The 114,798-nt window shown below is 71.0% G+C and carries 98 protein-coding genes (2 of these 98 cut by a window edge); 64 read left to right on the forward strand and 34 right to left on the reverse strand.

Going from position 1 to position 114,798, the window contains the following annotated elements:
- Positions 1-1,071, reverse strand: partial view of a DUF2252 domain-containing protein gene (locus tag FHS44_RS25860; RefSeq protein ID WP_184719096.1) — the 5' portion only. Its footprint begins 243 nt before the window's first position; 1,071 of the gene's 1,314 nt are visible here — the first part of the coding sequence; its start codon is at positions 1,069-1,071; its stop codon lies beyond the left edge, outside the window.
- Positions 1,072-1,394: 323 nt separating this feature from the next.
- Here FHS44_RS25860 and FHS44_RS25865 point away from each other — a divergent pair, with 323 nt between their 5' ends.
- From FHS44_RS25865 to FHS44_RS25915, 11 genes are all read left to right on the forward strand, one after another.
- Complete coding sequence (locus tag FHS44_RS25865) at positions 1,395-2,510, forward strand: ABC transporter substrate-binding protein (RefSeq protein WP_184719098.1); 1,116 nt, start codon at positions 1,395-1,397, stop codon at positions 2,508-2,510.
- On the forward strand, positions 2,507-3,262 hold the full coding sequence (locus FHS44_RS25870) for an ABC transporter permease (RefSeq protein WP_184719100.1): 756 nt from the start codon (positions 2,507-2,509) through the stop codon (positions 3,260-3,262). The genes FHS44_RS25865 and FHS44_RS25870 overlap by 4 nt, the downstream gene beginning before the upstream one ends.
- The gene (locus tag FHS44_RS25875) at positions 3,259-4,005 is read left to right on the forward strand and encodes an ABC transporter permease (protein ID WP_184719102.1); all 747 of its coding nucleotides are present in this window, start codon (positions 3,259-3,261) and stop codon (positions 4,003-4,005) included. Before FHS44_RS25870 ends, FHS44_RS25875 begins: the two co-directional genes overlap by 4 nt.
- Entirely contained in the window at positions 4,002-4,781 is a 780-nt protein-coding gene (locus FHS44_RS25880) for an ABC transporter ATP-binding protein (RefSeq protein WP_184719103.1), read from the forward strand. The genes FHS44_RS25875 and FHS44_RS25880 overlap by 4 nt, the downstream gene beginning before the upstream one ends.
- Positions 4,765-6,162 (forward strand): amidohydrolase family protein, encoded by a 1,398-nt coding sequence (locus FHS44_RS25885; protein WP_184719112.1) that lies wholly within the window; start codon positions 4,765-4,767, stop codon positions 6,160-6,162. The genes FHS44_RS25880 and FHS44_RS25885 overlap by 17 nt, the downstream gene beginning before the upstream one ends.
- A complete protein-coding gene (locus tag FHS44_RS25890; RefSeq protein WP_184719114.1) occupies positions 6,159-6,959 on the forward strand; it encodes an MBL fold metallo-hydrolase in 801 nt (266 codons plus the stop codon). Before FHS44_RS25885 ends, FHS44_RS25890 begins: the two co-directional genes overlap by 4 nt.
- Positions 6,944-7,795 carry a sulfurtransferase gene (locus FHS44_RS25895; RefSeq protein WP_184719116.1) on the forward strand — a complete coding sequence of 284 codons (852 nt, stop codon included), beginning with the start codon at positions 6,944-6,946 and terminating at the stop codon, positions 7,793-7,795. The genes FHS44_RS25890 and FHS44_RS25895 overlap by 16 nt, the downstream gene beginning before the upstream one ends.
- A complete protein-coding gene (locus tag FHS44_RS25900) occupies positions 7,792-8,352 on the forward strand; it encodes a YceI family protein (protein ID WP_184719118.1) in 561 nt (186 codons plus the stop codon). The genes FHS44_RS25895 and FHS44_RS25900 overlap by 4 nt, the downstream gene beginning before the upstream one ends.
- A 63-nt stretch (positions 8,353-8,415) precedes the next feature.
- Positions 8,416-9,111, forward strand: coding sequence for a GntR family transcriptional regulator (locus FHS44_RS25905; RefSeq protein WP_184719120.1), 696 nt, complete (start codon positions 8,416-8,418; stop codon positions 9,109-9,111).
- Positions 9,112-9,150: 39 nt separating this feature from the next.
- Positions 9,151-10,593: an MFS transporter gene (locus FHS44_RS25910; protein ID WP_221461325.1), complete on the forward strand. Its 1,443-nt coding sequence runs from the start codon at positions 9,151-9,153 to the stop codon at positions 10,591-10,593.
- Positions 10,594-10,776: 183 nt separating this feature from the next.
- Positions 10,777-13,344 carry a glycosyl hydrolase family 18 protein gene (locus FHS44_RS25915; protein WP_184719122.1) on the forward strand — a complete coding sequence of 856 codons (2,568 nt, stop codon included), beginning with the start codon at positions 10,777-10,779 and terminating at the stop codon, positions 13,342-13,344.
- A 51-nt stretch (positions 13,345-13,395) separates the two neighbouring features.
- Here the strand turns inward: FHS44_RS25915 and FHS44_RS25920 are convergent, their stop codons facing one another.
- The 4 genes from FHS44_RS25920 to FHS44_RS25935 all read right to left on the reverse strand — a co-directional run bounded on the left by FHS44_RS25920 (position 13,396) and on the right by FHS44_RS25935 (position 16,909).
- Positions 13,396-14,142 carry an ABC transporter permease gene (locus FHS44_RS25920; protein ID WP_184719124.1) on the reverse strand — a complete coding sequence of 249 codons (747 nt, stop codon included), beginning with the start codon at positions 14,140-14,142 and terminating at the stop codon, positions 13,396-13,398.
- The gene (locus FHS44_RS25925; RefSeq protein WP_184719132.1) at positions 14,139-15,029 is read right to left on the reverse strand and encodes an ATP-binding cassette domain-containing protein; all 891 of its coding nucleotides are present in this window, start codon (positions 15,027-15,029) and stop codon (positions 14,139-14,141) included. Before FHS44_RS25925 ends, FHS44_RS25920 begins: the two co-directional genes overlap by 4 nt.
- An 81-nt stretch (positions 15,030-15,110) precedes the next feature.
- Positions 15,111-15,764, reverse strand: a complete 654-nt coding sequence (locus tag FHS44_RS25930; protein WP_184719134.1) for a response regulator transcription factor — start codon at positions 15,762-15,764, stop codon at positions 15,111-15,113.
- Positions 15,761-16,909 (reverse strand): sensor histidine kinase, encoded by a 1,149-nt coding sequence (locus FHS44_RS25935; protein WP_184719136.1) that lies wholly within the window; start codon positions 16,907-16,909, stop codon positions 15,761-15,763. The genes FHS44_RS25930 and FHS44_RS25935 overlap by 4 nt, the downstream gene beginning before the upstream one ends.
- A gap of 597 nt (positions 16,910-17,506) precedes the next feature.
- Between FHS44_RS25935 and FHS44_RS25940 the strand changes: the two genes are divergently transcribed.
- The 3 genes from FHS44_RS25940 (at position 17,507) to FHS44_RS25950 (ending at position 19,837) form a co-directional block, all read left to right on the forward strand.
- A complete protein-coding gene (locus tag FHS44_RS25940; protein ID WP_184719138.1) occupies positions 17,507-18,253 on the forward strand; it encodes a GntR family transcriptional regulator in 747 nt (248 codons plus the stop codon).
- Positions 18,254-18,465: 212 nt separating this feature from the next.
- Positions 18,466-19,119 (forward strand): GNAT family N-acetyltransferase, encoded by a 654-nt coding sequence (locus FHS44_RS25945; protein ID WP_246436064.1) that lies wholly within the window; start codon positions 18,466-18,468, stop codon positions 19,117-19,119.
- 43 nt (positions 19,120-19,162) lie between these two features.
- Positions 19,163-19,837: a copper homeostasis protein CutC gene (locus FHS44_RS25950; protein WP_184719140.1), complete on the forward strand. Its 675-nt coding sequence runs from the start codon at positions 19,163-19,165 to the stop codon at positions 19,835-19,837.
- Positions 19,838-19,853: 16 nt separating this feature from the next.
- Here FHS44_RS25950 and FHS44_RS25955 read toward each other — a convergent pair whose 3' ends face one another.
- On the reverse strand, positions 19,854-21,167 hold the full coding sequence (locus FHS44_RS25955) for an FAD-dependent oxidoreductase (RefSeq protein ID WP_184719143.1): 1,314 nt from the start codon (positions 21,165-21,167) through the stop codon (positions 19,854-19,856).
- A gap of 189 nt (positions 21,168-21,356) precedes the next feature.
- Here FHS44_RS25955 and FHS44_RS25960 point away from each other — a divergent pair, with 189 nt between their 5' ends.
- Positions 21,357-22,022, forward strand: a complete 666-nt coding sequence (locus tag FHS44_RS25960; RefSeq protein WP_184719145.1) for a hypothetical protein — start codon at positions 21,357-21,359, stop codon at positions 22,020-22,022.
- 285 nt (positions 22,023-22,307) lie between these two features.
- Positions 22,308-24,050: a proline--tRNA ligase gene (locus FHS44_RS25965; RefSeq protein WP_184719148.1), complete on the forward strand. Its 1,743-nt coding sequence runs from the start codon at positions 22,308-22,310 to the stop codon at positions 24,048-24,050.
- A 115-nt stretch (positions 24,051-24,165) separates the two neighbouring features.
- On the opposite strand, the gene FHS44_RS25970 is transcribed toward FHS44_RS25965, so the two are convergent.
- From FHS44_RS25970 to FHS44_RS25980, 3 genes are all read right to left on the reverse strand, one after another.
- A complete protein-coding gene (locus FHS44_RS25970) occupies positions 24,166-24,357 on the reverse strand; it encodes a DUF4236 domain-containing protein (protein ID WP_184719150.1) in 192 nt (63 codons plus the stop codon).
- A 66-nt stretch (positions 24,358-24,423) separates the two neighbouring features.
- A complete protein-coding gene (locus tag FHS44_RS25975; RefSeq protein ID WP_184719152.1) occupies positions 24,424-24,912 on the reverse strand; it encodes a ferritin-like domain-containing protein in 489 nt (162 codons plus the stop codon).
- A complete protein-coding gene (locus FHS44_RS25980) occupies positions 24,909-25,403 on the reverse strand; it encodes a hypothetical protein (RefSeq protein ID WP_184719155.1) in 495 nt (164 codons plus the stop codon). Before FHS44_RS25980 ends, FHS44_RS25975 begins: the two co-directional genes overlap by 4 nt.
- A gap of 190 nt (positions 25,404-25,593) precedes the next feature.
- Here FHS44_RS25980 and rimP point away from each other — a divergent pair, with 190 nt between their 5' ends.
- The 18 genes from rimP (at position 25,594) to FHS44_RS26070 (ending at position 45,671) form a co-directional block, all read left to right on the forward strand.
- A complete protein-coding gene (gene rimP / locus FHS44_RS25985; protein WP_184719157.1) occupies positions 25,594-26,094 on the forward strand; it encodes a ribosome maturation factor RimP in 501 nt (166 codons plus the stop codon).
- Between the two features lie 11 nt (positions 26,095-26,105).
- Positions 26,106-27,113, forward strand: coding sequence for a transcription termination factor NusA (gene nusA / locus FHS44_RS25990; protein WP_184719159.1), 1,008 nt, complete (start codon positions 26,106-26,108; stop codon positions 27,111-27,113).
- Entirely contained in the window at positions 27,097-27,399 is a 303-nt protein-coding gene (locus FHS44_RS25995; protein ID WP_184719161.1) for a YlxR family protein, read from the forward strand. The genes nusA and FHS44_RS25995 overlap by 17 nt, the downstream gene beginning before the upstream one ends.
- Before the next feature lie 142 nt (positions 27,400-27,541).
- Positions 27,542-30,661, forward strand: a complete 3,120-nt coding sequence (infB, locus tag FHS44_RS26000) for a translation initiation factor IF-2 (RefSeq protein WP_184719163.1) — start codon at positions 27,542-27,544, stop codon at positions 30,659-30,661.
- A gap of 122 nt (positions 30,662-30,783) precedes the next feature.
- On the forward strand, positions 30,784-31,083 hold the full coding sequence (locus FHS44_RS26005; protein ID WP_184719165.1) for a DUF503 domain-containing protein: 300 nt from the start codon (positions 30,784-30,786) through the stop codon (positions 31,081-31,083).
- Positions 31,084-31,147: 64 nt separating this feature from the next.
- Entirely contained in the window at positions 31,148-31,639 is a 492-nt protein-coding gene (gene rbfA, locus FHS44_RS26010; protein ID WP_184719167.1) for a 30S ribosome-binding factor RbfA, read from the forward strand.
- Complete coding sequence (locus tag FHS44_RS26015; RefSeq protein ID WP_184719169.1) at positions 31,636-32,634, forward strand: DHH family phosphoesterase; 999 nt, start codon at positions 31,636-31,638, stop codon at positions 32,632-32,634. Before rbfA ends, FHS44_RS26015 begins: the two co-directional genes overlap by 4 nt.
- A 61-nt stretch (positions 32,635-32,695) precedes the next feature.
- Positions 32,696-33,595, forward strand: a complete 900-nt coding sequence (truB, locus tag FHS44_RS26020) for a tRNA pseudouridine(55) synthase TruB (RefSeq protein WP_184719171.1) — start codon at positions 32,696-32,698, stop codon at positions 33,593-33,595.
- A gap of 39 nt (positions 33,596-33,634) precedes the next feature.
- Entirely contained in the window at positions 33,635-35,068 is a 1,434-nt protein-coding gene (locus FHS44_RS26025; RefSeq protein ID WP_184719173.1) for a leucyl aminopeptidase, read from the forward strand.
- Positions 35,069-35,202: 134 nt separating this feature from the next.
- Positions 35,203-36,165 (forward strand): bifunctional riboflavin kinase/FAD synthetase, encoded by a 963-nt coding sequence (locus FHS44_RS26030; RefSeq protein ID WP_184719175.1) that lies wholly within the window; start codon positions 35,203-35,205, stop codon positions 36,163-36,165.
- Between the two features lie 172 nt (positions 36,166-36,337).
- On the forward strand, positions 36,338-36,607 hold the full coding sequence (rpsO, locus tag FHS44_RS26035) for a 30S ribosomal protein S15 (RefSeq protein ID WP_184719184.1): 270 nt from the start codon (positions 36,338-36,340) through the stop codon (positions 36,605-36,607).
- A gap of 319 nt (positions 36,608-36,926) precedes the next feature.
- A complete protein-coding gene (locus tag FHS44_RS26040) occupies positions 36,927-39,245 on the forward strand; it encodes a polyribonucleotide nucleotidyltransferase (protein ID WP_184719186.1) in 2,319 nt (772 codons plus the stop codon).
- Positions 39,242-40,552 carry a M16 family metallopeptidase gene (locus FHS44_RS26045; protein WP_184719188.1) on the forward strand — a complete coding sequence of 437 codons (1,311 nt, stop codon included), beginning with the start codon at positions 39,242-39,244 and terminating at the stop codon, positions 40,550-40,552. The genes FHS44_RS26040 and FHS44_RS26045 overlap by 4 nt, the downstream gene beginning before the upstream one ends.
- A gap of 67 nt (positions 40,553-40,619) precedes the next feature.
- Positions 40,620-41,357 carry a 4-hydroxy-tetrahydrodipicolinate reductase gene (gene dapB, locus FHS44_RS26050; RefSeq protein WP_184719189.1) on the forward strand — a complete coding sequence of 246 codons (738 nt, stop codon included), beginning with the start codon at positions 40,620-40,622 and terminating at the stop codon, positions 41,355-41,357.
- Positions 41,358-41,361: 4 nt separating this feature from the next.
- Positions 41,362-41,847 (forward strand): GNAT family N-acetyltransferase, encoded by a 486-nt coding sequence (locus tag FHS44_RS26055; RefSeq protein WP_184719192.1) that lies wholly within the window; start codon positions 41,362-41,364, stop codon positions 41,845-41,847.
- Positions 41,844-42,509: a thiaminase II gene (gene tenA / locus FHS44_RS26060; RefSeq protein WP_184719194.1), complete on the forward strand. Its 666-nt coding sequence runs from the start codon at positions 41,844-41,846 to the stop codon at positions 42,507-42,509. Before FHS44_RS26055 ends, tenA begins: the two co-directional genes overlap by 4 nt.
- A gap of 21 nt (positions 42,510-42,530) precedes the next feature.
- The gene (locus FHS44_RS26065) at positions 42,531-44,075 is read left to right on the forward strand and encodes a PucR family transcriptional regulator (RefSeq protein ID WP_184719196.1); all 1,545 of its coding nucleotides are present in this window, start codon (positions 42,531-42,533) and stop codon (positions 44,073-44,075) included.
- A 75-nt stretch (positions 44,076-44,150) separates the two neighbouring features.
- The gene (locus FHS44_RS26070; protein WP_184719198.1) at positions 44,151-45,671 is read left to right on the forward strand and encodes a malectin domain-containing carbohydrate-binding protein; all 1,521 of its coding nucleotides are present in this window, start codon (positions 44,151-44,153) and stop codon (positions 45,669-45,671) included.
- A gap of 46 nt (positions 45,672-45,717) precedes the next feature.
- Here the strand turns inward: FHS44_RS26070 and FHS44_RS26075 are convergent, their stop codons facing one another.
- The 7 genes from FHS44_RS26075 to FHS44_RS26105 form a co-directional block, all read right to left on the reverse strand.
- Positions 45,718-46,719 (reverse strand): adenosine deaminase, encoded by a 1,002-nt coding sequence (locus FHS44_RS26075; protein WP_184719200.1) that lies wholly within the window; start codon positions 46,717-46,719, stop codon positions 45,718-45,720.
- Positions 46,720-46,723: 4 nt separating this feature from the next.
- Complete coding sequence (locus FHS44_RS26080; protein WP_184719202.1) at positions 46,724-48,472, reverse strand: adenine deaminase C-terminal domain-containing protein; 1,749 nt, start codon at positions 48,470-48,472, stop codon at positions 46,724-46,726.
- Between the two features lie 22 nt (positions 48,473-48,494).
- On the reverse strand, positions 48,495-49,859 hold the full coding sequence (locus tag FHS44_RS26085) for a purine-cytosine permease family protein (RefSeq protein ID WP_184719204.1): 1,365 nt from the start codon (positions 49,857-49,859) through the stop codon (positions 48,495-48,497).
- A 120-nt stretch (positions 49,860-49,979) separates the two neighbouring features.
- A complete protein-coding gene (locus FHS44_RS26090; protein WP_184719206.1) occupies positions 49,980-50,858 on the reverse strand; it encodes a 1,4-dihydroxy-2-naphthoate polyprenyltransferase in 879 nt (292 codons plus the stop codon).
- A 25-nt stretch (positions 50,859-50,883) separates the two neighbouring features.
- Positions 50,884-51,495, reverse strand: a complete 612-nt coding sequence (locus tag FHS44_RS26095) for a GNAT family N-acetyltransferase (protein WP_184719208.1) — start codon at positions 51,493-51,495, stop codon at positions 50,884-50,886.
- 122 nt (positions 51,496-51,617) lie between these two features.
- Positions 51,618-52,154, reverse strand: coding sequence for a CGNR zinc finger domain-containing protein (locus FHS44_RS26100; RefSeq protein WP_184719210.1), 537 nt, complete (start codon positions 52,152-52,154; stop codon positions 51,618-51,620).
- 169 nt (positions 52,155-52,323) lie between these two features.
- Positions 52,324-53,721 carry an aminotransferase-like domain-containing protein gene (locus FHS44_RS26105; protein ID WP_184719213.1) on the reverse strand — a complete coding sequence of 466 codons (1,398 nt, stop codon included), beginning with the start codon at positions 53,719-53,721 and terminating at the stop codon, positions 52,324-52,326.
- On the opposite strand from FHS44_RS26105, the gene FHS44_RS26110 reads away from it, so the two are divergent.
- The 3 genes from FHS44_RS26110 (at position 53,720) to FHS44_RS26120 (ending at position 55,825) form a co-directional block, all read left to right on the forward strand.
- Positions 53,720-54,646, forward strand: a complete 927-nt coding sequence (locus FHS44_RS26110) for a DMT family transporter (protein ID WP_184719215.1) — start codon at positions 53,720-53,722, stop codon at positions 54,644-54,646. The two genes, FHS44_RS26105 and FHS44_RS26110, sit on opposite strands and share 2 nt — an antisense overlap.
- 294 nt (positions 54,647-54,940) lie before the next feature.
- On the forward strand, positions 54,941-55,420 hold the full coding sequence (locus FHS44_RS26115; protein ID WP_184719217.1) for a peroxiredoxin: 480 nt from the start codon (positions 54,941-54,943) through the stop codon (positions 55,418-55,420).
- Positions 55,421-55,519: 99 nt separating this feature from the next.
- Positions 55,520-55,825: a putative quinol monooxygenase gene (locus tag FHS44_RS26120; RefSeq protein WP_184719219.1), complete on the forward strand. Its 306-nt coding sequence runs from the start codon at positions 55,520-55,522 to the stop codon at positions 55,823-55,825.
- Positions 55,826-55,836: 11 nt separating this feature from the next.
- Here FHS44_RS26120 and FHS44_RS26125 read toward each other — a convergent pair whose 3' ends face one another.
- A complete protein-coding gene (locus tag FHS44_RS26125) occupies positions 55,837-56,154 on the reverse strand; it encodes a hypothetical protein (protein WP_184719222.1) in 318 nt (105 codons plus the stop codon).
- 362 nt (positions 56,155-56,516) lie between these two features.
- Here FHS44_RS26125 and relB point away from each other — a divergent pair, with 362 nt between their 5' ends.
- Positions 56,517-56,843, forward strand: a complete 327-nt coding sequence (gene relB / locus FHS44_RS26130; RefSeq protein ID WP_221461327.1) for a type II toxin-antitoxin system RelB family anti-toxin — start codon at positions 56,517-56,519, stop codon at positions 56,841-56,843.
- On the opposite strand, the gene FHS44_RS26135 is transcribed toward relB, so the two are convergent.
- Positions 56,780-57,478, reverse strand: a complete 699-nt coding sequence (locus FHS44_RS26135; protein ID WP_184719224.1) for a TetR/AcrR family transcriptional regulator — start codon at positions 57,476-57,478, stop codon at positions 56,780-56,782. The two genes, relB and FHS44_RS26135, sit on opposite strands and share 64 nt — an antisense overlap.
- Positions 57,479-57,554: 76 nt before the next feature.
- Here FHS44_RS26135 and FHS44_RS26140 point away from each other — a divergent pair, with 76 nt between their 5' ends.
- A complete protein-coding gene (locus FHS44_RS26140; RefSeq protein ID WP_184719226.1) occupies positions 57,555-59,090 on the forward strand; it encodes an FAD-dependent monooxygenase in 1,536 nt (511 codons plus the stop codon).
- An 11-nt stretch (positions 59,091-59,101) separates the two neighbouring features.
- Here FHS44_RS26140 and FHS44_RS26145 read toward each other — a convergent pair whose 3' ends face one another.
- Entirely contained in the window at positions 59,102-59,821 is a 720-nt protein-coding gene (locus FHS44_RS26145; protein ID WP_184719228.1) for a GntR family transcriptional regulator, read from the reverse strand.
- 575 nt (positions 59,822-60,396) lie between these two features.
- Here FHS44_RS26145 and dapA point away from each other — a divergent pair.
- The 8 genes from dapA (at position 60,397) to FHS44_RS26185 (ending at position 69,855) form a co-directional block, all read left to right on the forward strand.
- Entirely contained in the window at positions 60,397-61,323 is a 927-nt protein-coding gene (gene dapA / locus FHS44_RS26150; protein ID WP_184719230.1) for a 4-hydroxy-tetrahydrodipicolinate synthase, read from the forward strand.
- 155 nt (positions 61,324-61,478) lie between these two features.
- Positions 61,479-63,164, forward strand: coding sequence for a ribonuclease J (locus FHS44_RS26155; RefSeq protein ID WP_184719232.1), 1,686 nt, complete (start codon positions 61,479-61,481; stop codon positions 63,162-63,164).
- A 144-nt stretch (positions 63,165-63,308) separates the two neighbouring features.
- Positions 63,309-65,834, forward strand: a complete 2,526-nt coding sequence (locus tag FHS44_RS26160; RefSeq protein WP_184719234.1) for a DNA translocase FtsK — start codon at positions 63,309-63,311, stop codon at positions 65,832-65,834.
- 83 nt (positions 65,835-65,917) lie between these two features.
- On the forward strand, positions 65,918-66,676 hold the full coding sequence (locus tag FHS44_RS26165; protein WP_184719236.1) for a helix-turn-helix domain-containing protein: 759 nt from the start codon (positions 65,918-65,920) through the stop codon (positions 66,674-66,676).
- Between the two features lie 68 nt (positions 66,677-66,744).
- A complete protein-coding gene (gene rimO, locus FHS44_RS26170; protein WP_184719238.1) occupies positions 66,745-68,154 on the forward strand; it encodes a 30S ribosomal protein S12 methylthiotransferase RimO in 1,410 nt (469 codons plus the stop codon).
- Positions 68,155-68,179: 25 nt separating this feature from the next.
- The gene (gene pgsA / locus FHS44_RS26175; RefSeq protein ID WP_184719240.1) at positions 68,180-68,785 is read left to right on the forward strand and encodes a CDP-diacylglycerol--glycerol-3-phosphate 3-phosphatidyltransferase; all 606 of its coding nucleotides are present in this window, start codon (positions 68,180-68,182) and stop codon (positions 68,783-68,785) included.
- A complete protein-coding gene (locus FHS44_RS26180) occupies positions 68,782-69,285 on the forward strand; it encodes a CinA family protein (RefSeq protein WP_184719247.1) in 504 nt (167 codons plus the stop codon). The genes pgsA and FHS44_RS26180 overlap by 4 nt, the downstream gene beginning before the upstream one ends.
- Before the next feature lie 207 nt (positions 69,286-69,492).
- Positions 69,493-69,855 (forward strand): helix-turn-helix domain-containing protein, encoded by a 363-nt coding sequence (locus FHS44_RS26185; RefSeq protein ID WP_184719250.1) that lies wholly within the window; start codon positions 69,493-69,495, stop codon positions 69,853-69,855.
- On the opposite strand, the gene FHS44_RS26190 is transcribed toward FHS44_RS26185, so the two are convergent.
- The 3 genes from FHS44_RS26190 to FHS44_RS26200 are packed head-to-tail and all read right to left on the reverse strand — an operon-like array spanning position 69,852 to position 72,811.
- Complete coding sequence (locus tag FHS44_RS26190; RefSeq protein ID WP_184719252.1) at positions 69,852-70,643, reverse strand: DNA-formamidopyrimidine glycosylase family protein; 792 nt, start codon at positions 70,641-70,643, stop codon at positions 69,852-69,854. The genes FHS44_RS26185 and FHS44_RS26190 overlap by 4 nt on opposite strands.
- A 21-nt stretch (positions 70,644-70,664) precedes the next feature.
- Positions 70,665-71,114, reverse strand: a complete 450-nt coding sequence (locus tag FHS44_RS26195) for an RrF2 family transcriptional regulator (protein ID WP_184719254.1) — start codon at positions 71,112-71,114, stop codon at positions 70,665-70,667.
- A 20-nt stretch (positions 71,115-71,134) separates the two neighbouring features.
- Positions 71,135-72,811 (reverse strand): condensation domain-containing protein, encoded by a 1,677-nt coding sequence (locus FHS44_RS26200; RefSeq protein ID WP_184719256.1) that lies wholly within the window; start codon positions 72,809-72,811, stop codon positions 71,135-71,137.
- 327 nt (positions 72,812-73,138) lie between these two features.
- Here FHS44_RS26200 and FHS44_RS26205 point away from each other — a divergent pair, with 327 nt between their 5' ends.
- The 3 genes from FHS44_RS26205 (at position 73,139) to FHS44_RS26215 (ending at position 76,372) form a co-directional block, all read left to right on the forward strand.
- A complete protein-coding gene (locus tag FHS44_RS26205) occupies positions 73,139-74,317 on the forward strand; it encodes an ROK family transcriptional regulator (RefSeq protein WP_184719258.1) in 1,179 nt (392 codons plus the stop codon).
- 190 nt (positions 74,318-74,507) lie between these two features.
- A complete protein-coding gene (locus FHS44_RS26210) occupies positions 74,508-75,647 on the forward strand; it encodes a hypothetical protein (protein ID WP_184719260.1) in 1,140 nt (379 codons plus the stop codon).
- Entirely contained in the window at positions 75,647-76,372 is a 726-nt protein-coding gene (locus FHS44_RS26215; protein ID WP_184719262.1) for a PIG-L deacetylase family protein, read from the forward strand. Before FHS44_RS26210 ends, FHS44_RS26215 begins: the two co-directional genes overlap by 1 nt.
- A 4-nt stretch (positions 76,373-76,376) precedes the next feature.
- Here the strand turns inward: FHS44_RS26215 and FHS44_RS26220 are convergent, their stop codons facing one another.
- Complete coding sequence (locus tag FHS44_RS26220; RefSeq protein ID WP_184719264.1) at positions 76,377-77,891, reverse strand: glycoside hydrolase family 3 protein; 1,515 nt, start codon at positions 77,889-77,891, stop codon at positions 76,377-76,379.
- A gap of 301 nt (positions 77,892-78,192) precedes the next feature.
- Between FHS44_RS26220 and FHS44_RS26225 the strand changes: the two genes are divergently transcribed.
- From FHS44_RS26225 to FHS44_RS26250, 6 genes are all read left to right on the forward strand, one after another.
- The gene (locus tag FHS44_RS26225) at positions 78,193-78,477 is read left to right on the forward strand and encodes a phosphopantetheine-binding protein (RefSeq protein ID WP_184719266.1); all 285 of its coding nucleotides are present in this window, start codon (positions 78,193-78,195) and stop codon (positions 78,475-78,477) included.
- A complete protein-coding gene (locus FHS44_RS26230) occupies positions 78,474-82,745 on the forward strand; it encodes a non-ribosomal peptide synthetase (RefSeq protein ID WP_184719268.1) in 4,272 nt (1,423 codons plus the stop codon). The genes FHS44_RS26225 and FHS44_RS26230 overlap by 4 nt, the downstream gene beginning before the upstream one ends.
- Entirely contained in the window at positions 82,738-84,063 is a 1,326-nt protein-coding gene (locus tag FHS44_RS26235; protein ID WP_184719270.1) for an MFS transporter, read from the forward strand. The genes FHS44_RS26230 and FHS44_RS26235 overlap by 8 nt, the downstream gene beginning before the upstream one ends.
- Before the next feature lie 98 nt (positions 84,064-84,161).
- Positions 84,162-85,199, forward strand: coding sequence for a class I SAM-dependent methyltransferase (locus FHS44_RS26240; protein WP_184719273.1), 1,038 nt, complete (start codon positions 84,162-84,164; stop codon positions 85,197-85,199).
- Positions 85,196-86,521: an FAD-dependent oxidoreductase gene (locus FHS44_RS26245; RefSeq protein WP_184719275.1), complete on the forward strand. Its 1,326-nt coding sequence runs from the start codon at positions 85,196-85,198 to the stop codon at positions 86,519-86,521. The genes FHS44_RS26240 and FHS44_RS26245 overlap by 4 nt, the downstream gene beginning before the upstream one ends.
- Positions 86,515-87,234 (forward strand): DUF6875 domain-containing protein, encoded by a 720-nt coding sequence (locus FHS44_RS26250; protein WP_184719278.1) that lies wholly within the window; start codon positions 86,515-86,517, stop codon positions 87,232-87,234. The genes FHS44_RS26245 and FHS44_RS26250 overlap by 7 nt, the downstream gene beginning before the upstream one ends.
- 252 nt (positions 87,235-87,486) lie before the next feature.
- Here FHS44_RS26250 and FHS44_RS26255 read toward each other — a convergent pair whose 3' ends face one another.
- From FHS44_RS26255 to FHS44_RS26280, 6 genes are all read right to left on the reverse strand, one after another.
- Complete coding sequence (locus tag FHS44_RS26255; RefSeq protein ID WP_184719280.1) at positions 87,487-87,954, reverse strand: NUDIX hydrolase; 468 nt, start codon at positions 87,952-87,954, stop codon at positions 87,487-87,489.
- Positions 87,955-87,969: 15 nt separating this feature from the next.
- Positions 87,970-89,589: a carbamoyltransferase family protein gene (locus FHS44_RS26260; RefSeq protein ID WP_184719281.1), complete on the reverse strand. Its 1,620-nt coding sequence runs from the start codon at positions 89,587-89,589 to the stop codon at positions 87,970-87,972.
- Between the two features lie 455 nt (positions 89,590-90,044).
- The gene (locus tag FHS44_RS26265) at positions 90,045-91,499 is read right to left on the reverse strand and encodes a glycoside hydrolase family 3 protein (RefSeq protein ID WP_184719283.1); all 1,455 of its coding nucleotides are present in this window, start codon (positions 91,497-91,499) and stop codon (positions 90,045-90,047) included.
- A gap of 101 nt (positions 91,500-91,600) precedes the next feature.
- On the reverse strand, positions 91,601-92,452 hold the full coding sequence (locus tag FHS44_RS26270) for a carbohydrate ABC transporter permease (RefSeq protein WP_184719285.1): 852 nt from the start codon (positions 92,450-92,452) through the stop codon (positions 91,601-91,603).
- Entirely contained in the window at positions 92,452-93,462 is a 1,011-nt protein-coding gene (locus FHS44_RS26275) for a carbohydrate ABC transporter permease (RefSeq protein ID WP_184719287.1), read from the reverse strand. The genes FHS44_RS26270 and FHS44_RS26275 overlap by 1 nt, the downstream gene beginning before the upstream one ends.
- Positions 93,463-93,464: 2 nt before the next feature.
- Entirely contained in the window at positions 93,465-94,802 is a 1,338-nt protein-coding gene (locus FHS44_RS26280; protein WP_184719289.1) for a sugar ABC transporter substrate-binding protein, read from the reverse strand.
- A 212-nt stretch (positions 94,803-95,014) separates the two neighbouring features.
- Between FHS44_RS26280 and FHS44_RS26285 the strand changes: the two genes are divergently transcribed.
- From FHS44_RS26285 to FHS44_RS26300, 4 genes are read left to right on the forward strand one after another with little or no spacing between them, the layout of a single operon-like run.
- Positions 95,015-96,175: an ROK family transcriptional regulator gene (locus FHS44_RS26285; RefSeq protein WP_184719291.1), complete on the forward strand. Its 1,161-nt coding sequence runs from the start codon at positions 95,015-95,017 to the stop codon at positions 96,173-96,175.
- An 11-nt stretch (positions 96,176-96,186) separates the two neighbouring features.
- Entirely contained in the window at positions 96,187-96,831 is a 645-nt protein-coding gene (locus FHS44_RS26290; protein ID WP_184719292.1) for a M15 family metallopeptidase, read from the forward strand.
- Positions 96,832-96,851: 20 nt separating this feature from the next.
- A complete protein-coding gene (locus FHS44_RS26295) occupies positions 96,852-99,974 on the forward strand; it encodes an AfsR/SARP family transcriptional regulator (protein ID WP_184719294.1) in 3,123 nt (1,040 codons plus the stop codon).
- Between the two features lie 52 nt (positions 99,975-100,026).
- On the forward strand, positions 100,027-101,181 hold the full coding sequence (locus FHS44_RS26300; protein WP_184719296.1) for an FAD-dependent monooxygenase: 1,155 nt from the start codon (positions 100,027-100,029) through the stop codon (positions 101,179-101,181).
- A 37-nt stretch (positions 101,182-101,218) separates the two neighbouring features.
- On the opposite strand, the gene FHS44_RS26305 is transcribed toward FHS44_RS26300, so the two are convergent.
- The 5 genes from FHS44_RS26305 to FHS44_RS26325 all read right to left on the reverse strand — a co-directional run bounded on the left by FHS44_RS26305 (position 101,219) and on the right by FHS44_RS26325 (position 111,083).
- Positions 101,219-103,054 carry a N,N-dimethylformamidase beta subunit family domain-containing protein gene (locus tag FHS44_RS26305; protein WP_184719298.1) on the reverse strand — a complete coding sequence of 612 codons (1,836 nt, stop codon included), beginning with the start codon at positions 103,052-103,054 and terminating at the stop codon, positions 101,219-101,221.
- Positions 103,051-104,415, reverse strand: a complete 1,365-nt coding sequence (locus FHS44_RS26310) for a condensation domain-containing protein (protein ID WP_184719300.1) — start codon at positions 104,413-104,415, stop codon at positions 103,051-103,053. Before FHS44_RS26310 ends, FHS44_RS26305 begins: the two co-directional genes overlap by 4 nt.
- A 52-nt stretch (positions 104,416-104,467) precedes the next feature.
- Positions 104,468-104,719, reverse strand: coding sequence for an acyl carrier protein (locus FHS44_RS26315; protein WP_184719302.1), 252 nt, complete (start codon positions 104,717-104,719; stop codon positions 104,468-104,470).
- Positions 104,720-104,787: 68 nt separating this feature from the next.
- On the reverse strand, positions 104,788-104,961 hold the full coding sequence (locus tag FHS44_RS26320) for an MbtH family protein (protein WP_184719310.1): 174 nt from the start codon (positions 104,959-104,961) through the stop codon (positions 104,788-104,790).
- Positions 104,958-111,083 (reverse strand): non-ribosomal peptide synthetase, encoded by a 6,126-nt coding sequence (locus FHS44_RS26325; protein WP_312863818.1) that lies wholly within the window; start codon positions 111,081-111,083, stop codon positions 104,958-104,960. Before FHS44_RS26325 ends, FHS44_RS26320 begins: the two co-directional genes overlap by 4 nt.
- A gap of 330 nt (positions 111,084-111,413) precedes the next feature.
- Here FHS44_RS26325 and FHS44_RS26330 point away from each other — a divergent pair, with 330 nt between their 5' ends.
- The 4 genes in view from FHS44_RS26330 to FHS44_RS26345 are tightly spaced (each overlapping or abutting the next) and all read left to right on the forward strand, a layout consistent with a single transcriptional unit that may run on beyond the window.
- Positions 111,414-112,862 carry a class I adenylate-forming enzyme family protein gene (locus FHS44_RS26330; RefSeq protein WP_312863819.1) on the forward strand — a complete coding sequence of 483 codons (1,449 nt, stop codon included), beginning with the start codon at positions 111,414-111,416 and terminating at the stop codon, positions 112,860-112,862.
- Positions 112,859-114,100 carry a condensation domain-containing protein gene (locus FHS44_RS26335; protein ID WP_184719316.1) on the forward strand — a complete coding sequence of 414 codons (1,242 nt, stop codon included), beginning with the start codon at positions 112,859-112,861 and terminating at the stop codon, positions 114,098-114,100. The genes FHS44_RS26330 and FHS44_RS26335 overlap by 4 nt, the downstream gene beginning before the upstream one ends.
- Complete coding sequence (locus tag FHS44_RS26340) at positions 114,079-114,309, forward strand: phosphopantetheine-binding protein (RefSeq protein WP_184719318.1); 231 nt, start codon at positions 114,079-114,081, stop codon at positions 114,307-114,309. Before FHS44_RS26335 ends, FHS44_RS26340 begins: the two co-directional genes overlap by 22 nt.
- Positions 114,302-114,798, forward strand: the 5' portion of a protein-coding gene (locus FHS44_RS26345; protein WP_184719320.1) for a thiamine pyrophosphate-dependent dehydrogenase E1 component subunit alpha. 439 nt of this gene lie beyond the right edge of the window; only the first 497 of its 936 coding nucleotides appear in the window; the start codon lies at positions 114,302-114,304; its stop codon lies off the right edge, out of view. Before FHS44_RS26340 ends, FHS44_RS26345 begins: the two co-directional genes overlap by 8 nt.

The following is a 114,798-nucleotide window of genomic DNA, read 5'->3' on the forward strand; positions in this document are numbered from 1 at the left end:
CAGCTCCTCGGGCTCGTTGACGTCACCCCAGTCGAGGTCGGCCGAGTAGGGGGAGACCTCGGCGACGAGCTGGCCGACGCCGTTCAGCGTCGTGTAGCCGAGCCAGGGGTCGGCGTAGGCCTGCAGGGCCCGCTGCGACTCCGCCGTCCGGTGCCCCTGGTGCCTGAAGTAGCCGCGCACCTTCTCGTCGGTGATGTATCTCGCGACGGCCGGGACCTGGGCCTGCTTCATGTAGAGGATGACGTCGTTCTCCAGGGCCTGGGTGTGGCCCTCAAGGAGCATGTTGTAGGACGGCAGGCCCGCCGAGCCGATGCCGACCCCGAAGCGCAGCGCGAAGTCCTTGATCCTGTGCTCGACCACGGACCCCGAGGCGGAGGCCGAGGGCGGGAGCGTGGTGAGGTAGTCCTCGAAGGCCGCCTCGACGGCGTGCCTGGTCTCCTCGTCGATCGGGTGACGGCCGTCCATGACGGCGAACCTGCGCTCGAAGTTGTCGATCGTGGTCTCGGCGTCGAGCAGCGCGACCCGGGTGTTCAGCCGGGCGACCTGGAGCACCCGGTGCAGCACGCCGGTGGTGGTGTCCAGGGTCAGTGAGCCGATCGCGTCGTCACCGCCCTCGGAGATGCCGGTCAGCTCGGTGAGGTAGGCGCCGGTGAACCCCGAGACCAGGTCGGTGATCACCTCGTCCGACAGCGCCTTGGCGTAGCCGATGAGCGCGACGCTGGCCACGAACCGCTTGAGGTCCCACACGTAGGGGCCGACGTAGGCCTCGTCGAAGTCGTTGACGTTGAAGACCAGGACGCCGGAGGCGTTCATGTAGGTGCCGAAGTTCTCCGCGTGCAGGTCGCCGTGGATCCACACCCGGCTCGTCTGGCCGTCGAGGAAGGCCGTGTCGGCGTAGGAACCGGCCATGTCCGCGTAGAACAGGCAGGCGCTGCCCCGGTAGAAGGCGAACGGGGAGGCGGCCATCTTCCTGAACTTGCGCCGGAAGGCCGGGGGGTCGCGCCTGATCGAATCACCGAACTCGGTGATCAGGACATCGAGAATGTGCGCCGAGCGCCCATCGGTGGTCATGGTGCGCACGTTAGGGCCACCGGTCCCGCCTCCGCCAGACGCGGATGCCGCAATGCTGCCACGAGGCGGTGCCGTACGGCATCGCGCGAGGGCGTGGGAGGGGATCGGATCCAATCTGGACGCCCCCCTTTCGGGTTGCACGGCCCGGCCCGCACGCCGGTTTTAACACTATTTATCCGGTTTTTTGGTCCTATTTGCGATCATCAAGAGATGTGTGGCATCGTAATCGTACTTTCCCTACTGGTTTAGTGGGTAAGTGCGGCGAGCCAGTGTCGGCGTCGTCGTATCCAATCACGGAAGACCTCGAACCCCCGGAGGTACCGATGCGGCGCAGAGCCCATCGCCCGACGCGCGGCGCCGTACTGGCCCTGACCGCCCTGCTGCTCGCGGGCTGCGCGGACAACGCGGGCGCCGGGCCCGCGTCCCCCGCCTCGGAAGGGACCGCGAGCGCGGCCCAGAAGGCACAGCAGGACCCGGTCAAGCCGCCCGCCTCCATCGAGGAGCTGCGGGCCAAGGTGCAGGGCAAGCGGATCTCCATCGCCAGCGCCGCCTTCCCCAACCCCACTCTCACCGGCCTGTACAAGGTCCTCGAACTGCTGGAGAGCGACTTCGGCGTCACGGCCGACTTCCGGCTGATGGACTCGACCCCGCTCAACGCCGCCCTGATCGGCGGACAGGTGCAGATCGGCCACGTCTCCCTCGGCGGCCTGGCCGCGGCCAAGGAGGCGGGCGCCGACCTGGTGGCGATCGCGGGCAACGACCAGAAGAACGCCTTCCTCGTCGCGGGCCGCAGCCCCGCCGCCAGCCTCGCCGACCTCAAGGGCAAGCCCTTCGCGGTCTCCCAGAACCTCACCTCGATCGTGGGACAGACCGCCTCGAAGTGCTTCGACAAGGCGGGCCTGGACGTCACCAAGGACGTCCAGCTTCTGCACCTGTCCAACATCGGGCAGATCGTCGAGTCGCTGGAGGCGGGCAAGATCGAGGGTGGCATGTCGGCGACCTTCAGGCAGGCCGACCTCGACCTGGCCAAGCCCGGCGCCTACACCGTGCTCTGCAAGGGCTGGGAGGCCAACCCGCAGCTCAACGACGTGTGGGCCGTCAGCCGCTCCTGGCTCGACGCCAACCCGGACCTCGCGCTCGCCCTGGCCGTCGCCGAGATCAAGGCCGACCGGTGGACCCACGACGACAGGGCGGGCTGGCTCGCGCTGGCCCAGTCCAAGATCGACGGGCTCTCCGCCGAGGCCGCGGAGAACAACTACCGCACCCTGGTCACCGAACTCGACGACTGGCCCGTCAACGGCAGCCTCGACCAGCAGATGTGCGACTACACCCTGGCCACCTCCAAGGAGTTCGGCGTCGTCAAGAACGCCTACACCTGCGCCGACCTGGTCACCTTCGACTACCAGAAGGCCGCGGTCGCCTTCCTCGGCGCCAGGTGACGGCCCCGGCCCGCGACTGGGCGGTCAGGATCGCCGCCCTCGCCCTCCTGCTGCTGGTCTGGCAGCAGGTCGCGCAGCGGCTGCCCGCGGCGATCCTGCCCACCCCGGTCCGGGTCGGCGCCGCCGCGCGGGACCTGCTCACCGGCGGGGAACTCGCCCTGGCCTGGGGACAGACCGTGACCCAGGTGGCCGTGGCCATGGCGCTCGCCTCGGTCGCGGGCGTCGGGCTCGGACTGCTCCTGGGCTGGTACCGCCCGCTCGACCAACTGCTCTCCCCGCTGCTCGGCGCCCTCTTCCTCACCCCGAGGATCGCGCTGGTGCCGCTCATCGCCCTGTGGTTCGGCCTGCAGGACCTCGCGAAGATCGTGCTGATCCTGGCGTTCGGCTTCTTCGAGGTCTTCTTCACCGTCCGCGACGGCGTGCGCGGCATGGAGCGCTCCTATCTGGAGCTGGCCCGCGCCTACGGCGTGCCCACCTGGCGGACGCTGCGGACCGTGGTCCTGCCCGCCGCCAGGCCGTACGTGCTGACCGGGTTGCGGCTCGGACTGCTGCACGCGCTGGTCGGGGTGGTGCTCGCCGGGTTCTTCCTGGAGACCAGCGGCATCGGCGGGCTGATCTACAACCTCGGCGCGGCCCTGCGCACCGCGGAGCTCGTCGCCGCCCTGCTGTCCGTCATGGTCGTCGGCCTGGCCGTCAACGTCGGGCTGCGGCGCCTCGAAGCCCGGCTCACCCCCTGGCAGGTGACACGATGACCCCCTCCCCGCGATCCCTGGCCGGGGTCGCGCTCGCGCTGGCCGGATGGCAGCTCGCGGGCACCTTCCGGCCCGACTTCACCTCCTCGCCGACCCTGGTCGCCACCGAGCTGGTACGGCTCGCCCGCGAGGGGGACCTGCTTCCCCTGGTCGCCGGGACCGTGGCCACGCTGCTCGCGGGCTGGACGGTGGCCGTGACGCTCGGGACGCTGACCGGGTTCCTGATCGGCCGCTACCGGCTGCTCGCGGTGGCCTTCGAGCCCTACCTCGTGGCCCTGTACTCCGTGCCGCTGATCGCCATGGTGCCGTTGATGGTCATCTGGTTCGGCATCGGCGAGGGGTTCCTGCTGGCGACCGTCGTGCTGGCCACCGCGATCACGATGGTCTTCCCCGCCGCGACCGGCACCAGGGAGAGCATGCGGGCCTACGGCGAGCTGGCCCGTGCCTACCAGGTCTCCGGGCACCGCCTCCTGCTGCGGGTCGTGCTGCCCGGCGCCCTGCCGTACGTCGTGGCGGGGCTGCGCATCAGCGTGCAGCGCGCGCTGATGGCGGTCGTCGTCGGGCAGTTCCTCGTGGGCCATCCCGGTCTCGGGACCCTGATCGGCGACGCCCGCGCCCGTCTCGACGCCGACGAGGTGTTCGCCGTCGCGCTCGTCGCGCTGGCCGTCGGCGCCCTGCTCACCACCCTGGTCGGCTGGGCCGGCCGCAGACTGTCCGCCTGGCGCCCGGAGGTGTCCACGTGACCGCGATCGAGGTCGACGACGTCGGCAAGTCCTACACCGGCAAGGGAGGCAAACGCACAGACGCCCTGTCCGGGATACGGCTCAGCGTCCCCTCCGGGGGATTCGTCAGCCTGCTCGGGCCGAGCGGATGCGGCAAGACGACACTGCTCAAGTGCCTCGACGGGCTGATCCCCGTCACCGAGGGAGAGATCAGGGTCGGCGGCGTCCCGATCACCGGCCCGGGACGGGACAGGGCCTTCGTCTTCCAGGACTTCCGGCTGCTGCCGTGGCGGACCGTGCTCGGCAACGTCGTCTTCCCCCTCGAAGGCGTCGTCTCCTCCAGGGCCGAACGGGAGGCGACCGCCAGGAGATACATCGAGATGGTCGGCCTGTCCGACTTCGAACGCCACCACCCGCACGAGCTGTCCGGCGGCATGCAGCAGCGGGTCGGCATCGCCAGGGCACTGGCCGTGGACCCCGACATCCTGCTGATGGACGAGCCCTTCGGCGCGCTGGACGCCCAGACCCGCGAGCTGATGCAGATCGAGCTGCTGCGCATCTGGGAGCTGACCGGCAAGACCGTCGTCTTCGTCACCCACAGCGTGGACGAGGCGCTGTTCCTGTCCCAGCGGGTCGCGGTCCTGTCCGCCAGGCCCGGCCGGATCGCCGCCGAGTTCGAGGTGCCCTTCGCCCACCCGCGCCAGGAGCACACCGTGCGCGGAGACTCCCGTTTCACCGACCTGCGCCACGACATCTGGCGCCTGCTCAAGGGGGACACCCATGCCTTCTCCGAGTGACCACCTGATCGTCAGGGGGGTGAGCGCGCTCACCGCCGACGACCAGCTCGGCGACCTGGACAACACCGACATCGAGGTACGCGACGGGCAGATCGTCGCCATCGGCCCCGGCCTGGACGCGCCGGGCGCACGCGTGCTCGACGCCACCGGCATGATCGCCATCCCCGGGTTCGTGGACCCCCACTGGCACCTGTGGGGGACCCTGCTGCGCGGGGTGGTCGGCGACGGCCCCAGGAACGGCTGGTTCGCCCGCAAGGGCAGGCTCGCGCCGTACTTCACCCCCCAGGACACCCATCTCGGGGTACGACTCGCGGCGGCGGAGGGCATCGCGGCGGGCGTCACGACCGTCCACGACTGGGCGCACAACGTGCTCGGCCCCGAGCACGCCGACGCCGACCTGCGCGCGCTGCGCGAACTCGGCCTGCGCGCCCACTACTCCTACGGCGCCCCCTCCGCGCACCCCTCGATGTCGGCAGAGGAGATGCGGCGCCTGATGGGCGACCGGGGCAAGGGCTTCGACGAGGCCATGGACTTCGCCGACGTCAGACGGCTGCGCGACGAGTACGCCGCCGACCCGCTGATCTCCGTCGGGGTGAACGTGCGCGGCCCGGCCCGCTCGGCAAGGGAGGTCTACCTCGCCGAGTTCCGCCAGGCCCGTGACCTCGGGCTGCCGCTGGCCATGCACTGCGCGGGCACCAGGGCCGAGGTCGAGCGCATCCACCAGGTCGCGCTGCTCGACGCCGACGGGCTGCTCGGCTCCGACCTGCTGCTCGCCCACTGCCTGCACCTGCCGGAGGCGGACCTGGCCAGGGTCGCCGAGCACGGCATTCCCGTCACCGTCAGCCCGCTGTCGGAACTGCGCCTCGCCATGGGCCTGCCCCCGCTGGTCCGCCTGCGCGAGGCCGGGGTCGGGGTCAGCCTCTCCCTGGACACCACCGCCATCGCGGCCGCCGCCGACCCGTTCCAGGCGATGCGGGTCGCCCTCGGCCTGGCCAACGTCGAGGCGGGCGACGCCGAGGCGGTCACCCCGCGCGACATCCTGCGCGCCGCGACGATCGAGGGGGCACGCGCCCTGGGACTCGCCGGGACCACCGGCTCCCTCACACCCGGCAAACGCGCCGACCTCGTGCTGATCCGCACCGACCGCCTGAACCTGGCGCCGGTCGCCGACCCCGCGGTCGCCGTCGTGCACTCGGCGCAGCCCGCGGACGTGGACACGGTCCTCGTCGACGGGCGCGTCCTCAAGAGCGGCGGACGGCTGACCGGGGTGGACGAGGCAGCTCTGGTGGCCGAGGCGGACCTGGCGCTGCGGGAGCTGTGCGCGCGGGCGGGCTTCGCGTGGCCGGGGCCGTACCGGAAGAGCGAGGGGGGAGCGGCATGACCGTCAGGGTGAAGGCGGGCGCGGTGGAGATCGTCGCGCTGCGGGACGGGGAGCACCCGCTGAACCGGGAGTGGCACTTCCCCGACGTGCCCGCCGAGGCGTGGGAGGGACAGGACGAGCGGCCGCTCGGCTTCGGCGGCTATCTGGTGCTGGCCGACTCCAAGGTCGTCCTCGTGGACACCGGCTGGGGACCCTACCTCGGGCCGCCCGGCGGGCTGAACGCGCCGCCCGCCCTGCTGACCGAGCTGGCCGAGGCGGGCGTCACCCCCGACGACGTCGATCTGGTGGTCTTCACCCACCTGCACCCCGACCACGTCGGCTGGAACCTCATCCTGGAGGAGCCGGTGCGCCCCCGCTTCGGCAACGCCAGATACCTGGTGCCGCGCGCCGACTGGGAGCACTACCGCGCCCTGGAGCAGAAGCACCCCAACATCGTCCAGCAGGCAATGCCCCTCGACGACCTGGGCGTGCTCGAACTCATCGACGACGGGCACCGGGTCACCCCCTCGCTGCGGGCCGTCGCGCTGCCCGGCCACACGCCGGGACACACCGGCTACGTGGTCGGCGACCGTGACGCGTTCCTGCTCGGCGACCTCGCCCACCACCCCGTCGTGCTCGACGAGACCGGCTGGGTCCAGCGCTTCGACCTCGATCCCGAGCTCGCCGTGGCCACCCGGGAGAAAACCCTCGCCAGGGTCGAGGAGGACCGGACCCTCGTCGGGCTCGGCCACTTCCCCCACCCGGGCCTCGGATACGTGACCAGGAAGGAGGGGCGGCGCGCATGGCTGCCCTTGTAGATCCCCGATGGCTCGCCGACCGCCTCGACGACCCGAAGACCGTGGTCGTCGAGGTGCAGTACGAGCCCGACATCGACGAGTACTCCGCCGGGCACATTCCCGGCGCCAGGCACGTCTTCTGGAAGGACCTGTACTGGGACCGGGACGAGCGCGAGTTCGTCACCCCGGCCCAGGCGGCGGAGATCCTCGGCGGCCTCGGCGTCGGCCCGGACACCACGCTCGTGCTCTACAGCGGGCGCGGCCAGTTCGCCGTCTACGGCTACTGGGTCTTCAGGACGCTCAACGGCCACGCCGACGTGCGGGTGCTCAACGGGGGCAGGGGCGCCTGGACCCGCGCCGGTTACGAGCTGAGCGTCGAGGTGCCCGAGGTGACGGCGGTGCCGTACGAGCCGGTGCGTGAGAGCCGGGACGACGCCAGCAGGATCGGCCGTGACGAGCTGCTCGGGCTGGTCGGCTCGCCGGACACCCTGCTGCTCGACGGCCGCTACCCCGAGGAGTATCGCGGGGAACGGGTCAAGCCGGGCGCGGGCTTCGACCACGGCGCCGAACGGCACGGCCGCATCCCCGGCGCCGTCAACCTTTTCTTCAGGGACCTGCTCGACGAGCGGTTCGTCATCAGGCCGCCCGAGGAGCTTGAGCGCGTCTTCCGCGCCGCGGGGGCCGCGCCGGACCAGGTCCGGCAGGTCGTCGCCTACTGCAGGCTCGGCCACCGGGCCAGCCTGCTCTGGTTCACCATGCACGAGCTGCTCGGCTGGGACCACGTCCGCGTCTACGACGGCTCGTGGACCGAGTGGGGCAGCATCGTCGGATCACCGATCGAGAGGGAGTCACGATGACCACGGCCACACCCCCCGTGGGGGTCTGGGAGATCGACCCCAGGCACACCAGCCTGGAGTTCACCGTCCAGCATCTCGTCGTCGCCAGGGTGCGGGGCCGCTTCGACGGGGTCACCGGCACCTTCGAGGTGGCCGACCCGCCGCGGGAGTCGCGGCTCTCGGTCAGCGTCGCCTCGGCCAACGTCAGCAGCGGTGTCGCCCGCCGTGACGACCACCTGCGCTCGCCCGACTTCCTCGACGCGGAGAACTTCCCCACGATCACCTACACCTCCCGTGCGGTACGGCCCGGCGAGGACGGCGCCTTCGTCATCGAGGGGGAGCTGACCGTGCGCGGGGTCACCCGTCCGGTCGAGCTCGACGCGCGCTACCTCGGCACGCACGCCGACGGCGGGGTCCCGCTGGTGGCCTTCAGCGCCACCGGCTCGCTCGACAGGGAGGACTTCGGCGTCACCTTCAACCGGGTGCTCGAAGCCGGGGGACTGGCCATCGGCAGCAGGATCGACATCGAGATCCTCGTCGAGGCGCTTCCCGAGGGAACCGCGAGGCACGTCCTGTGAGGCGGGGTTCGTCCGCATCTGATAGGGAAAGAGGATCACGGCCGTCGGGAAGGGGAGGTGCCGGTGGGGCCTGAGCCCGACGGGTCCGATGGCAGGACCTCCCTCGCCGACATCGTCGGCAGGGTCGCGGCCGGGACCCGTACCGCGGGTGAGCTGTCCTACGCGGTGATCCGCGAGGGCATCATCACCGGGCTGCTCGCCCCCGGCGAGCACCTGCGGCAGGAGGACCTCGCCGAGCGCATCGGGGTCTCGCGCATCCCGGTGCGCACGGCCCTGATGCAGTTGGAGTCCGAGGGACTGGTCTCCTTCCACCCGCACCGGGGCGCGGTGGTGCGCACGCTCACCGTCGAGCAGGTCAGGGAGATCTACCAGCTTCGGGAGCTGGTCGAGGTGCACGCGCTGCGGGCCTCCATCGCGCGGATGACCTCAGCCAGGGCGGCCCGCCTGCGGGAGCTGGGCGAGCTGCTCGACGGTCCCCACGAGAGGGGCACGCTGCACGAGCAGCGGACCGCCTTCTACCGGGAGCTCTACGACGCCGAGGACAACCCGTTCGCGATCGGGATCATCGAGGACCTGCGCAACGTCGTCAACCGCTACCTGGTCGGCAGGCACGTGGCCCACGGGCTGCGCTACCACCGCGAGCTGGCCAGGCTCGCGGCGCGGGGCGACGCGGACGGCGCGGAGCGGACGCTGCGCGGCTACCTGGACGAGTACCGCCGCAGGGTCATCGAGGCCCTGGCCGACGGGGACGGCACATGACACCACGGCGAAGGGCGGCGACGCGACGGTGACACCACAGTGACACGACGGGGACCGGTGGTGGCCGGGCTCATGCTCAGCACGGCTCTGGCCGCGATGGACGCCACGATCGTGGCCACCGCGGTCCCGGCGATCGTGCACGACCTGGGGGCCTTCTCCCTCTTCCCCTGGGTGATCGCGGTCTACATGCTGGCCCAGGCGGTGTGCACCCCGATCTACGGCGGGCTCGCCGACGTCTACGGGCGCAAGCCCATGCTGCTCGTGGGCGCGGCGACCTTCCTGGCCGGGTCGCTGCTGGCGGGCCTGGCGCCGAGCATGCACGTCCTCATCGCGGCGCGGGCGCTGCAGGGGGTCGGGGCGGGCGCGATCCTGCCGATCACCCAGACGATCGCGGGCGACCTGTACCCGCTGGCCCAGCGGGGACGCATCTCGGCGCTGATGTCCACGGTGTGGGGAGGCTCGGCGCTGCTCGGTCCGGCCCTCGGCGGCCTGCTGTCGGAGTTCGGGCTGTGGCGCTGGGTCTTCCTGCTGAACCTCCCGGTCGGGGTGGCCGCGCTGGCGATGGTCACGGTGTTCCTGCGCGAGTCGGTCGAGCGCCGTCCGCACCGCCTCGACCTGGTCGGCACCGCCCTGCTGTCGGCGGGTGTCGTCACCGTGATGATCGGGCTCCAGGAGATGCTCTGGTGGCTGGTCGTGCCCGGTCTGGCGCTGCTTGTCGCCTTCCTGCGCTGGGAGCGGCACGCGGCCGAGCCGATCGTGCCGCCGTGGGTCTGGCGTGACCGGATGCTCCTCGGCTCCTTCCTCGGCAGCGCGGTCGTCGGCGTGGTGCTGATCGCCCCCTCCCTCTACCTGCCCACCTACGCCCAGGGGGTGCTCGGGGTCGGCGCGGTCGCCGCGGGGTTCGCGCTGGCCACCCAGTCCATCGGCTGGCCGCTGGCCGCCGCCTCTGCCGACCGCCTCTACCTGAGGTACGGCTTCCGCGCCACGGCCCTGGCGGGGCTGACGCTCATCGTCGTCTCGGCGGTGATGTTCGCGCTGCTGAGCCCGGCCTCGCCGGTCGTCTACGCGGGCCTGTGCGCGTTCGTCAACGGCTCCGGCCTCGGCCTCGTCTCGGTCTCCTGCCTGGTCGGCGCCCAGTCCGTGGTCGGCTGGGAGCGGCGCGGCGTCGTCACGGGCGGGGTGGTGTTCTTCCGCAGCGCGGGCAGCGCGATCGGCACCGCGGTCTTCGCGGCGGTCGCGAACCTCTCGCTGCTGTCGTCGGGCGCGGTGGGCACGGTCGACGACGTCGCCGCCGCGCTCGACGGCCACCGGCAGGCGCAGGGGGCCAGGGCCGCGCTGGCCTTCGCCGTACACAACGTCTTCCTGGCGATGACTGTCGTCGCGGTGCTCGGCGTGCTGGCCGTACTCGTGATGCCGCGCGGAAAACAGCCACTGCGGGAAAGCGCCACGGAAAGCGTCGAGGGGAGCGGGCAGAACCGCTGAGCCGTACGGGAGCGTTCCACTCCGCGGGGCGGCTCCCGTGAGCAGGGACAAGACAGGAGGCGGCTCCGTTAAGGGGTCGCCTCCCGTCGTTTTTACAAGCGTTTTGGGTCTTGTAGACCCCGGGGGTCAGGGTTACGATCCGCATAATTATTAGGAAACTTTCCTAAAGGAAAGAGCATCCACATGCGCCGATTAGCTTCTGTGCTGGTGGTGTTCGCCATGGCGGCCGCGATGGCCGCGTTGTCGATCCCCGCCCATGCAGCCGCCCGCCTGACAGCCGCCTTCACCCTCACCGGCAACCAGGGCAAGTTCGTGGTGAGCAACCCCAACAGCACCGCTGTGACCGGTTGGTCGATCGCCTTCGAGCTTCCCTCGGGGGTGACCGCGAGCAACGCCCAGAACGCGACGATCTCGCAGACCGGCACCAAGGTGAAGCTGACTCCCGCCTTCTACATCAACACCGTGAAGGCGAATGGCAACACCGAGCCCTACAGCCCGACCTTCACCCTCAGCTCGGCGGTCCAGCCGACCAAGTGCACCATCAACAACGCCAACTGTGACGGCAGCGGCGACCCGCCCCCGCCGGACGCGCCCGTCACCGCGACCTACTCGGCCAGCGGGACGCGTGGCAAGTTCGTGGTCAACAACAACACCGACGCCGCCCTCAACGGCTGGACGATCACCTTCGACCTGCCCGCCGGTGTCACCGCCAGCTCCGCCGACAACGGCTCGATCAGCCAGAGTGGCCGGTCGGTCACGCTGAGCCCGGCCCACTACAACACCAACGTCGCGGCCCACGGCTCGACCGAGCCCTACAGCCCGACCTTCACGCTCAGCAGCGCCTCCGCCGAGCCGGACAACTGCCGCATCAACGACGTCAGGTGTGACGGCGCCGCCGACACCCCGCCCGCCGCCCCCGGCAACCTGCGCTCGCCGGTCAAGACCACCAAGACCGTCTCCCTCGCCTGGGACGCCGCCACCCCGGGCAGCCTGCCCATCGTCGGCTACCAGGTCTACAAGGGCAGCGACCTGGCCACCACGGTCACCGGCACCACCGCGACCGTCTCGGGCCTGACCCCGAACACCGAGTACACCTTCACCGTCAAGACCAAGGACAGGAAGGGCACTCTCTCCCCGGCCAGCACCGCGCTGAAGGTCACCACCAACAACTCCGGTGACGACACCCAGCCCCCCACCGCGCCCACCAACCTGCGCAGCACGGCCAAGTCCTCCTCGACCGTGACCCTCACCTGGGGCGCCTCGACGGACAACAAGGAAGTCGCGAACTACGAGATCTACAGCGGCTCGACCCTGCTGACCACCTCGACCACGACCACGGCCACGGTGAGCGGCCTGTCGCCGTCCACCGAGTACACCTTCACGGTCAAGGCCCGCGACACCTACGACAACGTCTCCGAGGCCAGCAACGCGGTCAAGGTCACCACCGACGACATCATCGGCAGTGGCTACGCCCGGGTCGGCTACTTCGTGCAGTGGGGCATCTACGGCCGTCAGTACTTCGTCCGCAACCTCGACACCACCGGTGTCGCGGCGAAGCTGACCCACCTCAACTACGCCTTCGGCAACATCGACCCGGTCAACCTGACCTGTCTGCAGGGCGTGACCAAGGGCACCACGGGCAACCCGCAGGACCCGAGCCAGGGTGACGGCTCCGGTGACGCCGACGCCGACTACGGCAGGCCGATGAGCGCCGGCCAGTCGGTCGACGGCGTGGCCGACACCGGCTGGGAGAAGCTGCGCGGCAACTTCAACCAGCTCAAGAAGCTCAAGGCGAAGTACCCCAACCTCAAGATCCTGATCTCCCTCGGCGGTTGGACCTACTCCAAGTACTTCTCCGACGTGGCCGCCACCGACGCCGCCAGGAAGAAGTTCGTCGCCTCCTGCATCGACACCTACATCAAGGGCAACCTGCCCACCTACAACGCCGCCGGCGGCCCGGGCAGCGCTGCCGGGATCTTCGACGGCATCGACCTCGACTGGGAGTGGCCGGGCTCCGAGGGCCACGCGGGCAACCACATCGGCGCCAACGACAAGCAGAACAACACCCTGCTGATCGCCGAGTTCCGCAAGCAGCTCGACGCCCTGACCACCGAGACGGGCAAGCGCTACCAGCTCACCGCCTTCACCCCCGCCGACCCCGCCAAGATCGAGGCCGGCTGGGACCTGCCGGAGGTCGCCAAGTCGCTGGACATCTTCAACGTCCAGGGCTACGACTTCCACGGCTCGGGCAGTGACAACTCGTGGGAGCCGAACAGGGCGGGCCACCAGGCCAACCTGTACGCCGACAACGACGACCCGTACAACTTCCACTTCAGCGTGGAGAACGCCGTCAACGCCTACCTGCAGGCGGGTGTGAACCCCCGCAAGATCGCCATCGGTCTCGCCTACTACGGGCGTGGCTGGCAGGGGGTCGCCGACGGCGGCAAGTCCGGTGAGTGGCAGTCGGCGACCGGCGCCGCCCCCGGACAGTTCCAGGACGAGGCCGGTACCCGCGGGTACAGCAACCTGCTGGCCAGCGTTCCCGGCTGCACCATCAAGCACGACGAGCAGTCGGTCGCGACCTACTGCTACACGGGCAACGGAGGCCAGTGGTGGACCTTCGACGACACGTGGACGATCGCGAAGAAGACAGCATGGCTCCGCAGCAAGAACCTGCTCGGCGTGATGATCTGGGAGATGTCCGGTGACCCCGGCACCCTGACCAACGCCGTGGACGCGGGACTGAGGTAACCCAAGAACGGGCTGTCCCCGCGACCTGCGACGCCGCGAGGACAGCCCGTTTCACGCGTCACGGCGCCCGAGCAGTACGGCACCGGCGGCCAGCGGGAGCGCGACCCAGGCCAGATAGACGGCGAAGCCGGTCCAGGGCCCCATGCCGGTCGGGTGGACCACGGCGACCTGGCTGCCCGCGTTGGACGCGGTGAACTCCAGCAGCCGCCTTCCCAGCTCGCCCGGCACCAGCGCGACCAGCGTCGGCAGCACCATGAGCAGCGCGCAGACCGTCACGATCGCCCCCGGGGTGTGCCTGACGAGCACGCCGAGCGCCAGCCCGAACAGTCCGCTCGCGGCGAGGTAGAGCCCGGCGCCGAAGACGGCCCGCGACACGCCGGGATCGGCCAGGGAGACCTCGCCCGCCCGCCCGGCGAACGCGATCCGCCCGGCGAGGAAGGCCGCGAAGGCGGACGCCACGCCCACGACGAGCGTGACAGCGGTGAGCACCACGGCCTTGGCGGCCAGGAACCTCAGCCTGCCGGGCACCGCGACCAGGGAGGTGCGGATCGCGCCCGTGCGGTACTCGCCGCTGATGGCGATCACCCCCAGCGTCGCCGTCACCAGCGACGCCAGCACGATGCCCCGCAGACTGGTCGAGACCGGGTCCGCCAGGCGCCCCGCGTCCCCCGCCCCGACCGTCGCCAGCGCCCCGACCACGGCGAGCGCGACCATCAGCACCGGCACGGAGCCGAGGGTCCACACCGTCGAGCGCACCGAGCGCATCTTGGTCCACTCGGACCGCATCACGTCGATCATGAGGAGTACTCCAGACTGTCCCTGGTCAGTTCCATGTAGGCGGCCTCCAGGGTCGGCCTGACGAGGCTCAGCTCCTCGACCGCCAGCCCCCGCGCGGCGACGAGGGTCCCGACCTCAAGCGGCGTGCGTCCCGTGACGCGCAGGTGGTCCTCATGGACCTCCGCCCCGGGCAGCACCTCGGCCACCTCCGCCAGGTACGGCGAGCGCACCCGGACATATCCCTGCGAACTACGCCCGATGAACTCCTCGACCCCGGTGTCGGCGATCAGCTCCCCCCTTCCGACGACGATGAGATGGTCGGCCGTCTGGGCCATCTCGCTCATGAGGTGGCTGGAGACGAAGACGGTGCGCCCCTCGGCGGCCAGGCCGCGCATCAGCGTGCGGATCCACAGGATCCCGTCGGGGTCGAGCCCGTTGACCGGCTCGTCGAACAGCAGGATCTCCGGATCCCCGAGCAGCGCGGCGGCGATCCCGAGCCGCTGCGACATGCCCAGCGAGAACCTCCCGATCCGCCGCCCGGCCACCGCGCCGAGCCCGACGGTCTCCAGCACCTCCTCGACGCGGGAGGCGGGGATCGCGTTGCTCTGGGCGATGGTCAGCAGGTGGTTCCTGGCACTGCGCCCGCCGTGCACGGCCTTGGCGTCCAGCAGCGCGCCGACCCTGCGCAGCGGATGCCTGAGTTCGGCGTACGGCACGCCGCCCACGGTCACGGTCCCCGAGGTCGGCCGGTCGAGGCCGAGGACCATCCGCATCGTGGTTGATTTTCCCGCCCCGTTGGGCCCCAGGAACCCGGTCACCAGACCGGGTCTGACGTCGAAGGACAGTCCCGAGACGGCCGTGGCGGCGCCGTACTCCTTGGTGAGGCCGATGGCCCGTATCGCTGTCATGTCTTCAAGGCTCCCGGGCGGGGGAGGCCGTCACCTCCTGCCGGGGAACCGTTCGCGGCGGCCCGGGATGGGAGCCGGGTCCTACTCTCCCGGTCGGACCAGGCCCCGCTCGTAGGCGACGATCACGGCCTGCGCCCGGTCCCGCACGTCGATCTTGGCGAACAGCGCCGTGACGTGGTTCTTCACGGTGCTCGGCGAGATCGCGAGCGCCTCGGCGATCTCGGCGTTCGAGCGGCCCCTGCCGATGAGCACCAGCACCTCCGTCTCCCTGGCGGTGAGCCCGTCGAGCGGGGCCCGGGCGTGCCGGGCGAGGTCGCCCCTGACGTGGGTGCGGATGAGGCCGAGGAGCAGGCGCGGCGCGACGGCCGCCGTGCCCTCGTGCACGGTCCTGACCGCCTCGACCAGCTCCTCCGGGGAGACGTCCTTGGGCAGGAAGCCGTTGGCCCCGGCCCTGAGCGCGGCCACCACGTTCTCGTCGAGGTCGAAGGTGCTCAGCACGAGCACCCTGGTCTCCGGCAGCTCCGCGGTGACGCGTTCGGTCGCGGCGATCCCGTCCAGCCTGGGCATGTGCAGGTCCATGATCACGATGTCGGGCCGCAGCTCGTGGCAGCGGGCCACGGCCTCAAGGCCGTCGGCGGCCTCGCCGACCACGGTGACGCCGGGCTGGGCGTTCAGCATGAGGCGGTATCCGGTCCTGACCAGGGCGTGGTCGTCGGCCAGCAGCACGGTGATCACAGCGGCAGCCTCGCGTGGACCCGGAAGCCGCCGCCGGGACCCGGCCCCGTGTCCAGGCTTCCCCCGCACAGCGCGACCCGCTCGGCCATCCCCACCAGGCCGAAGCCACCGGGGGAGGCCGGGACGGCCACGGCCCCCACGGCCCCGTCGTCCAGCACCTCGACCTCGACCTCCTGGCTTCCGTAGCTGATCCGCACGCTGGAACGCGACCCGGGGGCGTGCTTGCGCGTGTTGGTGAGGGCCTCCTGCACGATGCGGTACACCGCCCTGTCGACCGCGGCGGGCAGGGGCACCGGCTCGCCCTCGACCACCAGCTCGGCGGGCGGCCCGGCCGCGCCCGCCTGCTCGACCAGGGCGGGAAGCTCGACCGTGCCCACGCCCGTGGCCTCCCCGCCCCCGCTTTCTGTGCCGTCGGCCCGCAGCACCCTCAGCAGGTGCCGCATCTCGGTGAGGGCCTGCCTGGCGCTGCGCTCGGCGGCCAGCAGCGCCTCCGCGGCCTCAGAACCGGCCCCAGAACCGGCCTCAGAACCGGCCGCGGACGTCCCCGCGGGCAGGCTCACCCTCGCCCCGCCGACCAGCGCGCTGACCACGGTGATGTGGTGGGCCACGACGTCGTGCAGTTCGCGGGCGATGCGGCGGCGTTCCGCCTGGACCGCCTCCTCGGTGCGCATGTCCTGCCTGAGGTCGCGCGCCTCCGCCCTCGACCGCATCAGCAGCCCGGCGCCGGTGACGACCGGGGGGAAGAGGGCACCGAGGAGGGACATGCCCGTCGCGACCGACACGGCGGCGTAGGCGAGTGTCATCGGGCCGAGCGTGGCGAGCAGCGCCCTCCTGGTCGCGGCGTGGCGGCCGAGGCCGTACAGGGCGATCGTCGCGATGAGCGAGACGGAGGTGGTGACCGTCAGGCGCCCGAGGATGTCGATCGCGGCGGCCGCGACGGCGACCGGGACCGGGTGGCGGCGCCGGGCCAGCAGGGGCGGGACGGCGAGCAGGAAGAGGCCCGCTCCCGCTGCCGTGCGCGCGTCGCCGTACCCCAGCGTGAGGGGCAGGGCGATCAGCGAGGGCAGGCAGAGGAGCACGACCAGCGTCACGTCGAGGACCCGGGGACGACTCAGGAGCAGTCCGATCTTCTGCCCCGACCGCATGAGGCGATCCTAAACGCCCGATCCACCGGGTGGGCGGGGGAGTGGAGACGCGTCCTGGCGGGCGTGGGGGACCCGCCAGGACGCGCTCCTGCCCGGCGCGGCGGTGCGAGGACCCCGGCGAGGGTTGGGGTCCTCGAACCGGTTACCCGCGCCGGGGGCCGGTGACAGGGGAGACACGGACCTGAGGGACCCGCGCCTCCCCGGAGGGGATGTCGCCGAAGAACGGACCCCGGTGGCACCGAAGGAGAGGGCGGGGACCGCCATTCTCATTTCGGACAAAAACCATGTTTATCCACCAAAGGGTCAGATCTGTCGGTACCGAAAGCACTCGCGTGCCGTTCCCGTCGCTCTGGTAGGTGTGGGGGAATCCGTGGCGGGGCGACGCGTAGCGCAGTGAACGCGTTGACCCACCGAGGTCGCGCCGGGACGGGCGTGGCGCGCCCACGCGGACCGATGACACCGGCGTTCACCCCCCTTGCCGACCTTTCGATGGATTTGTACCAACGATTGGATGATGCGGGTAACGAGAGGTTGGGTCAAGAGGCTGTTCCCCGGTAAAACCAAATCGTCTAGTTTTGTTGGCACAAAGGGGACTTAATGCCGCGGTCAACGCTGTATCAGCTGGTGGCCTCCGAACTCCGGAGGGCCATCTACTCCGGTGCGCTCCGACCGGGTGATCAGCTGCCGACCGAGGTCGAACTCATGAACATCCACCAGGTGAGCCGCAACACCGTCCGGCTCGCCCTTGGTGAGCTGGTCAACGAGGGTCTGATCACCCGCACTCCCCGCCGGGGGACCGTGGTCAGGGAGCGCAGGCCGCTGCTCATCCACCCCCAGCGCGAGCTCCAGCCGCAGCCCGAGGAGACCAGGGAGGCCTTCGCCTGGGCGGTCTCCCAGGAGGGCCGCGTGCCGAGCCAGCACATCGAGGTCGCGATCGTGCATCCCGCCGAGGAGATCGCCAGCAGGCTGGAGCTGGCCGACGACGAGTTCGCCGTGGTCCGTCGCAGGCTGCGCTTCGTGGACGGCCAGCCGTACAACACCAACGACTCCTACTTTCCGCTCTCCCTGGTCGCCGACTCCGAGATCGCCCGTCCCGGCGACATCACGCGCGGCGCCAACAGGGTGCTCGCCGAGCTCGGCCACCCTCAGGTGCGCATGGTCGACGACATCTGGGCCAGGATGCCCAACACCTCGGAGACCCACCGTCTGCAGCTCCAGTCGGGCACGCCCGTCGTCGTCTACATCAGGGTCGGCTACGACGAGAACGACACGCCCGTCCGTGTCGCCGTCTCCGTGCTTCCCGCGGACAAGCACCTGATCAGGTACGAGCTGGAAAGCCGCTGACATCCTTGTGACCGCCCGGCCGGGCCGGCTCGCCGCACGCCCGCGCCGCGGGCGCCTGCCGGGCCGCCCGCCCAAGGCGGCAGGGCGTGGGCCCCAGTCCCCGCCATCCCTGGACCCCTAGGCATTCGCCTGGGCGGACACGGGCACCGTGCGTCATCGCATGGTTACTCTCCGTGTCTTTTCACGCACCCTGCGCAACGAAGGGATCAACCATGCACTCCAACACCGTCAGTACCGTCACCGCGCGTCCGCTCGCGCTGCGCGCCGCGACCGCCGCCGACCTCGCCGACGTCCTCGCCCTCCTGGCGGAGACCGCCGACTGGCTGAACGGCAGAGGCGTACGGCAGTGGCCCGCGGGTGGCTTCCCCGCCGAGCGCATAGCCCCGCTGATCGAGACGGGCGACATGTACCTGGTGGAGGGCGAGCGGGGCGTGGTGGCCACCATCGCCCTCGACGGCAACGCCGACCCCGATTTCTGGCGGCCGGGCGACCTGCCCGGCGCCGCGCTCTACGTCCACAAGCTGTCGGTCGCCCGCTCCTGCTCGGGTCTCGGCCTGGGACAGGCGCTGCTCGACTGGGCGGGACTGCGGGTGGTCGCCACCGGCAGGCGCTGGCTCAGGCTCGACTGCTCCAAGGACAACCTGAGGCTCCAGGGCTACTACCGGGGCCAGCGCTTCACCCACCTGCGCACCGTCGACCTCCCGCACCGCGCCTCGGGCGCGCTGTTCCAGCGTGCGGGCGGCATGCGAGGCGGTCTCGGTACGGCGCTGCCGTTCACCGACCGGCGCGGTTTCGGCACGGGCAGGGCCGGGCGTCAGGCGGCCCCGCTGAGCAGCCACGGGACCCCCGTCGCCGAACATGTCTGAACCACGGCGATCCCAGGACAAAGTCATCCGATAGCCTCACCCCATGACCGGTTCCTTGCTTGAGGTGATCGCGCTCGACGTCCGCGACGCCGTCGCGGCCGAGGAGGGCGGCGCCGACCGTATCGAGGTCGTCGCCGACATCGCCTCCGACGGGCTCACCCCGGCTGTGGAGACGGTCGCGGCCATCTCCAAGGAGTGCGCGCTGCCGCAGATGGTGATGCTGCGCGGCGAGGCCTCGTTCCTGGCCGGGCCCGAGTCTCTGGAGAGCCTGCGGCGTGACGCCAAGGCCCTCGCCGAGGCGGGCGCGGCCGGGTTCGTCTTCGGCTTCCTCGACCAGGCGGGGGTGGTGGACCTCGCCGCGACCGAGGCGCTCATCCACGCCGTCGCCCCGCTGCCCTGGACCTTCCACCGGGCCGTCGACCACGCGGCCGACGTCCAGGCGGGGTGGCGGGCCGTACGGCTGCTGCCCAACCTCGCGACCGTGCTCACCTCGGGCTCGCCCAACGGCGTCGGGGACGGCCTGCGGGTGCTCAGGACCCGCTGCGAGGCGGGCGACGGGCCGCTGATCATGGCCGGTGGCGGCCTCAAGCCCGTGCACGTCCCGCCGCTGCTGGAGTACGGCGTGCGCGCCTTCCACGTCGGCGGCGCCGTACGGGCCTCGTGGGACCACCCGGTCGAGGCCCGCAGGGTCCGCGAGTGGCGCGCCCTGATCGACTGACTGCTGTTTATCCGCTTTATCCGCGGTAGGCGTCGAGCATGGCGGGCAGGCCGAGGAGCTTGACGCGCTCGCCACGGCCCAGGCTCCTGGCCAGGTCGGCTTCGGCGGCCTCGATGGCCAGCCAGTGCTCGTAGGTGACGGGCGAGACGCCCCGCGAGGCGAGCAGGGCGTCCAGGTCGCCGCGCGGCACGGGCGTACGGCCCGCGAGGTCGGCCAGGAGCGTGCGGACCGTCTCCGCGGCGTCGGACTTGTTGGTGCCGATCACCCCGGTCGGGCCGCGCTTGAGCCAGCCCGCGACGTACTCGCGGTCACGGATCCTGCCCGCCTCGTTCGGCACGGTCGCGGTCCGCTCGGAGAAGGGCACGTCGGGCAGCGGGAGGCTGCGGTAGCCGACAGAGCGCAGGACCATCCCGACGGGAAGGGTCTCGAACTCGCCCGTCCCGACGACCCCCTCCTCGGTCTGGCGGGTCCGTTCGAGCCTGAGCCCCTCGACCCGGTCGCGGCCGACGATCTCCACGGGCCGCATCCAGAACCGGACCTCAAGGCGCCGCGGACGGCCCAGGGGGACGCGGGTGGCCCAGTCGCGCAGCACCTCGACGTTCCCCCTGACCTGGCGTGAGGCCTGGGACAGGTCGGCGGCCGACTCCTCTGGCCGAACGTGCACGTCCACGTTCGCCAGCTCGCCCAGCTCCCGAAGCTCCTTCAGGGTGAACTTGGCGTGCTCGGGCCCCCTGCGGCCGATCATGTGGATGACCCGCACCCGGCTGGCCGCCAGGCGGGCGAGCACCTCCTCGGGCACGTCCGTCGCGCGCAGCTCCTCCGCCCGCTTGGCCAGGACACGCACCACGTCCACCGCGACGTTGCCGACCCCGACCACCGCGACCTCGGGGCTGTCGAGGGTGAACCGGTCCGCGGGCGCCTCGGGATGGCCGCAGTACCAGTTCACGAAGTCCGTGGCCGCCATGCTCCCCGGCAGGTCCTCGCCGGGAATGCCCATCCGCCGGTCGACCGGCGCGCCGGTGCAGTAGACCACGGCGTCGTAGCAGGCCAGCAGGTCGGCGACCCTGAGGTCCCGGCCAAGCTCGATGCCGCCGAGGAAGCGGACGTTCGGCAGTTCGAGGACCCGCCGCAGGTAGTCGGCGATCGACCTGATCGAGGTGTGGTCCGGCGCGACGCCGTAGCGCACCAGCCCGTACGGCGTCGGCAGCCGCTCCAGCACGTCCACCTCGACGGCTCCCTGGGCCTGTTTCGTCAGGGCCTCCGCCGTGTAGAGGCCGGCCGGTCCAGAACCGACGACCGCGACCTTCAACGGCGTGTTCTCCGGTGCCATGTCCCCTCCCAAGCGGTGACCGCTCCTGGGGTGATTCTGTCCCACCACGGCGCCGGGCGGCCAGGGTGACGCGGCCGGTCCGGGATCCCCGTCCCTTGACGGTTTCTTGGGTTATTTGGGTCATTCTTGCAGGTCAGATATGCTTTGCATGGTTATGGGGGCAATGCGATCGGGGGATCACTGACCTTGGTGGAACCAAACCATACGCTGGAATATGACTATCTTGCCGACGACCGGCAGGAGCGGGCCATCCTTCTGCACATGGTGCTGTCCCTCCTGGTCGGCATGCTCCTCGGCGCGGGCGGAGCGCTGCTCTCCTACGGGCCACCGCTGATCCACTCGATCTACGAGCCGTACGCGTACATCCTGTTCGTGGTGATCGTGGGCCGCACCGCCGCCGGGTTCGGCTGGGCCGCCCTGACCAGCGCGCTGGCGACCTTCGGCCCCCTCATCTCGCTGCTGGCCGCCACGATCTTCGAGTCGGGCGCGAACCTGCTCAACCTCACCTCCAGGGGGCCGGGGGTGGCCCTCGGCAGCAACGGCTCCACGATGAACCTCACCGTCGCCGTCCTCGCGACCTTCGGCGTCCTCGCCTACCTCAGCAAACGCCGCGACATCTGGGGCGACCTGGCCTGCGGCGTCCTCGCCGGAATCGTCGCGATCGACGGCCTCGACAAGACCCTGCGCGGCGGCCCCGAGTACGTCAGGGGCTTCTGGCCCTGGGACACCCTCCTCGTAGCCGCCTTCGTCGCGGCCCTCCTGCTCACCCTCCGCCAAGGCAAACCCCTCGCCCGCTGCGCCCTCGTAGCCCTGACGGTCCTCTCCACAGCCTTCGTCTTCGCAGTAGGCGTGTAAATCCGGCCCCCACCACCCTCCGAAGTGAAGAGCTTGGTCTTGGGGTTACCGGTGCTGTGCGTGAGGAGTGTCCGGCTTGGGCGCGTCGGTGAGCTGGACTGAGGAGTGACGGAGCGAAGCGGAGGAACGACGAGGGAAGTCACCGACTTCAGGCGCCCAAGTCCTGCGGTGCCGAAGGCACCGCAAAAGCAAGCACAGCCAAGCCCGCGCCGCCGAAGGCGGCGCAAAGGAAACACAGACACCTATAGCCTGAAGGTTGTTAATCCCTGCTAGCTAGGAGTAGCCGTGCTGCTGCGCATGTCGTCGTTGTTTCTTCGAACCCTGAGGGACGACCCGGCAGACGCGGAGGTCCCGAGCCACAAGTTGCTCGTCCGCGCCGGTTATGTTCGTCGTGTCGCACCCGGCGTCTACTCCTGGCTGCCGCTCGGCAAGAGGGTCCTGGAGAACGTCACGCGCGTCGTGCGTGAGGAGATGGACCGGATGGGCGGTCAGGAGGTCCTCTTCCCCGCCCTGCTGCCCCGCGAGTACTACGAGGCGACGGGCCGCTGGACGGAGTACGGCGACACGCTCTTCCGGCTCAAGGACCGCAAGGGCGCCGACTACCTGCTCGGCCCCACGCACGAGGAGATGTTCACCGACATGGTCAAGGGGGAGTACTCCTCCTACAAGGACTATCCGGTGACGCTGTACCAGATCCAGACGAAGTACCGCGACGAGGCCCGTCCCAGGGCGGGCATCCTGCGCGGCAGGGAGTTCGTCATGAAGGACTCCTACTCCTTCGACCTGGACGACGACGGTCTCAAGCGCTCCTACGAGCAGCACCGTGAGACCTACATCAGGACCTTCGACCGGCTGGGCATCACCTACAAGATCTGCTTCGCCACCTCGGGCGCCATGGGCGGCTCGGCCTCCGAGGAGTTCCTCGCCCCGGCCGAGACCGGCGAGGACACCTTCGTCGCCTGTCACCACTGCGGCTACGCCGCCAACGCCGAGGCCGTCACCACCCCCGCGCCTGCGGCCGTCACCGGGGAGCGGCCCGCGCAGCGGGTGCTCGACACCCCGGACACCCCGACCATCGAGTCCCTGGTCTCCTACGTCAACGAGCACCACGGCCTGGACATCACCGCCGCGCGGACGCTCAAGAACATCGTGGTCAAGGTCGTCACGCCCGGCTCTGACAAGGCCGAGACGCTGGTCGTCGGCGTCCCCGGCGACCGCGAGGTCGACTTCAAGCGCCTTGAGGCCGCCCTGGCCCCCGGCGAGCCCGCGATCTTCGAGGCCGAGGACTTCGCCAAGCACCCCGGCCTGGTCCGCGGCTACATCGGCCCCCAGGTGCTCAAGGACCTCGGGATCCGTTACCTCGTCGATCCCCGCGTGGTCGAGGGCACCGCCTGGGTGACCGGCGCGAACGAGCGGGGCAAGCACGCGGCCGACGTGGTCGCCGGGCGTGACTTCGTCCCCGACGGCACCATCGAGGCCGCCGAGGTCCGCGAGGGCGACTCCTGCCCCGTCTGCGGCTCGGGCCTGTCCATCGACCGGGGCATCGAGATCGGCCACATCTTCCAGCTCGGCCGCAAGTACGCCGACGCCGCCAAGCTCGACGCCCTCGGCCCCGACGGCAAGCCGATCCGCGTCACCATGGGCTCCTACGGCATCGGCGTCTCCCGGGCCGTGGCCGTGCTCGTCGAGCAGCGGCACGACGAGCTGGGCCTGGTCTGGCCCCGCGAGGTCGCCCCCGCCGACGTCCACATCGTGGGCACCGGCAAGGAGGACCAGATCGAGGTCGCCACCAGGATCGCCGAGGAGCTCGACGCCCGTGGCGTGCGCGTGCTGCTCGACGACCGCCCCTCCGTCTCTCCCGGCGTCAAGTTCAAGGACGCCGAACTGCTCGGCATGCCGACGATCCTGATCGTCGGCCGCGGCCTCTCCCAGGGGGTCGCCGAGCTGCGTGACCGCGTCAGCGGCGCCAAGGAGGAGATCCCGATCGGCGAGGCCGTCGAGCGCGTCCTGGCGGCCTGCGGCGCCTGACAGGGGCATCTCTCACGAAACGAGGCGGGTCACCCCACGGTGACCCGCCTTCTCGTCGTCCCACAAGATGTCGAAGCACGCCACAGAACGCTGCCGCGCCGTACGGGACCCTGGGTCAGCGGGAGCGGCTGCCGAGGGTCTTGCGCCAGTGGAAGCCCCCGGGGAGGTTGACGGTCAGGGTGCGCCTGCCGTCGGCGGTCCTGGTGACCCGGAAGGCGCGGTTGCCCCAGCTGTGGCCGACTCCGCCGCGCGACAGGTTCAGCCGGAACGGGCCGAACCTCAGTGACTTCCTGTATCCCCAGCCCATTGTTTCCTCCCTCTGGATCGCCGGTGATGTCCGGCTACCCGGTGGGACGGCGGCAAACGTGGGCTTCTACGACGGCGGGGCTGGGGAACCCGAGGACGAGGGGGCCGGGGCGGGCGTGGGCATGCCGGGGAAGGCCTCGATCTCCGGGCGCAGGCCGTAGGAGCGGGTGACGCACTCCTGCATGGCCAGCGCGGCCATCCGCCGCACCGACGCGTCGGAGGAGGCGGTGAGCTCCAGGTAGGCCGCCGTGACACCCCGCTCGACCAGCGTGGCCAGCTCGACGGCCTGGGCGGGCGTCGAGGGGGTGACGGGGAGCCGGTAGGCGGCGTCGGGCTCGACCGGGACGCCGCCGCCCGCGGTGATCAGGGCGCGCAACTGGTCCCTGCGGGCGCGGTGCGCGTTGAAGGCGGCGGTCGCGGTGACGCGCAGGGAACCGGTGGTCCTGGCGCCGATGACTCCGTAGGCGTAGACGGCCGCGTGCTCGGCGGCCAGGGCCGTCGTGAGGTCCTGACCTCTCGCAGCGCCTCTCGCAGCGGCCCTCGCGGTGGCTCTCACAGGGGCCTCGAAAGGGCCAGGGCGTGCGCCGCCTCGCAGGCGCCGATGGAGGCGATCAGCTGGGCCAGCGCGGGGGAGACCCCGTCGAGCTGGCGTGGCCGCAGGGCCGCCGACTCGCGCTCCAGATCGCGCAGGCTCCTGACGGAGACCGGCTCCCTGGGCGTCGTCGTCGGGGTCCCCGACGGTGACGAGGACGGCGACGGCGAGGCGGGCACGGTCTCCCTGGGCAGGCGGCGGCGAAGCTCGGCGAGGTGGGCCTCGTGCCGTTGCCTGAAGGGAAGCAGCTTGCCGGAACCGGCGGAGGAGTAGAGCGCGATCGTCCGCTCCTTGCCCGCGATGAGCTGCCTGATCAGCATGATCTCCGGATCCGGTGGCTCCGCGGCGGGCGGGTGCGAGGGCTCCGGTCTGCCGGCGGCGCATCCCGCCACGGTCGCGGCGGCCACTCCGAGAGCGCCGCCCCGAAGCAGGGAGCGCCGGGAGACGGAACGCACGGACGACCTCCGGTTATGGATGTGGCTGCTGACGCATCTAGCATCGTACGGGCTTGGAACAGCAATCACCGCGCTTCTCGGACGGCGTCGCCACACCGAGTGGCGCTCTTTCCACGCCCCGGTGTGGATAGGCTGGTGAACCGCACGGGCGAGGTCCGCCCGCTATAGATCGTGACAATGGGAGGTCGGCATGGGCAGCGCCACATCCCGCGACCGCCTGATGAAGCTGCTGGAACCCGTCGCCTGTGCCCACGGGCTCGACCTGGAGGACGTCACGGTCACACCGGCGGGCAAGCGGCGTCTGCTGCGTGTCATCGTCGACCGTGACGGCGGCGTGAGCCTGGACGACGTCGCCGAGGTCAGCCTCGCCGTCTCCACGGCGCTCGACGACGGTGACGCCATGGGCGCGACGCCGTACGTGCTTGAGGTCTCCTCTCCCGGGGTCGACCGGCCGCTCACCGAGCCGCGCCACTGGCGCCGCGCGGTGCGCAGGCTGGTGAAGGCCGACCTGAGGGACGGCACGCTGGTTGAGGGCCGGATCGTCACCACGGACGAGACCGGCGTGGAGCTCGACGTTGACGGCGTGTCACGCCGCATCGACTATCAGGACCTGACCCGAGGACGGGTGCAGGTGGAATTCCGCCGGTTTGATGACGCCGAAGACGACGGCGAAGACGGCGACGAAGGCTAAGGGGGAGCCTCGTGGACATCGACATGAGCGTCCTGCGCAGCCTGGAGCGGGAGAAGGACATCTCCTTCGACCTGGTCGTCAAGGCGATCGAGGACGCACTGCTGATCGCTTACTTCCGGAGCGAAGGAGCCGCGGCCAAGGCCCGCGCCGAGCTCGACCGGCAGTCCGGGCACGTGACCATCTTCGCCGCGGAGCTCGACGAGGAGAGCGGGGAGGTGCTCAGGGAGTTCGACGACACCCCGGGCAACTTCAGCCGCATCGCCGCGACCACCGCCAAGCAGGTCATCCTCCAGCAGTTGAGGGACGCCGAGGACGAGATCAACTTCGGTGAGTTCGCCAGCCGTGAGGGCGAGCTCGTCGCGGGCGTCATCCAGCAGGGCAAGGACCCCAGGGTCGTCCTGGTCGACCTCGGCAAGATCGAGGCGGTGCTGCCGCACAACGAGCAGGTGCCCGGCGAGGAGTACGTCCACGGCGAGCGCATCCGCTGCTACGTGGTCCAGGTGAAGAAGGGCCACAAGGGGCCGTCGGTGACGCTGTCGCGGACCCACCCCGGGCTGGTGAAGAAGCTCTTCGCCCTGGAGGTTCCGGAGATCGCCGACGGCACGGTCGAGATCGCGGCGATCGCCCGTGAGGCGGGCCACCGCACCAAGATCGCGGTTCGCTCGCGGCGGCCCGGCGTCAACGCCAAGGGCGCCTGCATCGGCCCGATGGGCTCGCGCGTGCGCAACGTCATGGCCGAGCTGCACGGCGAGAAGATCGACATCATCGACTGGTCGGAGGACCCGGCGGAGTTCGTGGGCAACGCCCTCTCACCCGCCCGTGTCTCCCACGTCGAGGTGATCGACCCCGAGGGCCGCGCGGCCCGTGTGATCGTTCCCGATTACCAGCTCTCCCTCGCCATCGGCAAGGAGGGGCAGAACGCCCGGCTGGCCAATCGTCTCACCGGATGGCGCATCGACATCCGTCCCGATACGCAAGCGGGGGATGCGGCCGGTTCCGCAGATGCGTCTACACGGTAAGCTGGAATATGGTGACCGGGCGGCCCCACTGAGAACCTGTGTGGGCTGTCGGGTTCGCACGGTTTCCTCCGAGCTGCTCCGCCTGGTGGTGGTCGAGGGCGTCATCGTCCCTGACCTGCGACGACGGCTCCCGGGGCGTGGTGCTTCACTGCATCCCTCCCTGAGCTGTCTGGATCTCGCCGAGCGTCGCCGAGCGTTTCCGCGCGCGTTTCGTGTCGCGGTACCGCTTGACGTCTCGCGAGTGCGAGAACACCTGGAAGAGCTCCACTCCGAAAGGAACGGGTGAAATGGTTGCCAACTGTCATGTAGGACGCCGAGTTGATGGGCTGGTCAGATAGCTATGAGCGCCTGATGAGCATGCGGCGATGAGTACGTCTACGTAACGACGGTCCGGCGGCACAGCCTCCCGGGCCGAGTAAGGGAGTGCAGTGGCGAAGGTCCGGGTATACGAGCTCGCCAAGGAGTTCGGTGTGGAGAGCAAGGTCGTCATGGCCAAGCTCCAAGAGATGGGCGAGTTCGTGCGTTCGGCGTCCTCGACTATCGAAGCACCGGTAGTCCGCAGGCTCACGGAAGCTTTGGGCGGTCCCGCGAAGGGCTCGTCCGACAGGGGCGGCAACAGGTCGCCCAGGCCGCCGCAGGCGGCACCCCGGCCGGCGGGAGGCCAGGCCGGAAGCGGCGCTTCGGCGCCGTCGTCCATCCCGAAGCCGGGACCGGTTCCCAAGCCGGGCCCCAGGCCGGGTCCCGCGGCACGTCCTGCGGCCCCCGCGCCGCAGGCCCCGCCGGTTTCCCAGCCTCAGCAGGAACAGCCTCAGCAGGCGCAGCCCCAGCAGCAGCCGCCCTCGCCGGTCCAGCCGCCGAGGTTCGAGGCGCCCCGTCCGGCTGCTCCCGGCCCCAAGCCGGGTCCGCGCCCGGGCCCGCGTCCGGCTCCCGCCGCCCGTCCTGACGGTCGTCCCGAGGGTCGTTCCACGGGCGGTCCCGGTGGCGGTCAGGGCTCGCGTCCCGGTCAGGGTGCCCCCGGTGCGGGTGGCGCCAAGCCGGGTCCGCGTCCCGGCCCGCGTCCGGGGCCGCGCCCCGGCAACAACCCGTTCTCCTCGAACGCGAGCGGCATGGGCCAGGCCCGTCCGCCGCGTCCCGGCCGTGAGGGCGGTCCCGACAGGGGCCCGCGTCCCGGTCCGCGTGAGGACCGTGGGCCCCGCGAGCAGCAGGGTCAGCGTGACGGCGGGCCTCGTCCCGCGGGTCCGCGCGCGGGTCAGGCCGGTCCCGGCGGTCCCCGTCCCGGGCCTTCCGCGGGCGGTCCCCGTCCCGGTGGCGGCGCCGGCGCCGGTGGTCCGCGTCCCGGTGGTCCCCGTCCCAGCCCGATGATGATGCCCCAGGGCCGTCCGGCTCCCGCCGGTGGCGGTGGCGGTCGTCCCGGTGCTCCTGGCGGTGGCCGTCCCGGTGGCGGTGGCGGTCGTCCGGGTGGCGGCGGTGGCCGTCCCGGTGGCGGCGGCTTCGCCGGTCGTCCGGGCGGTGGTGGCGGTGGCGCGGGTCGTCCCGGCACCGGAACCGGTGGTCCCGGTGGCGGTGGCGGCGGTTTCGCCGGTCGTCCCGGTGGCGGCGGTGGCCGCGGCCGTGGTGGCGGTACGGCGGGCGCCTTCGGTCGTCCCGGTGGACGCCCGACCCGTGGTCGCAAGTCCAAGCGCCAGAGGCGCCAGGAGTTCGACAACATGCAGGCCCCGGCGATCGGTGGCGTGCAGGCTCCCCGCGGTGGCGGTCAGACGATCCGTCTCTCGCGTGGCGCCTCCCTGGCGGACTTCGCCGACAAGATCGGCGCGAACCCCGCGTCCCTGGTGCAGATCATGCTGCACCTCGGCGAGATGGTGACCGCCACGCAGTCGGTCAACGAGGAGACGCTGCAGCTGCTGGCCGCGGAGCTGGACTACAACCTGCTCGTCGTCAGCCCGGAGGAGGAGGACCGCGAGCTTCTCGAGTCCTTCGACATCGAGTTCGGCGAGGACGAGGGCGACGAGGGCGACCTGGTCGCGCGTCCGCCGGTGGTGACCGTCATGGGTCACGTCGACCACGGTAAGACCAAGCTGCTCGACGCGATCCGGCACACCAACGAGGTCGCGCGCGAGGCCGGTGGCATCACCCAGCACATCGGTGCCTACCAGATCTCCACCGAGCACGAGGGCGAGGACCGGAGGATCACCTTCATCGACACCCCGGGTCACGAGGCGTTCACCGCCATGCGTGCCCGTGGTGCCAAGGTGACCGACATCGCCGTCCTGGTGGTCGCGGCCGACGACGGTGTGAAGCCGCAGACGATCGAGGCGCTGAACCACGCCCAGGCGGCCGACGTGCCGATCGTGGTCGCGGTCAACAAGGTGGACAAGGAGGGCGCCGACCCCAACAAGGTCAGGGCCCAGCTCACCGAGTACGGCCTGGTCGCCGAGGAGTACGGCGGCACCACGATGTTCGTCAACATCTCCGCCAAGAACGGGACCGGCATCGAGGAGCTCCTTGAGGCCATCCTGCTCACCGCGGACGCCGAGCTTGACCTCCGGGCCAACCCGACGATGGACGCCCAGGGTGTCGCCATCGAGGCGCACCTCGACAAGGGCCGAGGCCCGGTCGCGACCGTGCTGGTCCAGCGCGGCACGCTGCGCGTCGGTGACTCGATCGTCTGTGGCGAGGCCTTCGGCCGCGTCCGGGCGATGGTCGCCGACAACGGCAAGCTGCTCGACGAGGCCGACCCGTCGCGTCCGGTCCAGGTGCTCGGTCTGACCGCGGTGCCGGGAGCCGGTGACAACTTCATCGTCGTCACCGACGACCGGATGGCCAGGCAGATCGCCCAGCAGCGGGCGGCTCGCAAGCGCATCGCGGACATGGCCAGGTCCGGCCGCCGCCGTACGCTCGAAGAGCTGTTCAGCGAGATGGAGAAGGGCCAGGTCGACGAGCTCAAGCTCATCATCAAGGGTGACGTCTCCGGTTCGGTCGAGGCCCTTGAGGACGCGCTGCTCAAGATCGACGTCGGCGAGGAGGTGCGCCTGCGGGTGCTCCACCGCGCCGTCGGTGCGATCACCGAGTACGACGTCAACCTGGCGGTCGCGGACGACAACGCCGTCATCATCGGCTTCAACGTGCGCCCGGAGGTCCGGGCACGCGACCTGGCCGAGCGCGAGGGCGTCGACATCCGCTACTACTCGGTCATCTACCAGGCGATCGAGGAGATCGAGGCGGCCCTGAAGGGCATGCTCAAGCCGGAGTTCGAAGAGGTCCAGATGGGCACCGCCGAAGTCCGCGAGGTCTTCAAGGTGCCGAAGATCGGCAACATCGCCGGTGCGCTGGTCCGTTCGGGCACGATCGTCCGCAACAGCAAGGCACGGCTCATCCGTGGCGGTGTCGTCATTTCCGACAACCTCACGGTCAGCTCGCTGCGCCGGTTCAAGGACGACGCGACCGAGGTCCGCGAGGGCTACGAGTGCGGTATCGGCGTCGGATACAACGACATCAAGCTCGACGACGTCATCGAGACGTTCGAGATGCGGGAGAAGCCGCGCGTCTGACGTACCGTTCCGGAACGGGCACCGTTCCGGCCGAGGGAGCCGTCCACACCGTGGGCGGCTCCCGGAGCCGGTGGCGGTGCCCGGCCGGGCGGCACGTGGCGGCCCGCGGTGGGTGACTGACCATGTATGTAGGTGCCCTGACACTGGACATCCTGCTCGGCGACGTTCATTCGCTGAAGCAGAAGCGCTCCGTGGTGCGTCCCATCATCGCCGAGGTGCAGCGACGGTTCCCGGGTGTGGCCGTCGCGGAGACCGGCCATCTGGATCTGCACCGCCGTACCGAGATCGGGATCGCCGTCGTCTCCGCGACCGCGGCCAACTGCGGCGCGGTGCTGGACGACTGCGAGCGACTGATCGCCTTCCACCCGGAGATCGAGCTGTTGTCGGCGAGACAACGGCTCTACAACGAGGACGAGGACTAGCCACGGTACGACCGGTCGCGAAGCGTTCGTGCCCGGTCGTTACTGTGAGAAGGGGGGAGCGAATATGGACGCCGCACGAGCACGTAAGATCGCCGACCGGATCCAGCAGGTCGTCGCGGAGATGCTGGAGCGTCGGATCAAGGACCCGAGGCTGGGCTTCGTGACCGTCACCGACACGCGGATCACCAACGACCTGAGCGAGGCCACGGTGTTCTACACCGTGTTCGGCTCGGAGGCGGAGCGGGCCGACTCGGCCGCGGCCCTGGAGAGCGCCAAGGGGCTCATCCGCTCCGAGGTCGGGCGTCAGACCGGTCTGCGGCACACGCCGACGCTGACGTTCACCCATGACCCGCTCCCCGACAGCGCCCGCCACCTGGACGGGCTGTTCGCCGAGGCCAGGGCCAGGGACGCCGAGATCGCCAGGCGGGCCGAGACCGCGCTGCCCGCTGGGGAGGCGGACCCGTACCGTAAGCCCGCCGAGGAGAGCGACCTTTCCGAGCTTTCCGAGGAGGACGAGGACGAGCCGGCCGAGCAGGCGGGACGCTCCGCGACGTGACCTCCGACCCGCGTGAGAGCGGTCCGGTGCCGGAGCGTGACTGGGACCGGGCCGTCGAGCTCGTCTCGGCCGCGGGCGAGGTGGCGCTGGCCTGCCATATCTCGCCCGACGCGGACGCGCTCGGCTCGATGCTCGCCGTCGGCATGGCGCTGCGCGCGGAGGGCAAGCGGGTCACGGCCTCCTTCGGGGAGCGCAGGTTCCGGGTTCCCCGGCTGCTGCGCTTCCTGCCCGGCCAGGACCTGCTGGTCGAGCCGGGGGCCTATCCCACGGCGCCGGAGCTGATGATGACGTTCGACGTCCCCATCGCCGACCGGCTCGGCACGCTGGCCGTCAACGCGGGCAAGACCAGGGAACTGGTCGTGATCGACCATCACGCCTCCAACACCGGGTTCGGCACGCTCAACCTGGTCGATCCGGCGGCGGCGGCGACCGCGGTGCTCGCCGAGGAGCTTCTCGTACGGCTCGGCCTGCCGATCGGCGAGGAGGTCGCGACCTGCCTGTACGCCGGGCTGGTCACCGACACCGGCTCGTTCAGGTACTCCTCGACCACGCCGGAGGCGCACGTCATGGCCGCCAGGTTGCTGGCCACCGGCCTGAACCCCGAGCAGATCGCCAGGGAGGTGTGGGACCGCTCGCCGTTCGGCTATCTCCGGGTGCTCGGTACCGCGCTCGACCGGGCGGTGCTCGAACCCTCGACGGGGCCGGGACTGGTCTGGACGTTCGTCACCCGGGAGGACCGGGCCGCCCAGGGCCTGCCGTACGACGAGGTCGAGGGGATCATCGACGTGGTCAGGCGCACCGACGAGGCGGACGTCGCCGTGATCCTCAAGGAGGACGACGACGGAGCCTGGCAGGTCTCGACCCGTTCCAAGGGGGCCGTGGACGTCGCCCGGGTCTGCGCCGCGCTCGGCGGCGGCGGGCACGCGCGGGCGGCCGGGTTCACCTCCCACCTGTCCGTCGAGCGGACCATGGACAGCCTGCGCGCCCTCCTGTAGTTCCGGGCCGCGCCGCCGGTACGGTCCCCTTTCCACAGCCCTTCGCATGATGAGGACTTCCATGAGCACGGCTCGCGTCAAGCGCACCCCGCCGCCGAGCGGACTGATCGTCGTGGACAAGCCCGCCGGGTGGACCTCGCACGACGTGGTCGGCAAGATGCGCGGCATCGCGGGCACCAGGAAGGTCGGGCACGCGGGCACCCTCGACCCGATGGCCACCGGGGTGCTGGTGGTCGGCGTGGAGAAGGCGACCAGGCTGCTCGGGCACCTGGCGCTGACCGAGAAGGGCTACGACGGCACGATCAGGCTCGGTCAGACGACCAACACCGACGACGCCGAGGGGGAGATCGTCGTCTCTGCCCCGGCGGCCGGGGTCACCGTCGAGGAGGTCGCCAAGGGCGTCGAGGCCCTCACCGGGCGGATCACGCAGGTCCCGCCGCAGGTCAGCGCCATCAAGGTGAACGGTGAGCGGGCCTACAAGCTGGCGAGGGCCGGTGAGGAGGTCGAGCTGAAGGCGCGGCCGGTGACGGTCTCCGCCTTCGAGATCCTCGATGTCCGGCGCGAGGGGGACCTGCTCGACGTGGACGTCTCGGTGACCTGCTCAAGCGGCACCTACATCCGGGCGCTCGCCCGTGACCTGGGGGCCGCGCTCGGCGTCGGCGGCCACCTGACCGCCCTGCGGCGTACCCGGGTCGGGCCGTACGACCTGTCGATGGCCCGCACGATCGACCAGCTCGCCACCGAGTGCGTCATCCTGCCGATGGCGGAGGCGGTCGCGGCGGCCTTCCCGCGCCGTGACGTGACCGAGCAGGAGGCCGGTCTCGTCGCCCACGGTGGACGGCTGCCTTCGGCGGGGCTGGGGGACGGGCCGATCGGGGTCTTCGGGCCGGACGGCACGCTGCTCGCCCTGGTCGAGGAGAAGGGCAGACTGACCAGATCGCTGGCGGTATTCGTGCCCTGACCAGGTGTCACGGCGGGTCGTGGCGGTGATTCATGGGTCATGGACCAAACCAGTCAGGGGAGCCCCTTCGGGGTGGCCCTCTCGTCCGAGCCCGCCGCCGAGATCGCCGTCGACCTGCTCGTCCTTCCCGTCCGCGAGGGGCACGATCCCGGCCTCGGGCTCGGTGACGCCGTGGAGCGGGCCAGGTTCACCGGCGGGGACGGTGAGGAACTGCTGCTGCCGCGCGGCCCCGGTGATCTCTTCGCGGCGGGGGCGGTCCTGCTCGTCGGTGTCGGCGCGGGCGGCGACGAGCACACCGTACGGCGCGCCATCGGCCGGGTGGTGCCCAGACTGGCTGATTTCCCCACGGTCGCCGTCGCCTTCCCGCACGCCCACGCGGTCGTCGAGGGCGTACGGCTCGGCGGCTACCGCTTCGACGGCTACCGCAGCGCGCCGCCCAGGAGCGCCCTGCGGGAACTGGTCGTCCTGGCCGCCGAGGACGAGCGGGAGGGAGTCACCCGGGCGGGAATCGTCGCCGACGCGGTGGTCTTCGCCAGGGACCTGGTCAACACCCCGGCCGGTGACCTGGTGCCGGCGGACCTGGCGGAACGGGCGCGGGCGATGGCCGAGACCCACGGCCTCACCGCGCGGGTGCTGGACGCGGAGGACCTCGCGGAGGGCGGGTTCGGCGGCGTTCTCGGCGTCGGCGCGGGCAGCGCGAACCCGCCGTGCCTGATCGAGGTGAGCTACCCCGGTGACGGCCACAGCGGCGTCGTCGGGCTGGCGGGCAAGGGCATCACCTTCGACTCGGGCGGCCTGGCCATCAAGAACCTCAGGGCGATGTCCACCATGAAGTCCGACATGGCGGGCGGGGCCACCGTGCTCGCGGTCGCCAGGGCGGCGGCCATGCTGGGCCTGCCGACCGGGGTGACCGCGGTGGTCCCCGCGGCGGAGAACATGGTCGGTGGCGCGGCGACCCGCCCCGGTGACGTGCTGACCCACCGCGACGGGCGCACGACAGAGGTGACCGACCCCGACTGCGAGGGCCGTCTCGTGCTGGCCGACGCGCTCGCCTACCTGGCCGAGAGCTCCCCGGATGTGCTGATCGACGTGGCCACGCTGACGTACGCGGTGATGTACGCGCTCGGTGAGGACGTCACCGGGGTGATCGGCGGCGACCGGCGGCTGGTCGGTGAGCTGCTCGACGCGGGCGCGCGGGCGGGGGAGCCGATGTGGGAGCTGCCGCTGTGGGAACCGTACGGCGAGCGGCTCAGGTCGGAGGTGGCGGACGCCAGGAACGAGGGCGGCCCCTACGCCGACGCGACGGTCGCCGCGCTGTTCCTGCGGCCGTTCACCGCGGGCCTGCCGTGGGCCCACCTGGACGTGGCCGCGACGGCCTACCGGGGCAGCGCGACCGATCTCGGCCCCGCGGGGGCGACGGGGGTCATGGTCCGCACCCTCGTCGGCTATCTGGAGTCACGAACCAGCTACTGAACGTGTCCGTGTACGGCGTGCCTCGCCGTACGGGAAGACAGGCGGGGGCGCGCACGGGGCTCCCCGATTGGAGCGAACCCGGGCAGGCATGGCAGGCTTTAGGGGTCGATCCGCTACAACGGGAAGAGGTCGCGGTGCGAGCCTGGCACGGATTGGACGACGTGCCCGAAGACTGGGGCAGGTCCGTCGTCACGATCGGCGTCTTCGACGGGGTCCACCGGGGGCACCAGCAGATGGTCGCCCGCGCCGTGGCGCTGGCGGGAAGGCTGGGGCTTCCCTCGGTGGTGGTGACCTTCGACCCGCACCCCGAGGAGGTCGTGCGTCCCGGCACGCACCCCCCGAGGCTGACGACGGCCAGGCACCGCACCGAGCTGCTCGCCGGTCTCGGTGTGGACGCGGTCTGCGTGCTGCCGTTCACCCTCGACTTCTCCCACATGAGCCCCGACGAGTTCGTGCAGACCGTGCTGGTCGACCGGCTGCACGCGGCGGGCGTCGTGGTCGGGGAGAACTTCCGCTTCGGCCACAAGGCCTCGGGCGACGTCGAGACGCTGCAGACCCTCGGGGAGAAGTACGACTTCGTGGCCGAGGCGGTCCCGCTGGTGAGCAACGGGGACGCGATCTCCTCGACCCTCATCCGGGAGCGGCTCGCCGCCGGTGACATGGAGGCCGTCGCCCTGGCGCTCGGCCGTCCGCACCGCGTCGAGGGCGTGGTCGTGCGCGGCTACCAGCGCGGCAGGCAGCTCGGCTTCCCCACGGCGAACGTCGAGTCGCCCGAGCACACCGCGATCCCCGCAGACGGCGTCTACGCGGGCTGGCTGCAGGGGGTCTCCAACGGCAACCTGCCCGCCGTCTACGGTGGGGAGCGCTGGCCGGCCGCGATCTCCGTCGGCACCAACCCCACCTTCGAGGGCGTGCCGCGCACGGTCGAGGCCTACGCGCTCGACCGTGATGACCTCGACCTGTACGGCGCCCACGTGGCCGTGGACTTCGGGCGGCGGCTGCGCGCCAACCTCAGGTTCGACTCGATCGAGGCGCTCATCGAGCAGATGCACGCCGACGTGGACGAGGCCCGCCGCATCACCCGCGAGGCGCCGTAGGGTGTGGCGCGCGTGTGGATGTGCGTGTCCCTCCGGGCCGGTGGTAATCTGGCGTGTCAGCTCTGTAACCGGTGGTGTGTCACCCCGGCGCTGGCCCGCCACGGCGACTGTAGGCACGCACGGTCGTTCGGGCACCTGTTCACCCGCGTGCCCGCAGAGTCCGAGGAGAAAAGTGTCGCTCGACACCGCCGCCAAGAAGCAGATCATCGGGGAGTACGCCACGGGTGAGGCCGACACCGGCTCCCCCGAGGTGCAGATCGCGCTGCTGAGCAAGCGCATCAGCGAGCTCACCGAGCACCTGAAGCTGCACAAGCACGACCACCACAGCCGTCGCGGCCTGCTGCTGCTCGTCGGCCGCCGCCGCCGGCTGCTGAAGTACCTGCAGAACAAGGACATCGAGCGCTACCGCTCGCTCATCGAGCGGCTCGGCCTGCGCCGATAGGTTCACCGGGGGAGCGGCGCACGCGCCGCTCCCTCATCTCATATGGGGGGTGTCGGCGCGTCGCGCCGGGTAGACGCCCCCCACGTGAGCAAAACTGAATAGCCGAGACAGTGCCCCGCGTCCGCACAGCAAGCGCGCCCCACGGCGTCGGAGGGCCGGTCCTCGGTAGTGGCCCCCGGTCATCATGGCATCAGCCGTACGGAACCGGGCGCTTCAATCGAAGACCGGCGCTGCACCTACGGGGAGCCGGCAGGAAAAGACGACCCAGGCGCGAGACGTGTGCCTGGGGGACGCGGGCGACCGATCAAAGGAGGTCCCCGTGGAGGGTGTCCACAGCAGTGAAGCCGTAATCGACAACGGCTCTTTCGGCACGCGTACGATCCGGTTCGAGACCGGCAGGCTCGCGCGCCAGGCGGCCGGTTCCGCCGTCGTCTACCTCGACGAGGAGACGATGGTCCTGTCCGCGACCACGGCGTCCAAGTCGCCCAAGGAGAACCTCGACTTCTTCCCGCTCACGGTCGACGTCGAGGAGCGGATGTACGCCGCGGGCCGTATCCCCGGCTCGTTCTTCCGGCGTGAGGGCCGTCCCTCGGAGGACGCCATCCTCACCTGCCGTCTGATCGACAGGCCGCTGCGTCCGTCGTTCGTCAAGGGCCTGCGCAACGAGGTCCAGGTCGTCGCCACCGTCATGGCGCTCGACCCCAACCACCTCTACGACGTGGTCGCGATCAACGCCGCGTCCCTGTCCACCCAGCTCGCCGGGCTGCCCTTCTCCGGGCCGATCGGCGGCGTGCGGGTCGCCCTGATCGAGGGCCAGTGGGTGGCCTTCCCCACCCACTCCGAGCTGGAGAACGCCACCTTCGACATGGTCGTCGCGGGCCGGGTCCTCGACGACGGCGACGTCGCCATCATGATGGTCGAGGCCGAGTCCACCCGTGACACGATCAAGCTCGTCGCGGAGGGCGCCGTCGCGCCGACCGAGGAGACCGTGGCGCAGGGCCTTGAGGCCTCCAAGCCGTTCATCAAGGTGCTCTGCGACGCCCAGGCCAAGATCGCCAAGGTCGCGGCCAAGGAGGTCAGCGAGTACCCCGTCTTCCTCGACTACCAGGACGACGTCCTTGAGGCCGTCGCCAACGCGGTCAAGAGCGAGCTGGCCGCCGCGCTGACCATCGCGGGCAAGCAGGAGCGCGAGACCGAGCTCGACCGGGTCAAGGCGCTGGTCCTGGAGAAGGTCGCCCCCGACTTCGAGGGTCGCGAGAAGGAGATCGGCCCGGCGTTCCGGGCGCTGACCAAGAAGCTCATGCGTGAGCGGGTCATCTCCGAGGGCGTCCGCATCGACGGCCGTGGCGTCAAGGACATCCGGCAGCTCAGCGCCGAGGTCCACGTCGTTCCCCGGGTGCACGGTTCGGCCCTGTTCGAGCGCGGTGAGACCCAGATCCTGGGCATCACCACCCTCAACATGCTCCGCATGGAGCAGATGATCGACACGCTCAACCCGGAGCGCACCAAGCGCTACATGCACAACTACAACTTCCCGCCCTACTCCACGGGTGAGACGGGCCGCGTGGGTTCGCCCAAGCGCCGCGAGATCGGCCACGGCGCGCTCGCCGAGCGGGCGCTGCTGCCGGTCCTGCCGACCCGCGAGGAGTTCCCCTACGCGATCCGTCAGGTCTCCGAGGCGCTCGGCTCCAACGGCTCGACCTCCATGGGCTCTGTCTGCGCCTCGACCATGTCGCTGCTCGACGCCGGTGTCCCGCTCAAGGGCATCGTCGCGGGCATCGCGATGGGCCTGATCAACGAGGGCGAGCAGTACGTCACGCTGACCGACATCCTCGGTGCCGAGGACGCCATGGGCGACATGGACTTCAAGGTCGCCGGCACCAAGGACCTCATCACCGCCCTGCAGCTCGACACCAAGCTCGACGGCATCCCCGCCTCGGTCCTGGCCGCCGCGCTGAAGCAGGCCAAGGGCGCCCGTCTGGCCATCATCGACGTGATGCAGGAGGCGATCGACTCCCCGGCGGAGATGAACGCCACGGCTCCGCGCATCATCACGATCAAGGTCCCGGTCGACAAGATCGGCGAGGTCATCGGCCCGAAGGGCAAGATGATCAATCAGATCCAGGACGACACCGGCGCCGAGATCACGATCGAGGACGACGGCACCATCTACATCGGCGCCACCGACGGCCCGTCCGCCGAGGCGGCCAGGTCGGCGATCAACGCCATCGCCAACCCGCACATGCCGGAGGTCGGCGAGCGCTACCTGGGCACGGTCGTCAAGATCGCCGCCTTCGGTGCCTTCATCTCCCTCATGCCGGGCAAGGACGGCCTCCTGCACGTCTCCCAGATCCGCAAGCTGCACGGCGGCAAGCGCATCGAGAACGTCGAGGACGTCATGAACGTCGGCGAGAAGATCCAGGTGGAGATCGCCGAGATCGACTCGCGCGGCAAGCTCTCCCTGGTGCCGGTCGAGGTCATCGAGAAGGAGGCCGCGGACAAGCCGGACGCGGAGGCCAACGGGGACGAGTCCCCGGCGCCCGCCGACGACAGGTCCCGCGACGACTCCGCTCCGCGTCGCCGTACCCGCACGCGCAGCAGCGGTGCGAGCCGTGGAGGGGAAGACCGCAACTCGTGACGACCACCACTCTGCACCCCGGCAAAGACGGTGCCGGGGTCGTACGGCGCACCGTCCTCCCCGGTGGGCTCCGGGTGGTGACCGAGTCCATGCCGACCGTGCGTTCCGTCGCGGTCGGCATGTGGGTCGGCATCGGATCGAGGGACGAGGCTCCCGAGCACACGGGGGCCTCCCACTTCCTTGAGCACCTGCTGTTCAAGGGGACCCCCACGCGGGACGCCCTGGAGATCTCCGCGGCGATCGAGGGCATCGGCGGTGAGATCAACGCCTTCACCGCCAAGGAGTACACCTGCTACTACGCGCGGGTTCTCGACGAGGACCTGCCGCTGGCGGTGGACGTCCTCTCCGACGTGATCACCTCCTCGCTCATCGCCCCCGAGGACGTCGAGGCCGAGCGCGGCGTGATCCTTGAGGAGATCGCCATGCACGACGACGACCCCTCGGATGTGGTGCACGAGCAGTTCTCCACGGCCCTGTACGGCGACACGCCCGTCGGCCGCCCGATCCTCGGAACCGTCGAGTCGATCAAGGCGCTGTCACGTGACCGGATCGCGGAGTACTACCACCGTTACTACCTGCCCTCGCACACGGTCGTCGCGGTCGCGGGCAACGTCACCCACGAACGCGTCGTCGAGCTGGTCGCGGCCGCCTACGAGCGGGCGGGCGCACTCGGCGGCGAGGAACGGCACGCCCCGCCCCGGGTCGGCGGCGAGGAGATTGCCTACCGCTCCGGTGTCACGGTCCTCGACCGGGCCACGGAGCAGGCGAACCTCGTGCTGGGCACCGCGGCCTTCTCCCGCAACGACGACCGCCGCTTCACCCTCGGCGTGCTCAACGCCGTCCTCGGTGGCGGCATGTCGTCGCGGCTGTTCCAGGAGATCAGGGAGAAGCGCGGCCTGGCCTACTCCGCCTACAGCTACACCTCCGCCTACGCCGACACCGGCCAGTTCGGCGTCTACGTCGGCTGCCTGCCTCCCAAGATCGACGAGGTGCTCAAGGTGGCGCAGGCCGAGGTGGCGCAGCTCGCCGCGCACGGCGTCACCGAGGAGGAGCTCGTCCTCGGCAAGGGGCAGATGCGCGGCGGTCTCGTGCTCGGCCTTGAGGACACCGGGTCCCGGATGTCCAGGCTGGGCAAGAGCGAGCTGGTGCACGACCGGCTGATGCCCGTCGACGAGGTGCTCGGCCGGATCGAGGCCGTCACCCTCGACGACATCCAGGCCGTGGCCCAGGAGATCCTGCGGCGCCCGATGACCCTGGCGGTCGTCGGACCCTACGCCGACCGGGACTTCTCCGCGCTCCTGCTCTGAGCTTCCGTCCGGGTGACCGGCCGCCCTGCGCGACGGCCGGTCACCCGGGTGGAGATAGGCTGAGCCGGTGATCAGGGTAGGAGTTCTCGGCGCCAGAGGGCGCGTGGGCATCGAAGTGTGCAAGGCCGTCGAGGCGGCGGACGACCTGGAGCTGGTCGCGGCCGTCGACAAGGACGACCCGATCGAGGAGCTTGAGGGCGCCCAGGTGGTGGTCGACTTCACCCACCCGGCCGTCGTGATGGACAACCTCGCCTGGTGCCTCTCCCACGGCATCCACGCCGTGGTCGGCACCACCGGGTTCGACACCGAGCGGCTGACCCGGGTGCGCGGCCTGATTGAGGCCAATCCCGGCGTCAACGTGCTGATCGCCCCCAACTTCGGCATCGCGGCCGTCCTGATGATGCGCTTCGCGCAGCAGGCCGCCCGCTACTTCGACTCTGCCGAGATCGTCGAGCTGCACCACCCGAACAAGGCCGACGCGCCCTCGGGCACGGCCCGCCGTACGGCCGAGCTGATCGCCGAGGCGCGCCGCAAGGCAGGGCTGGGACCGATGCCCGACGCGACGAGCGCGGAGCTGGACGGCGCGCGCGGCGCCGACGTGGACGGCGTGCACGTCCACGCGGTACGGCTGGCGGGGCTGATCGCCCACCAGGAGGTGATCCTCGGCGGTGACGGCGAGATCCTCACCATCCGCCACGACACCATGAACCGCGCCTCCTTCACCCCGGGCGTGCTGCTCGGCGTGCGCAGGATCGCCGAGACGCCGGGCCTCACCGTCGGCCTCGAACACCTGCTGGACCTGTAGGCCGATGACGGACGTCCGACGGGCGAGCGCCGGGGAGCTGCCCGGCCTCGCGGAGGTCGAGATCGCGGCCGACGGGGTGTTCGCCCAGGTGGGGATCGTCTTCCCGCCGGGGACCACGATGGTCGAGGAGGTCGAGGACCCCTCCCGGGTGCTCGTCGCAGGGGACCCGCCCTTCGGGTTCGCGATGGTCGGGTGGGTGGACGGCCAGGTCCATCTGGACCAGCTGGCGGTCCATCCCGACCATGGGCGCCGGGGCGTCGGCGGGAGCCTCCTTGAGGCCGTCTGCGCGCACGCGCTCGCCGAGGGGGCGTCCGCGGTGACGCTGACGACCTTCAGGGACGTGCCGTGGAACGCGCCGTGGTACGCCAGGCGCGGCTTCGCCGTACTCGGGGAAGAGGAGTGGGGGCCGGAGCTGGCCGCGCTGGTCGCCCATGAGCGGGAGCTGGGCATCGAGCTGGCCCCCAGAGTCGCGATGCGCAGGCTACTGTGAGCCGGTTTCGTGATGAGCTGTGGCGGGTGGTGGACGGGGTCTACGGCCGGATCCTGGTTCATCCCTTCCTCACCGGGCTGACCGACGGGACGCTCCCGCGCGAGGTCTTCCGGCACTTCGTGGTGCAGGAGACCCACTTCCTGCCCGACTACGCGCGGGCGCTGGCGGCCTGCGGGGTCAGGGCGACCAGTCCGGCCGCGGTGCAGCGCTTCGCCGCCGACTGCGCGCGCACGGTCGAGGTCGAGCACAGCCTGCACGTCGAGCTGCTGGCGGCCTTCGGGCTCGACCAGGACGACGCGCGCCGGATCGGGGCGGCCCCGACGACCGTCGGCTACGCCTCCTACCTGCTGCGCGTGTGCCATCTCGGCACCTTCCCCGAGGCGCTCGGCGCGATCGTGCCGTGTTACTGGATCTACGCCAGGGTCGGTGAGGCGCTGCTTGAGCAGTCCTCACCCGACCCGCTGTACGCCTGGTGGATCGAGACCTACGGCGGCGAGCACTACCAGGAGACCGTCGCCGGGGTGCTCGACCTGCTCGACGAGGTCGCCGCGACGCTGCCCGAGGCCGACAGGGCACGGCTGTGCGAGCACGCGCTGACCACCGCGCGCTACGAGTGGCTGTTCTGGGACGCCGCGTGGCGCCGGGAGTCGTGGCCGATCTGAGCGGCGGTTAACCTAGCAGGTATGCGCCTGCGGGACCTGTGCCAGGTCGATCACCTGGGACTGAAGGTCCTCACCGGACACGACCTGCTCGACCGCCGGGTCCGTGGCGTCACGACCACCGACCTCATCGAGCCGGGCCGCTTCCTCAAGCCCGCCGAGCTGGTCCTGACCGAGCTGACCTGGCACGACGGTCCCGACTCCGCGAGGCGGTTCGTCGCCGCCCTGGTCGAGGCCAGGGCCGCCGCGCTCTGCTCGGGCACCGCCCTCAAGGTGCCGCCCGCCGACCTCGTGGACGCCTGTGCCGAGGCGGGGCTGCCGCTGCTCGCCCTCGGCGTCGAGGTCTCCTTCGGCGCGCTCACCGAACACGTGCTGCGCGCCCTGATCGAGGAGTACGGCGCCGCCCCCAGCAGGCCGTACGGCCCGCGCAGGAGGCTGGCCAGCACCCTTGTGGACGGCGGCAGCCTGAGCAAGGTCGTCACCACGGTCGCCGGGGAGCTGGACGTGCCCTGCTGGGTGCTCTCGGCGACGGGCCGGGTGGTCGTCGGCTCGCAGCCGCTGCCCGAGGGGGCCGGTGAACGGCTGGCGCAGGCGTTCCTCTCGGCCCGTTTCCTGCCCGGTACGGCACCGCAGCCTGACGGCACCGTGCTGTCGGTCTTCCCGGTCAGCAAGGGGGCAGCGCACCGGATCGCCAACTGGTTCCTGGCCTACGCGGGCGAGCAGGTCCGGGCGGGTGGCGAGCACGAGGACCTGGTCGTCGAGCTGGCCGCCCTGGTGGCGCTCGAACGCTCCCGTCTTGAGGCGGCCCACCGCATCGAGCGCCGGGTGCTCGACCAGCTACTGACGCTGCTGGCCTCCGGCGACGCGAACCTTCCCGGGGTCGTCTCCCGGCTGCACACCCTGCACATCGAGACCGAGCACGGCCTGCTCGCGGTCGCGCTGGCCGTCGAGGGGATCGACCGGGCCGGTGAGGTGGGGGTCGCGGTGCTCGACGAGCTGCTGCGCCCGCTGGCGCCGGGCGTGGCGACCGCCGTCGACGGACAGGCCGTGGCGCTGGTGCCGCTGGCGGGCAACACCGCGACGGAGCTGACCACGCACCTGCTCGCCGGGGCGGCCACCCTTGAGGCCGGGCTCGGCGACGCCAGGATCACGATCGGCGTCAGCAGCGTGACCAACGGCCCGGCCACGCTGAGCAGCCTGATCGAGGAGGCCAGGCACGCCCGCACGCTGGCCGAGCTGGGTGAGGGCCGGGTCTCGGCGATCACCGGCGCCGACGTCAGCTCACACCGCTCGCTGATCGCCGCCATCCCGGGGGAACTGCGGCGCTCGTTCAGGACGCGGCTGCTCGGCCCCCTTGAGGAGTACGACGCCGCCCACCAGACGGACCTGCTGGAGACGCTGGAGACCTTCCTTGAGGAGTCCGGCGGGTGGGCGGCGACCGCCGACCGGCTCCACGTCCACGTCAACACGCTGCGTTACCGGCTCCGGCGCATCGAGGAGCTGACCGGCAGGTCGCTGACCTCACTGGACGAGCGCGTGGACTTCCTGCTGGCCCTGCGGATGCGCTGATCTTCGGGGGTTACCCTGTGTCCGAATGCGTCCTCATTCACCCCCCTCATCAGCCTGAAGGACGTGAAAGACCACATGAGACACCGACTCACCGGGGCTCTGGCCGTCGCGGGAGCCCTGCTGCTCCCGCTGGGAGCCGTCCACGCGGCGGACGCCACGGTCACCCTCCCGATCCGGATCGACGCCAACGGGCCCGGCCTCACCGACTCCTCCGGCGACCTCTGGGCCGCCGATCGGGGATACGACATCCGCTACGGCGTCGGCCAGACCTCCGCTCCCATCGAGGGCACCGCGGACGACGCGCTGTACCAGACCTACAACGCCTTCGGCGGCGGGGCAGGCTACGCCCTCGACCTGCCCAACGGCACCTACCGGGTCACCCTGAAGATGGTGGAGGACTGGGCCACGGCGGTGGGACAGCGCCGCTTCGACGTCAGGGCCGAGGGGGTGACCGCGCTCAGCGCCTTCGACATCTACGCGAACTGCGGCAGGCTCACGGCGTGCGACCGCTCCTTCGTCGTCACGGTCACCGACGGCAGGTTGAACCTGCAGTTCAGCGCGAACGGCGGAGCCAACCACGCCACGGTCTCCGCCATCGAGGTAACCGCCGTGGCGTCCCCTTCACCGTCACCCACGGCCACTCCCACGGTCTCCCCGTCGCCTACCCCGTCTCCCACGGCCTCCCCGTCTCCCACAGCGTCTCCCACGGCCTCCCCGGGTGGTGGCCGGGTCGTCGAGGTGGCGACGGCCTCGGGGCTCAAGGCGGCGCTCGCCGGGGCCCTGCCCGGTGACACGATCCACCTCGCCGACGGCACCTACACGGGCAACTTCAAGGTCACCGTGGCCGCCAGGCCCGACGCCCGCGTCACGCTCACCGGCTCTCCCCGGGCGATCCTCAAGGCGGGCGGCGGGTACGGCCTGCACCTCAACGGCGCCTCCCACTGGACCGTCACCGGCGTCACCGTCACCGGGGGCCAGAAGGGCATCATGATCGACGCGGCCAAGGGGGTCGTCATCGACGCCGTCACCGTGCACGACCTCGACATGGAGGGGGTGCACTTCCGTAACTCCAGCACCGACGGCGTCATCAGGAACTCCACGATCTACGACACCGGCAACGACGGCCGGGGCATGGGGGAGGGCGTGTACGTGGGAACCGCCAACACCCTGACCGACAACAGCGACCGCGTCCAGATCGTCGGCAACACCATCGGCCCGGACGTCGGCGGCGAGAACGTCGACATCAAGGAGGGCACGACGGGCGCCAGGATCGTCGGCAACACCTTCGACGGCGGCGGGCTCACCGGCGCCAACTACGACGACTCCTGGGTGGACGTGAAGGGCAACGACGTCCTCGTCCAGGGCAACGTGGGCAGGCGCACCACGAACAACGGGTACGAGACCCACACCCAGCAGCCGGGGTGGGGCTGCGGCACCGTCTTCCGCGACAACGTCTCCGACCTGACGGGCGCGACCGGTGACAGACGGCTGGCGATCAACGTCACCAACCAGGCCGCCGGCTGCGTGACGACGGTCCACGCGAGCAACACGGTGACGGGCGGCAACGGCCTGACGAACGTCCCGGTGACGCCGTGAGACAGCCGGAGGCCGCCGCGCCCGGCGGCGGCCTCCGGCCCATGGCTCAGCGGGCGGCGTAGGCGTCCAGTTCGGCGAGGTATGCGTCCTTCAGGTGGCGGGGCAGCCAGGTGATCTCGAAGGCGTTGCGTTCGAGCTGGACGAGGTCCTCCTCGGTCAGCGAGAGCTCCTCGGCCAGGACGGCCAGGTTCTCCTGGACGTACCCGGCGAAGTAGGCCGGGTCGTCGGAGTTGACCGTGACGCGCAGGCCGAGGTCGAGCATCCTGCGGATGGCGTCGGCCTTCGTCGAGTCGGTCACGTAGCCGTTGGAGATCGGGCACACGGTCAGCCCGAGCCCCCGCTCGCGGATCGTCTCGACCAGCGCCTGGTCCTCAAGGGCGTTGACGCCGTGGTCGATGCGGTCGACGCCGATCTCCTCGACGGCCTGGCGGATGTGCTCGACGGAGTTCTCCTGGTCCACGTCGCAGTGCATGGTCAGCAGGTAGCCCTCCTGCCTGGCCCGCTCGTAGACGGCCCTGAACTTGACCGGGGGGTTGCCCTTCTCGTCGGAGTCGAGGCCGACGCCCACGATCCACTCCCGGTAGGGCAGCGACTCCAGCAGCGTCGCCATGGCGTACTCGGCCTGGAAGTCGCGCAGGAAGCACATGATGAGCTGCGCCCTGATCCCGAGCTGCCGCTCGGCGTCGAGCAGCGCGCGGCGCAGGCCACGGATCACCAGGTCGAACGGCACGCCGCGCGAGGTGTGGGCCTGCGGGTCGAAGAAGATCTCCGCGTAGCGGACGTTCTGCGAGGCGGCCCTGCGCAGGTAGGCCATGGCCAGGTCGTAGAAGTCGGGCTCGGTCCGCAGCACCTCCATGCCCTCGTAGTAGATCTTGAGGAAGGAGGGCAGGTCGTCGAAGGAGTAGGCAGCCCTGATGTCCTCGACCGAGGAGTAGGGCAGCTCGATGCCGTTGCGCTCGGCGAGGGCGAACTTGAGCTCGGGTTCGAGGGTGCCCTCGATGTGCAGGTGGAGCTCGCACTTGGGCAGCCCCGCGATGAAGTCGGTCATGCTCTCAGCTCCAGGAGACGATCGGGTCGATGACCTTGAGCTCGACGCAGTCCACCAGGCCGAGGTCGGTGATGGCGTAGTCGGGGATCGCGGTGATCGACAGGAAGAAGAGATACATCAGCGGCGAGGGCAGCGCGCAGCCCAGGCCGCGGGCCAGGTCGTCCAGCGCGCTCTCCGCCTCGGCCATCTCCCGCGCGGGCAGGTCGGAGACGATGCCGCCGACCGGCAGCGGAAGCAGCCGCAGGACCTCGCCGTCCACGACGACGGCCTGGCCGCCGCCCGCCCTGACGACCTCGTTGACCGCCAGGGCCATGTCGGAGCGGGAGGCGCCGACGCAGATGACGTTGTTGTCGTCGGGGGCGGCGCTGGTGGCGATGGCGCCCCTGGTGAGGCCGAAGCCGTTGACCAGGGCGACCGGCCGGTTGGAGGTCTTGCCGTACCGCTCGACGACCGTGATGTAGAGCGCGTCCCGCTCGACGGACGGCTCGACGACGCCGTCGACCACGGGAAGCGTGACGTCGTGCCGCTTGCGGACGAAGACCTGCTCGGGGCTCATCCGCATGGCCAGCGCCGTGACGGAGGAGGCTCCCTCGGGGGCGCGCAGCACGATGTCGTCGGCGGTCAGCTCGGCGACGGGGAAGGGCCGCACCGGTGGGCGCACGGGCGGCGCCGTGGGTGTGATCATGGCGTTGTCCCTGGCCACGAGCTTTCCACCGGCCACGACCTCGCGCACCTGGAAGTCGGCGAGGTCGTCCACGATCAGCACGTCGGCGAGGCGGCCGGGGGCGAGGCTGCCGACCAGGTGGTCGATCCGGTACATCTCCGCGCAGTTGACCGTGGCCATCTGGATCGCGGTCACCGGGTCGAGACCCGCCTTGACCGCCATCCGGACCAGCTTGTCCATGTGGCCTGCGGCCAGCACGTCGGCGGCGTGCACGTCGTCGGTGCAGAAGGCCACCCGGCGCGCGCCGACCTGGGAGACCACCTGGATGTTCTCCTGGAGGAAGTGGGCGACGCTGGACTCCCGCACGATGGCGTAGATACCCAGGCGGAGCTTCTCCAGTGTCTCCCGGGCCGAGTACGACTCGTGGTCCAGGCGGATGCCCGCGGCGGCCAGGCCGCTGATCCTGCGGGTGTCGGACATCGGGGCGCAACCGAAGACCGGGAGCCGGTGCCGTTCTGCCAGTTCGAGCGCCTCCATGACGGCCTCGTCGCCGTGCTCGACGAACTCCTGCACGGTCTCCCAGACGCCGACGCACTCGGGCCAGTCGTGGACCTGCCGGTGCTCGTCGGGACCGAAGGTGTGCCCGACCGTCGACTCGGGGACGGTGTAGGGGGCCTTGGCGGGCGCTCCCCACCAGACACGCATGCCGGTGGCCGCGGCCTCGTCGAGGAAACCCCTGACCCCGGGCAGCCCCTCGGTCACCAGGATCTGGTCCAGGCCGGAGACGACGCTGGTCGTGCCGTACGGGACCACCAGGTCGGCGAAGCTCGTCACGGAGAGCTTGCTGCACTCGATGTGCAGGTGACCGTCGATCAGGCCGGGGACGAGGTGACCGCCCTGGGCGTCGATGATCTTCGTCTCGGGTCCCCGGGGCAGGTCGGGGCCGACCAGGGCGATCCTGGAGCCGCTGATCCCGATCTCCGCGGGGTAGGTCTCGCCGGTCAGCACGTTGACCAGGACGCCGTTGGTGATGATCGTGTCGGCGGGACGTCGTCCGTACGCGACGTCGAGCAGGGCGCGGTCAGGCATTTGGCTACGGCCTTTCTGCTTGTCAGGCGGGGACGAGGACGGGGGCGGGGCGGCGTTCGAGCGCGGCGTAGACCAGGCCCGCCACGGCGAAGCCCGCGAAGATGCTCAGGTCGGAGCCGCCCGTCGCCTGGGAGAGCGGCCCGGTGAAGGCCGCGGAGTTGATCCACAGCGCCGCCGCGACCATGCCCGCGGCCTGCGCGAGGATGCCGTTCCAGCGGATGCCGCCCCGCCCGTGGTACGGCCCGCCCTCGGCGGCGAACAGGCCCTCGGCGTCGTAGGAGCCCCTGCGCCGCAGCCAGTCGGTCAGGTAGACGCCCGCCCACGGGGCCAGCCAGAGGATCAGCAGCCCGAGGAAGGTGTTGAGCATCGTGTTGAAGGAGTCGGAGAACACCGCCACACAGGTGATCGCCACACAGATCACCAGGTCGAGCACGACCGCCGCGGAGCGGTTCAGCCTGATCCCCGACGCCTGCAGGTTCAGCCCGGAGGAGTACAGGTCGGTGGTGTTCACCGCGAACAGCGTCACGATCGCCAGCACAAGGTACGGCACGACGAACCACGACGGCAGCGCGCCGGGCAGCCCGGAGACGGGATCGCCCGCGTCCTTCACCACGGTGGCGACGGCCGCGCCGAGCGTCATCAGCAGTACGTACGGCACCAGCCCGCCGAGCGCCGCGTAGCCGAAGACGGCCTTCTTACTCGACGAGGCGGGCAGGTAACGCGAGTAGTCGCTGCCCAGCGGGGCCCACGACAGGCCGCCGCACGACATGACCAGCGCCACCGCGACGGTGAACGTGGCGAAGTCGGCCCCACCTCCGGCCATGGCCTGCACCTTCGGGCCGACGAGCACGGCCATGACGGCGAACATCGCGACGAAGACCCAGGTGAAGTACTTCTGCGCCTTCATGACGGCCGCGTGCCCCACGAGCGGCAGGACGAGCTGGACCAGTGCCGCGACGACGATCACGCCGATCTTCAGGCCCGCGCCCTGGGAGGCGATCCCGGCCTGGTCGAGCAGGGCCAGCGAGGCGAAGGTGATCAGCACCATGCCGCCCGCCTCGAAGCCGACCATGTTGATCCAGCCGAAGAAGCTGAGCGCCCGGGCGCCCTTGGGGCCGAACGCGGCACGCGAGACCGCCATCGTCGAGGTACCGACGGCCGGTCCCTGGAGGCTGGTCAGGCCGACCAGCGGGAAGGACAGCAGGTTGCCGACGACGATGGCCAGCACGGCCTGCGGGAAGCTCAGCCCGAGGGAGACGACGACAGTCCCGTAGACCAGGGTGAAGATCCCCATGGTGGTCCCGGTCCACAGGAACAGCAGGTCACGCGGCCTGCCGTACCTCTCGGACGGCGAGACCAGCTCGATCCCGCGTTGCTCGACGGCCACTACGCCTCCACCCGGTGTCCTGGACATTCACCTTCAGTGAACCAGGGGGTGCGGCGTGCTCCCGTTGTCGGAGAACACGAGGTCAGGGGGCCCGGTATGTACCGGTCTCCAAGGTGATCGCTACAGGGCGTGCAGGGCCAGGCCCGCGGTGAACAGCAGGCCGAAGACGAGCTGGAAGCGGCCGGTCTGCTGCAGCGTCGTGATCAGCGCCCGGCCGGTCGCGCCCTGGACGACGGCCCTGACCGGCGCGACGGCCAGCGGGGCGGCGAGCAGGGTGAGCGCCGCGAACGGCTGCCAGGGGACCAGCGCCAGCGCGATGACCAGCGGCAGCACCAGGCACACCGAGTAGAGCGTGCGGGTACGGCTGTCGCCGAGCACGACGGCCATGGTGCGCTTGCCCACGGGGCCGTCGGTCACGAGGTCGCGCAGGTTGTTGACCACCAGCAGCGCGCAGGCCAGCAGGCCGACCGGGACCGCGGCGACGACCGCGACCCACGGCAGCGCCTCGGCCTGGACGAACGTGGTGCCCGCCACCGCGACCAGGCCGAAGAACACGAACACCGAGATCTCACCGAGCGCGCGGTAGCCGTACGGACGGGAACCACCGGTGTAGAACCAGGCAGCCGCGATCGACAGCGCGCCGACCAGGAGCAGCCACCACGCCCCGGTCACCACGACCAGGACCAGCCCGGCCACCGCCGCGGCCAGGAAGCAGCCGAAGGCCGCCGAGAGCACCTCGCGGGGGGCGGCGGCCCCCGAGCCGACCAGCCGCATCGGGCCGACCCGCCCCTCGTCGGTGCCGCGCACGCCGTCGCTGTAGTCGTTGGCGTAGTTCACCCCGATCTGCAGGGCGAGCGCGACGAAGAGGGCGAGCAGGGCCCGCCACCACACCGCGCCGTCGTAGCCGAAGGCGACACCGGTGCCGACGGCGACCGGGACGACGGCGGCGGGAAGGGTGCGCGGACGGGCTCCGGCGATCCACTGGCTCGGGGTGGCCATGGCTGTGCGAACGTCCTCTCGAAGGTCAGCTGATGTCGGTGGCCAGGCGGACCATCCGTACGGTGCGGCCGATGTGCAGCACCCGCTCCGCGCCGTCCTCGCCCCAGCCCGCCGACTCCAGGAAGCCGAGCACCGCGTGGTTGTCGGCGAACGCCCACGTCACGATGGTGCGGTAGCCGTCCTCCCTGAAGTGGTCGACCGTGGCGTTCAGCAGGCGGCTGCCGTGGCCGCGCCGTATGTGGTCGGGATCCACGAGGAAGGTCAGCAGCTCGCCGGTCGTGGTCGGGTCGAGGTCGGGGTCCTCCGCGGGGGCGTGCGAGGCCAGCCCGACGACGCGTTCGGAACCCTGGAGTGCCGCTGCGGCGGCGATGCCGCCCGGACCGAGCGCGGGGAAGGCGTCGGTGTCCAGGACGACCTTCTCGACCGCCACGAGGACCCGGTGGCGCCTGCTCGGCGGGGAGACGATCGCCTCGTCCCACTGCCGTCGCCAGAGGTCCTCGGCCGCCGCGCCGGTCATCTGCTCAAGTGGCCCCTCGGGAAGGAAGTCCCGGTAGCCGTATTTCCAGGCGCGGATCTGGGTGCTCGCCACCGCGGCGACATCATCGTGCCGAGCCGCCCGCACGCCTACGTCTGCCATTCGGCCCGCTCCCTCTCTGCCGTCGCCCATGACATGCCGCCTCGCGGGTCTCGTGCCACGCGAGCGGGCATCAGGCGGGTGGAACCGTGAGGCAGCCCCTACACCGTATCGGGGAATCAGACTCAGAGATGACGTGACTGCGTCTCGGTCTGGCGCCGTGCCCGATATGCCCTGGTCTTGGTGCGGTTGCCACACACCTTCATGGAGCACCACGAGCGTGAGCGGTTCTTCGAGGAGTCGATGAAGGCCCACTGGCAGGTGCTCTCGGTGCAGACCTTCAGCCGGGGCCACATGCCCTCGGCCCGCGTGTCCATCACGGCCGCCACGATCCTGGCGAGCCCGCCGGTGATCCCGGAGGCGACGGGTTCGAGGACCGGCCCCGTCTCGGCCAGGGTGACCCGCAGCGCGAGGCCGGGGAACGACCTGGGCGCGGCCGCCTCCTGGTCGCGGTCGTGGTTGTGCCGCAGCGCGGCGCGCAGGGACTCGCGCAGGTCGACGGCCGTGCCCAGGTCGGTCTCGTCAGCCGCGTCCGCAGGTCCGATCAGGTCACGTTTGGCGAGCCAGGCGGTCAGCGCGGCGGGTGACGGGATCGAGTCGGTCGCGGACTCGACGTCGTAGGTGTTCACGAAGTCACACACCAGGTCGGCGGGGTTGCCCATGGTCACTCACCTCTTCGGAACGCTGTCGAAACCACTGTATGTCAATAGGGGGTTGTTTTCCTCCGGACACCGTCATAGCGTGTTCAGTGGTGTCAGTTTGGAGGGCGTCATGTGGTACTGGGTTCTCCTCGCCTTCAGACGAAGCGACAGGGACAGGGATCGGGACCGCTCAGACCTCGCCGAGGGCCGTGGCCAGGCGCCTGACCCCCTCGGTCAGCTCCGCCGGGTGCGCCGCGGCTGAGTGGCTGACCCTGATCCTGGGCCCCGGCGGCTCGGCCGGGTAGTAGATGCGCCCCGGGCTCACCAGGACGCCCGCCCGCCTGGCCCGCTCGACCACGGTCTCCTCGTCCAGGTGGCGTGCGAGCCGTACCCACAGATGCAGGCCGCCACGGGGGACGAGGTGGATCTCCGCGGCGGGGGCCGAGGCGGTCAGCGCGGCGGCCAGGGTGTTCCTGCGGGCCGTCAGCTCGCCCTCCAGCGTGTCCAGGTGGCGCCGCCACGCGGGTGAGCCGACGAACTCCAGGGCCGTCTCCTGCAGCGGCCTGGCCACGAAGAACGACTCGACGATCTGGCTGGCCCGCAGCCGCCGCGCGGCCGGTCCCCTGGCCACGACGCCCGCCACGCGCATGTTGGGGGAGAGGACCTTGGTGAGCGAGTTGATGTGCACCACGGTCCCGTGCTCGTCCAGCGCGGCCAGCGGCGGCGGCGCCGGGGAGGTCGCGAAGTATCTCGCGTAGTCGTCCTCGACGACGAACGCCCCCGCGGCCCGCGCGACCGCGAGCACCTGCCTGCGCCGGTCGAGGGGGAGCGTCGCGCCGGTCGGGTTGTGCAGCGTCGGCTGGCACAGGAAGACCCGCGCGCCCGTGACGGCGAACGCCTCGGCCAGCAGCTCGGGCCGCACCCCGTCCCCGTCCATGGGTACGGCTGTCGCCCGCAGCCCGGCCGCCCGCGCCGCGGCCAGCGCCCCCGGATAGGTCGGGGTCTCGACCAGCAGGGGGGTGCCGGGGGCGGCCAGGGCGCGCAGCGCGTGGGTGAGGGCGGCCTGCCCGCCGCTGACCACGATGGTGTCGGCGGCGCCCACGTCACCGCCCACCTCGCCGGCGAACCAGCCGCGCAGCTCGGGCAGGCCGCCGAGCGGTGGCACCTCCCAGACGCCGGGACGCCGCATCGCGCGGGCACCGGCCGCCGACAGGGCCCGCGCGGGGCGGATCAGCGGGTTGAGGTAGCCGCCGGTGAGCGGGATGACGCCCTCCGGCGGCGGGGTGAGCAGCCCGACCACGTCGGTGTCGTCGACAACCCGGTCGCCGAGCGCGACCGTCTGCCAGGACAGGTCGGGGGCGCTCTCCACCCGCGCCTGGACGGGGGCGACGTAGGTGCCGCTGCCCGGCCTGACGATCACCCGTCCCTCGGCGGCGAGCCTGCTGAGCGCCCTGGAGACGGTCACCGGGCTCACGCCGTGGATCCGCATCAGCTCGCGGCTCGACGGCAGCCTGTCGCCCGGCCGCAGCCGCTCGGCCTCGTCCCTGATCGTGGCGGCCAATCGGACGATACTGCTATCGTCATTCATGAGAGACAAGAGTAGCGCTACGCTCGCCAGCCCGATAGCGGTCGGCCACCCGCCCTCCACGGGAGCGTGGCGCGGCACCCTGCTCGCCGGGCTGGGGGTGCTGTCCTTCTCCGGCTCCCTGCCCGGCACGGCTTTCGCGATGGAGGGGTTCGACCCCTATCTCGTCGCGATCGGGCGCGCCGTGGTCGCCGTCGTCGCGGCGGCCGTGTCCCTGCTGGTGGCCAGGGCGCCGCTGCTGCCGCCCAGGGAACACCTGGGGTCGTACGTGGTCATCTCCGCGGGGGTGGTCTTCGGCTTCCCGATCTTCAGCGGGCTGGCCCTGGCCGCCGGGGCCGACACCTCCCACGCCGCCGTCGTGGTCGGCCTGCTGCCCGCCGCGACCGCCGTCTTCGCCGTCCTGCGCGGCGGCGAACGGCCCAGGCCGCTGTTCTGGGTGGCCTGCGCGCTCGGCGCCCTGTCGATCACGGTCTTCACCGTCAGCAGGGGAGGCGGCCACGTCACCGCCGGCGACCTGCTGATGGTCGGGGCGCTGCTGTCGGCCGCCGTCGGCTACACCGAGGGAGGGCGCCTGGCCAGGCGGACCCCCGGCTGGCGGGTGATCTCCTACGCCCTCGTCGTGGCGGCCCCGCTCACGGTGCCCGTGACGGTCGTGCTCGCCCTGACCACGGAGGTACGGCCGAGCGCGGTCTCGCTGGCCGGATTCGCCTACGTCAGCCTGATCTCGATGTTCCTCGGCTTCATCCCGTGGTACGCGGGCCTGGCCATGGGCGGCATCGCCAGGGCCGGGCAGACCCAACTCGCCCAGCCGCTGCTCACCATGGCGTGGGCCTGGCTCCTGCTCGGCGAGCCGTTCGACCCGGTGACGCTCGCCGCGGCGCTGGCCGTACTCGTGTGCGTGGCGATGAGCCAGCGGGCGCGTTCCTGAGGAATTCCCGGGAAAGGCGTTTTTCATGATGCTTCGGAATTGCGGGATTCCCGGGGCCGAAGTGATTCACCACATGCGAGAAGACCGGGGAAAGGCGCGTCACACCTGTCGAACGGAAAGTGATCCCATTGTTCCGGCGTCGTTCCCGGGGGCCGTTCACGTTCCGGAGGGCAACATTGTCCCCACCTTCTCTTCCCGGCGCGGGAGGAGCGGTTATACGGTCAGCGGGACCCCTCCCACGGTCACGCGCGGGCGGGACGGCACAGCCCTTTCGGCGACAGATGGAGGACGGTCATGGCTGGAAGCCCCAGGGTCGGGGACGTGGTCGAGGACTTCGAGCTCCTCGACGAGACCGGTACGGCACGGCGGCTCGGCGATCTGGTGGCCAAGGGGCCGGTGGTGCTGTTCTTCTACCCCGCGGCGATGACCACGGGATGCACCGCGGAGAGCTGTCACTTCCGTGACCTGGCGGAGGAGTTCGAGGAGGTCGGGGCGAGCCCGGTCGGCATCAGCCGGGACGCCGTCACCCGGCAGCGGAAGTTCGCCGACACCTACGACCTGGGCTTCCCCCTGCTGTCCGACCCCGAGGGGGTCGTGGCCCGCAAGCTCGGCGCGCGCCGCAACTTCGCGGTCGGGCCGTTCCTCACCCGCAGGATGACCTTCGTCATCGACGTCGACCGCCGGCTGCTCGAAGTGATCCACAGCGAGACCAGCATGCTGGCCCACGCCGACCGGGCCCTTGAGGTGCTGCGAGCCCGCGCACAGGAATCGTGATTTTAGAGGTCCCGGGTGATCACACGGTGTAGCCGTGGTCATGAGGCGGACAGGCTGAGGGGAGACGGCGAGACCTTCGCTGAACCGGCGGGAGGATACATGGTCACCCTGGGACTGTTCGTGCTGCTCGAAGCCAAGCCCGGCCAGGAGGACGAGGTGGAGAGCTTCCTCAGGGAGGCGATCGCGCTCGCCGAGGCGGAGGAGGGGACGAAGGCGTGGTTCTCGATCCGGCTCGGGCCGACGACCTTCGCCGTGTTCGACGCCTTCGACGACGAGGCGGGCCGGGAGGCCCACCTGTCGGGCCAGATCGCCAAGTCCCTTGAGGAGCAGACGTCGCGCCTGTTCGCCAAGCCGCCCGCGGTCAACAGGCTGAACATCCTGTCGGCCAAGCTGCCCGGACAGTGACCGGACAGCGATCAGCGCGTCTCCGTGGGGGCCAGGACGTCCGCCGCGTGCCGTAGCTCCGCCACCAGGTATTCGGTGCCGCCCCGCCCGTCGGACTTCTCGATGATCGCCGCCAGCGCCCTGGCCGCGCCCGGCGAGAGCCGTACGGCGGGCTTCGTGCTGGCGTAGGGCACCGTCAGGAGGATCGACGGGTCGTCCCGCTCGTCGGAGGAGTGCGGGCGCGCGACCTGGCTGGCCGTGATCGTGAGGTGCAGGCCCTTCCAGATGGTCGTGTGATGGATCGTCGTGAAAGCGTCGTGGTTGCCGTCACACCAAGGGGGACATTCCACCGCAAAATTATTATTCATCACCGAACCATAGCTGTCGGCTGTATGGCATCTTCGCCAGCATCTTAGGCGGGGGAGCGGGGTGTCAAGAAAGGAAATCCACGGATTTCCCGCCGACCGGAGAAAACAACGGAAACGTTTCGGTGCCGGTCGTCCGTATCCGTTGTCCCAGGGTGACTGATTCCCCGGGGAACCGGTTCTGGTCTCCCGTCCGGGAAAGGGCCGGGCGCGCGTGCCGTACGGTCCCGCCGAAAACGGGCCGAAAACGGGGGAGCGCGGAACGGGGAACGCGATGCATCATGGAGGGCGCGGGCCTTTCGGCTACGCCAGAACATAAGGTGTAGCCGATACGAGGAGGCCTGATCGTGATCGACCCGCACATCGCCGAGCTGCTCGGGATCGATCCGGAGGCCCCCGAGACGCGACGCGAACTGCGGGCCGCCGAGCGCGACGTGCGGCTCATCGAGGAGCTGGTCAGGCTGCGCAGGGCACGAGGGCTCACCCAGGCGCAGGTCGCCGAGCGCATGAGCCGCACCCAGCCCGCGGTCTCCGACTTCGAGCGCCTCGGCGGCGATCCCCACCTGTCCACGATCAGGCGCTACGCCCTGGCCATCGGGGCCGAGGTCACCTACGTCGTCAGTGAGCTGGACGACCCGCCCTCCGGGCCACTGGAGCACGCGGGCGAGAGGTAGCGGCCCTCGGGGAGGGCCAGGGCCCGTTCGAGGCAGTCGAAGGCACGTTCCAGCAGGGCGGTGTGGTCCCTGGCCACCTTCTGCGCGGGCTCGCCCGCCAGGACCCTGTCCACGGTGGTGACATAGACCGTGCGGTAGGCCGAGACGATCATCGCCGCGGCGACCCGTGGCCACGGGTCGTCCTGGGAGGCTCCCGTGGCCTCGGCCAGCAGCGAGCCGAGCAGTCCCTCAAGCTCGGCCGCCCACTCCCTGGCCCGTGCCTGCAGTGACGGGGAGTCGATGACGACCTGCCAGAAGAACCGGTAGCCGTCGGTGAACGTGCCGAACGGGTGGTTGGCGCGCATGAGGTCCCGCTGCAGGCGTCGCAGCGCGGCCAGCGGCTCCTCGCCCTCGGGGCGCTCCCTGATCGCCTTGATGATCAGCTCGGCGGCCTCGGGGAACCGGTCGAGGAAGAGGTCCTCCTTGCGCGGGAAGTAGTTGAAGACCGTCTTCGCCGAGACCCCCGCCGCCTCGGCCACCTCGGCGACCGTGACGTTGTCGAACCCGCGCTTGAGGAAGAGCCCCGAGGCGATGTCCGAGATCGTCTGGCGTGTCTGCTGCTTCTTCCGCTCGCGGAGTCCCGGCTCACTGCTCATGCGCTGACTATAGTTGATAAAAATCTCTAGTGACAGTAAGTTTCTAGCGAGCGTAAATTTTCCCCTGGAGGAAGACATGTCGTACGACGTCGTGGTGGCCGGAGGCGGACCGGTCGGGCTGATGCTGGCCTGCGAGCTGGCGCTCGGGGGTGCCTCGGTCGTGGTGCTCGAACGGCTGACCGAGATCGACCAGACCATCAAGGCCGGATCGCTCAACACACCCAGCGTCGACGCGCTCTACCGGCGCGGCCTGCTGTCCGCGCTCAGCGCCGCGCAGGAGGAGAACCTCGCGAAGTTCGTGAAACCGGGCGGCCCACAGGGCGGAGCCAAGGCGGGGCCGAAGTTCGCGGGGCACTTCGGAGGGATCACCCTCAGGGGAGACCTGATCGACCCCGCCGACCCCGACCTGGGCGGGAACGGCCCCGGTGACAACGTCAAGCTGGTCAGCCAGCAGCAGCTTGAGGGAATCCTCGCCGAGCGCGCCGCCGAACTCGGGATCGAGGTGCGCAGGGGAGTGGAGCTGACCGGCTTCGAGGCCGACCGGGACGGGGTGACCGTCACCACCACGGAGGGGCCGGTCCGCGGAAGCTGGCTGGTCGGCTGCGACGGGGGAAGAAGCACCGTGCGCAAGCTCGCGGGCTTCGACTTCCCCGGCACCGCCCCCGAGGTCACCGCCTACCAGGCCATGGCCGAGATGGAGAACACCCAGGAACTGCGGCTGGGATGGCACGCCACCCCGACCGGGGTCTACGCCCACGGCCCCCTCCCCGGGCGGATCCTGACCGTGGAGTTCGACGGGGTGCCCAAGGACAGGGAGACCCCCGTCACCCCCGAGGAACTGCAGGGCTCGATCAGGCGGGTCACCGGGGCACCCGTCGTCGTGACCGGCATCAGGACCGCGACCCGGTTCACCGACAACGCCAGGCAGGCGTCCACCTACCGGAAGGGCCGGGTGCTGCTCGCCGGGGACGCCGCCCACGTCCACTCACCCTTCGGCGGCCAGGGACTCAACCTCGGCCTCGGCGACGCGATGAACCTCGGCTGGAAGCTCGCCGCCACCGTGCGCGGCCACGCCCCCGAGGACCTGCTCGACACCTACACCGCCGAACGCCACCCCATCGGCGCCTGGGTGCTCGAATGGACCCGCGCCCAGATCGCGGTGATGCGTCCCGACCCCCACGCCAGGGCGATGCGCGCGGTGGTCGCCGACCTGGCGGGGACCGTGGCCGGGACCACCTACTTCGTCAAGCAGATCTCCGGCGTCTGGCAGCACTACGACATCCCCGGCGACCACCCGCTGACCGGCGGCAGCGCCCCCGACCTGGAACTGGCCGACGGCTCCAGGCTCGCCGACCACCTGCACACCGGGCGCGCACTGCTGCTCGACCCGTCAGGGGAGCTCACCGCCTCGGTGTACGGCTACCGCGACCGGATCGAGGTCGTCGAGGGGCCGGTCGCCGAGCTGCCGCAGCTGGCCGGGCTGCTCGTCAGGCCCGACGGATTCGTCGCCTGGGCGGCGGACGCGGGCCGTACGGACCCGGCCTCGCTTGAGGCGGCCCTGTCGGCCTGGCTCGGGGCACCCGCCGTCACGGGCGCGGGCGGGAACCCCTGAGCGCCGGTCTCCTACAGGGGGTGGTTGTAGACCAGGCGGAAACGGTCACCGGGGATGACGATGTCGCTGGTCTCGACCGGACGGTCACCCGCCCAGTGGGTGCGCTCCACATGCAGGACGTGGACACCGGCAGGCAGGGCCAGGACGTCGCTCTCCGTCGGCTGGGGCACGCGGGTGTAGACGTGCTCGACGATCTCGGTGACCTTGATGCCGAGGGCGGAGAGCCGGGAGATCAGGCCTCGGGGGCTCTCCTCGGCCGCGGGCTCGCCGAACCCGGCGGGCTCGTAGGAGGTGGCGAGCTGGACCGGCTTGCCGTCGCCGCGAAAGACGTAGCGGACACGGGTCACGGGGGCGGACTCGTCCAGGCGCAGCCGCTGGGCGATGCCGGGGGGCGCCTCCGTGTGCTCGGCCCGCCACTCCCAGGTGGCGCGGGTGCCCTGCGACTGGATGTCCGCGCCGAAGGGGGCGTGGTGGTCGTGGAAGCGCCAGCGGTGCAACGGCAGCAGCACCGGCGTCGCCCTGACGTAGTGGCCGGAGCCGACACGGCCGACGATCAGACCCTCCGCGGCGAGCACCCGAAGCGCGTGACGGGCGGCCGTCTCGCCCACGCCGTACTTTCTGGTCAGCTGGGCGCGGGAGGGGATCGGCGCGCCGGGAGGAAGGGAGCCGTCGACGATCTGGCGGCGGATATCGGCGACGACGCGCAGGTAGACCGGATCGGAGCTTGCCACGTGTCCATCCCTGGGTTCGACAGCGTCGCCCCATCCTGACGTATTCGGTGGACAACTCACGGTAATGGCGGCAATTTGGAGTTCCAACTTTGCGGCCTCTGGAGAGCGCCTGAAAATATCTCAGAGACTGTGTAACGCCCGCGTAAGGTGCCTCGATTCACCTACAGAGGCCGTCGATGTGTGTACCCCCGAGCACATATCGGCGGCCTCTGTGTTTGCTTTGCGCCGCCTGGCGGCGGCGCGGGGGCTTGGGCGCCTGAGGCCAACGCTTTCCCTCGTCGCTCATCCGCTTCGCTCCTTCGCTCCTCAGTCCAAGCGTCGGCGCGCCCAAGCAAACCCCTCACGCATGGCGTCGGTAAGGCACAGGTCAAACCCTTCATCTCCGGGGGGTGATGTTCGGGCTGTGTTTCTTGGGGGTTTGTCTGGTTTGGGATTTGGAGGAGTAGAGGGGCTGGCCTTGTTCGTCGGGGGTGAGGGCGGGGTGAACGGGGGTTGGGGCTGGTTGGAGGGGGGAGGAGGGGCTAGGCGGGGTGGCGGGGTCTACCGTTTGCGTGGATCCGGGTAGCGTTCGGTCTATGGCAGCGCCAACTCGAACCTCTGACGCCCCCTTCGGCCGCATGCTGACCGCGATGGTCACACCGTTCACCACCGACGGCTCGGTCGACTACGAGGGAGTGCGGCGCCTTGCCGCCTACCTGGTGGACGAGCAGCGCAACGACGGGCTCGTCGTGAGCGGCACCACCGGGGAGTCCCCGACGACCACGGACGAGGAGAAGGAGCGCATTCTGCGCATCGTCGTCGAGGAGGTCGGCGACCGCGCCACGGTCGTGGCGGGGGCGGGAACGAACGACACCCGCCACAGCGTCGAGTTGGCCAAGGCTGCCGAGCGCGCCGGGGCGCACGGCCTGCTGGTGGTGACGCCCTACTACAGCAAGCCCCCGCAGGAGGGGCTCTACCGGCACTTCACCGCCGTGGCCGACGCCACCGGCCTGCCGGTGATGCTCTACGACATCCCGGGCCGCAGCGGCGTGCCCATCGAGACCGCCACCCTGCTGCGGCTGGCCGCCCACGAGCGGATCGTCGCGGTCAAGGACGCCAAGGCCGACCTGTTCGCCGGGTCCCAGGTGATGGCGGCGACCGACCTCGTCTTCTACTCGGGGGACGACACGCTCAACCTGCCGTGGATCTCGGTTGGGGCCGCGGGGTGCGTCAGTGTCATCGGGCACGTGGTGGGCGCCGAGATCGCCACGATGATGAGCCTGTACCGTTCCGGCGACGTCGCGGGAGCGCTCGCCGTACACCGTGCGATCCTGCCGGTGGTCGCGGGCGTCATGACGCGGGCGGGCGGTGCGATCATGACGAAGGCGGCGCTGACCCTGGTGGGGCGCTCCGCGGGACCGGTGCGGGCGCCGCTGGCCGACGCCACGGCGGAGCAGGTCGCGCGGCTGAGAGAAGACTTGATCGCGGGTGGCGTGAAGCTGCCCGACGGAGATGTGTCATGAGAGGTAACGCGGCGGCCGGTGACGGCCGCAGAGGGGAGAAACGGAAGTTTGAGTGACAGAGGACACAGTGGCCCGCCGGTGATCGGGGTGCTCGGCGAGGGAGCAGTCCTGCCGTCAGAGGGGGCCGCCTCCACCTACCAGAGAGGCGTGGCCGGATGAGTCACCCCCACCCGGAGCTCGGGCTGCCGCCCGCGCTCCCCGAAGGCGCGCTGCGCATCGTCGCCCTGGGCGGCCTGGGCGAGATCGGCCGCAACATGGCGGTCTTCGAGTACGACGGACGGCTGCTGATCGTCGACTGCGGGGTGCTCTTCCCCGAGCCCGACCAGCCCGGCGTCGACCTGATACTGCCCGACTTCGAGTACATCAGGGACCGTCTCGACGACGTCGAGGCACTGGTTCTGACGCACGCCCACGAGGACCACATCGGTGCCGTGCCGTACCTGCTGAGGGAGCGGCGTGACATTCCGATCGTCGGTTCGAAGCTGACGCTGGCGCTGATCGAGGCCAAGCTCACCGAGCACCGCATCCAGCCGGTCAAGGTCGAGGTGGTCGAGGGTGAGCGGCGCGTGTTCGGTCCGTTCGAGACCGAGTTCTTCGCCGTCAACCACTCGATCCCGGACGCGCTGGCCGTGGCGATCAGGACGCCCGCGGGCATCGTCCTGCACACCGGTGACTTCCGGATGGACCAACTGCCCAGCGACGGGCGGCTGACCGACCTGGGAGGGTTCGCCAGGCTCGGCGCCGAGGGCGTCGACCTGCTGATGTCGGACTCGACGAACGCCGAGGTCCCGGGCTTCGTCACCAGTGAGCGGGAGATCGCCCCGGTCATCGACGAGGTGATCCGCACCGCGGAGAAGCGGGTGATCGTGGCGAGCTTCGCCTCCCACATCCACCGCGTCCAGCAGGTCATCGACTCCGCGCAGAAGCACGGCCGCAAGGTCGCGCTGGTCGGTCGTTCGATGGTGCGCAACATGGGCGTCGCCAGGGATCTGGGCTACCTGCGGGTGGCCTCCGACGTCATCGTCGACGCCAAGGAGATCGAGGGCTGGCCGCCCGAGGACGTGGTGCTGATCTGCACCGGCTCCCAGGGCGAGCCGATGGCGGCGCTGTCGCGCATGGCCAACCGCGACCACCCGATCAGGGTGGCCGAGGGCGACACCGTCCTGCTGGCCTCCTCCCTGGTCCCGGGCAACGAGACCGCGGTCAACAAGGTGATCAACGGGCTGAGCCGCTGGGGCGCCCGCGTGGTGCACAAGGGCAACGCCAAGGTGCACGTCTCCGGGCACGCCGCGGCGGGTGAGCTGCTCTACGTGCTCAACCTGACCAGGCCGTCGAACTTCATGCCGGTGCACGGCGAGTGGCGTCACCTGCGGGCGCACGCCAAGCTCGCCGCGTTGACCGGGGTTCCCGACGACCACATCGTGATCGCCGAGGACGGCGTCGTGGTGGACCTGGTCGACGGTCGCGCGCGGATCGTGGGAGCGGTCCCCGCAGGTTACGTCTACGTGGACGGCACCTCGGTCGGCGACGTCACCGACTTCGCCCTCAAGGACCGTCGCATCCTGGGCGAGGAGGGCTTCATCTCCATCGTCGTGGTGGTCGACACCGGCACGGGCAAGCTGACCGGCGGGCCGGAGATCCACGCCCGCGGGTCGGGCATCGACCCCGAGCGGCTCACGGAGGTCCTCCCGCAGATCGAGAGGGCGATCGAGGAGAACGCCGCCGACGGCGTCGTCGACATCCAGCAGATCCGCAGGGTGGTCCGCAGGACCGTGGGGCGCTGGGTGAGCGACACCTACCGCCGCCGCCCGATGATCATCCCCGTGGTGGTCGAGGTCTGACCTCGCGCCAGCCGTACGGCCCGCTCAGGCAGGCCGTACGGCATGTCGGGAGATTTGGATCTTTGGGGTTTTTGTTCTATATGGTGAGGCTGGTACCGGCGAGCCTGCGCGTGATCGGCGGCCGGGGTCGATAGCCTCGCTAGCATGGCCACCGGTACGTCTAAAGGCGCCTCAGGCAGGACTCCCGCCAAGGGGTCGGGCCGGTCCGGGTCCTCCGCGCCCCGCACGGCTCCCGTCAGGCGGGTCGCCACCACCCGGGCGAAGCCCGCCCCGCGCCCCAGCAGGCCCTCGGGTCCCCAGCACGACCCGCTCGGCTGGCTCTTCACCATGATCGGCAAGCTGTTCATGGGGATCTGGATGCTCCTGGCGGGCGGCGTCGGCACCGCGGCGCGTGCCCTGGGGCAGAACGCCAGGGAGCTCGACCCGGTGCACCGCCGCGACGGGCTCGGCCTTGCGGTGTTCTCCGGGGCCATCGCGCTCGCCGCCATCCTCTGGCGGGACACCACGGGCACGGTCTCCGAGGTGGTCAACGGGGTCATGCGCGGGACCTTCGGGTCCCTGGCCTGGCTGGTCCCCGTCCTGCTCGCGCTGCTGGCCTGGCGGCTGCTTCGCCACCCCGACCAGAACGCCGACACCGGCAGGATGGGCATCGGGTGGTCGGCGCTCATGGTCGGCCTGCTCGGCGTCGTGCACGTGGTGCACGACACGCCGTACCCGTCGGGAGGGCCCTCCGACGGGATGGACAAGGTCTCGGCCGCCGGGGGCATGGTCGGCTTCATCGTCTCGGCGCCGCCCGCGAGCATCCTGCCCGCCTTCGTCACGATCCCGCTGCTGCTGATCCTGTCCGGGTTCGGCGTCCTGGTGATCACCGCGACCCCGGTCCACCGGATCCCCGAGCGGCTGGCCGAGATCAGGCACATGCTCTTCGACCGGGAGGCGCCCCCCAGGTCCAGGACCGGGAAGAAGCCCGCGCGCAAACGGCCCGCGGAAGAGCGCGAGGGCGGCGAGACGGTCAAGCCGTACGACACGCCGGTGGTCACCGAGCGGCAGGCGGCGGCGGGGGCGGCGGATCACTCCCCGGAGATCGTCCCCGGGCTCACCGAGGAACAGCCGGAGGAGGAGGCGGTCTCCGCGACCAAGGTGGAGCCGCCCGCCCCGACCCCGGCGCCGCGCAAGGTCGAGCAGCTCGTCCTGTCGCCGCAGGCGGGCCCCTACACGCTGCCCGACATCCAGTTCCTGCGCCCCGGCAGCGCCCCCAAGCCGCAGACCAAGGCCAACACCGTCGTGGTCAACGCGCTGACCAGCGTGATGGAGCAGTTCTCCATCGACGCCCAGGTGATCGGGTTCACCCGGGGGCCGACGGTGACGCGCTACGAGATCGAGCTGGGCCCCGCGGTCAAGGTCGAGAAGGTCACCGCGCTCACCAGGAACATCGCCTACGCCGTCAAGTCCGCCGACGTGCGCATCCTGTCGCCGATCCCCGGCAAGTCGGCGATCGGCGTGGAGATCCCCAACACCGACAAGGACCTGGTCTCCCTCGGCGACATCCTGCGCTCGCAGGTGGCCCAGGCGGACCACCACCCGATGATCGTCGGCCTGGGCAAGGACGTCGAGGGCCGCACCATCGTGGCCAACCTCGCCAAGATGCCGCATCTGCTCATCGCGGGCGCGACCGGCGCGGGCAAGTCGGTCTGCGTCAACGGCCTGATCTCCTCGATCCTGATGCGCGCCACGCCCGACGAGGTGCGGATGGTGCTGGTCGACCCCAAGCGGGTCGAGCTGAGCGTCTACGAGGGCATTCCGCACCTGATCACGCCGATCATCACCAACCCGAAGAAGGCCGCCGAAGCCCTGGAGTGGGTGGTCGGCGAGATGGACCGCCGCTACGACGACCTGGCCGCCAGCGGCTTCCGGCACGTCGACGACTTCAACAAGGCGGTGCGCGCGGGCAAGCTCGTGCCGCCGCCGGGCAGCGAGCGCGTCTACCAGCCCTACCCCTACCTCCTGGTGATCGTGGACGAGCTGGCCGACCTGATGATGGTCGCCCCCCGCGACGTCGAGGACTCCATCGTCCGCATCACCCAGCTCGCCCGCGCCGCGGGCATCCACCTGGTCATCGCGACCCAGCGGCCCAGCGTGGACGTGGTCACCGGCCTGATCAAGGCCAACGTGCCCTCCAGGCTGGCCTTCGCGACCTCCTCGCTGGCCGACTCCCGGGTCATCCTGGACCAGCCGGGCGCCGAGAAGCTGGTCGGACAGGGTGACGCGCTGTTCCTGCCGATGGGCGCGAGCAAGCCCATGCGGCTGCAGAACGCCTTCATCTCCGAGAAGGAGATCACCGAGGTCGTCTCGCACTGCAAGGAGCAGATGCAGGTCGAGTACCGCGACGACGTGTCCGCCTCGGCGACCGCCAAGAAGGAGATCGACGAGGACATCGGCGACGACCTCGACCTGCTGGTCCAGGCCGCCGAGCTGATCGTGACCACCCAGTTCGGCTCGACCTCGATGCTCCAGCGCAAGCTGCGGGTCGGCTTCGCCAAGGCCGGGCGGCTGATGGACCTGCTGGAGAGCAGGAACGTCGTGGGGCCCAGCGAGGGCTCCAAGGCACGCGAGGTCATGGTCAAGCCCGACGAGCTGCCCGGCCTCCTGGCCGACCTGCGGGGTCAATGACGCCCCCGACGTACGGGAGCAACCCGATTACTGGTTGAATAGGACTCACTACGCAGCGTCGGGTGCTTTGGGGGCGTGCGGCTATGAGCATTGGCAGCAGTTTGGCGCAGGCGCGCCGGTCGGCGGGACTGACCGTCACGGAGCTGAGCGCGCACACACGCGTTCGCGAGGCACTGATCCACGCGATCGAGCGGGACGACTTCTCCCAGTGCGGAGGGGACTTCTACGCGCGGGGCCACGTCCGCAACATCGCCAAGGCCCTGGGGCTCGATCCCGAGGCCGTGGTGCACGAGTACGACGAGGAGCACGGGGGCGTGCCGCAGCCGGTCAGGGCCGCCAGCGTGTTCCAGGCGGAGACCCCCATCAAGATCCGGGAGAGCCGCTCGCCCAACTGGACGATGGCCATGGGCGTCGCGCTGGCCATCGTGGTGGTCTTCGGCGTGGTCAAGACCATGGGCGGGCAGGGGGAGACCCCCACGGCCGATGTGCGCCCGGCTGTACCCTCGCCGTCGGAGGCGGGCAGGAGGCCCGACACGCCCGGGCCGACGCGCAAGCCCAACTCGCTGGCCGCGGGCACGGTGAGCGGTCCCGTGGTCCTCAAGATCAGCGCGAAGCGCTCCTCGTGGCTCGACGTGAAGGACGTGGGTGGCAAAAAACTCTTCTCCGGCACGCTGGAGGCGGGTAAAACCTCGGTCTGGCGGGCCGAGAAAGGGATGAAGGTCACCTTCAGCGACGGCGGGGCCGTCTCCCTGCAGCTCAACGGCAAGAACCTCGGCACCCCGGGACGCCGTGGGCAGGTCGTCAACCGCTCCTACGGCATGTCGGAGTCCACCTCGGGCTAGCCCGGCGGGAGCTGGGAACGGGGGAGGTGCATCGGTGGCCGCCAACTCCCGATACCGTAGTGTCCACCATGTCATCCCGCCGAACCGCATCGCTGATCACGCTGGGCTGCGCGCGTAACGAGGTCGACTCAGAGGAGCTCGCCGCGCGTCTTGAGGCTGCCGGCTGGCAGGTGGGCGACGACGACCCCGATGTCATCGTCGTCAACACCTGCGGCTTCATCGACTCAGCGAAAAAGGACTCCATCGACACACTGCTGGCCGCGGCCGACTCGGGGGCCAAGGTGGTCGCCGCGGGCTGCATGGCGGAAAGGTACGGTGACCAGCTCGCCGACGCCCTGCCCGAGGCGTCAGCCGTCATCTCCTTCGACGACTACACCCAGATCGGCGCGCGCCTCGACGACGTGCTCGAAGGCAGGTCGCTCGTCCCGCACAGCCCGCGCGACCGCAGGACCCTGCTGCCGATCTCCCCGGTCGAGCGCGCCGCGGCCCCCAAGACCAACATCCCCGGCCACGGCGAGCTGCCCGAGGGCCTGGCCCCGGCCAGCGGTCCCCGGCCACTGCGCAAGCGCCTGGGGGACGGCCCCGTCGCCTCGCTGAAGCTGGCCTCCGGGTGCGACAGGCGCTGCACGTTCTGCGCCATCCCCGCCTTCCGCGGCGCCTACGTCTCCCGTGACCCCGCCGAGCTGCTCGGTGAGGCCACCTGGCTGGCGGAACAGGGCGTCAGGGAGCTCGTCCTGGTCAGCGAGAACTCCACCTCCTACGGCAAGGACCTGGGCGACCTGCGGGCGCTGGAGAAGCTGCTGCCCTCCCTGGCCGCCGTCGAGGGGATCGAGCGGGTGCGGGTCAGCTACCTGCAGCCCGCCGAGCTGCGTCCCGGCCTGCTTGAGGCGATCTCCTGCACCGAGGGCGTCGCGCCCTACTTCGACCTGTCCTTCCAGCACGCCAGCGGCTCCGTGCTGCGGCGGATGCGCCGTTTCGGCGACCCGAGGCGCTTCCTCGACCTGCTGGAGACGATCAGGGCCAAGGCGCCCGAGGCCGGGGTCCGTTCCAACTTCATCGTGGGCTTCCCCGGTGAGACCGAGGAGGAGTTCGGCGAGCTGGTCTCCTTCCTGGAGCAGGCCAGGCTCGACGTGGTCGGCATCTTCGGCTACTCCGACGAGGAGGGCACCGAGGCGGCCGACCTGCCGGGCAAGCTGGAGCAGGAGGTCGTCGACGCCAGGGTGGCCACGCTGACCGAGCTGGCCGACGAGCTCATGGCCCAGCGGGCCGAGGAGCGCATCGGCACCGAGGTGGACATCCTCATCGAGGAGGACCTCGGCGACGGCGGCTACGAGGGGCGTGCCGAGCACCAGGGCCCCGAGGTGGACGGGTCCGTCACGGTCCAGGGCATCGGCCTGGTGCCCGGGCAGATCGTCAGGGCCGTCGTGGTCGACTCAGAGGGAGTGGATCTGATCGCCCGCATCAAGGCCGCGCCGTGAGCGCGCCACCGGGCCGGGAGACCGTATGACCAACCCGCCAGAGACCGGCACCGGCGCGACGCCGGCGACCACGCGCCCGAAGGTGAGCGCGTGGAACATCGCCAATGTCGTGACGGTGATACGGCTGGCGATGGTCCCCATCTTCGCGCTCTGCCTGTTCGTGCCGGGCACCGGCTGGCGGTTCACCGCGCTTGCCGTCTTCCTGGTCGCCTCGCTGACGGACCTGCTCGACGGTGAGCTGGCCCGGCGCTACGGCCTGATCACCGACTTCGGCAAGATCGCCGATCCGATCGCGGACAAGGCGCTGATCGGCGCGGCGCTCATCAGCCTCTCGCTGCTCGACGAACTGCCCTGGTGGGTCACGATCGTGATCCTCGGCAGGGAACTGGGCATCACCGTGCTGCGGTTCGCGGTCATCAGGCACGGCGTGATCCCCGCCAGCTACGGCGGCAAGGTGAAAACCGTCCTGCAGATCGCCGCGATCGTCTCCTACATGTGGCCTGGGGTTCCCGGGCCGATCCGCGTGGTCGTCATGGGCGCCGCCGTCCTCGTGACGGTGGGCACCGGGCTCGACTACGTGATCCGGGCGGTCAAGCTGCGGCAGGTGGCCAGGAGGGCACGGGGCGAATGAGCCACCGACTGCTCGCCGCGACCAGCGTGCTGTCCCTTCTCGTCCGCAGAGGAGAGACGGTGGCGGTCGCCGAGTCGCTGACCGCAGGGCTGATCGGCGCGGCCCTCAGCGCGCCTCCTGGGGCCTCGGGGGCCTTCGTGGGGGGCGTGCTGTCCTACGCGACCGAGCTGAAGCACAGGCTGCTCGGCGTCCCCGCGGACCTGCTCGGCCGGGAGGGGGCGGTCCACCCCGACGTGGCCGCCGCGATGGCCGAGGGCGTGCGTGAGCTGACCGGCGCCTCGTACGGCCTGGCGGCGACCGGTGTCGCCGGTCCTGAGCCGCAGGACGGCAAACCGGTCGGCACCGTGCACCTGGCCGTTAGTGGCCCCGATGGGCGGGTATGGCACCGGGATCTCCACCTCGCAGGCACGCGTGAGGAAATTCGCCAATCGACAGTCAAGGAGGCCGTGGACCTGCTTTTAGGTGTGCTGGAGTCGAACTTGGGGGAACATTCCGGGTGATTACCGCGTTACGTCCCCAGCGAACATGCTCACCACGGTCTGCCGCAGGGTTGGTGGATACAGGTACGGTGGAGCTGTGAGTGAGGTAAAGGTCAAGCGATGATGACGGCGAGGAGTATGTACGAAGGGTCGCGTTCGAAGAACGGGCGGCACGAACCGATCGCGCGGAGTGTCGTGAAGGCGCCCGCGCCGGGGAGGGAGCGACAGATGGTCCTGCTGCGTCAGCTGCTCGGTGACGTGCTGCGGCGGCTGCGGGTGCGGCAGAGTCGCACCTTGCGTGAGGTGTCCACACTGGCTCGTGTTTCCCTCGGATACCTGTCCGAGGTGGAGCGGGGTCAGAAGGAGGCCTCCTCCGAATTGCTCGCGTCGATCTGCGGTGCCCTCGGTGTGCCGCTCTCACAGGTTCTGCGTGAGGTCTCCGACCAGTTCGCGCTGGCCGAGCTTCAGCACGCCCCGGTGCTCGCCGGTGACGTGCCCGAGCGTGAGCGCCTGCCGATCGCCGAGACCGTGGTGTCCGGTGCCATTACGGACTCCGTCTTTCCCGAGGTCAACGACATGGTCGCGGCCTAGCCGGTCCCTCGTTCCGGCTGGCAGCGACGACACCAGATGATCAGCCGTTCCTGCGGCTTTTGCCCCATCTCGCCACGACTGATCCGGTTCCCGCAGCGTAGGCAGGCCCGTCCGGCCCTGCCGTAGACCCAGGTGTTCCGGCCAGGGCGTGTGTCTCCTGTCGTCACCCTGTTGGGGCGCTCCCTGTTCACGTGCAGCAGCCGCTGCGCGATCTCGACCACCCTCTCCAGGTCCTCGACCGCGCCGACGGGCGTCCACGGCCACAGACGGGCCAGGAACAGCGTCTCCGCCCGGTAGATGGTCCCGATTCCCGCGAGGTTGCGCTGGTCGAGCAGCGCCTCTCCGATCGTCGTCTCCGGGGCGGCGGACAGCCGCCGTACGGCCTCTCCGGGGTCCCAGTCCGCACCGAGCAGGTCGGGGCCCAGATGCCCGACGACCCTCGCCTCCTGCCGGGTCGGCAGCAGATCGACCATGCCGAGCCGTACTCCCGTGGCCTGCCATTCCTCGTTGGCCAGCAGCAGGCGTACGACGTCTCCCGGGGGCGTGCCCTGACCCGGTCTGGAGATCCGCCAGCTTCCCTCCATCCGCAGATGGGTGTGCACGGTCAGGCCGCCCTCGATCCGGGTGAGCAGGTGCTTGCCCCGGGAGTGGGTCTCCAGCACGGCCCGGCCGGTCAGGTCGGCGGTGGCGTGCGCGGGCACGCGGAAGTCGGAGCGGGTGAGCACCCGCCCGTCGAGCGCGAGACCGAGCCGTCTCGCGGTGAGATGGACGACGTCACCCTCGGGCATGGGCCCTGTCCCGGACGGGGATCAGTCCCACGCCGAGGGGTCGGCGGCGAGCTGACGGACCCGCTCGGGCAGCACACCGGTGGCCACGCTGTCGAGCGTGACCTCCTCCAGGATGGCCCGCTCACTGGCCCGCAGCGCGATCCAGACCTGCTGCAGCGCCTCCGCTGGACCCCGGTAGCCGACGTGCTCGGGGCGCTCGCCCCGCACGTTGGCCAGCGGCCCGTCGACGGCACGGATCACGTCCGCCAGGGTGATCTCAGAGGCGGCGCGGGCCAGCACGTAGCCACCCTCGGGGCCTCGCTGGCCCCGGACCAGACCGGCTCGCCGCATCTGCAGGAGAATGTTCTCCAGGTACTTGGGCGGCATGTCCTGCTCCTTGGCCAGCTCACCCACGGTGGTAGGTCCGTCACCCGCGGCGGCGAGTTCGGCGGCGGCACGTAGGGCATAGTCGACACGAGCGGATAGACGCATGTAATCGATTATCCCGCCTGCTATTGACTGCTTACGCGCGAGGTAGCGGAAAAAACGAACTCGCGTCCGCAGCCTTCGGTGACGACAGGGGCTCGCAGCCACGCGTCCGCGGGCGCGGGCTGGTGGATCACGTAGTGGTGCGGGGCCATCGCGGAGGTACGGCCCGGCAGCAGGGCCACGCACGCGGCGTGGATCTCCTCGGGCGTTCCCCCTGAGACATGGCAGGTCAGGCGGCCTTCGGCGTCGCAGACGACCCGGTGGGGGCGGCCCGCGACGGCCTCGCCGACCAGCCGTTCCACGGCGTCGAGGTTCACCCAGCAGGAGTCGGTGTGGACCCAGCCGGAACCGTACTCGACGGGGGTGACGCCGCACAGGTCCGCCACCTCCGGCAGTGGGACCACCCGCCGTCCCGCCTCGATCAGCAGCCTGACCAGGCCGACGCCGAAGTTCTCCGCCTCGGCCCGCGACATGACCCGGGGGTCGATCCAGAACGTCAGGTCCACCTCGTCCTCAAGACGGTTGGTCCACAGCGCCAGGTGGGCGGGGAAGGACGCCTCGGGCAGCCACCGGCACTCGATGTCGCCGGAGGGCGGTGGCTCCCGCTCGGCCAGGGCGACCCCGCTCATGTCGCTGAAGACGCAGTCGCGGGCGAAGTCGACTCCCCGCTCGGTGTTGACGGTCCCGATCAGGTCCCACAGGGCGATCGAGTCGAACCTGGTGTGCTGGTAGCCCGTGAGGGAGGCGGTGCGGAAGCGGCGGACGGCCTCGTCGAAGGTGGGGACGTCCAGGTCGGCGGTGATCAGCGCGTCCTGGGCGAGCGGGCCGACGTAGTCGCGCACCTCGGGGCGGATCCTGTTGCTCGTCAGCGAGGCGATCACACAGGTCCGCTGGACGGCCCGTGCCCCGATCAGCGTCCCGAGCGCGGCGAGCGTGACCACGGACCTGCTCGCTCCTGTACGGCGCGCGACGGCGCCGAGCGCCTCACCCGCCACCGTCGAGCGCACCCGCAGCCGGGGCCTGAGCGCCTCGGGATCGGCGGCCTCGTCGACGGCGAACATCGACTGCGGCACCCGGGTGAGCTGGTTGCCCCAGTGCCGCAGGGCGGCGGCGGTGCGCACCTGGGTGGGCGGGGCCTTCTCCTCAAGGGCGAGGTCGAGCGGCTGGGTCGGGCACGGCTCGGGTACGGCCTCGCCCCTGATGAGCCGGTCCCAGTCGCGCATCACGGTGGCCAGGCCGACCTCGTCGACCGAGGTGTGCGTCAGCACGAAGACCATCCTGAGGGGGATCTCCCCCTCGGTGATCACCGCGACCCGGATGGGAAGCTCGTTCTCCACGTCGAACCGGGCGCCCTGCAGGCGCTGGCCGACCTCCTCGGCGAGTTCGTCCACGGCGTCGTGCGCGGGGTCGTCCTCGACGACGTGGACCTCGACGGGCAGGGTGCCCGATCCGGAGACGAGTTGGGTGCCGCCCCGGATGGTGGCCCGCAGGCTCTCGTGCCTGGCCAGCAGCAGTCCGACCGCCTCGACGACGGCGGCCAGGGTGGTGCCGTGGGGGAGGGGTCTGGTCTCGCGGAAGTTCATGTGCAGGGGAGGGTCACGCAGCACGCAGCGGGCCATGTTCGCCTGGCCCATCGTGACGGGGCCGTGCCGGGTCGGTCGTCCCGCGTAGCAGGCCGAGATCCTGATGACGGTTTCCATGTCGAGACCTGCCTCGCCACACGCCGCAAGAGTCTTACTGAAAAGAATCTTTACCATTTCCCGTTTCCCGGAGTGTTCCACGCGACGGGCGGACGTCGCAAGCCCTGATTTCACGGCGATCCCGCGCTGTGAGGAGGCGGTGGGCGCGGGTGGGGGTGGACGGCGAGCTGGGTGGGGAGGACGAATGACATGCCGGAAGAGGCCCCCTTGGCCTCCCCTCGGCCCCCTTCGGGGCTAAACTATCAGGAAGCTTTATTAATGAATAGAACCGCTATTCTTACCTGAATGTAATTGCGACGGGGAAACGGCGAACAAGAGAGCATGCGTATGGAGCGACGTCCTGGCGTGCCCAGGCTGCTGAGGGAGATCAACGACCGGGCCGCCCTGGAGCTGTTGCTGGATTCGGGACCGCTAACGCGGGGCCAGATCGGGGAGCTCACCGGCCTTTCCAAGGTGACGGCGTCCCAGACGCTCGCGCGCCTTGAGGAGCGTGGCCTGGTCGAGGTGGCAGGAGAACAGGCGGGGGGAAGAGGCCCCAATGCCGCGCTTTACGGGATCATTCCCTCCTCCGCTTATGTGGCGGGTCTGGATGTGGGCCCGGAATTCGTGACGACCGCCATCGCGGATATCCACGGCGACATCGTGGCCGAGGTGACGGTCGCGCCGAACGGGCACGACGACCCGGTCGCGCTCGTGCACAGCGCGGTCGTCAAGGCGTGCAGGTCGGCGAAGGTCGCCCTGTCCAAGCTGAGGTCGGTTGTGATCGGCACCCCGGGTGTCGTCGATCCCAGGACGGGCGACGTGCGCTTCTCCTTCGACCTGCCGGGCTGGCACGAGGGAATCCACGAGGCGCTCGCCCGTGACCTGCGGCGCGACGTCAGGATCGAGAACGACGTCAACCTCGTCGCGGTCGCCGAGCGCGCCCGTGGCGCGGCGCGCGGGGCCGACGACTTCGTGCTGCTGTGGGTCGGCCGTGGCATCGGCCTCGGTGTCGTGCTCGGCGGCAGGCTGCACCGCGGCCTGTCGGGAAGCGCGGGTGAGATCGGCTACCTGCCGGTGCCCGGGGTGCCGCTGGCCGAGGACATCCGCGCGGTTCCCGGGCGGCTGCCCTCGCTGGCCGGTGGTCTGCAGTCGCTGGTCAGCGCCGAGGCCGTGATGGAGCTGGCCGCGACCTTCGGGTTCACCGGCGAGAACGCGACCGAGTGCGTGGCCGCCGCGGTCGAGGCCGGGGAGCGGGGAGAGGTCCTGCTCGACGAGATCGCCGGGCGGCTGGCCCTGGGGGTGGCCTCGGTCTGCGTCGTGCTCGACCCCGGGCTCGTGGTGCTCGCCGGGGAGATCGCCCAGGCGGGCGGGGACGTGCTCACCTCCAGGATCGAGGAGGCGGTCGCCAGGATCTGCCCGGTCCGCCCGCAGGTCGTGCCGAGCCAGGTGATCGGGAACCCGGTCCTGCGCGGGGCCGTGCTGGCCGCGCTCGACCAGGCGCGTGAGGAGATCTTCGCCTCCTAGGGACGTGCGGGGAGTGCTCCGGGGACGCCGGAGCACTCCCGGCGGCAAATGGAACGTGCCATTTTTTCCGACTTTTTCGGGACTTGTCGGTTCGGTCGTGATCACCCGTTGCGGCGCCAGGAAGATCGTCTATGCTGGCGCGGAAATGTCATGAAACTGACACTCTTCCGTGATCGGGGAGCGGGGATCTGTGACAGCCGTCATCGCCGTGCTGCATGCCGAGGACGTGGCCCTTGAGTTCCTGTCCGTCCTGAGGCGACATGCCGAGGAGGACGTCGGGGTCGTCATCGGGCGTCCGGCCACCCGGGTGACCCTCCCCGGCGGCCTGTCCCTGCGGGAACGCCTCGAACTGCTCGCGCCGTTCGTCGCGCCGGGGGGCAACACCGCCGCCCTGCCCGGACCCGAGGAGGTCGCGGGCCTGCTGGGCGGGGCGCCGGGGGAGGTCTGGACCCACTCCCCGGCCGACCACCGTATCCGCAGGGCCAGGTTCGGCTGGACCGTCTCCAAAGCGCTGACGGGCAGGGCCGTGACGTACTCGGTCGGGGACAACCTGTTCCTGCAGACCGTGCCCGGCCACGTGGCGGGGCTCACCGGGGCCGAGGCCGCCGCGAAGATCGACTTCATCAACCGGCACGCGGGGGAGCTGCTGCGCAGCCGCGTGCCCGACCGGCTCGTCACCACCGACCGGGTGCCGGTGGTCGAGCGCTTCTTCACCGTGGACACAGAGCGGGCGAACCGCCTCTACGCGCTCATCTCCAGCCTGGGGGAGGACGCGGCCGTCGCCGACGACCCGTGGGAGTTCGGGCGCTCGCCGTACGAGGCGGACCGGCTGGACGCGACGGCGGCCTGGGTCGGGCGATGGTGCGCGCCGGGCGAGGGGCCGCTGGTTGAGGTCGGGGCCTGCGAGGGTGAATTGACCCGCAGGCTGGTCGGCAAGGGGTACACCGTCCAGGCGACCGAGCCGAACGCCTCCTTCCTGGCCAGGCTCAGGGAACGGGACCTGGGGGCCGAGCTGTCCCAGGAGAGCCTGGAGGAGCTGGCCGTCGGGCGGTCGAGGCCCGCGGCGGCCTACCTGCTGATCGAGATGCTCTACTACGACCAGGATCTCGCACTGCTCGACGACCTGCCGACCGACCGGATCCTGCTGGCGCTGGAGACGGAACGGCTCAACGACATGGTCTGGCCCTGGCTCAGGGAGCAGTCGGTCTGGCGGGTGGCCGAACGTGTCGAACTGGCCCCGCCGACGCTTGAGTTCGTCTGCGACGACCTTGCCTACCTGCGTAAACGGGGCAGTCGCGGGCTCGTGCTGACCAGGAACGGACAGGTGTGATGAGCTGGCGGACGATCGTGGTCTCCCCGCACTTCGACGACGCGGCCATGTCGGTCGCGGGCGTGCTCGCCAGGGACGAGGGGCCCTCGGTGATCGTCACGGTGCTCGGCGGCGCCGCGGCGGAGCGGGAGTCGGCCTGGGACCGGCTGTGCGGGTTCGGCTCCGCTGAGGAGACGGCCAGGGAACGGCTCGCCGAGGACGCCAGGGCGTGCGAGGTGCTCGGCGCCGACCAGGTGGCGCTGGACTATCCCGACGTGCCCGCGCGGGCGCTGCCGCTGCCCGGCCTGACGGACTTCCTCGCCGCCAACGTCACGCCGGACACCCGGGTGCTGGTCCCGATGGGCATCGGCAACGCCGACCACGAGGCGGTCCGTGACCGGGCCCTCGACGCGCTGCGCGGGCTCGGCGCGGGGGAGGTCCTGGCCTACGCCGACCTGCCCTACGCCTCCGCGGCCCGCGAGTGGGGCACCTCGCAGGCCGCGGAGGCGCTGGCGGACAGGCGGCCGGTGCTGGCGCTCGCCGAGCGGCACCGGCTGCGTCCCGAGCCGCCGGTACGGCTCAGCGAACGGGAGTGGGCGCTCAAACGGCGCGCCGTCCTGTCCTACGCCTCGCAGATCGCGCCACTGGCCTGCGAGTACGGGGAGTTCGTCGCGATGCCGGGGCCGTTGCAGCACGAGCTGCTGTGGACCCTCGAAGAAGAGGGCGCGGAGACGAACTCACGGTGAACTCTCAGGCGGGGGCCAGGCCCGTCACGGCGGTCCTGCCGGAGAGCAGTTCGGCCACGGCCTGGCCAGAGGCGGTCGTCGCGCCGTGGGTGGTGATGTGCGCGCCCCCCGGCGTGAGCGGCCCCGGCAGGCCCATCTCGACCACGATCGCGTCGGGGCGCCGGGCGAGCAGGGCGTCGAGCCCCGCGGAGACCCAGGCGTGACGGTGGGCGTCGCGGACCACGACCACCAGCGGGCGACCGTCGGCGGGCACGGGAAGCGGGTCCTCTGGGCCGAGCCGTACGCCGTCGGTGCCGGGAAGCAGCGCGGCCAGCGGCTCCGCGACGCCCCACGGGGTGACCCGGTCGATGGCGATGTTGGTCTCGGAGACGAACTCGACAACCTGCGGCGCCGTGACGAGCGGGAAGCCCTCGCCACGGACCCGCAGGGCGCGCCTGGCCGCGGCCAGACCGGAGGGGTCGGACTCCGTCCCGCCGGTGACCCAGGTCGCCCCGCGCTGCTCGGCCGACCACGCGGCCAGGCGGCGCACCCGCTCGGCGGCGTCGGCCAGGCGCTCCTCGGGCAGCGTGCCGTCGATCACCGCGGCCATGATGGCGTTGCGCATGAACCCGACGACGCCCGCGCCCTTGCGCTCACCGCCGACGCAGATGGCGTCGGCCCCGGCCGCCAGGGCGCGCACCGCGGCGCCGGTCACGCCGTAGCGCTCGGCGACCGAGGGCATCTCGACGGCGTCGGTCACGATCAGGCCGTCGAAGCCGAGCTCCTCGCGCAGCAGCCCGACCAGCAGCCGGTGGCTCAGCGTCGCCGGGAACTCGGTGTCGTAGGCGGGCACCAGCAGGTGACCGGTCATCACGGCCCGCACCCCGGCCTCGATGGCGGTCCGGTACGGCGGAAGCGTGGTCGCGGCGAGCTCCTCTGCCGAGTAGGAGACCGTCGGCAGGTCGTTGTGGGAGTCGACGGCGGTGGCGCCGTGCCCGGGGAAGTGCTTGGCGCAGGCCGCGACCCCGGACGCCTGGAGGCCGGTGACCCAGGCCGCGGCGTGCCGGGCGACCAGCCACGGGTCGGAGCCGAAGGCACGGGTGCCGACGACCGGGTTGTCCAGGTCGGAGTTGACGTCGATCACGGGGGCGTAGTTGAGGGTGACGCCCGCCCGCGCCAGGTCGGCGCCGATCCCACGGGCCACCAGCTCGGTCAGCTCGGGGTCGTCGACCGCGCCCAGGGCGAGGTTGCCCGGGCGGGAGCTGCCGGTGAGGGCCTCAAGGCGGGTGACGTCCCCGCCCTCCTCGTCGGTGGCGATCACCACGTCCGGGTTCTCCGCCCGCAGCGCGGCCGTCAGCGCTCTGATCTGGGGACCGTCCACCAGGTTCCTGGAGTAGAGAGCCACCCCGCCGAGCCCCTCGGAGAGCCGTCTGCGCAGCCAGTCGGGCACCTCGGTCCCCACGAAGCCCGGCTGCAGCACGGTGTCCGCAAGCTTGGCCAGCTCGGGACTCGCGCCACTCAGGCCCCCGCGAACGCTCATCAACGCCTCCGTATTTTCAACATCGTCTTTCGCTTGTTTCAGACGTACCACATGTGTAGCATTCGGGTTGCGTAATTAGACAGGAAACTTTACTAATAAAAGGTTTCCTTGCGGTCCTATGCCCGTGTCGCCTGCCCGAAGACAAGTCACCCACGAGGGAGACGGACCGGATGTCGCACACCCGCTCCGCACCGTCGTCTCCCCTCGTCGCAGCGCTGCCCTCTCGCACGTCCCCGGGTCCCTTTCCTGTGGGAGCCGGGCCACAAGAGCCGGTCAAGACCGAACCTGAGGAGGAGTCCCCGTGACCGACCTGTTCTCCCCGGCCAAGGAAACCGAGCCCCTGGACCGGGAGGACCCGGCGATCGCCGAAGTACGCGAGATCTGGCAGGAGGTCCTGCGCATCGACGACATCGGTCCCGACGAGGACCTCTACGACCTCGGCGGCCACTCGCTGACCATCACGCAGATCATCGCCAGGGCCCGCCGCAGGCTGGGCGTCGAGGTCTCCCTGGACGTCTTCTTCGACAATCCCACCGTCGCGGGCATGGCCGAGGAGGTCACCCGGCTGCGGGGAGAGCAGGCGTGAACGCCCTCCCCTCCGCGGCCTCCGCTGTCTCCGCTGTCTCCGCGCACGGGCTGTCCCCCGCGCAGGAACGGATGTGGTTCCTCGACCGGCTCTCCCCGGGGAACGGGGCCCACAACATGGTCGTCTGCGAGCGGCTGACCGGGCCGCTCGACGCCGGGGCCCTGGAACGGGCGCTGAGCGAGGTCGTCGCCAGGCACGAGGCGCTGCGCACCGTCTTCCCCGAGCGGGAGGGCGTCCCGGCGGCCAGGGTGCTCGCCCCCGAGCCCGTGGCCGTCGAGCGCCTCGACGCCGGGGGTGAGCCGTCCCCCGAGCTTCTCGCCGAGTACAGCAACCGGCCCTTCGACCTGGTCACGGGGCCGATGCTGCGCGCGGCCCTGATCCGCGTGGGGCCCGAGGAGCACATCCTCCACCTGGTCGTGCACCACATCGCGGGGGACGCCTGGTCGATCGAGCAGATCCTCTTCCCCGAGCTGACCGCGCTGTACTCCGCCTTCCTCGCGGGACGGCCCTCGCCGCTGGAGCCGCCGCGACGCCATCACGCCGACCACGTGCGGGAGCAGCGCGAGCGCCTCGCCGACGTCGCGGGCCCGGTGCGGGAGCTCGACGGTGTCCCCGCGCTCGAACTGCCGACCGACAGGCCACGGCCCGCCGTACGGACGACCGAGGGGGACCTGGTGATCCACCGCGTCCCGATCGGGCTGTGGCGGCGGGTCACCGAGCTGGCCAGGGCCGAGCGGTGCACCCCGTTCATGGTGCTGCTGGCCGCCTACCAGGTCCTGCTGTCGCGCTACAGCGGCCAGGAGGACTTCTGCGTCGGCACCCCCGTCGCAGGACGCGACCTCCAGGAGGACGAGGAGGTCTTCGGTCTTTTCATCAACACCCTGGCCCTGCGTGCCGACCTCGGGGGTGACCCGACCTTCAGGGAGCTTCTCAAGCGGGTACGGCGCCGCGCCTTCACCATGTACGGCCACGCCGGGGTGCCCTTCGAGCGGCTGGTGGCCGAGCTCCGGCTCGGCGGGGACCCGGCCAGGACCCCGCTGATCCAGACGATGCTGACGCTCGGCAACCCCGACGGGGGCTCGCTCGACCTGGAGGGGCTGCGCGCCGAGCCGGTGGTCTCCGGGCTGGTCTCGGCCAAGTTCGACCTGTCGCTGAGCGTGGTCGTCTTCCCCGACCACCTGCGGCTCATGTTTGACTACAGCACGGCCCTGTACGACCGGGAGACCGTCGAGCGGATGGCCGTCCACCTGGAGACGCTGCTCGGCTCCGTCACCGCGGCCCCGGGCAGCCGCCTGTCCGAGCTGGAGATCCTGCCGGAGGCCGAGCGCGCGGCCCTGCTCGGCGAGCCCCCCGAGGAGCTGGCCTGGGAGGCGGGCGCTCTCCTGCTCGACCACCTGGTCGCCAGGCAGGCCGCCCGCACCCCGGAGGCGCCCGCCGTCGTCACCCCGGAGTCGACGCTCACCTACGGCGACCTCGACCGGGCCGCCGACGCCGTCGCCGCGCGACTACGTCCCCTGCTCAACCCGTCGCGGAGAGTCGGGCTCGCGCTGACCGCGAGCCCCGAGGCGATCGTCGCCCTCCTCGGTGTCCTCAAGACGGGCGCCGCGTACGTGCCGCTCGACCCCGCCCAGCCCGCCGAACGGCTGGCCGCGCTGGTCGAGGACGCGGGGGTGGCCGTGGTGATCGCGGACGAGGCCGGGTTCGCCGGGCTGACCGGGACGGTCGTCACCCGTGCCGACCTCGCCGCCTGGACCGCCGAGGCCCCCTCCGCGTCTGTGAGGACCACCCTCAGGCACCCGGACCAGGCCGCCTACGTGATCTACACCTCCGGCTCGACCGGCAGCCCCAAGGGCGTGGTCGTCGGGCACCGTACGCTGTCCCACCTGGCCAGGTCCTTCCGCGACCTGCACGGTTTCGGGCCGGGGGAGCGGGTGCTCATGGTCCCGCCGCTCAGCTTCGACGCCTCGGCCGGGGACGTCTTCCCCGCGCTGATCAGCGGCGCCGCCCTGGTGCTGCACCCGGACCCCGCCTCGCTGACCGGGCCCGCCCTCGCCGCGCTGTGCGACGAGCTCTCGGTCACCATGGTCGACACCGCCTGCGCGCTGTGGCAGCAGTGGGTCGAGGAACTCGACCGGGAGGGCCTGCGGCCCGGCAAGTCGTTGACCACGATGATGGTCGGCGGCGAGAGCGTCCCGGTCGCGCGGCTGCGGACCTGGGCCGGGCTGACCGGGGGCCGGGTGGCCTTCCACAACCACTACGGGCCGACGGAGGCCACCGTCTGCGCCACCTCCTACCGCACGCTGGACGGCTCGGAGGTGGACGCGCCCCACCTGCCGATCGGTACGGCGCTGCCGCACACCCGTGTCTACGTGCTCGACCGGCACGGCAACCCGGCGCCGACCGGCGTGCCCGGGGAGGTGCACATCGGCGGGGAGTGCCTGGCCCACGGCTATCTCGGCCGTCCGGGGCTGACCGCGGAGCGCTTCCTGCCCGACCCGTTCTCGCCTCGGGCCGGGGCCAGGATGTACGCGACGGGGGACCTGGCCAGGTGGCTGCCCGACGGCAACCTGGACTTCCTCGGCAGGACCGACCGGCAGGTGAAGGTCAACGGCGCCAGGATCGAGCCCGGCGAGGTCGAGGCCGCGTGCCTGGCCCACCCCGGGATCCGCGAGGCCGTCGTCGTCGCCGGGGCGGGACGGCTGGTCGCCTACCTCGTCGGGGAACTGGTCGGCCTCGCCCGGCTGCGGGCCTTCCTGGCGGGCAGGCTGCCCGGCTACATGCTGCCCGGGGCCGTCGTCATGCTCCCGGCGCTGCCGCTCACCCCGCACGGCAAGATCGACCACCGGGCGCTGCCCGAACCGGATGGACGCTCGGCTCCGCCGTACGAGGCGCCGAGGACGGGCACCGAACGGGAGCTGGCCGCGATCTGGGCGGGGCTGCTGGGCGGCGAGCCGGGGCGCGGGGACAACTTCTTCGACCTGGGCGGCACCTCGCTGCTCGTCCCGAGGGTCGTCTCGGGGATCACCGCCAGGCTCGGGGTCACGGTGCCGATGGGCGAGGTCTTCGCGGCCCCCGACCTGGCGGGGCTGGCCGAGCTCGTCAACGGCGGGTCCGTCGAGGACGTGGACCTGCGGGCCGAGGCGGTCCTGCCCTCCGACGTCGTGCCCGGGGGGCCGCTCGTCACGGGGCCGCCGCGGCGGGTGCTGCTCACCGGCGCCACCGGGTTCCTGGGCGCCTACCTGCTGGCCGAGCTGCTGGGCCGTACCGGGGCGGACGTCCACTGCCTGGTCAGGGGGGACGCGCCGGAGGAGCGGCTGCGCGCCGGGCTGGAGCGCTACGGGCTGTGGGAGGAGTCCTTCGCGGGGCGGATCGTCGTCGAGTCGGGTGACCTGGGCCTGCCCGGTCTCGGGCTGCCGGAGGGGCGCTTCGCCGAGCTGGCCGCCACTGTCGATCTCGTCGTGCACAACGGGGCCGTGGTCAACTTCGCTCTGCCGTACCGGAGCCTGCGGGCGGCCAACGTGGACGGCCTCGTCGAGGTGCTGCGCCTTTCGGTCGGCGGCGGCAGGACCGTCCCCGTCCACCTGGTCTCGACGCTCGGCGTCCACCTGACGCCCGGTGAGCGCACGGTCAGGGAGCGGGACCCGCTGCCCGACCCGGAGCCGCTCACCCTCGGCTACGACCGGAGCAAGTGGGTCGCCGACCGGATCGCCGGGCAGGCGCGCGAGGCCGGGCTGCCGGTCTCCATCCACCGCCCCGCGAGGATCTCCGCCGACAGCCGCACGGGGAAGGCCGCGCACGACGACTTCCTCGGCAGGTTCTTCGAGACCTGCGCGCGTCTCGGCTCGGTGCCCGACGGGGAACGGCTGGACATGGCGCCGGTCGACCATGTCGCGGCGGCGATCGTCCACCTGGCGCTGGAGGGGGCCGTCGGCGACTTCCACCACCACAACCCCCGCCTGCTGCGCCCCGCCGTACTGGCCGAGGGGCTCGCGGAACGCGGTTTCCCGGTACGGCTGACGCCCGGCGACGAGTGGCGCAGGCTCGCCAGGGACCGGGTCGCGGTCGGCGACGACCTGCCGATCGGCCTCTACCCGGCCTTCATCGCCGAGTACGGCGGGCAGGCCGGTCCCTCCTTCGACTGCTCGGCGACCGAGGAGAGGCTCGCCCCGGCGGGGCTGGTCTGCCCGCCCGCGGACGCCGTGCTGCTCGGCCGCTACCTGGACCACTACGTGGCCTCAGGGGTGCTCGTGGGGGGCCGTCGTGGATAGCGGTGTGCGCAGGTTCGTCGTCATCTGGGCCGCGCAGCTGCTGTCGATCATCGGTTCGAGCCTGACCGGGTTCGTGCTCGGGGTGTGGGTCTACCAGCGCACCGGTTCCGCGACCCAGTTCACGTTGATCATGCTCTGCGCGGTGCTGCCCGAGGTGCTGCTGTCGCAGCTCGCCGGGGCGACGGCCGACCGCCTCGACCGCAGGCGGCTGCTGATGGCCGCCGACGCCGGGGCCGCCGTGGTGACCCTGGCGCTTGCCGTACTGCTGGCGACCGGTTCGCTGCAGGTCTGGCACGTCTACGTGGTCACGACCGCGGGGGCCGTCTGCGGGACGTTCCACATGGCCGCCTACCACGCGATGATGCCGTTGATCATGCCGAGCAGGCACCTGGGCCGGGCCAACGGCCTGATGCAGGTCGCCGACGCGGTCCACATCGCGGCCCCGCTGCTCGCGGGCACGCTGCTGGTGACGGTCGGCGTCACCGGCGTCGTGGTGATCGACCTGGTGACGTTCCTGGTCACGACGGCGGTCATGTTCGCCGTACGGCCGCCGCGCGAGGCCACCCGTCCCGGCGCGGTCGTCGCTCCCGAGCCGCTCCGCGGCGACCTCGTCTTCGGCTGGCGTCACCTGCGGGCCAGGCCGGGGCTGCTCCTGCTGGTCGCGCTGCTGGCCGCGCACAACCTGCTCTTCGGCGCCTCCGGCGTGCTGGTCCAGCCGCTCATCCTGTCGTTCGGCTCCCCGGCCGTGCTCGGCGCGCTGATGTTCGCCGGGGGCGCGGGCGTCTTCGCCGGAGGGCTGGTGCTGAGCGCCTGGGGCGGTCCCCGGCGCAGGGTGCGGGGCGTCGTGGCGTTCATGGCGCTCGGCGGGGTGCTGCTCGCGCTGCACAGCCTGGCGCCCTCGCCGTGGCTGATCGCGGTCGTGGCGCCCGCCTTCCTGTTCACGCTGCCGTTCGTGCAGGGCACGGCGATGACCGTGCTCCAGGCCAAGACGGAGCCCGCCGCGCTCGGCCGGGTGCTCAGCACCGTGCGGACCCTCACCCAGACGGCGACCGTGCTCGCCTACCTGGCCGCGGGCCCGCTCGCCGACCGGGTCCTCGAACCCGCGATGGCCCCCGGCGGCGCTCTGGCGGACGTCCTGGGCGGGGTGATCGGCACCGGCCCAGGGCGGGGCATCGCTGCCGTCTTCCTCCTGTCCGGCCTGGGGCTGCTGGTCCTGGCCCCGCTGCTGTATCTCCAGCCCCGCCTGCGCGGGGTCGAGGCCGAACTTCCCGACGCGCGTCCCGAGTCCGATCCCGAACGGGCCGCCCAGACCGTGTGACCCGCCCCGGACGGGGGCGAGGAGCCGTACGCCGAGCAAGTCCTGCCATGTCGTGACATGTCGTGCTAAGTCGTGCTAAGTCGTGCAAGGAGATAGCGATGCCGCTCTACCTCGACCCCGAGGAACTCCGCCACCAGGCGCCGGGACCACATCTCGACCTGATCGGGGCCATGGCCTTCCGCGCGGCGGGGGCGGCCCAGCGATTAGGGATCTTCGAGGCGCTCACAGCCGGGCCGCTGTCCGCCGCCGAGCTGGCGGCGAGGACCGGCACCGACCCCGGCACGCTGCCCGTCCTGCTGGACGGCCTCGTCAGCCTCGGCTATCTCGACAGGGGACCGGAGGCGGTCTACGCCAACAGCCTGATGACGGCCAGCTCGCTCGACCGGCGCGACCCGTGGAGCTACGCCCCGGCCCTGGCCTTCTGGAGCGACCTGCTCGGCGAGCTGTGGGACGGCCTTGAGGAGACCGTCAGGACGGGCAAGCCCCAGGCCGACTTCTACACCTGGCTCGAAGGCCGTCCGCGCACGCTGCGCGACTTCCAGACCATGCTGGACGGGATGGCCGTCGGCACCGCCCCCCTCGTCGCCGAGACCGCGCCCGACCCGGGGGAGCGGCTGCTCGACCTCGGCGGCGGGCACGCCCGCCACACCATCGCCTTCTGCCAGGTCCACCCGCGCCTGACCGCGACGATCGTGGACCTGCCCGGCGCCGTCGAGGGCGGCAGGGCCAGGATCGAGGAGGCGGGACTCGGTGAGCGCGTCACCCTCGTCCCCGGCGACCTGGCCACGGCCGACCTGGGCACCGGCCACGACACCGCATTGCTATTCAATGTCTGCCACGGCTTCGACGCGGCGGCCAACCGCGCGCTGCTCGGCAGGGTCGCCGCCGCGCTGCGCCCCGGCGGCACGCTGCTCGTCCTGGAGACCTTCGCCGACCTGCCCGAGGGGACGCCCCCGGTCGTGGAGGCCTTCCTGCGCTCCTTCGGCCTCAACCTCGCCGTCACCCAGGGCGGACGCCTGCACTCCTTCGCGGACGTGGCCGGATGGCTGGCCGAGGCGGGATTCGTCCATGTGGAACGGCGCCGCCTCGCGGGCCCGGACGAACTGCTCGTCGCCACGACGGGGGAGGAAGGATGACCCGCCGGATCATCGTCATCGGGGCGGGGCCCGCGGGCACGCTCCTGTCCTGCTACCTGGCGCGGCGAGGTTTCCAGGTGGACGTCTACGAGCGGCGGCCCGACCCCCGCCTCCTCGACGAGGACGAGAGCAGGTCGATCAACCTCGGCCTGTCCGCCAGGGGCATCAAGGCGCTCGACGACCTCGGCCTGATGGAGACGCTGCGCCCGCTCGTCGTGCCGATGCGCGGCAGGGCCATCCACCTGCCCGGCGGCGCGCTCCCCTTCCAGCCGTACGGCGCGCACGAGGGCGAGATCCTCCACTCGGTGCTGCGCCGCGACCTCATCACCACCCTGGTAGACCACGCGGAGGCACAACCGGGGGTGCGCTTCCACTTCGGGCACCGCCTCGTCGAACTCGACCGCGAGGCGGCGGCCGTACGGCTCGTGACGGGGGAGGACGAGGAGGTCACCGCGGCCGGGGACGCGGTGATCGGCGCGGACGGGGTGTTCTCCCGGGTGCGGGCCCACATGCAGCGCGGGCTGCGGGCTGATTTCCACCAGGAGTTCCTCGAATGGGGCTACAAGGAGCTGACCATCCCGGCCGCCGACGACGGCTCACCCAGGACCAGGCTTGAGGCGCTGCACGTCTGGCCGGGCGAGGACGCCCTCATCGTCGCCCACCCCAACCGGGACAACTCGCTGACCGGGACCCTGTTCCTGCCGTTCGAGCGGTTCGACGAGATCACCGACCCCGAACGGTTCCTGGCCGAGCGCTTCCCGGACACCCGTGAGCTCATGCTGTACCTCGCCAAGGAGTTCGCCGAGCACCCGGTCGGGCACCTCGTCTCGGTCCGCACCTCGGTCTGGCACCACCGGGACCGGGTGGCGCTGATCGGCGACGCCTGCCACGCGGTCTACCCCTTCTACGGCCAGGGCATGAACTCGGCGCTTGAAGACTGCACGGTCCTCGACCGGTGCCTCGGAGACCACCCGGACGACCTGGGCGCGGCCTTCGCCGCCTACCAACGGCTGCGCAAACCACACACCGACGTGCTGGACGAGCTGTCGAAACAGAACTTCGTCGAGCTACGCGACCGGCTGCGCTCCCCGCTCCACCTGGCCCGCAAGAAGGTCGACCTGCTGCTCGCCAGGCTGCTGCCCGGCCGGTGGGTGCCGCTCTACACGATGGTCTCGCACACCACGATCCCGTACGGCGAGGCGCTCGACCGCGCCGAACGCCAGGACGCGCTGTTACGCGGGGCGGTGACGGCGGCAGGAGTCGCGCTGGCGGCCACGCTCGCCCTCGCCGTACGACGCGGAAGGGGTGGGCGGCGATGCTGACCGATCCGGCCGACCCCACGCGCCTGCTCATCGAACCGTCCGACCTGGACGGTGAGCTTTCCGACCCGGGCGGCGAGCTTTCCGACCTGGGCGGCGGGCACGAGCTGGTCCGCAGGTACGGCGTGCCGCTCAAGGAGACCGTGGTGTGGGCCAGGGAGTATCTATGCCGACCCCACCCCGACCTGGGCAGGAAGGGACCCGTCTGCCCCTACGCCCAGACCTCGCTCGACCGGGGCGTCTTCTACCTGGCGGTGCAACCGGGGACACCGGACGGCGCCCTGGTGGCCGAGGCGCTCGACGGCTACCGCGACTGGTTCCGCGCGCTGGTCACGCCGCCGGGGACCTCCCCGCAGTACCGGACGATCCTGGTGCTCTTCCCCGACCTGCCGGAGGCGGAGGCCGCGCGGACGATCGACGCCGCGCAACGGCTGCTCAAGCCGCGCTACGTCGGGGAGGGGCTGATGATCGGGGAGTTCTACCCCGGGCCGCCGCCCAAGGCGGGACTGTGGAACCCGGACTTCCTGCCGCTGGGCAGCCCGGTCCCGATGCTGGTGATCAGGCACATGGTGGCCACGGACTTCGCGTTCCTGCGCGAGGACAGGGAGCAGCTCGCGGCCTATCTGGAGCGCTTCGGAGACCGGCCGCCCGCGGCGCTGCGAACGGAGGTCGAGGAGGCGGCGCGGCTGCACGGGATCACCGTCAGAACGGCGTGACGCGAGGTTCGTGACGCTTCGGGACGGATTTTCCCGTCCTGGAGCTGTCCTCGGCAACGCATCGGCTCACGCCTTAAGCAGGCATAGACGTTGTTGCGGAAGCTGAAGGACTCTACACAGGTGGCATCGTTCGGCAGACTTGTAGTAATCAGCAGCGGCTCGGCACCGCACATGATCACTCAAAGCCGTCTCGCCGTCCGCGAAACGATCAAACCCTGCTCAGCACAACGCTCAGGAGGACAAAGAACAAGTTCAGCCAGTGAAGGCGAAGGGGACGTCCGGGGCCCCACCGGAGAGAAAGCGGTCGATCAGCTCTGTGAGCCCGACCGGGTAGACCGTCTGGTCGGTGGCGCTCAGGTCCGTCAACGTCCACCATTCCCAGGTCAGGATGCCATCGGTCTGGGTGGCCCGGGCCGGGTCAACACGGCTGGCCGCCAAGCAGACGACGAAGTAGCGCTCGACCTGCTGGACGGCTTCTCCCTGAACCAGGTGCTCCTTGGTGCGGGTGGCGATCTGCGGGCCGAGTTCCACATCCGCGACGCCGAGTTCCTCACCCAGTTCCCTGCGAACGGCGGTCTGATAGTCCTCCCCCGGGTCGAGCGCTCCTCCGGGAGTGGCCCAGAAGACCTTGCCACTCTCGTTGTAGCGGAGCAGCAGGATGCGATCGTTCTCGTCCAGGACGACGGCACGGGCTGCCTCGCGGATTCTTGGAGTGCTCATTTCTCCATCCTCCCCTCAGAGCTTCTCCACCAGGTATTCGCCCAGGCACAAGGCGTCCAGGTCGCTCGCCTGGAAGGTCGCGAGGGCATCCGCCGGGGTCTCCACGATCGGTTCGCGGTCGTTGAAGCTGGTGTTGAGTACGACGGGCACGCCGGTGAGTGCCCCGAAGTTTTCGATGAGTGCGGCGAAGCGTGGAGAGGCCGCAGGGTTGACGGTCTGAACGCGGGCGGTTCCGTCAACATGAACCACACCGGGGATCCGGCTCCTGGCGCCGTAGCGGACGACGGGCGCGAGCAGCATGAACGGAGATGGGCCGTCCAGGTCGAACCAGCGGGAGGCGTCGGCGGCGAGAACAGCGGGGGCGAACGGCCGGAAGGGTTCGCGGTGCTTGATCCGGTCGTTCAGCGCGTCCCTGCCCGCGGTGCCGCGTGGGTCGGCCAGGATCGAGCGGTTGCCCAGTGCCCGGGGTCCGAGCTCGCTACCGCCCTGGAACCAGCCGACCAGACGCCCGTCGGCGAGCATCTGTGCGGCGCGGGCGGCGATGTCGCTCTCCCGACGCCAGGTGAAGGGGACGAAGCGACGCTCGACGAGCCCTGAGCGGGGATCGCGGTTCAACGCCAGTTCGATCTCCTCGTCGGAGTAGGAACGGCCGAAGGAGTCCACGGTCAGGGGGCGACGAGGTAGTTCGCCGGTGAGCTGGTGCAGGCCGTACAGGGCGTTGCCAAGAGCTTGGCCACGGTCGGAGGCCGGAGGGGGGACGAACAGACCGCTCACCTCGGGCAGGCGGCGAATCCTGTCGTTGGCGACGCAGTTGAGCGCGACTCCACCGGCCATGCACACCTCGCTCACCCCGATGGCCGAGACGACGGCTTGGATGAGCGCGCACAGTACCTGTTCCACCTGGTCCTGGAGGTAGGCTGCGGCATCGATGCCACGCGGGTGGTCACCCCGGCTGTCGGGCGGACCGAAGTCGAAACCGGTCGTCGCGGCGAGCGCGGCCACGCCTCGGGCATGGGTGCTTTCCAGCCGTCCGTAGACGCGGGTGTCGTGGAGGTCGAACAGCGGAGCGAGGTAGGCGGTCGGGTCGCCGTAGGCGGCCAGCGCCATGGTCTTTCCCGCCTCCTGAGGGTGCCAGCCGAGGTGCTCGGTGAATGCCTCGTAGGTGGCGCCGATCCCGCCGTAACGGCCTCGGTTGTGATCGTTGCTGCCGAGTCGTTCGATCCCGCCTGGTCCAGCCAGATAGAAGGTCTCGGTGTCGGCGCGGTTGCCCGCGCCGTCGGCAACCAGCACGGTGGCCACGTCGTAGGGGCCCAGGCAGTAGGCGGTGTAGGCGTGGGAGAGATGGTGGTCGAGAACGAGGATCCGCTCCTCCTCGACTCCGAGGTGTGACAGCCCGGCGGCGGACGGGACGGCCGGATTACGTCCGACGTTGCTGATCACGACCAGGTCGATGTCGTCGAGGCGTAGTCCGGCGGTGCGCAGACAGTACAGCAGAGCGGCCTGCCAGCCGGGGCTGTAGCGGGTGCGGTTGAGACGCTCCTCGCCGATCGCGATCATCACCTCGGGGGTGACCAGAGCGGCGCCGCCATCGTGCCCGAGGTTGACGCCCACCGCGCACGGTGTCTTCCTGCTCATGAGCCTGCCTCCGTGAACTGGCTGGGCCCGAGGGGGTTCCAGAGGAAGACAGCATGCTGGACGGCTTCATCGTGTAAATCGGCTTCGTCCTCGAACCACGTGACCCCAGCTTTTTAACCTCAGTTACTGCGGTGCGAGGGTCGGCGGAAGGCACGGGCATGAAAAGCAGGGAGGACGTGTTCGCCCACATCGTGGATAGGGAGTCCCACCACGGGATCACCGTCAGAATGTCGTGACGCTTCGGGACGAGGGGTCCGTCCCGAAGCGTGACGTACCGGGGGGCGGGCGAAAAACCCGGCGCGGGCGGTCCGGTTCAGGGGGGCCGGTCAGGTGGGACCGGTTCTGTGGGGTCTGTCCCAGGGGGGTCGGCTCAGTGGGGCCTGAGCCGGGGGACTTGACTCGGGGGACCTGACACGTGGGACCTGGATCGGCGGGCCTGCTCAGGGCCGCGAGGCTCAGATGCTCAGCAGCTCGGCGGCGGCCTGGGCGTTGGCGCGGGCGGCGCCGTACGTGGCGAGGTAGGTCGCCCCCTTGGGCCGCCAGATCGGCAACCCCATCTCGACGACCGTCGTGTCGGGACGGGCGGCCAGCACCGCGGAGACAACCGACTGGCTGATCTCGTAGCGGTGGGCGTCCTTGACCACGACGACCAGGGAACGGCCGCTGGCACGCTCCAGGATGTTCGGCACGTCCGCCTCCTCCGGCTTGACCCGGACGACCTCCGCCTGCGGCATGAGCGGGGAGAATCCCCACGGCACGTCGCCGACGGCGATGGTCGGCGGGGTCTCCATCTCGACCACCAGCGGATCGACCAGCGGGGAGGACGGGCCGGTGAGGGTGACGGCGCGGCGGGCCGCGGTGAGACCGATCAGGCTCTCCTCGGCACGCTCGGGCTGGGGCGTGCCGAACCAGGAACGCAGCTTGGCCACGCGGGCCGCGGAGGCCTCCAGCCGCTCGGCGGGCAGGCGCCCGTCCCGCACGGCGGCGACGATCTCGTCGACGATCGCGCGGACGTCCGCCTGGGTCGGCAGCGGACCGAGGCAGAGCAGGTCCGCCCCGGCGGCGAGGGAGAGCACCGCGCCACCGGCGAGGCCGACGCTCTCGGTGATGGCGTGCATGTCGAGGGCGTCGGTGACGATCACGCCGTCGTAGCCGAGTTCGCCGCGCAGCAGACCGCCGAGGGCGGCGGCCGACAGGGTCGCGGGCTCGGTACCGGTCACCGAGGGGACCCGGACGTGCGCCGTCATGATGGACATGGTCCCGGCCTCGATCGCGGCGCGGAAGGGAACCAGCTCGCGCTCGCGCAGCAGCTCGACCGAGGCGTCGACCAGCGGGATCTCCAGGTGGGAGTCCTGCCTGGTCGCCCCGTGGCCGGGGAAGTGCTTGACGCAGGCGGCCACGCCGGCCGACTGCAGGCCCTGTACGGCCGCGACGGTGTGCCGGGAGACGAGCCCGGTGTCCGACCCGAAGGAACGGGTGCCGATCACGGGGTTGTCGTCGGCGGTGTTGACGTCGGCGGACGGGGCCATGTCCAGGTTGATGCCGCAACGGGCCAGGTCGTCGCCGATGGAACGGTAGACGCGCCGGGTCAGTTCGACGTCGTCGACCGCGCCCAGGGCGGCGTTGCCGGGGTAGGGACTGCCCACGTGGTAGGCGAGACGGGTGACGTCGCCCCCCTCCTCGTCGAGTGAGATGACCGGGTCACCGGCATCGCGCAGGCGGGAGGTGAGCGCCGAGAGCTGGGCGGGGTCGGCGACGTTGAAGCCGAACAGGGTGACCCCCCCGAGACCGTTCTCCAGATCGTGGAGAACCCAGTCGGGGGCGGTGGTGCCCTGGAACGCGACGAGCAGCGTTCCGGCTGCGAGACGCCGCAGCACCTGATCGCTGGAAGCCGCGATGAGCTCAGACATGGCGGTAGATGCTCCTTACCTGAGGTGAGTAGGGGACAAACGAGGACAGGGCTGGTACGGCCAGCTCCTTGTGGGGGCATGGCCGTACCAGCACCGCGGGTTTAGCCCTTGACAGCGCCGGCGACGAGGCCGGAGACCATTCGCCGTTGCACCAGGAGAAAGAAGACGACGACGGGGATCGTCATCATCGTGGAACCGGCCATGATGGCGCCCCAGTCGGTGCCCCGTTGCCCGAAGAAGAACTGCAGGGCGACGGGCATCGTGTAGCCCGAGGAGTCCGACATCAGGATGAGCGCGAAGACCAGCTCGTTCCAGGCCGTGATGAAGGAGAAGATGCTCGTGGCGACCAGGCCGGGGGCCACGAGCGGGAACAGGACCTTCCAGAAGGTCGTGAACCGGCTCGCGCCGTCGATCCAGGCGGCCTCCTCCAGCGACTTGGGTACGGCGGCCACGAATGTGCGCAGCATCCAGATACCGAAGGGGAGGGTCAGTCCGACGTTGATGACGATCAGGCCGAACAGGTGGTCGTAGAGGCCGAGCCGCTTGACGTTGAGGAAAAGCGGAATGAGCAGGGCCTCCGCCGGGATCATCTGGACGATCAGCAGCAGGACCAGGAAGCTGGTGCGTCCCTTGAACCTGAAGCGGGCGATGGCCGTGGCCGCCAGCAGGGCCAGCGCGGAGCCGATGAGCACGGTGCCCAGGGCGACGATCGCGCTGTTGCGCAGGTAGAGCCAGATGGAGTTACCCGCCACACCCTTGGTGAGCACCCGGTCGATGTGGTCGAAGGTGATCTCGGTGGGGAACGGGATGAACTCCGTGGTGAAGATCTGGTCGTTCGTCTTGAACGCGGTCGAGACCATCCAGTAGACGGGGAACACCGCGAACAGGAAGATCAGAACGCCAGCCGTGTTGAGAGCCGCCCTTCCGAGGCGCTTGCGGGCGATCGGAGACATCAGAGCTCCTCCGTCTTCACGATCTGCCGGACGTAGACCGACGTCACGACGAGCAGGAGCAGGGTCAGGACCACCGCGATCGCCGCACCGCTTCCCATCTTGGGCGGGCTGCGGAAGGCCTCGGCGAAGGAGAACATCGAGAGGTTGAACGCCTCGCGGTTGGTCGGGCCGTTCATCAGCACGTAGAGCTGGCTGAAGACCTTGAAGTTCCAGATGATGGACAGGATCGTCAGGACCGAGAAGACCGGCTTGAGCAGGGGGAAGGTGATCTTCCTGAAGGTCCGCCACGGGGTGGACCCGTCGACCTTGGCCGCCTCGTAGAGCTCCGAGGGGATCCCCTTCAGACCGGCCAGCACCGAGACGGCGATGAACGGGAACGACGCCCAGACCACACAGATGATCAACACGATGTAGATCGTGATCGCGTCGTTGAGCCAGGGCTCACCGGTCCAGTCGCTCCTGCCGAACAGCAGGTTGGACAGCCAGTCGGGCAGCAGGTTCAGCGTCCAGTTGATGATTCCCGCGTCCGCGTCGAACAGCCAGCGCCAGATGACGCCCTGGGCGACCGGGGGTACGGCCCAGGCGGACATGATGCCGATGACCACGAACAGGGACATCCTGCCGCTCAGTTTGTTGAGCAGTGTGCCGACGGCCGTCCCGAGAACCAGGGTCAGGGTCACGGTGATGACCGCGAACAGCACGGTGTTGCGGAGTGAGGACCAGAAGATCTCGTTGGCGAAGACCTGGCTGTAGTTGTCCCCGCCCACCCATTCGGCGGGTACGCCGCGGATCTGGCGCAGCCCCACCTTCTGGAAGGACATGATGATCATCTGGATCAGCGGATAGAGAAGCAGCCCGGCGATGACCAGCAGACCGGGGACAAGCAGAACGTAGGGGACGAGCCACGGGGGCATCCCACTCGGTCTGCCCGCCCGCCGGTCACCGTCACGGCGCCGCCCCGGGGTGGCGGACCGACCGTCACCCCGGGGGATCGTAGACGTGTTCGTCATGATTACTGCTGGTTCAGAATTTCTTCGATCTCGCCGTTGGCCTTGGCGAGGGCGTCGTCGGGGTTGGCCTTACCCTCGATGACCGAGCGGGCGGCGTTCTGCAGAACGGCCTTGGTCTCGTTGGCCTCGGTCCAGTTGGGGTCGGCCGGGAAGGCCTTGGCCTTGGCGAAGGAGGCCGCGAACGGGGCCAGAGCCGGGTCCGAGCTCAGCTTCGCGAGCGCCTCGGGGTAGATCGGCAGCAGGCCACCCTCGGTGGCGTACCGGCCGGCCCACTCCTTGTTCGTGGCCAGCTTGATGTACTCGGCGGCGAGTTCCTTGTTCTTGGCGTCCTTCCAGATGGCGATGTCGTTGCCACCGAAGAAGGAGGGGGCCTCACCGCCGGACTTGGCGGGCAGGGGGAAGAAGGCCAGCTTGTCGCCCTTGATCTTGCCGTTGCTGTCCTCCTCGATGCCCGGGAGGTCCCAGCCGGCGGTCAGGTACATGCCGACCTTGTTGTTGGCGAACCGCTTGCGGATGTCCACCGTGTTCTGGGTGAGGCGGGACTTGCTGGACAGGCCGTCGGTGACCAGGCTCGTGTAGGTGGCGAAGCCGGCCTTGAAGGCGGGGTCGGTCAGCTTGCCGACCCACTTGCCGTTCTCCTTGACGGCGTACTCGCCGCCCTCGGACCAGGCGAGCGCGCCCAGGAGGTGGTTGGCGTCGGAGCCGCCGTTGAAGGCGAAGCCGTCGACGTCCTTGCCCTTCTTCTCCTGGATCTTCTTGGCCGCGGCGACGACCTCGTCCCAGGACTTCGGGACCTCGATGCCGAGCTCCTTGAACCAGTCCTTGCGGTAGAGGACGGCGCGCGAGCCCGCGCCCCAGGGCAGGGCGTAGACCTGGTCGTCGATGGTCTCCAGGCCGAGCAGGTTCTTCGGGATCTCCGCCTGCTCACCCGCGGAGGCCAGGTCGGTGACCGGCTCAAGGGCGTCCTGGCTCTGCCAGAGCGGCACCTGGTCGTTGCCGATCTCGGTGACGTCCGGGCCGGCGCCGCCCGCCGCGGCGGCGGTGAACTTGTCGTTCACCTGGGGCCAGGAGATCCACTCAAGCTTGACGGTGGCGCCGCTCTGCTTCTCGAACTCCGCGTTCAGGGCGTCCATGTACTTCTGGGCGGCCGGGTTGCTGTCGCCGAGGCGCCACATGGTCAGGGTCTGACCGGCGAACTTCGCGCCACCGCTGGAGGGGGCGCTGGAGGCGTCCGCGTTGGACTGCGCGGGCGTGGTGGGTTCACTGCTGCCGCACGCGGCAAGACCCAGGGCGAGGGCGGCGGTGGTTGCCGTCGTGGTGGCGATTCTCGCGAACTTCACTTGAGTTCTCCCTTTCCGGCTTTCGACGGGGTAGGCGCTCAGCTGCTTTTTTGGCTTGGGTCCCCGCGACCCTCTTGCTCACGGTCAGTGACCGGAGTTGCGACAACCCGCGGCGCGGTCGCTCTTGCCTGCGGGCTGACTAGGGCTAAACTAACAAGAAACTTTCTTAAAAGAAACGATCGTTAGCGGATCGTGACGGGGGGAAGCCGATCTTGTCCAGACGTCCGGGAACCCCTCGACTGCTGCGTCAGCTCAATGACCGCGCGGCACTTGAGCTCCTGCTTTCCAGTGGGCCTCTCACCCGCGCCGAGCTGGGAGAACTCACCGGTCTCTCCAAGGTGACCGCCGGTCAGTTGCTCGCCAGACTTGAGGAACGCAGGCTCGTCGCCATGGTCGGGGAGCAGGCGGGCGGGCGGGGACCGAACGCGGCGCTCTACGGCGTCGTGCCCTCCTGCGCCTATGTCGCGGGGCTTGACGTGCTGCCCGACCGGATCTGCGCCGGGGTGGCCGACATCACCGGGGAGACCGTCGCCGAGGTCGCCGTCGATCCCAGCGGTCACGACGACCCGGTGCGGCTGGTGCGCGGCGCCGTGCAGAAGGCGTGCGAGACCGCGGGCATCACCCTGGACCTGCTGCGCGCCTTCGTGATCGGCACCAGGGGCGTCGTCGATCCCCGCACCGGCGACGTGCGCTTCTCCTTCGACCTGCCCTCCTGGCACGAGGGCGTGCTCGCCCAGCTTCGCCGCGACCTCAACGTCCCGGTGACGATCGAGAACGACGTCAACCTGGCCGCGCTCGCCGAGCGCTTCTGCGGCGCGGCCCTTGAGGTCGAGGACTTCGTGCTCGTCTGGGCCGGGGTCGGCCAGGGGCTCGGGGTCATGCTCGGCGGGCGTCTGCACCGGGGCTTCACCGGGGGCGCGGGCGAGATCGGCTGGCTGCCCGTGCCCGGGGAGCCGTTGCCGACCGAGGTGACCGAACCCCAGTCCGGCTCGTTCCAGCGCCTGGTCGGCGGTGACGCCCTGGCCAGCCTGGCGGACGCGCACGGCATCCAGGGGCACTCACTGGCCGATCATGTCCACCGGGCCGTCATGGGCGACGCGGGGGGCTTCCTGGACGAGCTGGCCGGGCGGCTGGCGGTCGGCGTCGCCGCGGTCGCCGTGGTGCTCGACCCCGGGCTGATCGTGCTCAGCGGCGACATCGGCAGGGCGGGCGGGCAGGTGCTCGCGGCCAGGGTCGAGGAGGCCGTGGCCAGGGTCTGCCCGAGCCAGCCGAGGGTCGTCGTCTCCGAGGTCGAGGGCAACTCCGTGCTGCGCGGGGCCCTGGTCTCGGCCCTGAGCCAGGCCCGCGAACAGGTCTTCTCAGAGACGGTGTGAGAATTGCGGCTATGCACGACATCGTTCTGATCTCCGATCCCCGGGTGGCCGCGATTCCGGTCGAGGAGTCCGGCGAGCGGCTGGTCGACGTCAGGGGGCGGCTGCGGGTCGACGAGAGGATGGCCGATCCCGACGGGGCCTTCGCCCACCTCAGGCAGGGGCTGGTGGCCAGGCTTGAGGAGGCGCAGCGGCGGCTTCCCGAGGGCTACCGGCTGCTGATCGTCGAGGGGTACCGGCCGCCGGCGATGCAGCAGCAGATCTTCAACGAGTACTCGGCGGAGCTCCGGGCGACATTTCCGGAAATGTCGCCCGAGGAGATCGTCGCGGCGGCCAGCCGCTACGTCTCGCCGGTCGAGGTCGCCCCGCACACCGCGGGCGCGGCCGTGGACCTGACCCTGTGCACCGAGGACGGCGTCGAACTCGACATGGGCAGCCCGCTCAACGCGACCCCCGAGCAGAGCGAGGGCGCCTGCTACACCGCCGCCCCCGACATCTCCCCGCAGGCCCGCCGCAACCGCGAGGTCATGGGCGCGGCCCTCGACGCGGCCGGTCTGGTCAACTACCCCACCGAGTGGTGGCACTGGTCCTACGGCGACCGCTACTGGGCCATGACCACCGGAGCCCCCTCCGCCCTCTACGGTCCCCGCGCCATCTGAAAAAGGGCACAATCGACCCCATGCGGTTCGGCATCCTCGGCCCCCTGGAGGTCCGCTCCCCGGCCGGTGAGGCGATCGCCGTACCCGGGCCGAAGCCGCGCGCCCTGCTCGTGATGCTGCTGCTCGAAGCGGGCCGGGTGGTGACCGTCGAGCGCCTCATCGACGGCCAGTACGGCGACGCCCCTCCCTCGGGCGCGGCCAACGCCGTACAGGCCCAGGTGTCCCGGCTCCGCCGCGTCCTGCCCGCCGAGCTGGTCGAGTTCCATGGGAACGGCTACCGGCTCGCGGCCGACCCCGAGGACGTGGACGTCCACCGCTTCGAGCGGCTCACCCGCGAGGGACGGCTGCTGCTGTCCTCAGGGCACCACGCCGCCGCCGCGGCCACGCTGCGGGAGGCGCTCGGTCTGTGGCGGGGACCCGCCCTGGGGGACCTGCCCTTCGCCGGGGCGCAGGTGGCCCGCCTTGAGGAGCTGAGGCTGACCGCGGCCGAGGACCTCGCCGAGGCCGAACTCGCCCTCCCCGAGGCCGACCCGGTGGCCGAGCTGCGGCGCCTGACGGCCGCCAACCCGCTGCGGGAGCGCCTCAGGGGCCAGCTGATGCGCGCGCTGAGCGCGGCCGGACGCCAGGCTGAGGCGCTTGAGGTCTTCGAGGAGACCCGGCGGCTGCTGGCCGAGGAGCTTGGCGCCGACCCCTCACCCGAGCTGGCCGAGGTCCACCTGGCCGTGCTGCGCGCCGAACGCCCGGCCCCGGCCCGCAGGAGCGGCCTCACCGCCCAACTGACCAGCTTCCTCGGGCGTGAGGAGGAGCTGGAACGGCTCGCCGCGCTGCGCGGGAACCGGCTGGTCACGATCGTCGGCCCCGGCGGCACCGGCAAGACCCGCCTGGCGGTCGAGGCGGCGGGGCGCACCGGGCGCACCGGGCGTGAGGTGTGCTTCGTCGATCTCTCCCCGCTGGCCGACCGGGCGGGGGCCGTCACGGCGCCCCAGGTGGCCCAGGCGGTGCTCGGCGCCCTCGGGCTGCGCGAGACGGGCCTGCACTCGCTGAGCGCCCCCGACCCGGTGGCGCACCTGACCTCCGCCCTGGCCGGGCAGGAGACACGGCTGCTCCTCGACAACTGCGAGCACGTGGTCGAGGCCGCCGCGACCCTGGTCCGGGAGCTGCTCGGCGCCTGTCCCGGCCTGTCGGTCCTGGCGACCAGCCGCGAGCCGCTGGGCATCACCGGCGAGACGCTGGTCCCGCTCGCGCCGCTCGCCGTACCGCCCCTGGACGCGCCTTCGGAGCTGGCCATGGCCTGTCCCGCCGTACGGCTGTTCGCCGACCGGGCGGCGGCCGTACGGCCCGGCTTCGAGATCGGTGAGGACAACGTCGCGGCGGTCACCCGGATCTGCGCGGCGCTCGACGGGCTGCCGCTGGCGATCGAGCTGGCGGCCGCGCGGCTGCGCTCCTTCACCGTCGAGGAGATCGCCGTCCGTCTGGCCGAGCACGGCCGCTTCCGGCTGCTGTCCCGGGGGGACCGTACGGCCGCCGCCCGCCACAGGACCCTGCACGCGGTCGTCGAGTGGAGCTGGGACCTGCTCACCCCCGAGGAGCGGGTGCTGGCCAGGCGCTTCGCCGTCTTCTCCGCGAGTGCCTCTCTGGCGTCGGTCGAGGAGGTCTGCGATGTCGAGGACGCCGCGGGCCTGCTGGCCGACCTGGTGGACAGGTCGCTGGTCGAGACCGACGGCGACCGCTACCGGATGCTCGACACGATCCGGCTGTTCTGCGCGGAACGGCTGGCCGAGGCGGGGGAGCGGGAGCGGTTGGACCGCGCCCACGCCCGCCACTTCCTCGCCCTGGCGCGCCGGGCCGACCCTTACCTGCGCGGGGCCGAGCAGCTGACGTGGCTCGCCGTGCTCTCCGTCGACCACGGCAACCTGATGGCCGCGCTGCGTGGGTCCGTGGCCGGGGCGCGGGCCGGTGACGAGGAGGCGTGCCGTACGGCGCTGCGGCTGGTCACCGCGCTTGCGGCCTACTGGTGGCTGAGCGGACGGCGCGGCCAGGTGGGGGAGATCGCGGCGCGGTTGCTTGAGATGGTTCCCGAGCCCGTCGAGGGGTTCGAGGAGGAGTACGTCATGTGCGTGGTGCACGCCGTACCCCGTGCGCTGCCCGAGCACTGGCGGCGGGCAGAGGAGACCGTGGCGGGGCTTGAACGGCTGCGCCATCCCTTCACCGTCGCGCTGTGGGGCATGGCCGCGGGGCCGCCGAGGAAGGCCGAGCTGCGCACGCTCGCGGGCTCGGACGCGTGGCTGCGGACCCTGGAGACGCTGAGCGTGTCCCTGCTCGCGCTGCTGGGCGGCGAGCCCGCGCGGGCCGAACGGGGGCTGCGGGAGGCGCTGGCCGGGTTCGACGCGCTGGGGGAGCGGTGGGGGACGGCCCAGGCGCTCGACTGGCTGGCCACGATCGCGGGCAGGCGCGGGGAGTGGACGCGCGCCCACGACATGTGGACCCGGGCGCTCGGGCTGTTCGAGCAGCTCGGCACGGCGGAGGAGACGGCGGACGTGCTGGTGCGCAGGGCGGAGGGGCTGGTGTGCCAGGGGGAGGTGGCCGCCGCCGTCGCCGACTACCGGCGCGCGGGGGAGCTGGCCCGCACCACCGGCAGGCCGGGCGCCGCGGCCACGGCCCACCTGGGGCTGGCGGAGGTCGCCAGGCACGACGGCGACCTCGCGGAGGCCAGGCGCCTGCTCGATCTCGCGTCCGAGGCCGCGCGGGACGGTGACTTCGGCATCGAGGGGACACAGGCCCGCGTGCTGGTCGCGCTCGGCAGGCTCGCCGAGGCCGAGGGCGACCGGGAACGGGCCCGGCTCAGGCACCGCGAGGCCCTCGCCGTCGCGCGCAGCTCCCCGCTGGCCGCCGACCTCGCCGACGTCGTCGAGGGGTGGGCCGGGGCCGTACTGCTCGACGGGGCGGGCCGGGAGGCGGCGACGCTGCTCGGCATGGCGGTCGCGCTGCGCGGCACGGTCGTCGCCGGGGACCGCGACGTCGCCAGGATCACCGACGCCGCCCGCGACCTCGTCGGCGCCGAGGTCTTCGCCGAGGCGTTCGCCAGCGGTGCCACCATGAGCCACGAGGAGGTGCTGACAGCGCTCGACAGGCACGCCGGGTGACTGTCAACGCGCTGTCGGCGGGCTGTCAGCGCCCGCGCCGAAGCTCGTCGACATGAAGAACACCACGGTCCTCATCTCCGGCGCGAGCATCGCCGGACCCGCCCTCGCCCACTGGCTCAGCCGCGCGGGCTGCACGGTCACCGTCGTCGAGAAGGCCCCCGTCTTCCGGCGGGGCGGCCAGGCCGTCGACTTCAAGGGAGCCACCCACCTCGCCGTGCTCGACCGCATGGGCATCCTCGATGAGGTACGGCGCCGCCAGACGGGCGGGACCGACCAGGAGATCGTCGACGCCAACGGCAGGCGCCTGGCGGTCATGCCCGGGGAGTTCAGCGGCGGCGAGATCGAGATCCGCCGCGGCGATTTGGCCGTCCTGCTGTACGAGCGGACCAGGGAGAGCTGCGAGTACGTCTTCGGCGACTCCATCACCTCGCTGACCGAGACGGCCGACGGCGTGCACGTCACCTTCGAACGCGGCGCGCCACGCACCTTCGACCTGGTGGTCGGCGCCGACGGCATCCACTCCAACGTGCGGCGCCTGACCTTCGGCCCCGAGTCCGACCACGTGAACTTCACCGGCTACTACTACGCGCTGGTCGGCCTGGACTTCGACCACCCGCCCGCGATGTACAACGAGCCGGGCAGGATGGCCGCGCTCGGTGGCCCCAAGGCGCCCGCGTTCCTCGTCTTCGCCTCGAAGCACCTCGACTACGACCGCTACGACGCCGGGCAGCAGAAGCGGATCCTGGCCGACGCCTACCGGGGCATGGGCTGGAAGGTCCCCGAGCTGATTGCCAGGCTGCGCGACGCCGAGGACGTTTACCTCGACTCGATCAGCATGGTCAAGATGGACGACTACTCCAGGGGGCGGGTCGTGCTGCTCGGCGACGCCGCCTACGGCAACACCCTGGGTGGCTTCGGCAGCGGCCTGGCGATCGTCGGCGCCTACGTGCTGGCCGGGGAACTGGTCGAGGCGGACGGCGACCACAGGGCCGCTTTCCGGAAATATCAGGAAATCATGCATGGCTACGCGACGGTAGCCAGGCAGGGCAGCGCCGGACCCTTCCTCGCGCCGCCCTCGCCGCTGCGCATCACGATGCGCAACTGGATGTTCAAGAGCAGGTTCCTGCTCGGGATGATGCTGAAGATGACCGACAGGTTCGCCACCTCCGTCGACCTCAAGGACTATCCCGCCCTCGTCACACGGTGAGGCGCGGTTCACCGGGTGACGAGGGCGGAAGAACGGGTCAGCGGTCCGGCAGGGGAGGACGCTGGAACAGCGGACGGTCGGGGCCGGTGCCGATCAGCAGGCCCGCGTGCGCCGTCAGGACGGTGCAGCCGCCCGCGTCGCACAGGTCCTCCCACCCGGCGGGACCGACGACCGGCGGGCGGGTGCGGATCCTGCCCTCGGCGTCGGCGATGTAGAGGCGGCCGTTCATCGCGGTGAGGCTCACGGCGTCGCCGGAGGGACCGGCCAGGACCCACTCCGAGGTCTCCGGGCCCAGCTTCCACAGCCCCTCGGCGTTGACCGCGAAGAACTCCCCGTTCACCATGCCCAGGCCGACCGAGGCGGCGGGCGCCTCGGCCAGCGTGGTCCAGCCGTTCTCCTGGTCGTCGAAGACGAGCCGCCCGTCCGCGGTGAGGCCGTACAGCCCGATGGGGTGCACGGCGGTGGCCTCCCTGGGGGTGGCCATGGCGACGACGCCGGGGGCGGTTCCCACCCGCTGCCAGCGCAGGTTCTGGGCCGCGACGTCCCGCACGAGCAGCGAGTCGTCGGGGGCCACGCCGTACAGGCGGGAGCCGAAGACCGTCAGCGCGCGCGGGGAGCCGGCACCGCCGACGATCTGCCAGCCGCCGACCGGCTCCGACAGGCGGTCGAGCACGTTGCGGGTGATCCGGTCGACCATCGGGTCGTGCAGGGCGTTGCCCCAGTTCACGGTGGAGGCGGTGAAGACCGTCCCGGAGCCGAGACCGAAGACGCCCATGGTCGCCATGCCGCCCTGGCCGTAGCGGTGCCAGTGGCGCAGGTCGGCGGTGGCGAGGATGACGAACGAGGGCGGGGTGCCGTCACGGCCGGTGGCCAGCGGGACGCCGTCCACCTCGACGAAGTCGCAGGCGTCGGTCTCGTAGCCGATGGCGCCCTGGCCGAACTTGTCGCCCTCGCCGAGCCCGGTCCCCTCGAACGCCCAGTGCTCGGGGAACCTGACCGTGTAGGACTCCTCGTGCATGAGTTGCATGTACGGTCCCCACGTCCCGGCGCCGCGCCTGAAGCTGACGCCGGTCAGCGTGTTCTCCGGGCGGTTCACCGGGGCGCTCGACCACTCGACCGTGGTCAGGCCGGGCTCGACCGTGGCCATCGGGTCCATGGCCGCGTCGCGGTAGCAGACCATGGTCCGGCCCTCGTCCTCAAGGCGGAACTGCCACCAGCAGGTGTTGCCGGAGAACACCGCCAGGTTGCCGCCCCGGGCGACGAACGCCTCGACGTTGTCGCGCATCCCGGCCGTCCAGTACTCGTCGTGGCCGTTGACGACCAGCAGCCGGTAGCCGCCGAGCAGTTCGGCCCCGTCGTGCAGGTCGAGCCCCGAGCAGTAGTCCACGTCGTAACCGGCCGGGCCGAGCCAGCGGAGCATGCCCTCCTCCCAGCGCTCGGGCGGCGGACCCCCGCCGGGCCGGGTGAAGGAGACCTTCGCGGCGCGGGTCGGCTCCTCGGTCCAGTAGATCGACTCCCCGGGGATGCCCGCCCTGTTGTAGGCCTGCCAGGTCGGGAACGGGATCGACAGCAGGACCGGCGAGGACGGCTTCGCCGCCCTGACCACGAAGTAGACGTCGGAGAGACCCTCGGCGGAGCCCTCCCCCTCCTCGGAGGTGAAGACCGCGCGGTAGAGCGAGCTGGACCAGTCGGCGGGGACGTCGAGCGTCCACACGGGGCCGTCGAAGCGCGCGGTGAGCACTGGCCTGTCGGCGGCGACGTCCTCGACCGTGACCGTGCCGCGCGCCGGGGCCCGCGAGGTGCGGGTGAGGTGGAAGCGCAGCGACCCCTCCTGGACGCACGAGGTGGACTCGGCGTAGGCGTAGACCGTCATCCGACCGGCTCCAGCGTCTCGTGGAAGGCCGCCTCGACCAGCAGCGACTCCAGGTCGCGCAGATAGCGTTCCATGCCCTCTCTCGGCAGGTAGCGGGTGTCGGCGGTCAGCGAGACGCCGAGGCCGCCCCGCTCCCCGGTCATGTGCAGGCAGAACCGGCAGTTGAGCTGGTCCTGGCTGAGCGGCCAGGTCAGCGTGGTCTCCTCCATCGCCAGCCGTACGGTCCGCTCGTCGTGGGAGGCGTCAACCCGGTCGATGAAGCGCATGTCGTTGAAGCAGCAGTAGGGGTGGACCCGGGTGCCCCGGTCGCGGCTGACCCGCTCGGTCAGCCGGTCCCTGTCCCCGGGGTCGTGGTAGGCGGAGCGGTAGGCGCGCAGCGCGGCGGGCTTGGCGGCCCTGAGCACCTCGGTGAAGGAACGCCCGCCGACGTCCAGCACGAACAGGCCCTCCTGGGAGAGGGTGGTGACGGCCTGGGCGGCGTCCTGGCGGAAGCGGTTGCCCACGATGGGCAGCATCGCGCACACCTCGTGCCCGGTCACCGCGCCGACCAGCATGCTCGATGCGGCCAGCAGCACGGTCGAGGTGCTCGTGCCGTACACCGCCGCGATCCGCTGCACGGCCAGGTCCATCGCCCGCGAGACGAGCTGCGCGCGCCAGATCGGCGGCTCGTCGGGAGCCGCGACGCGCCGGTCGAACATGGTGGGCGGGATGCGCCGGTACTCGTGCTCCCAGTGCTCGGCGGCGATGCGGGCGACCCGTCTTCCCTGCTCCGCGCGCTGCCAGCGGGCCAGGTCGAGCGGCGAGGGCGGCGGCGGTCCCGGTACGGCTCCGCGCAACAGCAGCAGTCTCAGGTCGGTGACCGCGACCTCGGCGCCGAGCCCGTCGGCCGCGAGATGGCAGAAGACCAGCACGACGTGGGACACCGTGCCGTCCTCGTCGACCACCAACCCGACCCGCAACGGCCACTCACCGGCGTAGTCGAACGCCGTCGCGGCCAGCTCCTCCATCAGCCGCTCCGGGTCCTCGCGGGAGATCGTCACCGGGATGCTCCCGGCCGTCCCGAGGACCTGCGACGGTTCGGCGTCCGGTGGTACCCGTGGGGACGGAGCCGCCCCTGGCCCCGTGCTCAGCCCCACAGTCAGTTTGGTACGCAGTGACTCGTGCCGCTCGACCAGGGCGCCCAGGACCTCGGCGGCCCGCGCCACGGTCAGCGGCCTGGCCCGTCTCGGCACCGCGAGCACCCGGCCGAAGTTGAAGTAGTGGTCGTCCGGTGCCGTCTTCCTGATCGCGTCCCAGATCGCCCGCTGTCCCCAGGTCAGCGGAGCCGTACCCGACCGGCTCCCCGAGAACCGGATGTCCATGTTGTCTCTCCCCGTTCGAAAAACGCCTCCGACCGCTCTGTCAGGGGGCGTCTCAAGGACCGGGGCGTCCGGCCTGGGTGATGTGGCGTTCGAGGGCTCCCAGGTCGTCCAGCAGGTCGAGGCCGTCGCCCGACAGGTCGATCTCGACGCCGAACTCCGTCTCGACCGCGTCGATCAGCCGCATCTGGGCCAGCGAGGTGACCCCGAGGGCGGACAGCGGGACCGTGGCGTTCAGTGCCTCCTCGGCGGTGACGGCGCCGTCCGACGCGGAGGCGACCATCGCGGCCAGCCGTTCCCTAACCATTGGCGCTCCCCCTCCGGTGCGGGCCGCGGATGTCGTCCCGCGAGACCCAGATCCACTCCTCGGACATGTCAGGACTCCCTCGCGCTGAGCGGACGAAGGTCGGTCCACACCCTGTCGATGTGGGCCAGGCACTCCTCCTTGGGGCCGGAGAAGCCCTCAAGGCGCCAGCCGTCCGGCAGCCGCCTGCCCTCCGGCCAGACCGAGTACTGCTCCTCGTGGTTGACCACGACGTGGTGACTCATCTCGCTTCCCCGTTTCCTTGAGGTCCTTGAGGCGTCCGCACGAGACCCTCGGCCTCGTCGTCGGACAGTTCCGCCAGCTCGGCGATCAGCGTCTCCTCGATCGAGGCGGCGAGCCCCGCCACGGTGCTGTGCGCGAACAGCACGCGGATCGGCACGTCGATCTCGACGAGGGCGCGGATCCTGGCGATGACGCGGGTGGCCAGCAGCGAGTGCCCGCCGAGGGCGAAGAAGTCGTCGAAGGCGCCGATCTCCTCGATCCCCAGCACCTCGCCGAACACGTCGGCCACCAGTTGTTCGGCGTCGCTACGCGGGGCGACCCGCTCCCTGGGGGCCGCCTGCGGCGCGGGCAGCGCGGCCCGGTCGATCTTGCCGTTGCGGTTCAGCGGCAGCGCGTCGAGCCGTACCCACAGGGAGGGCACCATGTAGGCGGGCAGCGTGGCCCCGAGCAGCCGGGCGAGGTCCTCCCCCTCGGGAGTGCCGACGATGTATCCGACCAGCACCCCGTCCCGTACGGCGACGGCCGCCTGGCCGACTCCCGGGCAGGCCAGCAGCCGCGCCTCGATCTCACCCAGCTCGACCCGGAAGCCCCTGACCTTGACCTGGTCGTCGTCGCGGCCGAGGAACTCCAGTTGCCCGTCGTTGCGCCAGCGCACCCGGTCGCCGGTGCGGTAGACACGCGAGCCGCCGGGGCCTGGCACGAACCGCTCCGCGGTCAGCGCGGGCCTGCCCAGATAGCCCTGGGCGACGCCCGCCCCGGTGACGCACAGCTCACCGGCCACGCCGGGCGGCACCGGCTCGCCGTGCTCGTCCAGGACCAGGACGCGGGTGCCGCCGACGGGCACGCCGATGGGCGGGCGTCCCGGGGAACCGTCCAGCTCCGCCGTGGTCGCGATGATCGTCGTCTCGGTCGGGCCGTAGGTGTTGACCAGCCGTACCCGGTCGCCGAAGCGCTCCCGCCAGCGCGCCACGGCGGCCTCGTGCACCTGCTCGCCGCCCAGGATGACCAGCCGCAGCGTGTCCGGCCACGGGACCTCGTCGATCTGGTCGACCAGCGCGTGCCAGTAGGCAGTCGGCAGGTCGAGGACCGTCACCCCGGCCAGGTGGTCGGGCAGCGTGACGCCGCCGTCGGGAAGCAGTTCGACACGCGCCCCCGCCGCCAGGGCCGGGTAGATCTCCTCGGCGTGCGTGTCGAAGCTCAGCGAGGCGAACTGCACGACCCGGTCGCCGGGGTGCAGGCCGTACGCCTGACGCATCCACGTCACCCGCGCGGCGAGCCCGTCGTGCCCGACCACCACGCCCTTGGGGGTGCCGGTCGAGCCCGAGGTGTAGATCACGTACGCGGCGGCGCCGTGCGGCAGAGGCTCCATCGGCTGTACGGCCTCGGGCACGGCGTCGAGCACGTAGGACGCCCCGCTGTCCTCGACGAGGAAGGCGAGCCGTTCCGCCGGGTAGTCGGGGTCCAGCGGCAGGTAGGCGGCCCCGGCACGCCAGACGGCCAGCAGCGCCGCGATCGTGTCGGGCGTCCTGCCGAGCCGTACGCCGACCACGTCTCCCGGGGCGACGCCGCGCGAGCGCAGCAGACCGGCCAGCTCGTCGGCCCTGGCGTCCAGCTCGGCGTAGGTCAGCGCCTGCGGCCCGCAGCCGACCGCGACGGCGTCGGGCGACCGCCGTACGGCCGCCGCGACCAGCTCCGGCACCGAGGGCGTCTCGGGCAGGGCGGGTCCCTCGCCCAGACGGGCGAGCAGCGTCTCGTCCTGCTCGGTGCGCAGCGGCAGCGCGGAGATCCGCTCGTCCGCGGCACCGGGAAGCGCGGTGAGCAGCAGCCGCAGCCGCGCGCCCAGCGCCTCGACCGTCGCCCGGTCGAACAGCGCGGTGTCGTAGACCAGCGTGAGCAGCAGCTCGTGCTCGTCCTGCCAGGCCTCAAGGGCGAGTTCGAGCTTGGCCTGACGCATGCCGTGCTCGAACGCGCTCGCCGTCAGCCCGGCGAAGGCGTCGCCGTCCTGGCCGCCGTCCTGGGTGTGCAGGATGAACATGGTCTGGAACAGCGGGGTGCGGGTGAGGTCGCGCTCGGCCCGCAGCGCCGTGACCAGCTCCTCGAAGGGGACGCCCTGGTGGGAGAAGGCGTCCAGGACGCTGATCTGGGTGCGTTCGAGCAGTTCGGTGAAGACCGGGTCGCCGGACAGGTCGCCGCGCAGCACCAGCGTGTCGCTGAGGTAGCCGACGACGGGTTCGAGCTGGACCCGGTCCCTGCCCGCGGTCGCGGTGCCGACCAGGATGTCGTTCTGTCCGGTGTGCCTGGCCAGCAGCGTCTGGTAGGCGGCGAGCAGCACCATGAACATGGTGGCGCCGTGCCGCCTGCCGAGCAGGGCCAGCTCACGGGCCTGCTCCGCAGTCAGCCTGACCTCGACCACGTCGCCGTCCCTGGTGCTCGCCGCGGTGCGTGGCCGGTCGAGCGGCAGGTCGAGCGGGGTGGGGTCGGTGAGCCGTTCGCGCCAGTGGTCGAGCAGCGCGGAGGTGTCGCGCTCCCGCTGCCAGCGGGCGACGTCGCCGAACTGCAGCGGCAGCGGGGGCAGCTCGCCACCCCCCGAGTAGAGGTGGCCGAGCTCCTCGAAGATGAGGTTGAGTGACCAGCCGTCGCCGAGGATGTGGTGGACGACCACGCACAGCACGTGGTCCTCCGCGCCGATCCTGACGAGCACGGCCCGCAGCGGCGGCCTGGTGGCCAGGTCGGCGAAGGGCCGGTTGGTGAGGTCCGCGACGACGTCGAGCGCCTCGGCCTCCCCGGTGACCGTGACCTCCTCGACGGGCACGGGTCCCGGCGGGTCGATGACGACCGAGGGGGCGCCGTCCACGTCGGGGAAGCGGGTGCGCAGGCTCTCGTGCCTGGCGGTGACGCCGTCCAGCGCCCTGGCGAGAGCCTGCCGGTCGAGCGGCCCCCGCAGCCGCCTGACCAGGCACATGTTGTAGGAGGCGTCGTCCGGGTCGAGCCGGTTGAGGAACCAGAGCCGCTCCTGCCCGAAGGACAGCGGCGGGACGCTCCCCTCCGGCCTCGGCCGGGGTCCCTCGTCGTCGCGTGCGCCTTGCGCGGGCTCGGCTCCGGTGAGCAGCTCGGCGAGCGCTGCCACACCCGGCCGCAGGAAGACCTCCCTGACCGGCACCTCGATCCTGGACAGTACGGCAAGCCGCGCGGTGACCATGGTCGCCAGCAGCGAGTGGCCGCCGAGGGCGAAGAAGTCGTCGTGCGCCCCGACGGAGGGCACGCCGAGCACCTCGGAGAAGACCTGGGCGACGAGCCGTTCCGCGGGGGTGCGGGGCGCGGTCGCGGCGGTCTGCGGGGCCGCCTCGACGTCGGGAAGCGCCTTGCGGTCGATCTTCCCGTTGGGGGTGAGCGGGAGCGCGCCGACCTCGACGAGCACGCCGGGCACCATGTAGGAGGGCAGTTGCCGTCCCGCGTGCTCCCTGACGGCGTCGAGGAGCTCGGGGTCACCGGGCTCCACCGGTACCACGAAGGCGGCCAGCCGCTCACCGCGCACCGCGACGACGGCCTGCGCGACCCCGGGGCAGGTGTCGAGGACCGCCTCGATCTCACCGAGTTCGATGCGGTGGCCGCGCAGCTTGACCTGGTTGTCGGTGCGGCCGAGGAACTCCAGGGTGCCGTCGGCCCGCCAGCGGGCCAGGTCCCCGGTGCGGTAGACGCGCGAGCCGCCGGGGCCGGGCACGAACCGCTCGGCGGTCAGCGCGGGACGGCCGAGATAGCCGGTCGCCACCCCGTCGCCGCCGATGAGCAGCTCACCGGGCACGCCGATCGGCGCGGGCGAACCGGCCGGGTCAAGCACGTGCACGACGGTGTTGGCGATCGGGCCGCCGATGACGATCTCGCCGGGCTCCTCGGGAACCTCCCAGGCCGTGGACCAGATCGTCGTCTCGGTCGGGCCGTAGACGTTGACGAGCCGCGCGACCCGGGGCCGAAGCTCCCTGGCGAGCTGCGGCGCGAGGGGTTCGCCACCGGTCAGCGCCGTCACCCGGGGCAGGTCCCCGCTGAGCAGGACCCGCCAGCCGGACGGTGTCGCCTGCACGTGGGTGACGCCCTCGTCCCTGACCAGGCGGGCCAGCGCGGCGCCGTCGCGGGCGGTGTCGGCGTCGGCGACGACGATCCTGCCCCCGGTCACCAGCGGGAGATACAGCTCAAGGGCGGAGATGTCGAACGACAGCGAGGTCAGCGCGAGCCACACGTCCCGCGACGTCGAGCCGACCAGCGTCCGCATGGCGAGCAGGAAGTTCGTCAGCGCCCGGTGCGGCACGACGACGCCCTTGGGCCGTCCCGTCGAACCCGAGGTGTAGAGGACGTAGGCGGTGTCGCCGGGGCGGGGCCGTACGGGAACATCGGCGGTGGCGGGCGGCAGGTCGTCCAGGCTCGTCAGGACCAGGGCGGCGCCGGAGTCCTCGATCACGTAGGCGACGCGGGCCCGCGGGTAGTCGGGATCGACGGGCAGGTAGGCCGCCCCGCTCATCGCCACGCCGAGCAGCGCGACGACCATGTCCGTCCCGCGTTCCATCTGGACGGCGACGAGCGCGTCCCGCCCGATGCCCGCGGCGGCCAGCCGTCCGGCCAGGTCGGCGGCCCGCGCGGTCAGCTCGGCGTAGGTCAGCGCGCCGACGGCGACGGCGTCGGGGGTGGCGGCGGCCTGGTCCAGCACGAGGTCGACCAGGGTCAGCTCGGGCAGCTCGGCCGAGGTCTCGTTCCACGCGGCCAGCAGGTCCAGCTCGGCCTCGGGAAGCATGGGCAGCGAGCCGATCGGCGTCTCCGGGGCGGCTACCGCGGCCCTGAGGAGTTCGACGAACCTGGCGACCATCCGCTCGGCCGTCCTGTGCTCGAACAGGTCGGTGCTGTAGAGCACGGTGCCGAGCACGTGGCCCTCGGGCAGGGGCGTGAGGTCCATGGACAGGTCGACCCTGGCCCTGGTCCAGCCGTGCGGGAAGGGGGAGGCGTCGAGGCCGGGCAGCGGGTCGCCGGCCTCGCCGTGGGTGTGGAAGGCGAACAGGGTCTGGAACAGCGGGGTCCGGCTGAGGTCCCGCTCGACGTCGAGTTCGGCGACGAGCCGCTCGAAGGGCACGTCCTGACGGGACAGCGCGTTGAGCACGACCTTGCGGGTGCGCTTGAGCAGGTCGGCGAAGGTGGGGTCGCCGGACACGTCGCAGCGCAGCGCCAGCGTGGTCGACAGGAAACCGATCATGGTCTCCAGCTCGGTGGTCCCGCGCCCCGCCGACGGCGTGCCGACGCAGAAGTCCTCCTGCCCCGCGTGCCTGGCCAGCAGCACCTGGTAGGCGGAGAGCAGCACCATGTACGGCGTGCAGCGCGAGCGCCTCGCCAGCTCGGTGATCCCGGCGGTCAGCTCCTCGTCGAGTTCGAAGTGCACCTCGCCGCCCTCGCCGCCGCGCTGGGCGGGACGGGGCCGGTCGGCGGGCAGGTCGAGGGGGGAGACCCCGGTCAGATGCTCGACCCACCAGCGCAGCTCGGTGTCCTCGGCGGCGCGTTGCGCGCGGGCGTGCTCGCCGTACTGCAGGGGCAGGGCGGGCAGGTCGGCGGCGCCGCCACCGGCGTAGAGGATGGCGACCTCGGAGCACAGCACGTTCAGCGACCAGCCGTCGCCGTTGATGTGGTGCAGCACGACGCAGAGCACGTGGTCGAGCGGGCCCAGCTCGATCAGCGCCACCCGGAACGGCGGCGCGGCGGCCAGGTCGAATTCGGTGTTGGTGACGCCGGAGACAAGCGTGCGCGCCTGTTCCTCGTCCGCCGCGCTCAGCCGTTCGACGACGACCGGGGCCGGGGGTTCGACGACCGCGACCGGCTCTCCTGCCACCTCGCGGAATCGGGTGCGCAGGCTTTCGTGCCGCGCGGCGACCGCGGTGAAGGAGGCTTCCAGAGCGGCGGTGTCAAGACGACCTTTCAACCTGTAAACATAGGATGTGTTGTAGGTTGAGTCGCCGGGGTCGAGGCGGTGAAGAAACCATAACCGCTGCTGGCCGTACGACAGCGGATACTCCGTCCAGGACTGGCCGGGGGAAATGGTCTCTGGCTGAAGCACGCAGAGCTCCTTCGGCGGCCGCGGGATCGCACGCACATGAGCACGCCTCGTAAATGGGTATGCGAAAGCCCGCTCCGCGCATATTTGCCGAGTTGAGCACAGAAGACGAAGGGTTTCTTTCTGGAAAGAAACCTTTCAGTTAGGTCTGGGTCGTTAGTGTTACACCTCTTCCCCAGCTTCGCAAGGCCCGCCATCTCTGGGGACTCCCGGCCTATCCTGACAACCTTCCCAAAGGGCTTGCGTGGCCGTGGCGATCATGTAAGACTGGCGCTCGTTTTACAATAGTAAAGATTCTTTCCTGTAGCGACTCGGACGCTCGATACGCGTCGGGTTCTATACATCCGATCTTTGTGGGAGGTTCACTTGGTGAACCTGACCGTTCCCCAGTTGCTCAGAGACCGGGCGGCAGCCGACCCCGACGGGGTCGCGCTGATCGTGCACGGCTCGGCGTCGCTCACCTATCTCCAGTGGCACGAACGGGCGACCGCAATTGCGAACGGCCTGGTCGCCCGGGGTGTGACCAGGGGCGACAGGGTCGGTCTCGTCTTCGGGAACGCGGACTGGGCGGACTACGCGGCCGCCTTCTGCGGGGTGCTCGCGGCCGGGGCGGTCGCCGTACCCCTCTCCGACCGGCTGGCCGTCGCCGACCTGCGCTTCATGCTGGAGCACTGCGGGGCGAGCGGTGTCGTCCACGCCGCGGGACTCGACGTGCCCGAGGTCGGCTGGAGCGCGACCACGGACGGGCTGCGTGCGGAAACGTCCTATGAGATCGCCGATCCCGCACCCGGGGACCTCGCGCAGATCCTCTACACCTCCGGCACGACGGGCCGTCCCAAGGGCGTCTCGGCCACCCACGCCAACCTCGCCTACGGCTGCGGCGCCAAGCGCCGTCCCTTCGCGCACTCGCGTCACCTGGTCCACGCCTTCCCGATCGGCACGAACGCCGGCCAGGCCATGCTGATCAACGCCCTGGACGCGCACCCCGCCGTGGTGACGCTGCCGCGCTTCACCCCGGGCCGCTTCGCCACGCTGATCGAGGCCTACCGGGCGGGCACCGTGTTCCTGGTGCCCGCGATGGCCATCGAACTGCTCAACGCCGGGGTCGGCGACCGTCACGACCTGTCCAGCGTGCTGCTGCTCGGCTCGGCCGCGGCGCCGCTGCCCTCCGCCGTCGCCGAGGCGCTCACCGCCGCCTTCCCCAACGCGACGATCACCAACTACTACACCTCGACCGAGGCCGCCCCCGCGCAGACGGTCATGATGTTCGACCCGGAGCGCCCCGGCAGCGTCGGCCGCGCCATCGCCGGGGGACGGGTCAGGATCGCCACCGTGGACGGCCACCCGCTGCCGCCCGGCGAGACCGGCGAGGTGTGGATGCGCTCCCCGGCCGCCCCGCGCGCCTACTACGGCGACCCCGACAGCTCCACCTTCCGCGACGGCTGGGTGCGGATGGGCGACCTGGGCCGCATCGACGCCGACGGCTACCTCTATCTCATGGACCGTGAGGGCGACGTGGTGAAGTCCGGCGCCTACAAGGTCTCGACCATCCACGTCGAGGAGGCCGTCTACCAGCACCCCGCCGTGGTCGAGGCCGCCGCCTTCGGCGTGCCCCACCCCGTGCTCGGCACCGTCGTCGCCGTCGCCATGGTCACCAAGGTCCCGCTCGCCGCCGAGGAGCTGCGCGTCTTCCTCAAGGACAGGCTCGCCCAGCACGAACTGCCCGCGCACGTGACCACCCTCGACGCCCTGCCGCGCAACAACGGCGGCAAGGTGGACAAGCGCGCCCTGCGCGCGAGCCTGGAGCGGGTGCCGTGAACGCCGCGCACGAGGTCACGTTCACCCAGCAGGGGATGTGGGTGACCGAGCAACTCGTCGGCGCGGGCACCGCCTACCACATGCCGCTCCTGGTGAACCTGGACGGCGACCTCGACGCCGACGCGCTGCTCGCCGCGTGCGCCGCGCTCGTCGAACGCCACCCCATGCTGGGCCAGGTCGTCGTGGAGGCGGAGGGCGGACTGCGGCTCGTCCCCGGCGCCGAGGTGCCGTTGACAAAAGCGAGGGTCACCGGGGGCGTGGACGCGGCCGTGCGGGAGGAGATCCTGCGCGGCTTCGACCTGGAGAAGGGGCCGCTGGCCAGGTTCACCCTGCTGGAGACGGCGCCGGAGCGCCACGTGCTCGTCTTCGTCGCCCACCACCTGGTCTTCGACGGCCACTCCAAGGACGTACTGGTACGTGACCTGGCGGCCCTGTACAACGGGGAGCCGCAGACACCACTGGCGACCGTCGACCACGGCGCCGTGGAACGGGAGCGGGTCGCCGCCCTGCTCCCCGAAGCACGGGACTTCTGGAAGTCCCGCTGGCAGGATCCGGGCGAAACCGTACTGCTCGGACAGGCACTGCGCTCGGGACGGGCGGGTGAGGGACGGGAGCTGAGCTTCACCGCGGAGCCGGCGGCCGTCCCCGGGCTGACCCGTTTCGAGACGCTGCTGGCAGCCCTGCACGTCCTGCTCAGGGGATACGGAAACGACCGGGTGACCACCGCCGTCGATCTGTCCACCCGGCCGAAGGAGGCGGCGGGCCACATCGGCCTGTTCGTCAACGAACTTCCCGTCTCCTCACAACCCCAGGTGGAGGAGAGCTTCCTCTCCTTCGCCGTCGCACTCCGCGCGGGGCTGCGCGAGGTCTACCGGTTCCGTCAGGTTCCGCTGGTCCGCGCGATGCCCCGTATCCGGCCGCACGCCGCGCTGGTTCCCGTCTCCGTCAGCTACCGCACCCGCCACGACGCCGACCCGGTCTTCACCGGTCTCGACGCCTCGGTGGAGTGGACGGTCTCCAACCACGCGGTCAGAGGCGCCCTGCACCTGCAGTGCGTCGACGGCCCCGGCGGGCTCGTCGTCAGCCTTCGCTACGACCCCGAGGTGGTTTCGGACGCCCAAAAAGTGGCCGATGACCTGCGTCTTCTTCTGGAACGCGCCACCTTCGCCCCCGAACGACCGATCAACACGCTACTGAACGACACTCTGGAGAAGAGATGGGTTCCGTCACCACCCTGACCGACCAGGTACGCGAGATCTGGGAAGAGGTCCTGGGCATCTCGCCGATCGACGAGCACGACGACATCTTCGACCTGGGTGGCCACTCACTGACCATCACCCAGATCATCGCCCGGATGCGCAAGCGGCTCGACGTCGAGGTCTCCCTTGACGACTTCTTCGACAACCCGACCATCGCCGGGATCGTGGAGTCCCTCGGAGATGACTGAGATCCTCGACCGGCTCAGGCTGTCGCGCCTCGGCGACGACGACCTGGAACTACTGCTCCTGATCAGGCACTTCGAGCTGAAGCTTCTTGAGCTGTACGGCAGGGGCGACCTGAACGGCACGACCCACACCTGCCTCGGGCAGGAGTACGTCCCCGTCGCGCTCGCCCCGCTGCTCGGCGAGCACGACCACGTCTTCAGCAACCACCGGGGTCACGGCCACTACCTGGCGAGGTTCCGCGACCCGCACGGTCTGCTCGCCGAGATCATGGGCAGGCAGGGCGCCGTCTGCGGGGGCGTCGGCGGCAGCCAGCACATCCACCGGGACCGTTACATGTCCACCGGGGTGCAGGGCGAGAGCATGCCCGTCGCCGCGGGCGTCGCCCTGCACCTCAGGCGTGCCGAGTCCGGCGTGCTCGCCTGCGTCTACATCGGCGACGGCACCTGGGGGGAGGGCGCCGTCTACGAGGCGCTCAACCTCGCCTCGCTCTG

Source organism: Streptosporangium saharense, assembly GCF_014203715.1.
GTDB classification, from domain to species: domain Bacteria; phylum Actinomycetota; class Actinomycetes; order Streptosporangiales; family Streptosporangiaceae; genus Streptosporangium; species Streptosporangium saharense.

What these genes read in the sequence shown, in the direction of transcription:
- FHS44_RS25865 (WP_184719098.1), top strand. Translation starts at nt 1,395, where the DNA reads ATGCGGCGCAGAGCCCATCGCCCGACGCGCGGCGCCGTACTGGCCCTG.
- FHS44_RS25875 (WP_184719102.1), top strand. Translation starts at nt 3,259, where the DNA reads ATGACCCCCTCCCCGCGATCCCTGGCCGGGGTCGCGCTCGCGCTGGCC.
- FHS44_RS25885 (WP_184719112.1), top strand. Translation starts at nt 4,765, where the DNA reads ATGCCTTCTCCGAGTGACCACCTGATCGTCAGGGGGGTGAGCGCGCTC.
- FHS44_RS25890 (WP_184719114.1), top strand. Translation starts at nt 6,159, where the DNA reads ATGACCGTCAGGGTGAAGGCGGGCGCGGTGGAGATCGTCGCGCTGCGG.
- FHS44_RS25895 (WP_184719116.1), top strand. Translation starts at nt 6,944, where the DNA reads ATGGCTGCCCTTGTAGATCCCCGATGGCTCGCCGACCGCCTCGACGAC.
- FHS44_RS25900 (WP_184719118.1), top strand. Translation starts at nt 7,792, where the DNA reads ATGACCACGGCCACACCCCCCGTGGGGGTCTGGGAGATCGACCCCAGG.
- FHS44_RS25915 (WP_184719122.1), top strand. Translation starts at nt 10,777, where the DNA reads ATGCGCCGATTAGCTTCTGTGCTGGTGGTGTTCGCCATGGCGGCCGCG.
- FHS44_RS25920 (WP_184719124.1), bottom strand. Translation starts at nt 14,142, where the DNA reads ATGATCGACGTGATGCGGTCCGAGTGGACCAAGATGCGCTCGGTGCGC.
- FHS44_RS25925 (WP_184719132.1), bottom strand. Translation starts at nt 15,029, where the DNA reads ATGACAGCGATACGGGCCATCGGCCTCACCAAGGAGTACGGCGCCGCC.
- FHS44_RS25935 (WP_184719136.1), bottom strand. Translation starts at nt 16,909, where the DNA reads ATGCGGTCGGGGCAGAAGATCGGACTGCTCCTGAGTCGTCCCCGGGTC.
- FHS44_RS25940 (WP_184719138.1), top strand. Translation starts at nt 17,507, where the DNA reads ATGCCGCGGTCAACGCTGTATCAGCTGGTGGCCTCCGAACTCCGGAGG.
- FHS44_RS25945 (WP_246436064.1), top strand. Translation starts at nt 18,466, where the DNA reads ATGCACTCCAACACCGTCAGTACCGTCACCGCGCGTCCGCTCGCGCTG.
- FHS44_RS25950 (WP_184719140.1), top strand. Translation starts at nt 19,163, where the DNA reads ATGACCGGTTCCTTGCTTGAGGTGATCGCGCTCGACGTCCGCGACGCC.
- FHS44_RS25955 (WP_184719143.1), bottom strand. Translation starts at nt 21,167, where the DNA reads ATGGCACCGGAGAACACGCCGTTGAAGGTCGCGGTCGTCGGTTCTGGA.
- FHS44_RS25970 (WP_184719150.1), bottom strand. Translation starts at nt 24,357, where the DNA reads ATGGGCTGGGGATACAGGAAGTCACTGAGGTTCGGCCCGTTCCGGCTG.
- rimP (WP_184719157.1), top strand. Translation starts at nt 25,594, where the DNA reads ATGGGCAGCGCCACATCCCGCGACCGCCTGATGAAGCTGCTGGAACCC.
- FHS44_RS25995 (WP_184719161.1), top strand. Translation starts at nt 27,097, where the DNA reads ATGCGTCTACACGGTAAGCTGGAATATGGTGACCGGGCGGCCCCACTG.
- FHS44_RS26005 (WP_184719165.1), top strand. Translation starts at nt 30,784, where the DNA reads ATGTATGTAGGTGCCCTGACACTGGACATCCTGCTCGGCGACGTTCAT.
- rbfA (WP_184719167.1), top strand. Translation starts at nt 31,148, where the DNA reads ATGGACGCCGCACGAGCACGTAAGATCGCCGACCGGATCCAGCAGGTC.
- truB (WP_184719171.1), top strand. Translation starts at nt 32,696, where the DNA reads ATGAGCACGGCTCGCGTCAAGCGCACCCCGCCGCCGAGCGGACTGATC.
- FHS44_RS26025 (WP_184719173.1), top strand. Translation starts at nt 33,635, where the DNA reads ATGGACCAAACCAGTCAGGGGAGCCCCTTCGGGGTGGCCCTCTCGTCC.
- FHS44_RS26055 (WP_184719192.1), top strand. Translation starts at nt 41,362, where the DNA reads ATGACGGACGTCCGACGGGCGAGCGCCGGGGAGCTGCCCGGCCTCGCG.
- FHS44_RS26065 (WP_184719196.1), top strand. Translation starts at nt 42,531, where the DNA reads ATGCGCCTGCGGGACCTGTGCCAGGTCGATCACCTGGGACTGAAGGTC.
- FHS44_RS26070 (WP_184719198.1), top strand. Translation starts at nt 44,151, where the DNA reads ATGAGACACCGACTCACCGGGGCTCTGGCCGTCGCGGGAGCCCTGCTG.
- FHS44_RS26075 (WP_184719200.1), bottom strand. Translation starts at nt 46,719, where the DNA reads ATGACCGACTTCATCGCGGGGCTGCCCAAGTGCGAGCTCCACCTGCAC.
- FHS44_RS26080 (WP_184719202.1), bottom strand. Translation starts at nt 48,472, where the DNA reads ATGCCTGACCGCGCCCTGCTCGACGTCGCGTACGGACGACGTCCCGCC.
- FHS44_RS26090 (WP_184719206.1), bottom strand. Translation starts at nt 50,858, where the DNA reads ATGGCCACCCCGAGCCAGTGGATCGCCGGAGCCCGTCCGCGCACCCTT.
- FHS44_RS26095 (WP_184719208.1), bottom strand. Translation starts at nt 51,495, where the DNA reads ATGGCAGACGTAGGCGTGCGGGCGGCTCGGCACGATGATGTCGCCGCG.
- FHS44_RS26100 (WP_184719210.1), bottom strand. Translation starts at nt 52,154, where the DNA reads ATGGGCAACCCCGCCGACCTGGTGTGTGACTTCGTGAACACCTACGAC.
- FHS44_RS26110 (WP_184719215.1), top strand. Translation starts at nt 53,720, where the DNA reads ATGAGAGACAAGAGTAGCGCTACGCTCGCCAGCCCGATAGCGGTCGGC.
- FHS44_RS26105 (WP_184719213.1), bottom strand. Translation starts at nt 53,721, where the DNA reads ATGAATGACGATAGCAGTATCGTCCGATTGGCCGCCACGATCAGGGAC.
- FHS44_RS26115 (WP_184719217.1), top strand. Translation starts at nt 54,941, where the DNA reads ATGGCTGGAAGCCCCAGGGTCGGGGACGTGGTCGAGGACTTCGAGCTC.
- FHS44_RS26120 (WP_184719219.1), top strand. Translation starts at nt 55,520, where the DNA reads ATGGTCACCCTGGGACTGTTCGTGCTGCTCGAAGCCAAGCCCGGCCAG.
- FHS44_RS26135 (WP_184719224.1), bottom strand. Translation starts at nt 57,478, where the DNA reads ATGAGCAGTGAGCCGGGACTCCGCGAGCGGAAGAAGCAGCAGACACGC.
- FHS44_RS26140 (WP_184719226.1), top strand. Translation starts at nt 57,555, where the DNA reads ATGTCGTACGACGTCGTGGTGGCCGGAGGCGGACCGGTCGGGCTGATG.
- dapA (WP_184719230.1), top strand. Translation starts at nt 60,397, where the DNA reads ATGGCAGCGCCAACTCGAACCTCTGACGCCCCCTTCGGCCGCATGCTG.
- FHS44_RS26155 (WP_184719232.1), top strand. Translation starts at nt 61,479, where the DNA reads ATGAGTCACCCCCACCCGGAGCTCGGGCTGCCGCCCGCGCTCCCCGAA.
- FHS44_RS26160 (WP_184719234.1), top strand. Translation starts at nt 63,309, where the DNA reads ATGGCCACCGGTACGTCTAAAGGCGCCTCAGGCAGGACTCCCGCCAAG.
- FHS44_RS26165 (WP_184719236.1), top strand. Translation starts at nt 65,918, where the DNA reads ATGAGCATTGGCAGCAGTTTGGCGCAGGCGCGCCGGTCGGCGGGACTG.
- rimO (WP_184719238.1), top strand. Translation starts at nt 66,745, where the DNA reads ATGTCATCCCGCCGAACCGCATCGCTGATCACGCTGGGCTGCGCGCGT.
- pgsA (WP_184719240.1), top strand. Translation starts at nt 68,180, where the DNA reads ATGACCAACCCGCCAGAGACCGGCACCGGCGCGACGCCGGCGACCACG.
- FHS44_RS26180 (WP_184719247.1), top strand. Translation starts at nt 68,782, where the DNA reads ATGAGCCACCGACTGCTCGCCGCGACCAGCGTGCTGTCCCTTCTCGTC.
- FHS44_RS26185 (WP_184719250.1), top strand. Translation starts at nt 69,493, where the DNA reads ATGGTCCTGCTGCGTCAGCTGCTCGGTGACGTGCTGCGGCGGCTGCGG.
- FHS44_RS26190 (WP_184719252.1), bottom strand. Translation starts at nt 70,643, where the DNA reads ATGCCCGAGGGTGACGTCGTCCATCTCACCGCGAGACGGCTCGGTCTC.
- FHS44_RS26195 (WP_184719254.1), bottom strand. Translation starts at nt 71,114, where the DNA reads ATGCGTCTATCCGCTCGTGTCGACTATGCCCTACGTGCCGCCGCCGAA.
- FHS44_RS26200 (WP_184719256.1), bottom strand. Translation starts at nt 72,811, where the DNA reads ATGGAAACCGTCATCAGGATCTCGGCCTGCTACGCGGGACGACCGACC.
- FHS44_RS26205 (WP_184719258.1), top strand. Translation starts at nt 73,139, where the DNA reads ATGGAGCGACGTCCTGGCGTGCCCAGGCTGCTGAGGGAGATCAACGAC.
- FHS44_RS26215 (WP_184719262.1), top strand. Translation starts at nt 75,647, where the DNA reads ATGAGCTGGCGGACGATCGTGGTCTCCCCGCACTTCGACGACGCGGCC.
- FHS44_RS26220 (WP_184719264.1), bottom strand. Translation starts at nt 77,891, where the DNA reads ATGAGCGTTCGCGGGGGCCTGAGTGGCGCGAGTCCCGAGCTGGCCAAG.
- FHS44_RS26240 (WP_184719273.1), top strand. Translation starts at nt 84,162, where the DNA reads ATGCCGCTCTACCTCGACCCCGAGGAACTCCGCCACCAGGCGCCGGGA.
- FHS44_RS26245 (WP_184719275.1), top strand. Translation starts at nt 85,196, where the DNA reads ATGACCCGCCGGATCATCGTCATCGGGGCGGGGCCCGCGGGCACGCTC.
- FHS44_RS26250 (WP_184719278.1), top strand. Translation starts at nt 86,515, where the DNA reads ATGCTGACCGATCCGGCCGACCCCACGCGCCTGCTCATCGAACCGTCC.
- FHS44_RS26255 (WP_184719280.1), bottom strand. Translation starts at nt 87,954, where the DNA reads ATGAGCACTCCAAGAATCCGCGAGGCAGCCCGTGCCGTCGTCCTGGAC.
- FHS44_RS26260 (WP_184719281.1), bottom strand. Translation starts at nt 89,589, where the DNA reads ATGAGCAGGAAGACACCGTGCGCGGTGGGCGTCAACCTCGGGCACGAT.
- FHS44_RS26265 (WP_184719283.1), bottom strand. Translation starts at nt 91,499, where the DNA reads ATGTCTGAGCTCATCGCGGCTTCCAGCGATCAGGTGCTGCGGCGTCTC.
- FHS44_RS26270 (WP_184719285.1), bottom strand. Translation starts at nt 92,452, where the DNA reads ATGTCTCCGATCGCCCGCAAGCGCCTCGGAAGGGCGGCTCTCAACACG.
- FHS44_RS26275 (WP_184719287.1), bottom strand. Translation starts at nt 93,462, where the DNA reads ATGACGAACACGTCTACGATCCCCCGGGGTGACGGTCGGTCCGCCACC.
- FHS44_RS26290 (WP_184719292.1), top strand. Translation starts at nt 96,187, where the DNA reads ATGCACGACATCGTTCTGATCTCCGATCCCCGGGTGGCCGCGATTCCG.
- FHS44_RS26295 (WP_184719294.1), top strand. Translation starts at nt 96,852, where the DNA reads ATGCGGTTCGGCATCCTCGGCCCCCTGGAGGTCCGCTCCCCGGCCGGT.
- FHS44_RS26300 (WP_184719296.1), top strand. Translation starts at nt 100,027, where the DNA reads ATGAAGAACACCACGGTCCTCATCTCCGGCGCGAGCATCGCCGGACCC.
- FHS44_RS26305 (WP_184719298.1), bottom strand. Translation starts at nt 103,054, where the DNA reads ATGACGGTCTACGCCTACGCCGAGTCCACCTCGTGCGTCCAGGAGGGG.
- FHS44_RS26310 (WP_184719300.1), bottom strand. Translation starts at nt 104,415, where the DNA reads ATGGACATCCGGTTCTCGGGGAGCCGGTCGGGTACGGCTCCGCTGACC.
- FHS44_RS26315 (WP_184719302.1), bottom strand. Translation starts at nt 104,719, where the DNA reads ATGGTTAGGGAACGGCTGGCCGCGATGGTCGCCTCCGCGTCGGACGGC.
- FHS44_RS26320 (WP_184719310.1), bottom strand. Translation starts at nt 104,961, where the DNA reads ATGAGTCACCACGTCGTGGTCAACCACGAGGAGCAGTACTCGGTCTGG.
- FHS44_RS26340 (WP_184719318.1), top strand. Translation starts at nt 114,079, where the DNA reads ATGGGTTCCGTCACCACCCTGACCGACCAGGTACGCGAGATCTGGGAA.